The organism is Curtobacterium sp. YR515 (assembly GCF_900113095.1).
Classification (GTDB): Bacteria; Actinomycetota; Actinomycetes; order Actinomycetales; family Microbacteriaceae; genus Curtobacterium.
The window spans coordinates 1-113,688 of the sequence record NZ_FOOD01000006.1 but is presented as its reverse complement, the minus strand read 5'-3'; the positions used below and the strand labels follow the sequence as shown (position 1 = coordinate 113,688).

The following is a 113,688-nucleotide window of genomic DNA, read 5'->3' as shown; positions in this document are numbered from 1 at the left end:
GACGAACGTCAGCGCGGAGGCACCGGCGACGGCCACCCACGGGGCGATCGCACTCGCCAGGATCCCGACGAGGAACGGGCCGATGATGAACACGGTCTCGTCGGCCGCGGACTCGTACGCCATCGTGCCGCTGAGGACCTTGCCGCGACGTGCCGGGGCCATCCGCTGCCCGATGATCGCGACGAGTCGGGTCCGGGACATCGGGGCGACCTGGGGCGCCGAGGCCCCGATGCAGAACGCGAGTGCGAGCACGGCGACGTCCGGCGCGGTGCCGTCCACCACGAACGGGAACACCCCGAGCAGCACGGCGTTCACCAGGCCGACGGGGACGAGCACGTTCCGCTGGCCGAAGCGGTCGGCGGCGGCACCGACCAGCGGGCCGAAGACCGCGGCGCCGATGCCGACCGACGCGGAGTTGACGCCGCCGAGCGCCACGGAGTCGCGCGCGGAGACGACGAGCGTCAGCACGCCGACGACCATCATCGCGAAGGGGAGCCGGGCGACGAACGCGACGGGGAAGTACCAGCGTCCGGCGTGGGCGACGAGCGAGCGGTCGTCGGTGGTCGCGGGCGCGGGCGCGGTGGAACTGGTGTGGAGCATGGAGGTGTGCCTTCTCGGCCCGGCCGGGGATCTCCTGGGGCGGACCCATCGGGTGCCGCCGTTGTCCGTCGGGGTGCCGACGGCCGGTAGATACACACTGCGTGTTGGTGGAGCGGCCCCAGGGTACCAGCGGTAACGGTTCGTCACCCAGGGCCCGGTGCAACGGGCGTCCTCCTATCGTGGCCGCCATGGAACAGCGACGCATGGGGCGGACGGGGGCTCCCGTCAGCGCGCTGACCCTGGGGAGCCGTGCCGTGTCGACGGTCGCCGAGCGGGACGTGGACGACGCCGTCCGACTCGTCCACGAGGCGCTCGGGCGCGGGGTCACCGCGGTGGACGTGTCCGACGCCGAGGGGGCGGGCCTCGCCGAGACCGTCCTCGGTGCCGCACTCGGCGACCGCCGCGACGACGTGTTCCTGGCGGTGCGGTTCGGGGACCCGGTCGACCGGGACCCGTCGCACCACGGCAACGGACGGCGGTGGATGTTCCGCGCGGTCGAACGGAGTCTCGAACGGCTCGGTACCGACGTCATCGACCTCTACCAGCCGGCGCACCCGGACCCGGCGACCTCGCTCGACGAGACCCTCGACGCGCTCGCCGACCTCGTCACGCAAGGCAAGATCCGCGCCTTCGGGATCCCGGGCTTCCCGGCCGAGGAGCTCGTCGAGGCGCAGTGGCTCCGGTCGGGCGGGAAGAGCGCCAGCGCGACGCACGCCCCGTACTCGATCCTCACCCGGACGGCGGAGCGGACGACCTTCCCGGTCGCCCGACGGTTCGGGCTCGGTGTGCTCGCGGCGGCGCCCCTCGCGGGTGGCTGGCTCGCGGGCGCGTACCGGAACGGCACCGTACAGCCCCGGTCGCCGCGGGTGGTCGAGCAGCCGCACGCGTACGACATCGGCGCCCCGGCGAACCGACGGAAGCTCGACGTCGCCGACCGCCTGGGGCACCTCGCGGACGAGTCCGGGCTCACCCTGCTCGAGCTCGCGGTGGGGTTCGCGTTGACCCACCCCGACGTGTCGAGCGTGGTGATCGGTCCGCGGACGCTCTCGCACGTGGACGCGTACGCGCAGGCGGCCGAGGTGGTGCTCGACGACGAGGTGCTCGACGCGATCGACCGGGTCGTGCCGCCGGGGACGCACGTGCTGGAACGCGACACGGGGGTGGAGCTGCCGGGGCTCAGCCGGGAGCGGCTCCGCGGGCGCGTCCTCGCCCACTGACGCGAGGACCCCGTCAGCGGGAGGCGATCAGCGGTACGCGACCGTGCTGACCGCGGCGTGCGCGACCATGACCGGCAGCGCCAGTGCGTGCGGGAGCCGGGCGGCCGCGCGCTCGAGCCGGCCGAGCACGCCGTCGAGGGCGAGCGGGTGGCGGGTGAGACCGGTGACCCCGGTCGCGTCGGCGGTGCCGGCGGCTCGTGCGGGAGCGACCGGACGGGCGGTCGTGGTGCGGGCGGTGCGGGGCTGCAGGATCGTGGTCATGGTCGGACCTCCGGGTCGGGAGCCGCCCCTCGCGGCTCGTGGTACACAACATATTGGACATCAGTTTGCATGTCAACTGTTATGTCACGCGACCTCGACGAGCCCCGCGTCGTAGGATCTCGACCATGGTGGAGATCCCGCGTCCGAGCCCGACCGACCTCCTCACGATCGGCGAGGTCGTCGCCCGGACCGGGGTCGCGGCGTCGGCCCTGCACTTCTACGAGCGCAAGGGCCTCATCCACCCCGAGCGCACCGCCGGCGGCACCCGCCTCTACCCACGACACGTCGAGCGGCGCATCGCGATCATCCAGGTCGCCAAGCGGCTCGGGATCCCGCTCAGCGAGGTCGCGGAGCAGTTCGAGACACTGCCGTCCGACCGCATGCCCTCACTGCGGGACTGGAACCGCCTGAACGAACGGTGGCGGGCACGACTCCGCGCCCGGCAGCTCGAACTGGAGCGCCTGCAGGAGGAGATGACGCAGTGCATCGGCTGCGGCTGCGTGTCGCTGAACGCCTGCCTCGTGATGAACCCGGGCGACGAGCTCGGTGCCGAGGGGCACGGAGCCCGGCGGTTGCTGCCGATCGCGGACGAGGTGCCGGACCGGACCGTCTGACGGCGAGGAGGGACGGTGCGGGCCCGACCCGCGCCTCCAGGCCGTCGACCGGTCGCGTCGCGGTCAGCGCGTCGCGTCGCGCAGGTGGTCGTCGATGCGCGTGAGCGTGGCGAACGTCGCCGCCACACCCTCGTCGTCGCCCCCGAGCGCCTGCCGGAGCATGCCGGCCCAGTGCGCGTGCAGCCGTTCGATGCTGCCCGCGGCGAGCTCGGTCGAGTACAGCTGCACGGTCCGGGCGTCGTCCGGGTCGGGCCGACGCTCGACCATCCCCTTCGCCACGAGCGACCCGACCGCGACGCTGAGGTTGCTGCGCTTGAGGGCCGTCGCCTCGGCCACCGTGCTCGGCGTCGACCCGGGATTGCGGTCGACCCAGCGCATCACGAGGGCCTCGGTGCCGGTGAGCGGCACGATGTCGAGCGACCTCGCACCGTGCGGGTCGATCTCGCGCGAGATCCGGAGCACGACGTCGGCGAGCTCGGCGAGGAGGTCGTCGGACGGCGCGGATCCCATGCCGTCACCCTACCGACGTCGCGCATCAGTTATGCTTTCATAATCATGACCACGGACACCGGCTCCATCCGCGCGCACGCCGCGACACCCACGACCCGACAGCAGGGCATCACCACCGGCCTGCTGCTCGTGCTCGGCCTGTTGAGCGCCGTCGCGCCCTTCGCGACCGACCTCTACCTGCCGGCCTTCCCGCAGATGACCACCGAACTGCAGGCTTCGGCGACGACCGTGCAGCTCACACTCACCGCGTTCCTCGTCGGCGTGACCGCGGGACAGCTCGTCTTCGGACCGCTGTCCGACCGGTTCGGCCGGGTGCCGCCGCTCCTCGCCGGCGCCGCACTGTGCGTGCTCGCGAGCGCCGCGGCCGTGCTCGCGCCGAACGTCGGTGTGCTCGTCGTCGCCCGGCTGCTGCAGGGCCTCGGCGGCGCGGCCGGCATGGTGATCGGTCGCGCGGTGATCTCCGACCTCGCGACGGGCAAGCCGGCGGCGCGGGCGTTCTCGCTCATGATGATCGTCGGCGGGGTCGCCCCGGTGGTCGCGCCGCTGCTCGGAGGGCTCCTGACGGGGCCGATCGGCTGGCGCGGGCTCCTCACCATCGTGCTCGGCCTGTCGGTCCTCATGCTCGTGGCGGTGCTCGCCGTGGTCCGCGAGACGCACCTGCGTTCGCGCCGCGATGCCCTGCGTGCCGAGCGACGGGCGTCCGGCGCGACGGGCTCGCCGCTGCGGGCACTCCGCTCCCGGACGTTCGTCGGGTACACCGCGGTGTTCGGCTTCGCGTTCGCCGTGATGATGGCGTACATCTCGGCGTCGCCGTTCCTGTACCAGGACATGCTCGGGCTCGGCACGGTGGGCTACGGTCTCGCGTTCGGCTGCAACGCCCTCGCACTGATGGGCGTGAGCATCCTCTCGGCGAAGCTCACGGCGACGCGCTCGGTCACCGGGGTGCTCGCGCTCGGCATCGTCCTCGTGCTGGCCTCGACCGTCGCGTTCGCGCTGCTCGTCGTCACGTCGGCACCGGTGTTCTGGCTCGCCGTCCCGCTGTTCACCGCCGTGGGGTCGCTCGGCCTCGTGCTCGGCAACGCGACCGCGCTCGCGCTCGGGGCGGTGCCGCAGGCTGCCGGGAGCGCCTCGGCGGTGCTGGGTGCCCTGCAGTTCGGGCTCGCGGCGCTCGTGTCGCCGCTCGTGAGCATCGGCGGCGAGGGCACGGCGGCGCCGCTCGCGGTCGTGATGCTCGCGGCCGCGGTGGTCGCCGTGGTGGCGCTCCTGGCCGCGCGCGGTCGGCGCGGCGTCAGCGCGTGACCTCGCGCTGCGCCGCAGGACCCCGGGGCCGCAGGAACGGGATCTTCGGCATGAGCCAGTCGACCCACACCACCCGCACGCCCGGCGCGACGGCGAGCGCCCACAGGATCGACGCGGCGGCGTCCGTCGGGTAGTGCACGGCGTCGATCGACACCGCGAAGAACACGACGACGATCGCCACGACCCCGAGCCCCAGCGCGAGGCGGTGCCACCGGGTGTCGCGGAGCAGCCAGATGAGCGCGATGACGAACGCGGTGATGTAGACCGTGTGCCCGCTCGGGTAGCCGGGGTCCGGCTGTACCGGGAACGGGTGCGGCAGCACGGCGACGTCCGGACGGGCCCGGTGCACGATCTCCTTGACGACGGCGGACGGCACCCACGTGATCGCGATCGTGCCCCCGAACGCCAGCGCCGGGCGGAGGTCGCGGGTCCGCCACCAGATCACCGCGACGACCACGACCGTGATCCCGATCGCCGGGGCGGGACTGATGACGTGGTAGACCGCCGTCGTGAACGCCCCGAGGGCGCCGGTGTGCAGCCCGTTGAGCGCCTTCGAGAGCCCGAGGTCGACCGTGCCGAGGGTGAACCCGACGATCGTGATGAGGACGACGGCGACGACGGCGATCGCCACCGACGCGAGCGGGTAGCGGCTCCGGTCGAGGATCCCGTACTCGTCGGACGCTCGTCGGCGGGGGCGGAGATCGTGGTCGGACATCCGCCCATCGTCGCAGGTGCGGCGTCCGGGCGGCCCCGAGTTCGGTGTCGGACGATCAGAGGTCGCTCAGTGAACGGCGGGGATCAGCCGCCAGGACTAGACACGAAGGCATGACAACCGTTGCCGAGAACATCGTCGCCACCCTCCGTCAGAACGACGTCGAACGGGTCTACGGTCTCCCCGGGGACTCCCTCAACGGCTTCACCGACGCGCTGCGCAAGGACGGCACGATCCGGTGGGAGCACGTCCGCCACGAGGAGGCGGCCGCGTTCGCCGCCTCCGCCGAGGCCGAGCTGACCGGGAACCTCGCCGTGTGTGCGGGCAGCTGCGGTCCCGGCAACCTGCACCTCATCAACGGCCTGTACGACGCGAACCGCTCCCGCGTGCCGGTCCTCGCGATCGCGGCGCACATCCCGACGGCGGAGATCGGTTCCGGCTACTTCCAGGAGACCCACCCGCAGGAGCTCTTCCGCGAGTGCTCGGTCTACGTCGAGTACGTCGCCGACCCGTCCCAGATGCCGCGCCTGCTCGAGATCGCGATGCGCGCCGCGGTCGAGAAGCGCGGTGTCGCCGTGCTCGTCATCCCGGGCGACGTGCTCCTCGCCGAGGCCGTCGCGCCCCGCGTCACGACCATCGAGCGCGCCGAGCCGCGGATCATCCCCGCACAGGCCGAGCTGGAGCGCACCGCGCAGCTGCTCAACGGCGCCGACAAGGTCACCATCCTCGCCGGCGCCGGCGTCGCGGGCGCCCACGACGAGGTCATCGCCCTCGCCGAACGCCTGCAGGCCCCGATCGTGCACGCCCTGCGCGGCAAGGAGCACATCGAGTGGGACAACCCGTACGACGTCGGCATGACCGGGCTCCTCGGCTTCGCCTCCGGGTACCGCGCGATGGAGGACGCCGACGTGGTGCTCATGCTCGGCACCGACTTCCCCTACCAGCAGTTCTTCCCCGCGAAGGCGAAGCACGTGCAGGTCGACATCCGCGGCGAACAGCTCGGCAAGCGGCACCCGGTCGACATCGGCCTGGTCGGCACCGTCAAGGACACGGCGCTCGCCCTCATCCCGCTGCTCACCGGGTCGCACCCCACGAAGCACCTCGAGGACGCGCGCAAGCACTACGCGAAGACCCGCGCGAAGCTCGACGACCTGGCCGTGCCGGCCGGCAAGCACAAGCCGCTGCACCCGCAGTACGTCGCACGTGCGCTCGACCGGCTCGCCGACCAGGACGCCGTGTTCATCCCCGACGTCGGCTCCCCCGTCGTGTGGGCGTCGCGGTACCTCACCATGAACGGCGACCGGCGGCTGATCGGGTCGTTCGTGCACGGCACGATGGCGAACGCGGTGCCGCAGGCGATCGGTGCGCAGGCGGCGTTCCCCGACCGGCAGGTCATCGCCATGGCCGGTGACGGCGGCCTCGCGATGCTGCTCGGCGAGCTCATCACGATCGTGCAGAACAAGCTGCCCGTGAAGATCGTCGTGTTCGACAACTCGTCCCTGAACTTCGTCGAGCTCGAGATGAAGGCGGCCGGGTTCGTCACCTACGGCACCGAGCTGCAGAACCCCGACTTCGCGAAGGTCGCCGAGGCGATCGGCATCGCGGGCTTCCGCGTCGACGAGTCCGACCAGCTCGAGGACGCGCTCGCCGCTGCCCTCGCACACGAGGGCCCCGCGCTCGTGTCGGTCAAGGCCGACCGTCAGGAGCTCTCGATGCCGCCGGCGGTGACCCTCGAGCAGGCGAAGGGCTTCACGCTCTACGCGATCCGCACCGTGCTGTCCGGCCGCGGCGACGAACTGCTCGACCTCGCGTCGACGAACTTCCGCCAGTTCATCTGACCGACGACGAGGGCGGCGCGGGTCAGGACTCCGCGCCGCCCTCGGCGACGATGTCCGGCGCCGGGTCGAGCGAGGCGCGGACCACGGCGTCGAGCGCGGTGACGATCCGGTCGAGGTCGAGCGAGGGTCCGTCCGCGGCGATGTCCGGGGTGGCCGGGACGTGCACGAAGCCGGCGCGGAAGCCCTCGCGATCGGCGAACGACATGAGCTCGTAGAACACCTGGTTGCAGGTGAACGTCCCCGCCGTGTTGGACACCGCAGCGGGGACCCCGGCCGCCCGGACGTCCCGGACGATCCGCTTGATCGGCAGTCCGCTGAACGCTGCCGGGGCACCGAACGGGTCGATCGGCTCGTCCACCGGCTGCGCGCCCGCGTTGTCCGGGATCCGGGCGTCCATGACGTTGATCGCGACGCGCTCCGGTGTCACCGCGGCCCGTCCGGCAGCGAGCCCGGTCGCGATGACGACGGCGGGACGGTGCTTCGCGATCGCCGCCGCGAGCCGCGACCGTTCCTCGGCGAAGACCACCGGCAGCTGCTCGACGACGAGCGTCGCCGGGCCGTCCCACGTGGCTGCGAGCCGCTGTGCGGCTTCCCACGAGGGGTTCACGGCGTCGCCGCCGAACGGTTCGAAGGCGGTCAGCAGGACGGTCGGTTCGGTCGCGTCAGCCACGTCCTCATCGTAGGGACCTGCGGGCCGGGAGGCGCGGTGCGGGCCCGCCCTGCGCCTCCCGTTCGTCGGATGGTCACCATCCGAGCGGCGCACCGTCCTCCAGGAAGACACCCGTCGGACCGTCGGGGCCCGCGGCGGCCGCCGCGGCGACCGTCGCCGCACTGACCTCGACCGGACGGCCGTGCGGGTTCGGAACACCCCCGAACTCGGTCGCGGTGTACCCGGGCTCGACCGCGACGAAGTGGACCTCCGGCACGGCACGGGCGTACTGCACGGTGAGCATCGACACCGCCGCCTTGCTCGCGCCGTAGACGATCGCCTGGTACTGCGACGCCGGCTTCTCCGGGTCGTGGTTGGCCGCGAACGAACCGAGCGCGCTCGAGATGTTCACGACGATCGGGGCTGCGGAGGACCGCAGCAGCGGCAGCGCGGCCTCGGTCGTGCGGACGACGCTCACGGCGTTCGTGTCGAACACCTCGAGTGCCTCCGGTCCGTCCAGCCCGAGCTTGCCGATGCCGGCGTTGTTCACCAGCACGTCGAGCCCGCCGGCAGCGCCGATGGTCGCGAACGCCGCGGCGACCGAGGCGTCGTCCGTGACGTCGAGCTGCACGGCACGGACCGCGTTCGGTCCCGTGCTGATCTCGTGGGCCACCGCGTGGCCGGTGTCGAGGTCGCGGGCGCCGATCCACACGGTGTGGCCGGCCGCGGCGAGCTGGCGGGCGGTCTCCTTGCCGAGGCCGCGTGTGGCCCCGGTGACGAATGTCGTTGTCATGGCCCCAGCGTCGCTCCGGCGAGCGCCCTCGGGGAGCCGTCCCGCTGTCGGAGGACTGCTGGACCCAGGACAGCGGGCGCGACGGGTCGCAGACTGGAGCCGTGGAACACACCGAGTTCGGCCGCACCCTCCGTCGGCTGCGCGACCACGTCGCGCCGGACACCGTCGGCGTCGTCGCGGGGAGCCGTCGGCGCGCGGCCGGCCTCCGTCGCGAGGAGCTCGCCGCCCTCGCCGGGATCTCGGCCGACTACCTCACCCGGCTCGAGCAGGGGCGGGCGACCTCGCCGTCCGCCCAGGTGGTCGAGGCGCTGGCCCGCTCGCTCCGGGTCGCGGACGCGGAGCGCGAGCTGCTGTTCCGGCTCGCTGGGCACGCCGCCCCGGGCGCCGACGTCGTGCCCTCGCGCATCCCGCCGAGCGTGCAGCGGCTGCTCGACCGACTGTCGGACACCCCGGTCGCGGTGCTCGACGCCGCCGGCACCATCCTCACCGCGAACGGGCCGTACGACGCGCTGATGGGCCCGGTCGGTGCGCTCCGTGGGCACGAGCGGAACACCGCGTGGCGCCACCTCGTCGGTCCGGGCAGCCGGGCGGTGCACTCGGATGCCGAGCAGCGGGCGTTCGAGGCCTCGGTCGTCGCCGAGCTCCGGCTCGCGGTCGCCCGGTACCCGCTCGACCGCGGGCTGCGGCAGCTCGTGCGGGACCTCCGTGCCGCGAGCGAGCGGTTCGTCGAGCTGTGGGAGACCGGCGACACCGCACCGCCGCGGAGCTCCGGCCGACGGAAGGTCGTGGAGCACCCGGCGGTGGGCCGGATCGCCCTCGACTGCGACACCCTGCGGATCGCGACCGATGACCTGACGGTGCTCGCGTACACCGCGGAGCCGGGGAGCGCCGATGCCGAGCGGCTGGCGCTGGCGGTCGTGCTCGGGACACAGTGGCTCGTCGGGTGACCGATCCGTCCGGGAGTCCCGGCGATCGGTAGGGTGGCGCCATGAAGACGACCGTCCTGGCTGCCGTCCGCCTCGCGCTCGCGGCCGCGTCCGTCGCCGGGGTCGTCACCCAGGTCGTGCTGAGCGTACGGGTGGACTTCAGCCTCGTGAGCGTCTTCAGCTACTTCACGATCCTCGGCAACCTCTACGCCAGCACCGTGTTCGTGATCGGCGCCGTCCGGCTCCTGCGGGGTGTCCCGTCGTCGCGCGGGTGGGAGGTCGCGCGCGGCGCCGCGGTCGTCTACCTGGCGTTCGTCGGCATCGTGTTCAACACGCTGCTGGCCGGTGCCGACCTCGGCGAGCTCCTGCCGTGGGTGAACGTCGTGCACCACATGATCATCCCGGCGGCCGTCGTGGTCGACTGGTTCGTGAACCGTCCCCGCCACCGTCAGCCGTTCACCATGGTCTGGGCGGCCGCGATCGTGCCCGCGGTCTACACCGCCTACACGCTGGTCCGCGGTGCGATCGTCGGGTTCTACCCCTACCCGTTCTTCAACCCGGCCCGCGTGGGCGGGTACGGCGGCGTCGCGCTGTACTGCGCGGCGCTGCTCGTCGGCTTCCTCGTGATCGCCGTGCTCGTGCGCGCATCGGGCAACGCCATGGCCCGGCGGACGGCGGTCGTCGGGTCGCGCTGATCGGCACGCCCGACGACCACCCCGACGTCAGTCCTCGACGTCGAAGACCACGACGCGTTCGCTCGCGCCCTGGATGTACGCGGCGACGGGCTGGTGCTCCTCGTGCGGCAGGTACCCGGCGAGCGCCGCGCGGTCCCGGAACCGGACGACGAGCATCCAGTCGAAACCGCCCTCCAGCCCCTCGGTGCTGATGCTCTCGCCGGACCGCACGGACTCGACGCCGTCGATCCGCGGCAGGTGCTCGCGCACGACGGCATCGGCCTGCGCCGACCGGTCGGCTGCGTCGCCGTCCCAGGCGACGAGGACCACGTGTGTCGTCCCGCTCATCGTGTCCTCCTAGAAGGCCGGGGTGCCGCCGGCGATGGTGATCGTCGACCCGGACTGGTAGCTGGACTCGGGGCTGACGAGGTGCACGTACGCGGCAGCGAGTTCGGCGGGCTGACCGGGGCGGCCGAACGGCGACTGCTCGCCGAAGTGCGCCACGGTCTCGGCGTCGTCGGACCCCGGCTGGAGGGGCGTCCACACCGGTCCCGGAGCGACCGAGTTCACGCGGATGCCCTTCGGTGCGAGCTGCTGGGCGACGGCCTCGGTGAAGAGCTTGATCGCGCCCTTGGACACCGCGTAGTCGATCTTGTCCGGCGACGGCGTGCTCGCCTGGATCGACCCGGTGGTGACGATCGTGGATCCCGGCTCGAGGTGCGGCACGGCGGCCTTGGTCAGCCAGAAGAGCGAGTAGATGTTCGTCTTGAAGGTCGAGTCGAAGTGCTCGGTCGTGAGCGTGAGGATGTCGTCGTTGCTGTCCATCCGCCCGGCGACCATGACGAGGGTGTCGAGGCCACCGAACTCGTCGACGGCCTTCTGGACGAGGTCGGTGCAGTACTGCTCGTCGGAGATGTCGCCGGGGAAGAGCACCGCACGACGCCCTTCGCCCTCGAGCAGGTCGCGCACCTGTTCGGCGTCCTCCTGCTCGTCGGGCAGGTACGAGAGGACGAGGTCGGCGCCCTCGCGGGAGAGTGCGATGGCGGCGGCGCGGCCGATGCCCGAGTCGGCGCCGGTGACGATGCCCCTGAAGCCCTTCAGGCGACCGAGCCCGACGTAGCTCTCCTCGCCGTGATCGGGCTTCGGGTCCATCTTCCACGCGGCCCCGGGGAGCGACTGCTCCTGCTCCGGGTACGGCGGGGCGGGGTAGAGGGTCTTCGGATCGCGCTTGTCGTACTGGCTCATGCGCTCCACGATGCCCGGCGTCCCCTCCGCGACGGCTCAGGCCCCAGGCACGGCCAGCGCGCGGATGTGTGGGTCGCGAAGTACCTGCAAACCGACCGGGCACATGCTCCGAATGCACTGTGGGCGTCATGAGCGCCCGGACCGGCGCACCGGCGTTCCGGCCCTCGTTGAGAGAGAGGTCGCATCATGACCAGCAACGCAGCAACGAACCGCACCGCCAACGGCTCCACCTGGACGCAGAAGGGCGCCCTGGTCTTCGGGATCGTCTTCCTCATCGTCGGCATCGCCGGGTTCATCCCCGGTCTCACGATGGACATGGGCACGATGTCGGTCGCCGGCCACGGCTCGATGGCGCTCCTGCTCGGCACGTTCCAGGTCTCCGTGCTCCACAACATCGTCCACCTGCTGTTCGGCGTCGTCGGGCTCCTCGCGGCCCGCAGCGCTCGCGGCGCCCGGCTCTACCTGCTCGTCGGCGGGATCGTCTACGCGGTCCTGTTCGTCTACGGCCTGTTCACCGCCGGTATGGCCGACCCGGCGAACTTCGTGCCGCTCAACAGCGCCGACAACGTGCTGCACCTGGTGCTCGCCGTCGCGATGATCGTGCTCGGCCTGCTGCTCCCCCGCGTCGGCGCACGCCGCGTCTGACGACGGCCCCGCGACGGGCCCACGGAACGTCGCACCGACCGGAGCCGGCCCGGACCACGTGATCAGGTGGTCCGGGCCGGCTCCTCGGCGTCGACGCGGTGCTGTGCGGTGCTGCGCGGCGTCTCCCTCAGCGCGCGGGCGCGCTCCCGAGCACCAGGTCCCGCACCTGCGCAGCGGCACCGAGCGCCACGGCATCGGACCCCAGCGACGACAGGGCCAGCCGGATCGGCGCCCCGCTCACCGGGGGCTCCAGGGCGATGGCAGCACTGATGGCCGGCTCGAGCAGGTCCCAGGACCGCGCGATCCCCCCGCCGATGACGATGGTCGTCACGTCGAGGATCCCCGCCGTCAGCAGGGCAGCACGCGCCAGCCCCCAGCCGGCGGTCTCGAAGACCGCGGCGGCGTCGGGGTCCCCGGCGCGTGCGGCGTCGGCGACCTCGCGGACGGTGACCCGGCGCCCGGTCCGTTCGGCGTAGCGGTCGGCGATGCCGCGTGCCCCGGCGATGGTCTCGAGGTGGCCGACCTGCCCGCAGGTGCACACCGCGTCGCCGAAGCCCGGGACGTGGCCGATCTCGCCCGCCGCACCTCGGGGCCCGGCGAACAGCGAGCCGCCGAGCACGAGCGCGCCGCCGACCCCCGTCCCGAGCGTCATGCCGAGCACGTCCGGCTCCCCCGCCACGGCACCGGCGGCGACCTCGCCGAGCAGGAAGGCGTTCACGTCGTTGTCGAGGGTCGCGGGGACGCCGAGGGCCGACGTGACCGCGTCCGTCACGCCGTAACCGGCCCAGCCGGTGAACGAGTTGCCCGTCACGAGCACCGTCCCCGTGCTCGCGTCGACGACGCCGGCAGCACCCACCCCGACGCCGGTCACGGAGGCGCGGTGCCGGTCGAGCAGGTCCGTCACGGCACCGAGGGCGGCCGTCACGATCGCGGCGCCACCCGCGTGGGCGGGCGTCGGCAGGTCGATGCGGTCGATCACCTCGAGCGCCGGGGTCGCGAGGACCACCTTGGTGTTCGTCCCGCCGACGTCGACGCCGGCGACGACCTCGCTCACGCGGTCACCGCCCCCAGGGTCGCGAGTCGCTCGACCCGGCGTTGCCGCTGCACCACCGGGTCGGGGACGGGCACGGCGGCGAGCAGCCGTCGGGTGTAGTCGGTGGTCGGGTGCATGAGGGTGGCACCGGTCGTGCCCTGCTCCTCGACGACACCCTGGCGCATCACGACGACCCGTTCGGCGAACTGCTGCACGACGGCGAGGTCGTGCGAGACGAACAGGCACGCGAACCCGAGGTCGTCCTGCAGCTCGCGGAGGACCTCGAGCACCGTCTCCTGCACGCTGACGTCGAGCGCACTGGTCGGTTCGTCGGCGACGAGCAACCGCGGCGAGAGCACGAGCGCCCGGGCGAGGGACACGCGCTGCCGCTGCCCGCCCGAGAGCTCCCGGGGTGCACGCGACGCCAGGGTCCGGGGCAGCCGGACGGCGTCGAGGACCTCGTCGATGCGCTTCCGACGGTCGGCGGAGGACATGCCGCGACGGTGCACGGCGAGCGGTTCGGCGATGCACTCGGCGACCGACATCCGGGCGTCGAGCGACGCCACCGGGTCCTGCAGCACGACGCCGATGCCCGACCGGAGCGCTCGGCGGTCGCGACCACGCGCCGTGCGCAGGTCGGAGCCGAACAGGTGCACGCTGCCGGACGTCGGCTTGACGAGGCCGAGCGCGACCCGGGCCGCGGTGGACTTGCCGGAACCGGACTCCCCGACCAGGCCGACGGTCTCGCCGGCGTGCACGGCGATGTCGATGCCCTGCAGCGCGTGGACGGCGCGCGCCCCGCGCCCGAACGTCACCGAGACGTCCCGCAGGTCGACCACCGGGGCCGCGCCGCGCCTCCCGTCCGAACCGTCCGCGACGGCCGCACCGGACGCGACGGCCGCCCCGGCCTCGGCCACGGCCAGCCGCGGCACCGCCGCGAGCAACCGCTTCGTGTACTCGTGCTCCGGCCGGAGCAGGACGTCCTCGACGGAGCCCGTCTCGACGATCGACCCCTGCAACATGACCGCGACCCGGTCCGCGAAGTCCGCGACGACGCCCATGTTGTGGGTGACGAGCAGGACTCCCGTGCCGGTGTCGGCCGCCAGGCGACGCAGCAGCTCGAGGATCTCCGCCTGCACGGTGACGTCGAGGGCCGTCGTCGGCTCGTCGGCGATGAGGAGCTTCGGTGAGTTCGCGATCGCCATCGCGATGACCACGCGTTGCCGCTGGCCGCCGGACAGCTGGAACGGGAACGCCCTGGCACGCTGCGCGGGCGAGGGGATGCCCACGCGGTCGAGCAGGTCGACGGCTCGTGCCGCGGCGTCCGCTGCCGAGACGTCGCCGTGGTTCCGGATGACCTCGGCGATCTGGGCCCCGACGCGGGTGAGGGGGTCGAGGGCGGTCGCGGGCTCCTGGAAGACCATCGAGACGGTGCTGCCGCGGAGCGAACGCAGGGCGGGCTCGGCGGCGCCGACGATCTCGTGGCCGTCGACGACCGCGCTGCCGGTGGCGGTGGCGTTGCCGGACAGCAGCCCCATCGCGGCGAGGGCGACGGTGGACTTGCCGGAACCGGACTCCCCGACGAGCGCGAGCGTCTCACCGGGTTCGACGTGCAGGGAGACCCCGCGGACGGCGTCGACCGTGCCGGACTCCGTGCTGAAGGAGACTCCGAGGTCGGTGGTGGTCAGGATGGACATCAACGGCCCCTCACGTCGAAGGCGTCCCGGAGCCCGTCGCCCACGGCGTTGAACGCGCAGACGACCAGGATCACGGCGAGACCCGGTGGCACGATGAGCCACCACCGCCCCGAGTAGGCGGCGGTGAGTCCTGCCGAGAGCATGCCACCCCAGTCCGTCGCGGGTGCCTGCACGCCCAGCCCGAGGTACGAGACGTAGGCGACGAGGAGGATCGCGTCGGCGACCTGGAACGTGGCGGCGACGACGATCGTGGACACCGAGTTCGGCAGCAGGTGGCGGCCGATCGCGCGGGCGTGCGACCCGCCGATCGCGCGGAGGGTCAGCACGTAGTCGCGGTTCTTCAGCGTCAGCGTCTCGGCGCGGATGAGCCGGGAGGGCACGAGCCACGACACGAAGCCGAGGATCACGATGAGTCCCCACACACCGGGCGTCGTGATCGCCGAGATGACGAGCAGGATGAACAGCGCCGGGATCGCGATGCCGGCGTCGACCACGCGCATCATCACCGCGTCGACCCAGCCGCCGACGTACCCGGCGATCGAGCCCCAGAGGGTGCCGACGACGGTGGCGAGGACGCCGGCGGCGATGCCCACCATGAGCGACACCTTGCCGCCGAACATCAGCCGGCCGAGCACGTCGTGCCCGACGGCGTCGGTGCCGAGCAGGTGCGCGGCGCCGGGGGCGAGGTTCGCCTGGGAGAGCTGGGTGTGCGTCTGGTCCGTCGGGTACAGGAACGGGCCGACGAAGCAGAACAGCACGATGACGACGATGACGACGAGGCCGATCACCGCGAGGGTGTTGTGGCGGAAGCGGCGGACGGCGAGGCGCCAGCCGGTGGCGGCGACGGGCTGCACGAGCGACGCCGCTCCGGGGGCTTCGGGTGCCAGCTGTGCGGTCATGCGCGGCCTGCCTTCACTCGGGGGTCGATCAAGGACTGCGCGACGTCGGCGAGCAGCGTGCCCACCACGGTCGCGATCGAGATGACGAGGACGCACCCGAGCAGCGTCGGGTAGTCCGAGGTCTGCGCGGCGTTCCAGAAGAGGAGCCCCATGCCGGGGTAGTTGAACAGCTGCTCCGTGACGAGCGCCCCGCCGAACAGCACCGGCAGGTAGTACCCGAGCATCGCCACCACCGGGGTGAGCGAGTTCCGGAACACGTGCCGGCGCAGGATCGCCGCGGTCGAGGCACCGCCGGCGCGGGCGGTGCGGACGTAGTCCTCCTGCAGGTTCTCGAGCGTCGAGGCCCGCATGTACCGGCTGAAGACGGCGATCATGGCGAGGGCACCGGTGACGACGGGGAGCACGAGCCCGGCCGGGTCCTGGAAGACCTCGGCGAGGGTGTTCCCGCTCGGTGCCTGGGACGGCAGCCAGGGCAGCTGCTGGCTGAAGACGATGATGAGGACGAGCCCGAGGAAGAACGCGGGCGTCGAGTAGAAGACGAACGCCAGCGCGGTGGCCGCGTAGTCGACCGCGCCGTTGCGCCGGACCGCTTGCCACATGCCGACCGGGATCGCGAGCACGATGCCGAGCACCGCGGACATCCCGGTGAGGACGAGGGTCTTCGGCAGCCGCTCCGTGATGAGCTGCGAGACCGGCTCGTTGAGCGTGTACGACGTGCCGAGGTCGCCGATGAGGAGGCGGCCGAGGAACCGGAGGTACTGCACGGGCAGCGGCTGGTCGAGCCCCTGCGCCGTGTTGAACGCGGCGATCTGCGCGGGCGTCGCGGAGACGCCGAGCACGCCGCGGGCGGGCCCGCCCGGCAGGGCGTGCAGCAGGCAGAACACGACGATCGTGACGATGAGGATCACCGCGAGCGCCTGCAGGACGCGCCTGGTGAGGTAGAGAGCTGTGGTCATGCGGCTTCCGTCGTCTGGGTTGGTGCGGTGGGCCCCGGGAGGCGCGGTGCGGGTCGGACCCGCGCCGCGCCTCCAGAGGGTGTCAGGTGGTTACTTCGACCACTTCCACTGGGCCGGGTGGAAGTTGGCGAGCGAGTCCTGGTCGAACCCGGTCAGCCCCTGCTTGACGACCGAGATCTGGTAGTCCGGGCTCGGCAGCCAGATCACCGGCAGGTCCTTCGCGACCGCGGCGCTGTAGTCCTGCACGGCGGTGGCGTCGGGCGACGTGGTCGTCGCGTCGATGAGCTTGTCCACGTCGGCGTTGGAGTACGAGCCGAAGTTCGCCGAACCGCCGGTCTGGAAGAGCGACTCACCGGTCGGGTAGGCCGGGAAGTACCAGCTGCCCGCGGTGCCGAAGAAGGAGAGGTCCCAGTCGCAGCTGGCCTCGTCGCTCGTGCAGGTCGGGGTCTGCGACAGGACGCTCGACACCGGCGCGGTCTTGATCGTGAAGCCGATGCCGGTCTTCGCGAGCGAGGACTGGATCGCGCTCATCATGTTGTCGGTGACGGTCGAGCCGGACTGCGAGAGCACGTTCATGGTGAACTTCGTGCCCTGCTTCACGCCCTCGCCGCACTGGCTGTCGGACGTGCCGGGGTCGGTGCAGACCATCGTGCCGCCCTGCTCCGCCCACCCGTGGGACTCGAGCAGCGCCTTGGCCTTCTTCGTGCTGAACGGGTACGGGTTGTCCTTCTGCGTGCTCGACACGTAGTCGGACTCCTGCGCCTGCGGGATCGGCCCGTAAGTCGAGGTGGCGGTGCCGTTGAAGACGACCTTGGACAGCGAGGTCTGGTCGATCGACATCTGCACGGCCTGGCGGGCGTAGAGCTGCTTGAAGACGGCGCCCATGTCCGGGTTGTTGAAGTTGTACGGCATGTACGTGATCGCCCAGCCGGTCCAGGGCTGCACGTCGTAGCCCTTCGACGTGAAGGACGACTTCTGGTCCATGTCGGTGGCGTTGATGTAGCCGTAGTCGACCTCGCCCGAGCGGACCGCGTTCACCTCGGCGTCCGTCGTGGTGAACGGCAGCAGGTTGACCGTCGTGATCGAGGGCTTCTCGCCGCCGTCGTACTTCGTGTTCGCCGTCAGGGTGACCTTGCCCGCCGTGGTGAACGTCTTCACGCCGTAGGGCCCGGAGATGGTCTTCCACAGGTCGTCGCTGGCGTAGTCGGAGATCTTGCCGGCGGCGGTGTTGAGGTACTTCCACACCTGCTTCGCACCGGACGCGGTCTCGTCGGCGTCGGAGACCTTCGCGCTCGCACTCGTCTTGTCCCAGGCGTGCTGCGGCAGCGGGATGATGTGGCTCAGCTGGTTGGCGAGCATCCAGTCCGGGTTGTACGCCTTGTCGAACGTGATCGTGAAGTGCGTGTCGTCGTCGGCCGTGAAGGAGGTCCAGTTGTCCGGCGCCTTGCCCTTCGAGTAGGAGCCCCACTCGTCCTTGTTCGCCTTGATCAGGTTGAACCAGAACTCGACGTCCCGGCTCGTGATCGGCTTGCCGTCGGACCAGTGCCGGTCGCCGAGGGTGACCGTGACGCTCTTCGAGTCGCTCGCGAACGTCGCGTCCGTCGCGACCGAACCGGCCTTGTTCCACGCGATCTTGCCGGTGGAACCGTCGTAGGCGACGAGCGGCTCGTACAGCGACTGCGCGATCGAGCCGTTGTTCGTGTTGAGGTGCGCGGCGGTGCCGATCGGGAGGATCCAGTTCGGCGTGAAGTTGGCCGGCAGTGCGTAGTCGATCGTGTCGGAGCTGCTGCCGGACGAGGCGTTGCCGCCCCCGGAGCAGCCGGCGAGCAGCGCGCTCACGGCGATCGCGGCTCCGGTGAGGAGCGCCCAGCGACGGGGCTTGGTCATGTGTGTCTCCTGGTGCGTGGGAGGTTCGGGGTGTGGAGCACGCGTGCCGAGCGGCACGGGGACAGTCAATGTCCAAAGCCGTTGGAAAAACAAACATCTCCGTGTAAATAGTTCGTTTCTGCCGTTCGGGCGAAAGGGTGGACCGGTCGATCTGCCGGTTAGGCTCGCGGCAGTCGGTGGTCACCTGCCGTGTTCCGCCCGGATTGGAGAAAGTCGTGCCGGACCTCAGCGCCCGCGTCCTGGAGCTCGTCGCGTCCGGGCAGGCCTCCAGTCGGACGGAGATCGCCGCGCTGCTCGGCGCCGCCCCCTCGACCGTGTCCCACGTGGTCGCGCAGCTCCTGTCGCACGGTCTGCTCGCCGAGGAGGGCACCGACGTCTCGACCGGCGGCCGCCCCCGCAAGGTGCTCCGCATCGGCGGCGTCGACGAGTACGCGGTCGCCGCGGACGTCGGCGGCGGGCACGCGCGCATCGGCATCGTCCTGCCAGGAGGCGCGCTCGAGTCCGTCGCGAACGTCCCGTTCGCGCTCTCCGACGGCCCGACCGCGGGACTCCAGCGGCTGGCGGCCCTGCTCGAGCGGCTCGCCGACGAACGCGGTCGCGACGGGCTGCGGGGCGTCGGCCTCAGCCTGCCGGGGCCGGTCGACGTCGAGGCCGGCGTGGTCGACCTGCCGAGCCGGATGCCGGGGTGGAACGGGTTCCCGGTGGCGTCGTGGCTGACCGAGCGGTTCGGGTTGCCGGCGGTCGTCGACAACGACGCGAACTGCATGGCGGCGGGCGAGCAGACCGTGCAGGACCCGGGCCGGCGGCAGACCATCACGATCAAGGCCGGCTCGGCGATCGGGGCCGGGATCGTCATCGACGGACGGCTGTACCGCGGGGCGACGGGCTCGGCCGGGGACATCACCCACGTCCGGATCGACGCCGCCGGGGACACCCCGTGCTCGTGCGGGAACACCGGGTGCCTCGAGACCGTCGCGTCCGGAGCCGCCCTGGTGCGGATCCTGTCGGACGCCGGGGTCGACGTCTCCTCGACCGCCGACGTGGTCCGCCTGGCCTCGGACGCCCACCCCGAGGCGACCCGGGCCGTGCGGCTCGCGGGCCGGTACCTCGGCGAGGTGCTCGCCGCGAACGTCAACTTCTTCAACCCGGACGCCGTGTACCTCGGCGGCATCCTCTCCACCCTCGACCCGTTCATCGCCGCCGTGCGGAGCCAGCTGTACGAGAGCTGCCACCCGCTCATGACGCAGCACCTCGTCATCGAGCCGGTCTCGCTCGGCGCGGACGCAGGGCTCGTCGGGGCGGGTCAGTTCGCCCTGCAGCGGGGCCTCGCCGCGTCGCTCGAGGAACTGTCCGCGCCCATCCCCCAGTCCACCACCAGGAACAGGAACGTCCGTGTCTGAGCCCGTGTCCACCGCACCCGCCACCCACCGCCCGGTCATCGCGATCGCCGGTCTCGCCATCGAGACCTCGACGTTCACGCCGACGCGCACCCACGCACCGGCGTTCCACCCGGACCGCGGGGACGAGGTCCTGGCCCGCTACGACTTCCTCGGGCCACTGTCGGCGCACGCCGACTTCCGCGGGGCGCTCATCGGGCACGCGCTGCCGGGCGGGATCGTGGACCGTGACTCGTACGAGTCGCTCGCGGCGGAGATCGTCTCGCGGCTGGAAGCGATCGTCGAGGCCGAGCACGTCGACGGGCTCTGGTACGACATCCACGGCGCGATGGTGGTCGAGGGCCTGGACGACGCCGAGGCCGACCTGCTCGGCCGCATCCGCGCGGTGATCGGTCCCGATGTCATCGTGTCGGCGTCGATGGACCTGCACGGCAACGTCACGGCGGAGCTCGCGCACCAGGTGGACCTCGTCACCTGCTACCGGATGGCCCCACACGAGGACGCCCTCGAGACGAAGGAGCGCGCCGTCCGGAACCTGGTCGACGTGCTCACCACCCGACCGGTCGGGCAGCAGCGCCCGGTGAAGGCCTGGGTGCCGATCCCCGTGCTCCTGCCCGGCGAGCAGACCTCGACGCGCCTCGAGCCCGCGGCGTCGCTGTACGCGCAGGTGCCGCTCGTCGAACAGACCGAGGGCGTGCTCGACGCGGCGATCTGGGTCGGTTACGCCTGGGCGGACCAGCCCCGCGACCGCGCGGTCACCGTGGTCACGGGCTGGGACGCCGACGCCGTCGCCGCGGGTGCCGAACGACTCGCTCGGGCCTTCTGGGACGTGCGTGAGGACTTCGTGTTCGTCGCACCGACCGGCACGTTCGACGAGTGTCTCGCCGCTGCGCTCGCACCAGGCGCCGCGAGGCCGTTCTTCGTGTCCGACTCCGGCGACAACCCGACCGCCGGCGGCTCGGGCGACATGACGTGGGGGCTCACGCAGGTGCTGGCGAACCCGGTCTTCGCGGAGCCCGACGGCCCGACGGTGATCTACGCGAGCGTTCCCGGCCCCGCGGCCGTCGCGGCGGCGGTGGAGGCCGGCGTCGGTGCGACGGTCACCGTGACGGCGGGGGCGTCGGTCGACGCCGTCCACGCCGGGCCGATCACGATGACCGGCCGCGTGCACGCGATCAAGCACGGCGACCGCGACGCCGAGACCGAGGTGGTGCTGCAGGTCGGCAGTGTGTTCGCGATCCTGACGACGCTCCGCAAGCCGTACCACCACGAGCACGACTTCACCGACCTCGACCTCGCCCCGCGGGACGCCGACGTGGTGATCGTGAAGATCGGGTACCTCGAGCCGGAGCTCTTCGACATGGCTGCCGACTGGATGCTCGCGCTGACGCCGGGCGGGGTCGACCAGGACCTCGAGCGGCTCGGACACCACAGGATCGTCCGGCCGATGTTCCCCTACGATCGAGTGTTCCCGTCGGCGCCGGACCTCGGCGCCCGGATCATCCCGCCGTCGAACGAACCGCTCGGAGCCATCGCGTGACCACCGCCGCCCCCGTCGCCCTCGAGATCGCCGTCACCTCACCCGCCGGTGCGATCGTCGCACGGGACGGCGGCGCCGACCGTGTCGAGCTCTGCGTCGGGCTCGAGCTCGGTGGTCTCACGCCGTCCCAGGCGCTCGTCGAGACGACCCACGAGACCGGCATCCCCGCGCACGCCCTCGTCCGCTGCCGTCCCGGCGGCTTCGTGCACACCCCCGACGAGGTCGAGCTCATGGTGCGCGAGGTCCGCACGGTCCTGCGCTCCGGGGCAGCGGGCGTCGTGGTCGGTGCCCTGCGTCCGGACGGCACGCTAGACGAGGACGCCCTCCGGCGCTTCGTCGACGCCGCACGCTCGGTCAGCGCGACCGCCGAGGTCACGCTGCACCGGGCGATCGACCACGCGGCCGACCCCGTCGCCGCCGCGGCCACCCTCGCCGACCTCGGGTTCACCCGGGTGCTGACCTCGGGTGCAGCGCCCACCGCGGTGGCCGGTGCGGCGACCATCACGCGCATGGTCGACGCCGCCGGGCCCGTGCAGGTCATGGCGGGCGCCGGTGTCACCCCGGCCGACGTCCCCGCCCTGGTCGCGACGGGGGCCGCCGCCGTGCACCTCTCGGCGAAGCGGCCCGCCGCCGACAGCGCCCACGCGGGCGTGCCGATGGGCGGCGCGGACGACGGTTCGGCGCACTTCGTCACCGACGCCGAGGTGGTCGCCGCCGCGCGCCGGGCCCTCGACGCCTGACCCGACCCGTCACGCGGGAATGGACCGCGCGGGCGCGTGCTTGACGCCCGCATGACCTCGTCAGCAACGCGCCGTGGGTGGCTCAGCGTCGCATCCGTCGCACTCGGATCGTTCGTCCTCGTCCTGTCCGAGTTCCTCCCGATCGGCCTGCTGCCGGCCATCGCCGCCGACCTCGACGTCGGTGTCGGCACCGCGGGGCTCATGGTCGTCGCGACCGGCCTCGTCGGAGCGGTCGCCGCGCCGGTCGTCACCGTGTGGACGTCCGCGCTCGACCGCCGGGTCGTCCTGGTCGGCCTGACGGTGCTGCTCGTCGTCGCGGACGCGCTCGCAGCGGTGGCGCCCTCGTTCTGGGTGCTGCTCGTGGCCCGGATGCTCCTCGGCGTCGGCATCGGCGGGTTCTGGGCGATCGGCGCCGGGATCGCCGGACGCCTCGTCCGCCCCGAGTCCGTGATCCGCGCCACGTCCCTCATCACCGCCGGCGTCTCGGTCGCGACCGTCGTCAGCCTGCCCCTCGGCGCACTCGTGTCCTCCCTCGCCACGTGGCGGCTGGCGTTCGTGATCGGCGGCGTGCTCGGGCTCGTCGCGCTCGGTCTGCAGCTCGCGATGCTCCCGCGGATCCCCGCCCAGCAGCGCGTCCGGTTCGGCACGCTCGGGTCGCTGCTCGGTGTGCGCAGGGCCCGGGTCGGCCTGATCGGTGCCGCGTTCCTCTTCACCGCGCAGTTCGCCGCCTACACCTACATCGCGCCGTACCTGCAGGACCTCGTCGGGGTCGGCGCGGACACCGTGACGATCGCACTGCTGGTCTTCGGCATCGCGGGCATCGTCGGGAACTTCGTCGCCGGGTTCACGCTCGGTCGGAGCGTCCTCGGCACGATCGGCTCCGCGAAGTTCGTCCTCGCCGGCGCGGTCGTCCTGCTCCCGCTGCTCGCACACTCGGTCGTCGGGGTGTTCGTCCTGCTGGTCGTGTGGGGCCTCGTGTGGGGAGCACTGCCGCTCGGCATGCAGACCTGGATGTCCACGTCGTCGCCCGCGGGGTCGGAGACCGGGCTCGCGTTGTTCGTGACGACGATCCAGCTGGCGATCGCGGCCGGGTCGGTGCTCGGCGGCGCCGCGGTGTCGTCCTTCGGGTTGGCCGTCGACTTCTGGCTCGCCGGTGGGGTCGCGGTCGTCGGGGCCATCGTGCTCGTGACGCTGGGTGCGCGCCGCTCGAGTGCCGCCCCGGCGCAGGTCACCGCTCACGCGGTCCCCGATCCGGCAGGTGCCGCCGCTCCGGCGGAGACGACCGCGACCGGTTCCGTCGCCGTCGCCTGCCCCTGACGGTCCTGACGGACGGCGTCGCCACGGTCAGCCGAGCCGGACGACCCGGTCCGCTCCGGCGATGACCGTCGGGTCGTGCGTGGCGTGCACGACCACGACCCCGGACGCTGCCTCGTCGGCGAGCGCGCGGACCACGAGCCGACCCGACTCGGCGTCCACCCCGGCCGTGGGCTCGTCGACGAGGAGCACCCCCGCCCGCTGCGCGAGTCCGAGCGCGACGAGGGTCCGCTGACGCTGCCCACCGGACAGCTCGTCGAGCGGCCGGTCCGACAGGGACGCGATCCCCATCCGGTCGAGCTGCTCGTCGACCACGTCGCGGTCGGCACGCACGAGCGGTCGCCACCACGGACGGCCGGACCACCGGCCCATGCGGACCGTGGCACGGACGGTGAGCGGGAGCGCGCTCGGCGGGACCGACTGGGTCACGTAGGCGACGCCGACGGAGGTGCGGCGCGTCACCGCCCCGGCATCCGGCGTCACGACCCCGGCGAGCGCGTCGAGCAGCGTCGACTTGCCGGAGCCGTTCGGCCCCGTCAGCGCGGTGACCGCACCGGCGGGGAAGGTCGCATCGACCCCGTCGAGGACGGTCCGGTCGCCGCGTCGGACGACGAGTCCGGCGACGTCGAGGGTGGCAGCGTCGGTCGTCGTGGGCACCTGAGGACACTATCAGTATCGATAGTCATTTTCATGTAGCGTCTCCGACCGTGACCTGGCTGACCGATCCCCTCTCCGTCGACTTCATGGTCCGTGCCCTCGTGGGCGGCGGACTGGCGGCGGTGCTCTGCGCGGTCGTCGGCACGTGGGTGCTCGTCCGCGGCATGGCCTTCCTCGGCGAAGCGCTGTCGCACGGCATGCTCCCCGGCGTCGCGATCGCCTCGCTGACCGGGTTCCCCGTCGCGCTGGGCGCCGCCGCCAGCGCCGCGGTGATGATGCTCGGGGTCGGCGCACTCCGCCGTCGGGCCCGGCTCTCGTACGACACGTCGATCGGGCTCCTGTTCGTCGGCATGCTCGCTCTCGGGGTGATCATCGTCTCCTCCTCGAGGTCCTTCGCGACCGACGTCACCGCGATCCTGTTCGGTGACGTCCTCGCCGTCACCCGTGCGGACCTCACCGGCCTGACGATCGCCGTCGCGGTGGCGCTCGGGACCGCGGTGTTCTTCCACCGTCCGTTCACGGCAGCGGCGTTCGACGTCCGGAAGGCCGCGACCCTCGGCCTCCGCCCACGGACCGCCGAGATCGTGCTGGTCGGGCTCGTCACGCTCGCGGTCGTCGCCTCGTACCGGGCGGTGGGCACGCTGCTCGTCGTCGGACTGCTCCTCGCCCCGGCAGCCGCCGCCCGTGCGTGGACCCGGCACGTCGGCTCGACCATGGTGCTCGCCGCCGGGATCGGCATCGCGGCCGTCCTCGTCGGGCTGCTCGTCTCGTGGCACCTCGGCACCGCCGCGGGAGCGAGCATCGCCGCCGTCGCCGTCGCCGGGGTCGGCCTCTCGCGCACGGCCGCGTCGCTCAACACCCGGGTCCGCGACCGGACCCCCGGGACAGAACCACCGACAGCAGTACCAGCACCTCGAGAGGCAGCATGACCCACTCCACCCGGCGCGCTCCCACGCGCACCCTGCTCACCACGAGCCTCGTCGTCGGACTCACCGTCGCGACGGCGGGCTGCTCGTCGGGGACGGCCCCCGGCGACGCCGGCGCGACCGCCCGGCCACACGGCTTCGTCGAGGGGGCGAGCGAATCCCGGGAACCGCAGCTGCGCCTCCTGGCCGTCTCCGGGACGGGCGAGACCGCGCTGCACGACCTGCTCAGCAGCGAGACGACCGCGCTCGACGACGTCGACGTGCCCACGCACTCCGCCACCGACGGCCGGTTCCTCGTGACGAGCTCCGACAGCCGCACCACGATCGTGGACGGCGGCGCCTGGACGGTCGACCACGGCGACCACACCCACTACTACGCGGCGGAGCCGCGGGTCGTCGGCACGATGGCGGGGGGCGGTCCGGTCGAGGTGCACTCCTCCGAGACGACCACGACGATCACCTGGCCGGAGCGGGACGAGGCGGTCGTGCTCGACCGGGCCGCGCTCGGCCAGGGGACCGTCGAGGAACGGACCCGGATCGACGCACGGGTCCTGCTCCCCGACGGAGACCGCCTCGTCGCCGCGACCGACGACGTCGTCCGGGTGCTCGACGCCGACGGCTCGCCGACCGGAACCGAGGCGGCGTGCACCGACCCGGCCGGAGGCATCGTCACCCGGGCCGGCTCGGTCGTCGGCTGTTCCGACGGTGCGGTGGTGGTGGACGACGACGGCGCGACGGCGGTGCCGTTGCCCGACGGCGCCGAACGGCCGACCTCGTTCGCCGCCCGCGCCGGACGACCGACGGTCGCGGGCCTGGCCGGCGACGCCGGCTTCTGGCTGCTCGACAGCCGCGAACACTCGTGGCGCCTGGTGCCGACCGAGCGCCCGCTCCGCGCCGTCGCCGCGGTCGACGACGCCGACGAGCACGTGGTCGGCGTCGACGACACCGGGCGGGTGGTGGTGCACACGCTCGCCACCGGAGCGATCGTCGCGACCGACCCGCTCGTCGCCGACGACGCCCCGCCCCTGCTGCAGCTCGACGCGAACCGCGCCTACCTGGCCGACCGCGGGACGGGGACCGTGCACGAGATCGACTTCGCCGACGGCGCGCGGGTCGCCCGGACCATCGACCTCGGCGTGGCCCCGGCCGCGTTCGCGGAGGTCGGACTGTGACGCGGGCACGCACACGGGCCGTCGTCGTCACGGTCCTCGCCGTCGTGGGTGTCGCGTTCGGCGCGAGCGGGTGCACCGCTGCTCCCGGGCAGGACCGGCCACTCGTCGCCGTCACCACGAACATCCTCGGCGACGTCGTCTCGGAGGTCGTCGGCGACGCGGCCGAGGTGATGGTGCTCATGCCCGCCGGAGCGGACCCGCACTCGTTCGAGGTCTCCGCGCAGGAGGCCGCGCGACTCCGCACCGCCGACCTCGTGGTGGAGAACGGGCTGGGCCTCGAGGAGGGCGTGTCCCGGCACGTCCGGGCCGCGGCCGACGACGGCGTCCCGGTCTTCACCGCCGGCGACGCGGTCGACGCCCTGGAGTGGACGACCGAGGACGACAGCGGCCCGGACCCGCACATCTGGACCGACCCCGCACGGATGGTCGACGTCGTCGAGGCGCTCGACGACGACCTCCGCGACGTGGGCGTCCGGGCGACGGGCACCGCGGACTACCTCGACGCCGTGCACGCGCTCGACGGGGAGATGGAGCAGGCCTTCGGCGCGCTCAGCCCCGGGCAGCGGGCCCTCGTGACGAACCACCACGTCTTCGGGTACCTCGCCGACCGGTACGACTTCCGGGTGGTGGGAGCCGTCATCCCGAGCGGGACGACGCTCGCCTCGCCCAGCGCGGCTGACCTGCGGGACCTTGCCGACGCGATCGCGGACGCCGGCGTGCCGACCGTCTTCGCGGATGCCTCGCAGCCGGCCCGGTTGGCCCAGGTCCTCGCGGACGAGGTCGACGTGCACGTCGAGATCCGCCCGCTGGCCACCGAGTCACTCACGGCCGACGGACCCGCGTCCACCTACCTCGGGATGATGCGGTCGAACACCGAGGCGATCGTCGACGGACTGTCGGTTCGTAATTGAGAATGAGAATCAGTACAGTGTTCTGCATGACGACGACCAAGTCCCTGCGCACCGCGGCCCTGCCGGCCGCCCTGCTCAGCGCGGCCGCCCTTGCCCTCACCGGCTGCGCCGCCGACCCCTCCCCCTCCGAGCCGACGAGCACCGCGACCGAGCGCGCCGACGGCAACCGGATCACGCTCACGTACGACGGCGGCCTCCTCGTGCTCGACGACGACCTGCGCGTCCTGACCGACGACGCCGTCGACGGGTTCACCCGCGTCAACCCGGCAGGTGACGGACGGCACGTGCTCGTCACGGTGCCGAGCGGCTTCCGGGTGCTCGACACCGCGGCTGATCCGGCCCTCACCGACGCGGTCTTCCCCGCCGACACCGGTGGCCACGCGGTCGTCCACGGCGACCGGACGGCGCTCTTCGCCGACGGCACCGGCCAGGTGACGACGTTCGACAACACCGAACTCGACGGCGCCGAACTGCCCGACACCGAGACGACCGAGTCCGAGGCCGCGCACCACGGCGTCGCGATCGTGCTGGAGGACGGCACGCTGCTCACCACCATCGGCGACGAGGAGTCCCGCAGCGGGGTCCGTGCGCTGGACGCGGACGGGAAGGAGACCACCCGCTCCGAGGAGTGCCCGAACGTGCACGGCGAGGGCGCGGTCCAGGGCGACGTCGCGGTCTTCGGGTGCACCGACGGGGCACTCGTGTACGACGACGGCGCGTTCACGAAGCTCGACGCCCCCACCAAGTACGGCCGGACCGGCAACCTGTTCACGACCGACACGTCCTCGATCGCGCTCGGCGACTACAACGACGACCCGGACAGCGAGGGGTACCTCCTCCACCAGATCGCCCTGATCGACGCGGCATCCGGTTCCTACCGGGTCGCCGACGTGCCGGACGGCGTCGGCTACACGTTCCGGGACCTCGCCCGTGGTCCCGAGGACGAGGCCGTCGTGCTCGGGGACGACGGCGCGCTGCACACCTTCGACACGACGTCCGGCGAGCTGCTCGACTCCTTCCCGGTGATCGACCCGTGGGAGGGACCGGCCGAGTGGCAGGACGCCCACCCGGCACTGAAGGTCGCCGGCGACGTCGCCTACGTCACCGACCCTGCCGAGCGGCGGGTCCACGCGGTCGACCTCACGACCGGCGAGACCATCGCCTCGAGCGACGTGCTGCCCGGCGTGCCCAACGAGATGGCGATCGCGTAACGACGCGGACCCGACGAACGGACAGGCGGACGGGAGGGACGGTGCCGGCTGGCACCGTGCCTCCCGTCCGTCGTCGTCTCAGCGACCGGCCGCCGCGTGGTTCGCGACCTGGGTCGCCGACAGGACGGAGCCGTAGACCGCCGCGTACCGCATCGACCCCGTGAAGGCGAAGTTCGACGGCTGCCCGGGCCACCCGGACACGGTGTCGTACCCGACCCGGAAGTAGCCGGTGTAGTTCTCGGGCACGGTGAACGCGGTGTTCGACGCGACGAGGGCGCCGTCCGCGTAGAGGCGCATCCCGGTGCTCGCGGACATCGTCGCCACCACGTGGTGCCACGCGCCGTCCGTGTACGCCTTCGGTGACGTCACCACCTGGGTCGTCCCGTTGTAGGTACCGAAGACGAGCTGCCCGGCGGTGTTGAGGTAGACCTGGCGGTCGTGCTGCCCGGAGGCGGCGACCTGGTTGCTGCCGAACCCGACGAGCATGCCGCCGGCGACCGTCGTGCGGAACCAGACCTCCTCGCTGAAGGTGGTCGGGTTGGCGTACGACCGGGGCGTCGAGACGAAGCTCGTCGAGCCGTTCAGCGCGTACGAGCTCCCGGCGTCGCGCGGGCAGGCGTTCGGGCTCGGCGTGGTCGCCGTCATCGAGCCCTGGTAGGTGCCGTTCAGGCCCTTGCCGGACCAGTCCGTGGCGGTCGTCGAACCGGAGGCCTCGCCGAGGCGGTAGGCGAAGAGGGCGGTCGAGGTGTCCGCGCCGACCGCTGCGGCGCAGGTGAAGTAGGGCGCGGTCGCGGCGCTGTTGCCGGTGTTCGCGACCACGGCGCTGAAGGCGGACCGCGTCGGTGCGAACGCGTTGGCGAGGCCGACGACGGCGACGGCGAGGACCAGGACGAGGGCGACGACCCGACCGTCACGGAGGCGGCGGAGTCTCACGAGGGACGCACCGCCTCGACCCGACCGACGGCCAGGCAGAGCAGGAGCGGGACGAGGCAGGCGACGACGAGGAGCCCCCACCCGACCGGCCCGAGGTCGATGTTCGAGGTGAGCTGGTAGTGCCCGTTCCTCGTGAGCTCGCGGATGACCATGTGCCCGACCTGCCCGTCGACGAGGTGGACGCTCTCGGCACCACGGGCCTCGACCCGGACCGGGAACATGCCGGAGGACACGATGGTGGCCTCGACGCCGCGGGGGGTGGCCGAGTTCGTGATGGTCGTGACGTTGACGAACGGCTTCAGGATGAAGGCCGCGTACGACAGCGTGAGTGCACCGCCGGCGATGCGGAGGCAGGTGCGGGTGACCCGGTCGGTGAACACGCTCGTGAGCGTCCAGATCACCAGCGTGCCGATGAGCAGGAGCGGCGCCGCCCGGAACAGCCACCCGAGGTTCGGGACGAGGAGCACCGGGGAACCGATGACGTTCTCCTGTGTGAGCGTCCACGGGTCGGTCGCGCCGTTGATGTCACCGCGGGTGTGCAGTCCGGCGGCGTCGACGTCGATGATGCGGTGGGTGTAGACGATGCCGGGGTTCGCCGCGGTCTCGAAGGAGACGACGTCGCCGACGCGCAGGGTGGCGACGTCCACGGGCAGGTCGAGGACGAGCGTGCCGACCGGCGCGGCCTCGCCCATCGACGGCGTCTCGACGACGAACCACCGCCCGCCGGCGGACAGGAACAGCACGGCGGCGGTGAGGAGGACGGCGGCGACCGCGGCGACCGTCCAGGCGAGGACCGTCTCGAAGCGGGTGGCGGTGTGGCCGCCGAGGAGCGGACGGTCGAGCGTGCCGCTGAGCGGGATGGCGGCGGTCTGGCTCATCTGCTGCTCCGGTCGTGTGCGGCTGGGCGGTGGGGGGGGGACGGGGTGGGGTGATGGGTGGCGACGCTCGACCGGAGGGGGGGGGTCGGTCGAGCGTCGCCGGTCGGGGTGGCTAGGCCGTGAAGGTCCAGGTCATCGGCACGGAGGCGGCGAGGCCCTGGTAGGTGTTGCCGGCCGAGGAGTCGAGCGTGACGGCGAACGTGAACGGCACGGAGGCGCCGGCGGCGGGTGCGGCGGGCATCGTGAACGCCGAGGCGGCCGCGCCCTTGAAGCTGGCGAGCGTGCCGCTGAACACCGTCGTCGAGCCGGAGGAGATGACGAGGTTCATCTTCGCGCAGAGGTCGGTCGCGGTGCCGTTCACCGAACCGTTCGCCGACTGGGTGCACGTGGCGCCCGGGGTCAGGGTGAACGTCGAGGCGTTCGCGGTGCCGGTGTTCTTGATCGAGATCGCGGTCGTGACGGTGTTGCCGGGCGTCATCGTGGTGCTGCCGCCGAACTTGTTGATCGTCGAGCACGTGGCGGAGTTCGTCGAGACCGAGCCGCCGTCGGTGCTCGTGCAGGTGACGGTGCCGCCGGCGTTCTGCTCCTGCATCGTGAGCGTGCCGCTGGCTGCGGTGTTGCTGCTGTTGGTGATGCTCGCGGCGAACCCGGAGAGGGTGCCGGTGAGCGAGAGGGAGAGCAGCACGGCGGCGAAGATGCCCGCGAGGAGTGCGACGGGGGCGAATCGGATCCGCTTCAGGGCGGAGGTGCGGAGCTTGTCGGACACGGGAACCTCTTCGGTCGGGCGTTCAGGGAAGTGGAGGAGCAATCGGCTCGGGCTCGTTTGCTTCGATCATCAAGATAGTCAGTCATTCATCAAATTGACCACTCGTATACTGACCCCAGTGCGAGGGACGCCACCGCACCCGACCCGAAGCGAGGAACCCGTGACCCCTGCGCCGCCGACCGACCCGACCGACGCGGCCGACCTCATCGCGGCGTTCGACGCGGTCGTGCGCGCGAACGCGAGCCTCGTCGGACAGCTCAGCGCGCGGGCCGGCGTGCACGAGAACGCCCTGCGCGCCCTGGTGCTCGTGAGCGACACCGGCTACTCGACCCCCACCGAGGTGGCCGGGTACCTCGGGCTGACCTCGGGCGCCGTGACGAACATGATCGACCGCATGACGGCCGCCGACCTGCTCGAGCGCGCGCCGAACCCGAACGACCGCCGCGGTTCGCTGCTGCGGCTCCTGCCCGAGGGCGAGCGGGTCGTCCGCGAGCACCGGGAGCGGTACGCGCAGGTGCTCGCCGAGGTCGACCGGACGCACGCGGGCGGCCTGCTCGCGGTGCTCACCGACCTCGCGACGGGCCTGTACGGGTCGGCCGGCGACGCGATGCGCTGACCCCACCCATCACACGACGGGAGGCACGGTGCCAGCTGGCACCGTGCCTCCCGTCCGTCGTGGGCGCGCGTCAGGACCCGCGCGTCATCCCTTCACCGGGATCGACTGCGCCTTCAGCGCCGCCACGGTCTTCGACTGCCCCGACTCGAGCGCGTCGAGGAGCGTGCCCTGCCCGGACGCCGCCTGCCCGAAGCCGTCCGACACGTCGGAGTAGGTCTGCGTCATCGTCGGACCCCAGGTGAAGGGCTGGATGTCCTTCGCCGCGGTCGCGAACTCCTCGTAGATCTTCTGGTTCCCGTAGAACGGCAGCCCCTCGGTCAGCGCCGGCAGCTCGGCGCCGGTCGACGAGGCGGGGTAGAGGTTGGCCTCCTTGTTCAGCGCCGCGAGCGCCTCCTTCGAGGTGTTCAGCCAGACCAGGAACTCGGACGCCTCGGCCGGGTGCTTGCTCCCCGCGAAGACGACGTTCGACGAACCGCCCCAGGCAGCGGACTTCGACTCACCCGCGGTCCACTGCGGCATCGGCGCGACGGCCCACTTGCCGGAGGTCGAGGGCGCACCGCTCGAGATGGTGTTCGCACCCCAGACGGCCGAGACCCAGGTCCAGTCCTGCCCCTTGTCGTAGGCGCTGTTCCACTGGTCGGTGAAGCTCGGCAGGGTGTTCACGAGCTTCTTGTCGATGAGGTCCTGCCAGTAGTCGGCGACCTTCTTCGACGCGCTGTCGGTCAGGTCCACCGTCCAGTCCGAACCGGAGTTCGAGAACCACTGGCCACCGGCCTGCGAGACGAGCCCGGCGAACTGGTTGACGTCGCCCTTGGCGAAGTTGGTGATGTTGCCGCCGAGCGCCTTGATCTTCACGGCGTCCTGGGCGTACTCCTCCCAGGTCTTCGGGACGTCGAGGCCGGCCTTCTCGAAGAGGTCCTTGCGGTAGTACAGGGCCATCGGACCGGAGTCCTGCGGCACGGCGTAGACCGACTTCGTCTCACCGAACGTGACCTGGTTCCAGAGGCCGTCGGAGAAGTCCTTCTTCGCAGCGCTGATGCCGGAGCACGCGCCGATGTCCTCGAGGCCGCCCTGCACGCGGAAGGCCGGCAGGGTGTCGTACTCGACCTGACCGATGTCCGGCGCCTGCTTCGCCTTGAGCTGGTTGAAGAAGTTCTGGTACGTGCCGCTGTTGCCGTTCGCGACGATGGAGACCTTGACCTGGATGTCCGGGTGCTCCTCGTTCCAGATGTCCACGACCTTGTCCATGTTGGGCACCCAGGTCGTGAAGTCGAGGGTGACCTTGCCGCTGGACGGCTTGCAGCTCGCGGCGGCCGTGTCGGATCCGGAGCCTGCGCCGGTGCCGCCGGTGCTGCAGCCGGCGAGGGCGACGGTCGCGGCGACCGCGACGGCGGCGACGCTGAGGAACTTCGTTGTCTTCATGCTGTTTCCGTTCGGGATGTGAGTGGGGTCGGTGGTGCTGGTCAGGCGCTACTTCAGGCCGCCGGCGCCGAGGCCGGACCGCCAGAAGCGCTGCAGGGAGAGGAAGGCGACGAGGAGCGGGATGATCGAGACGAACGACCCGATGAGCACGAGGGTGCGGAGGTCCGGGTACTGGTTCACGCTCGAGTTCCACGTGTAGAGGCCGAGGGTGACGGGGAACAGCGACGAGTCGCGGAGCATCACGAGCGGCAGGAAGAAGTTGTTCCAGATGGCGACGAACTGGAACAAGAAGATCGTCACGAGCGCCGGCGACATGAGCCGGACGGCCACGGTGAAGAACGTGCGGACCTCGCCGGAACCGTCGATGCGGGCGGCCTCGATGATCTCGTCCGGCACGCTCGACGCCGCGAACAGCCGCGACAGGTACACGCCGAACGGGCTGACGATGCTCGGGAGGAAGACCGACCAGAACGTGTCCGTCAGGTCGACCTGGCTGAAGATGAGGAACAGCGGCAGGGCCAGCGCGGTCGCCGGCACGAGGACGCCGCCGAGGAACACGTTGAAGAGGGCCTCGCGTCCGCGGAACCGGTACTTCGCCAGCGCGTAGCCGCACATCGCCGACAGGACGGTGCCGATGAGCCCGGCGACACCGGCGTAGGCGATGCTGTTGAGCATCCAGCGCACGTACACGCCGTCCTGCCGGGTGAACAGCTCGCCCAGGTTCGCGACGAAGTCCTGCACCGACGAGGCGCTGAACCACAGCGAGAACGTCGTGTTGAAGTTCGCGGTCGTCTTGGTCGACGAGACGAACAGCCAGAAGATCGGCAGCAGGAAGTAGATCGTGAAGACGCCCATCACGAGCATCGCGGCGCTGCGCGAGATGACGCTCTCGCGCGGTCCGCGCGCTCCGTGCTGCAGGGGCCTGGAGGCGCGGTTCGGCTCGAGCGGTCGGCCGGCGGTCCGCACGGCGTCGCGTCGGCTCGGTGCGTTGACGGTCACTGGTCAGCCTTCCGCTGGGTCAGTCGGAGGAACCCGATCGACAGGACGAAGGTCGCGACCGCGAGGACGACGGAGAACGCGGCGGCGAGGTTGAAGTTGGGCACCGACGACGTCGAGTAGACGAGCATGTTCGGCGTGAAGGTCGACGAGATCGTCGAGGTGAACTGGCGGAACACGGTCGGTTCGGTGAGCAGCTGCAGGGTGCCGATGACGGAGAAGACCGCGGTGAGCACGATCGCCGGCACCACCATCGGGATCTTGATCGACCAGGCGATCCGGAACTGCGACGCCCCGTCGAGCTTCGCCGCCTCGTAGATCTCGGTCGGGATCGCCAGGAGCGACGAGTAGATGATGAGCATGTTGTAGCCGACGTAGACCCAGGTCACGACGTTCGCGACGGCCCAGAGGACGGTGCCGGAGCCGAGCAGGTCGACCTTCGAGGTGACGGCGGAGAACGGCGAGAGGTTCGGCGCGTAGAGGTAGCCCCACATGATCGCGGCGATGACGCCGGGCACCGCGTACGGCGCGAAGAACGCCAGGCGGAAGAACCGCTTGCCGCGCAGCAGGGGCGAGTCGAGCAGGAGCGCGAACACCAGTGCGAGGGCGAGCATCACCGGTACCTGCACGACACCGAAGAGCAGCACGCGGAGGATCGAGCCCCAGAACTCGCTGTTCTGGAACACGAGCACGTACTGGCTCAGTCCGCCGAACACCTGCGTCGGCGCACCGAAGGTCCCCTGCCGCTCGATCTTCTGCAGCGACTGCCACACGGCGTAGAGGATCGGGACGAGGTAGAACGCGGTGAAGAGCACGGCGAACGGCGTGACGAAGACGGCGATCGCGCGGCGGTACCGGAAGCCCCCGCCGCGTCGACGTCGGGCGACCCGGGGTCGCTGGGCTGTGGTGGTCATGGGCGCTTCCTGTCCGTGCGGATGATCTGGGTGCCACCGGGGGCGATGGTCGTGGTGCCGGACCGGTGTCGGTCGGCGACGAGGTCGTGGCCCGTCACGTGGTGCTCGACGGGCTGGTCGGTGTGGTTGAGCAGGAACACCCACTCGTGGGTGTCGTCGCGGCGTCGGACGGCCTCGAGGCCGGGCTGCGCGGCGGGGTCCGGTGCGACGCCGGCCTCGGTGAGGACGTCACCGAGCAGGCCGCGGAGCGTGTCGGCGCCGAGGACGGTGGAGACGTACCAGGCGGCTCCGGCACCGTGCGCGTTGCGGGTGACCGCGGGCGAGCCGGCGAGCTGGCCGGCGGCGTAGTCGAGCACGCTCGTCGCGCCGCGGAGCTCGACGGGTTCGCTCCAGACGGTGCCGGTGGAGCCGTCGGACAGGGCGATGTGCGCGTCGGCGGCGAGCGGCAGGAACTCGTCGACCCGCACACCGAGCAGGTCACGGAAGGCACCGGGGTACCCGCCGGTCCGGACGCGGTCACGCTCGTCGACGATGCCGCTGAAGAACGTGACGACCGCCCGGCCCCCGGCGGCGACGTGGTCGGCGACGACCGCGGCGTGCTCGTCGCGCACCAGGTAGAGCTCCGGGACCAGCACGACGGCGTAGCCGTCGAGCGCCGCACCCGGCGCCACGACGTCCACCGTCACGCCGAGGTCCCACAGTGCGCCGTGGAACGCGTGGACCTGTTCCAGGTAGCGGAGCGCGGTGGTGGGGTGCGCCTCCAGGTCGGCCGCCCACTGGTTCTCCCAGCTGAAGACGAGCGCGACGTCCGCGACGACGCGGGAACCGCGCAGTTCGCCGAGCCGCTCGACGAGGTCGCCGAGCTCGACGACGTCACGCCAGCCGCGGGAGTCGGTCCCGGCGTGCGGGAGCAGCGCGGAGTGGAACTTCTCGCTGCCCTGGACGGACGCGCGCCACTGGAAGAAGCAGACCCCGTCGGCACCGCGGGCGATGTGCGCCACGGTGTTCCGGAGCATCTCCCCCGGTGCCTTGGCGACGTTGTGCGGCTGCCAGTTCACCGCTCCCGTCGAGTGCTCCATGAGCAGCCAGGGCGCTCCCCCGGCGAGCCCGCGCGTGGTGTCGGCGGCGAAGGCGAGCTCGACGTGCGGTCGGGGCAGACGGTGGTCGAGGTAGTGGTCGTTCGCGATGACGTCCATGTCGGCCGTCCACGACCAGTAGTCGAGCGCGGTGATGTGCGCCGCGACCATGAAGTTCGTCGTCACCGGCTTGTCGCTCAGACTGCGGAGCACCTCGGCCTCGGCGCGGTGGTGCGCGAGCAGCTCGTCGGACGAGAACCGGTCGAAGTCGAGCGTCTGGCCGGGGTTCGTGAAGGACAGGGTCGCCCGGGGTGGCAGGACCTGTTCCCACGCGGAGTAGCGCTGGCTCCAGAACGCGGTGCCCCACGCGGCGTTGAGCTCGTCGACCGTGCCGTACCGGGCGCGGAGCCACGTGCGGAACGCCTCGGCCGAGACGTCGCAGTAGCAGTGCGCGTTGTGGCAGCCGAGCTCGTTCGAGACGTGCCAGAGCTTGACCGCGGGGTGGTCGCCGTAGCGCTCGGCGGTGGCGCGGACCAGGGCGAGGGCGTGCTCGCGGTACACCGGCGAGCTCGGGCAGAACGCCTGGCGTCCACCGGGCCAGCGGGTGGTGCCGTCGGCGACGACCGGCAGGACCTCGGGGTGGGCGGTGGTGAGCCACGGCGGGGTGGAGGCCGTCCCGGTGCCGAGGTCGACCCCGATGCCGGCGCCGTGCAGGAGCTCGATGACCCGGTCGAGCGCGGCGAAGTCGTACTCGCCCCGGCGCGGCTCGACGTGCGACCAGCCGAAGACGTTGATCGCGACGAGGTTCACGCCGGCCTCGCGCATGAGCCGGACGTCCTCGACCCAGACCTCGGGGTCCCACTGCTCGGGGTTGTAGTCGCACCCGAACGCCAGGCCGGTCGAGCCGAGCCCGAGCGCGCCGGTGGCGGCCGTCGGCAGGGTGGTGGTGGTCACGTCGGGTCCTCGCTGATCGGGGCGGCGCTGCACCGTCCGGTCGCGAACGACCCCTTCGACGGCGAAGGTCACCCAAGTTCTGGGAGCGCTCCCAGTCCGCACCGATCGAACGGGGTCGGAGGGTTCTGGGAGCGCTCCCAGAGTAAACGACACAATTCCTGCCGTGTCAACACGACCGTGCCGAACCAGGTATCCGACGTCGAACCAGCACCGACGCCCGGTTCGACGTCGCGATCGTGGTTCGACGCCGTCCGACCGCCGATCCGCGGGTGTCCAGCCGCTATCGTTGCCGCATGTCCGCCCGTTCCCGCGCCACGATCCAGGACGTCGCCGACGAGGCCGGACTCTCCCGCGGGACCGTCTCCCGCGTGCTCAACGACGAACCGTACGTGTCGCCCAGGGCCCGCGAAGCCGTGCAGGACGCCGTCCGCCGCGTCGGCTACGTGCGGAGCGCCGCCGCACGCAGTCTCGTCACCCGGCGGTCCGGCGCCGTGGCGCTCATCGTGCACGAGCCGAGCGTCCAGGTGCTCGACGACCCGAACATCGGCAACATCCTCATCGGCACGAACGCCGTCCTGTCCGAGGCGGACCAGCAGCTCGTCACGATCATGGTCGACTCCGCCCGCGACAACGAGCGCGTCGTGGAGTACCTGCGCGGCGGCTTCGTCGACGGCGCGATCGTGCTCTCCGCCCGCGACGGCGATCCCGTCACCCGGGCGATCGAGCAGATCGGGCTGCCGGCGTGCTTCGTCGGCCACCCGTCCGACGCGCCGAACACGTCGTGGATCGGCATCGACAACCGCGCCGCGGCCGAGCAGATCACCCGCCGACTCGTGGACACCGGCCGCCGACGCATCGGCATGCTCGCGTCCGGCCTCGACCGCGACTCCGGCAAGGACCGTCTGGCGGGGTTCACCGCGGCGCTCGGCGACCGCTTCGACCCCGGGCTCGTCGCGCGGAACCCGCTCTTCAGCTACACCGCCGGGGTCGAGGGCATGCGCGAGCTGCTCGACCGGGCACCGGACGTCGACGGGGTCTTCGCGGCGTCGGACGCCGTGGCCGCCGGCGCGATGGACGTCCTGCAGCGTGTCGGTCGGTCGGTCCCGGGGGACGTCGGCGTGGTGGGCTTCGACGACAGCGCGTGGGCACTCCGGTGCGACCCGCCGCTCTCGACCGTCCGGCAGCCCGCCCGGACCCTTGGCGAGCACGCGGCACGGCAGGTGCTCGAGCAGATCGCGGGGACGGACGACACCCCGCGCGGGTTCGTCCTGCCCACCGAGGTGGTCTGGCGCGGCAGCGCCTGACACGCCCGCGCGGATCGCGGAGCGCCGGTCAGCGCCACGTCCGCGCGACGACCCACCCGGTGCCGTCCGGCGCGACATCGACGACCACCACGTCGTCCTCACCGTCGTCCGCACTCACCTGGAACCGCCAGCCCACCGTGTGCTCCGGCGCGTGCGTCACCGCCGACGGCAGGTACTCCGCCGTCGCCGTCAGCCGCGTCGGGGTGTCGGAGACCCGCCACCGCCGTTCGCGCCAGACCATCCGGACCGGCACACCGCGGTCCCACCACAGCGTGGCGACCTCCTGCGTGAGCATCATCTCGCCCTCCTCGTTCGAACGTGTGTTCGAATCGTAGACGACCCGACCGACGTCCGCGCGGCGTACTGTCCGGTGCATGCCCGCTCTCATCGACACGTTCACCATGTCCAACGGCCTGCACATCGCGAAGATCGGGTTCGGCACCTGGCAGATCCCGTCCGGCGCCGACGCCTACGACGCCACCAAGGCCGCGCTCGACGCCGGCTACCGCCACATCGACACCGCACTGGCGTACGGCAACGAGGCCAGCGTCGGCGAGGCGGTCCGCGACAGCGGCATCCCGCGCGACGAGCTCTTCATCACCACGAAGCTCCCGGCAGAGGTCAAGACCGCGTCCGGCGCGCGCGAGGCCTTCGACGAGTCCAGCCGCAACCTCGACCTCGGACACGTCGACCTGTACCTCGTGCACGCGCCGTGGCCCTGGAGCGACATGGGGTCGGACCACCTGGACGGCAACGTCGAGGTGTGGAAGGTCCTCGAGGAGGTCTACGACGCCGGCCGGACGAAGAGCATCGGTGTCTCGAACTTCGCCGTCGCCGACCTCGAGGACCTGCTCGGCCGCACCGACGTCGTCCCGCACGCCAACCAGATCCGCTGGTTCATCGGCAACACGCAGGACGAGACGACGGCCTTCGACCGCGAGCACGACATCCTCACCGAGGGGTACTCCCCGCTCGCCACCGGTGGGCTCCTCGACAACGAGCAGATCGCCGAGATCGCAGCGAAGTACGACAAGAGCGTCGCCCAGGTCGCGATCCGCTACCTGCTCGAGAAGGACCTCCTGCCGCTGCCGAAGTCGACCACGCCGTCCCGCATCGCCGCGAACGCCGACGTGGACTTCGTGCTGTCGGCCGAGGACGTCGCGACGCTCGACGCGCTCGAGGACACCACCGCCTGACGCATCAGCGGGCCCAGGGCCCCCACCCCGGGTCGTGACCTGGCCAGACCTCGACGCCGGGCAGCCCGGTGAGGTCGGCCAGCCGATCGACGGACCGCTGGGCGTCGGGTTCGTCACCGGCCACACCGACCCACCCGCACGGCGTCCGCTCGGTCAGGTTCCGCTCGAGGTCGGCCGCGTCGCACGCGAGCACCACCGAGCGGTCCGGCAGGTCGATCCGGACCGACTGGTGGCCCGGGGTGTGCCCGCGGGTGTCGAGCACGGTGAGCCCCGGGGCCAGGTCGGCATCCCCGTCGACCAGCAGCACGGCGACGTCGGCGGCGAGCACGTCGTCGACCACGACGGTCTCCCGCCGCCCGATCCCACTCCCCAGCCAGTCCCATTCGCGGCGCTGCAGCACGACGGGTGTCCCCGGTGCGACGAGCCGAAGACCGCCGGTGTGGTCGAGGTGCACGTGCGAGATGACGCACGCCGCCAGCGTCTCCCACGCGAGCCCGGCGACGGCGACGCCCTCGGCCAGTGCGTCACCCGGTGGCACGACGGCGGTGTAGCTCTCGTGGTCGTAGTGGGCGGCGCGCTGCTCGGGATCCCGGACACGGCCGAGGTCGAAGCCGCCGTCGACGAGCACCCAGCCCTCGTCGAACACCACCGCGACGGCCGTCACCGGCTCAAGGAGGAACCTGGCCGGGTCGCCCCCGCGCAACGAGATCGACTCGGGGATGGGCTCCCACCCGAGCACGAGGGGGACGAGCCGACGCGGACGCCCCGAGAGCGCGAGTGCGTCCGGCTCCAGGTCGCGGACCGATCGGACCATGCTTGCTCCTCGCCTCGCATTGGATACAATTCAGTAGAAACCGAATCCATTGTGCCGTAGTTCCGGGAGGAACCCATGACCGACGCGATCGACATCAACATCCCGATCCACACCGAGATGCTGCACTGGGGGCGTCGGCCGACCTTCGAGATGGTCGAGGAGATCGCGGACGGGTACCCCTCGGACGTCTCCCGGTGGCTGATCGGCGCCCACACCGGCACGCACGTCGATGCCCCGTCCCACTTCGTCCCGGGGGCGACCACGGTCGACGAGATCGCGATGGACAGTGTGGTCGGGCCGGTCCGCGTCCTCGATCTGCGCCACGTCGCCGAGGAGATCACGGCCGAGGACCTGGCCGCCGCCGGAGCCACCGGAGCCGAACGCGTGCTCTTCCGCACACGGAACTCCACCGACGCGCTGACACGGAACGTGCGCTCCGAGACGTGGGTCGGGCTCGGACCCACCGGAGCCGCGTGGCTCGTCGAGCACGGGGTGCGGTTCGCGGGCATCGACTACATGACGATGGAGGCACCGGCCCACACGGAGGCGTGGCCGACGCACGTCGCGCTGTGCGGGGCGGGCGTCGTGATCCTCGAGAACGCCGACCTGTCCGCCGTCGAGCCGGGCGACTACCTCATGGTCTGCCAGCCGGTGCCGTTCGCCGGACGCGAGGCCGCGCCGGCCCCGACCGTCCTGCTCCCCCTCGTCGCGGCGGTCGGCTCGTGAGTGCCCCGGGGGTGCACGTCGTCCTGGTCCACGGTGCCGGCGGGTCGCCGTCGGCGTGGTCCTCCGTCGCACCGCTCCTGCGCGCCCGCGGGATCGCGTACACACTCGCCGACAACGCCATGACGTCGCTCCGGGACGACGCGGCATCGGTGCGTGCACTGGTCGACGCGGTGGACGGTCCGGTGCTGCTCGTCGGGCACTCGTACGGCGGCGCGGTCATCACGAACGCCGGCACGCACGAGCGGGTCGTCGGTCTCGTCTACGTCGCGGCGTTCGCCCCCGACACCGGTGAGTCCGTCTCCGCGATCGTCGAACGGTACGAGCCCGCACTCGTGTCGCGCTACACGCACCGGGGCCCGGACGGCGAGTGGATCACCCGGGACGACGAGGAGTCTCGCGCGGCGCTCGCCTGGGACGTGCCCGACGACGTCCTGCGCGCCGCGCGGTACGAGCGCCGCGTGACCGCGGACGCCGCGTTCCAGCAGCCGACCGGCGCGCCCGCGTGGGCGACCCGGCCGAGCTGGTACCTGGTGGCGACGAGCGACCGGCACCTGCTGCCGGAGATCCAGCGCGACTTCGTCACGCGCATGTGCGCCGACGCCGACGAGGTCGACACCAGCCACGCCGTGGCCCACGCGGCTCCGGAGCGGGTCGTCGCGGTCATCGAGCGCGCCGTCGCCGCGGTCGCCTGAACGACGGGTGGTGACCACGGTCAGGAGGCCGTGGTCACCAGGCCGTCGAGGTCCTTCACCACGCGTCCGGACTGCAGGACCGCGCGCACGCTGGCAGCGTCGGCGAGCGCACCGACGTCGGTCAGCGGGTCGACGCGCGTGATGACCAGATCGCCCTCCTTGCCGGGCTCGACGGAGCCGAGCCGCGCCTCCAGTCCGAGGAGGCGCGCCCCCTGGAGTGTGCCGGCCGTGACGGCGGCGAGCGGGGACAGCCCGACCTGGACGAGCCGAGCGAGCTCCGCGAGGTTCCGGCCGTGCGGGTGGACACCGGCGTCGGTACCGAGCGCGACGGGGACCCCGGCCGCGACGGCGCGGCGGACACTGTCGAGCCCGCGCTCGTGGAGCGCGGCGCGGTGGCGGAGGCGCTCCTCGGAGGCGGTGGCCGGGTCGAGTTCTCGGAGCAGCGTGCTGAGGGTGGGCACCAGGACGGTCCCCCGCTCGACCATGAGGGCGATGGTCTCGTCGCTGAGGGCGTACCCGTGCTCGATGCTCGACGCCCCACCGAGCACGGCCGCGCGGGCCGCGGCATCGGTCAGGGCGTGCGCCGTGACCGGGCGTCCGCCGCGTTCGCGGACGAGCCGGACGACCAGACGGACCTGCTCCTCGGTGATGCCGACGTCGTCGGGGTCGTCGGTGGGTGACCCGACCCCGCCGGAGGTGGAGACCTTGATCGCGTCGGCACCGGTGCGGAGCAGCGCGCGGACGGTGCGGACGATGTCGTCGTCGGTATCGACCACCCCGGGCTCGGGCATCCCCGACCGGACCGCCCACGCCGGGAGCGAGCCGTTCGGTCGGACGGGGTCGGCATGCCCGCCGGTGGGCGAGAGCATCGCGATCGCGAGGTGCAGCCGCGGACCGGTCACGGTGCCGCGCGCGACGGCGTTCCGGTAGCCGGGGGTGAGGCCGTCGAGGTCACGCGCCGTGGTGACGCCCGCGTGCAGCGTGGAGCGGAGCACCTCGGCGACCTCGAGCACGTCCTCCTCGGGGAACCGGCCCCGCTGTTCCTCCGGGGCGGTCGGCACCATGCTGAGGTGCACGTGCGTGTCGACGAAACCGGGCAGCAGCCAGGTGCCGGTGAGGTCGGCGACGGGGATCCCGGCTGCCGGGGGACGTCGTGGGCCGGCGTACGTGACGACGCCGTCGCGCAGCTCGACCTCGGAGTCGGCGCGCGGCGGTGCGCCGGTGCCGTCGACGAGGGTCGCTCCGACCAGTCGGAGCGCACCGGGGGCGTGCGGGGTCGTCGGGAGTCGTGCCGCCACTGACGGGACCTTCCGTGTCGGTCAGCCGGTCAGGCTGAAGCGGGCGGAGCCGGGGTCCGCGTCGAGCAGCCGGCGCGTGTACCAGTGCTGCGGGTCGGCGTAGATCTGCTCCACGGGGCCGGACTCGACCACCTCGCCCTGGTAGAGGACCACGACCTCGTCGCTGACGCGCTGCACGACGGCGAGGTTGTGCGAGATGAACACCATCGTCAGGCCCAGGGACTCCTTGATGCCGGCGAGCAGTTCGAGGATCTGGGCCTGCACCGACACGTCGAGCGCCGAGGTGATCTCGTCGGCGATGACGAGGTGCGGGTCGATGACGAGCCCACGGGCGATCGCGATCCGCTGCCGCTGCCCACCGGAGAACTCGTGCGGGTACCGGTGCATCATGTCCGGTGAGAGGCCGACGCGCTCGAGCCAGCCGCCGATGCGCTCCTCGTGGGTCGCCACGCGCGGGCGGATCGGGTCGATCGCTTCGGCGAGTGTCTGCGCCACGGTGCGTCGCGGGGACAGCGACGAGTACGGGTCCTGCGGGATCATCTGGATGCGGCGCCGGGCGGCGTGCAGGGCGGACCGGTGTGCCGAGCCGAGGTCGACGCCGTCGACCGTCACGCTCCCGGCCGCCGGCTTCACCGTGCCGACGAGCACCTTGGCGAGCGTGGACTTGCCGGAGCCGGACTCGCCGACGATGCCCACGGTGCGGCCGCGCTCCAGACGGAGGTCGACCCCGTGCAGGACGGTCGTCGAACCGAACGCCACGTCGAGCGCGCGGACGTCGATCATCGGGTCGGTGTCGGTCACGCGTGCGCCTCCGTCTGCTCCGAGGGGACCGTCACGACCGGCGTGGCCGCGAGCAGCTGCTTCGTGTAGGGGTGCTCGACCGTGTCCGGGGACAGGCCGGCCACGTCGTCGATGCGTTCGACGATCGTGCCGTTCCGCATCACGAGCACGCGGTCGCACAGCGCGCGGACGACGCCGAGGTCGTGCGAGATGAAGAGCACGGCGGTGCCGGACTCCTCGTTCATGCGCTTCAGCACGGTGAGCACCTCGCGCTGCACGGTCACGTCGAGTGCCGTGGTCGGCTCGTCGGCGATGAGCAGGTCCGGCTTCGTGCTCATCGCGGACGCGATCATCGCGCGCTGCTTCATCCCGCCGGACAGCTGGTGCGGGTACTGCCGCAGGCGCCCTTCGGGGTCGGTCAGCTTGACGGCCCGGAACCCCTGGGTGAGCAGGCGCATCGCGTCGCGGCGGCTGTGGCGCAGGCGCATCCGGAGCACGTCGGAGAGCTGGATGCCGAGGACCATCGCCGGGTTCAGGGCGGTTCCGGGGTCCTGGTAGACCAGGCCGATCCGCGACGCGAGTTCGCGGTCCGGCACGCGGCCGAGCAGGTCGGTCCCGCCGAGCTCGAGCCGGCGGGCGGATGCCTCGAGCCCCTCGCCGAGGAGCTTGGCGACGACGGAGGCGGTGAGGGACTTGCCCGAACCGGACTCGCCGACGATCCCGAGCACCTCGCCGCGACGGATCGTGAACGAGACGTCGTCCACGAGGGGGCGTCCGCTCGCGCCGTGCAGCACGGTGATGCCGTCGGCGACCAGGACCGCGTCCTCCTCGACGGCGAGCGTCGGGGCCCCTGACGCACGGGTCGTCCGGGCGCGGGTCGTGTTCGAGCGGGGGTTCGCGGCCGCGGCGAGACCGTCGCCGACGAGCAGCGCTGCGAGCGACGCGAAGGTCAGGGCGACCGCGGGGCCGACGATGACGACGGGGTTCACCACGATGCGGTCGAGGCCGTCGTTGAGCAGGGTGCCCCAGTCGAACGCGGGGGTCTGCGCGCCGAGGCCGATGAAGGACAGGCCGGAGATCTCGACGAGTGCACCGGAGAACGCGCCGGCGATGAGGATGAGCGTCGGTTCGGCCATGTTCGGCAGCACGTGCCGGACGGCGACCCGGTACGCGGGGACGCCCATCAGCCGGGCCGTCGTGACGTACTCGCTCGTGGATATCTTCGCGGCGAGGTTCGCGGTCAGTCGGGCGAACCCGGCGATGTTCGCGACGGCGATGGCGACCACCACCTGGACCATGCCCTGCCCGAGGATCGCGGCCACGATGATCGCGACGAGCATCGTCGGGTAGCTGACGGCGAACTCGATGGCACGGAGGCCGAACTCACGGAGCCGACGCGGCGCGAGCCACACGCCGATGCCGAGCGCGATGCCGACGACAGCGGACAGCGCGGTGGCCGCGAGCGCCATGAGCACGGTCGCACGGGTGGCGACGAGCGTGCGGGCGAGCATGTCACGGCCGAGGGTGTCGGTGCCGAGCGGGTGCGCGGCGGTCGACCCGAGTCCGGCGGTGCCGCCGATCCCCCTCGCCTGGGCACCGAGCACGAACGGAGCGACGACGGCGACGACGAGGATCAGGGCGAACATCGCGAGTCCGACGACGAGGCCCGCGTTCCAGGCGAAGGCACGGGGTCGCGCAGGCCGGTCGACGGTGGCGGCTCGGACTGCGGTGATGGTGTCAGCCACGCTTCTCTCCGAGGGTGCGCGGGTCGATGAGACCCAGGATGATGTCGATGACGAGGGTGATCACGAGGGAGATCAGGCCGATCACGAAGACCGCGGCGCGGATCACCGGGTAGTCCTTGTCGACCGCGATCGCCTGGACGATCACGCCGCCGAGCCCGGGCCAGGCGAACACCGCCTCGGTGATGAGCGCGGAGCCGAGCAGGGCGGTCAGGATGATGCCGGAGAGCGTCAGAGCCGTGGTGAGCAGGTTCGGCAGCATGTGCTTCGCGTAGATCGACAGCGCCGGGAGCCGCCAGCCGCGCGCGGTGCGCATGTAGTCCTGTTCGAGGATGACCGCGGTCTCCCGACGGACGATGCGGGCGACGGAGCAGGTGCCGCCGACGGTGAGCGAGGCGATGGGCAGCACGGCGGCGGCCCCGAAGTCGTACGCCGGCGAGTACGCCGGCGGGAGCACGTGCAGCAGGACCGCGAAGACGACGACGAAGCCGGTGGCGAGCACGTAGGTCGGGATCGAGGAGACGAGGCCGGTGACCGCGGTGAACGTCACGTCGAGCCAGCGGTGGCGGTCGCCGCGGGTCAGCACGCCGACGGTCATCCCGAGCGCGAGCCCGAGGACGAGCAGGAGCAGGACGGCCACGATCGTGATGGTGAGCGTGTACGGCACCGCGGTCATGACGATGTCCATGGCGGGTGCGCGGTACTTGTACGAGTCCCCGAAGTCGCCCTGTACGACCCCGGCGACGTAGTGCCAGAGCTGGACCGGGAGCGGCTGGTCGAGGCCGAGCTGGTGCCGGACGAGCTCGACCTGCGCGAGCGACGCCGTGGGGCCGGCGATGGCCGTGGCCGGGTCGCCGGGGATGAGCTGCACGATGAGGAACGTCACGAGGACGAGCAGCGCGAGGTTGACGACGAGGCCGACCGCGCGGCGGAGCAGGAACCGGCGCCAGGCGCTCCCGAGGCCGGCGGCTCGGGGAGCCGTGGCGGCGGGGGCGCCCTGCGCGTCCGGGGTGCCCGGACCGGGCACGGGGGGATGGTCGACGGTGGTGGTGCTCATCGCGGGTCCTCCAGGTGCTCCGGTCCGGGCGGTGGTGGGGTGGTGCTGGGTGGTGTCGCGTCAGTCGGTCACGAGACGATCCGCATGGCGGACGGGTCCCAGTAGCCCGAGAAGACGTGCGTCTCGAAGCCCTTGCGGGCGACGTAGCGGTGCGTGTCGGTGATGAGCGGGGTCATGTCGACCCGCTCGAGGATCGACTTCTGCGCCGTGGCGAAGTCCGCGCACTGCTGGTCCTCGTCGGTCGTCGCCATCGCGGCCTCGTAGGCCTTGAGCCCCTCGGGGTTGTCGCTCGAGGAAACGTTGGTGCCGCCCTCGGGGTAGGTCGGGCCGAGGTACCGGGCGATGGAGAGGTTGATCAGGCCGACCTGGGCGTCCTCGGCCGCGACCGCGACGTCCCAGGTGTCCGGCTTCGTGCGCATCTGCGTCGTCCAGTCGGCGGGGTCCGGCGCGGAGACCTTCACGGTCGCCCCGGCGTTCCGCAGCGACTCCGCGAGGAAGTCCGCCGCGGGGTCCCAGTTCGACATGATGAGCAGGCGGATGGTCTTGCCCTTGAGCTCCTTCGTCGCGGCCTTCGTGTCGTACGACTGCACCATGGAGGAGCCGTCGACGGTGCACCGGTAGCTCGCGGCGTTGACGGTGGTCTGGGCGACCCCGAGCCCGTCGAGACCGGCGTTGTTGAAGCCCTTGGTGTCGATCGCCTGGGCGACCGCCGCACGCAGTGCCTGGTCGCCGGCGAACACCGAGCCGGAGCCCTCGGCCTCGTTGAAGACGAGGTTGTACGCCGAGCTGGCGAACTTCACGGTCGAGTAGTCGCCGCCGGTGAAGCGCTCGGCGTTCGAGTCGTAGAAGCGCGCGACGTCGACGCCACCGGACTGCAGCAGGTTCGCGCTCGTGTTCGAGTCGCCCTGCACGGTCATGTTGATCGTCTTGGCGGGCTTGCCGGTGACGGTCTTCCAGTCCGGCCAGGCGTCGTAGTCCGAACGGAGGGAGTACTGCACGCTCTTGCCCGCGGAGGACTTGGTCAGGGTGTACGGCCCCGACCACGCGCCCTTCACGGTTCCGGCGGCGAGTCCCTTCGGGTCGGCGATGCCGGCCGGGCAGATGACGCCGGTCCCCGGACGGGTGAGCCCGCCGAGCAACTGCGAGTACGGCGAACTGAGCGAGATCGTGAGCGTGCCGGCGGAGTCGTCGGGCGTGAAGGCCGGTTCACCCGAGCCGAAGGCCTGGTTCTTCCACGTCTGCGCACCGGAGTCGTCGAGGCCCACGAGGTACTCGAAGGACTTCGCGACGACGCTCGGTGTGATCTCGGTGCCGTCGGAGCACGTCGCCCCGTCCCGGATGGTGAACTCGTACTTCGAGGCCGACTCGGCGTCCCACTTGGTCGCGAGGCCACCGATGTACCCGCCGTCGTCGCCCTCGCCCTGTCGGAGCAGGGTGTCGAAGCCGAGCCGGGCGACCTCGACGTCCGAACTGGCCGAGGCCTTCGCCGGGTCGAACGTCGCCGGGGCGTACCAGAGCTCCGCGTTGATCGTGCTGGTCGTCGAGCCGCTGCTGCCGCCGTCGGCGGAGCCGGACGTGCTGCACGCGCTCAGGGAGAGGCCGACGGCGGTCGCCACCGCGACGCCGACGAGGATGCGCTTCCTCACCATGGTGCTGTCCTCCAATGGGATTCGGGGTGATGCCAGGGAGTCAGTCCCAGGGTCGGGTCCAACTTGGATCCAATCTAGGACAATCCGCATCCAACTATGTTTCGTGTGGATTACATCTGATCCGCGCTGAAGACGGTCCGCCCTCCCACGACCGTCCGTTGCACGCGTGCTCGGGCGAACTCGTCGGCGGTGCAGTCGCCCGGGTCGACGTCGAGGAGCACCCAGTCGGCCAGGGCTCCGGCGCGCAGGACACCGCGCCGGCCGTCGGCGAAGGCGGCGTGCGCCGCACCTCGGGTGTAGGCCGCGACGGCTTCGAGCACCGAGGTGGCCTGGTGCGGGCCGAGGGGCTCGTCGATCCCGCGCATCCGACGGGCAGCGGCCACCGGGACGACCTCGCGCGGGTCGAACGGGAAGTACGGTGCGTCCGAGCCCATCGCGACGACCGCCCCGGCGTCGAGCCACGTGCGCATCGGGTTCACCTCGTCCACCCGGTCACCGAGCCGTCGGCGGAGGCCGGCCGCGTTCTTCCAGGCGATCGAGGGCTGCAGCGACGCGACCACGCCCAGGCGAGCTGCCCGTGCCGCGCTCGCCGGGCTCGGTTCGAGGTAGGCGTGGATGAGCTGGCACCGCAGGGGTGCGACGGGCCGGCCGGTGCGCCCCTCGGCCGTCTCGAGGCCGTCGAGGACCTCGGCGACCGCTCGACTGCCGACCGCGTGGACGCCGAGCCCCCACCCCGCTCCGACGCACCAGGTGGCGAGCCGGGCGAAGTCCTCGGCCGAGATGCGCTGCACGCCGTGGTCGCCACCCGCCCACGGACGCTCGAGCAGGGCCTGACCCTTCATGCCCTCGCCGTCGTAGTAGACCTTGATCGGGCCGAGCCGCAGCATGTCGTCGCCGTCCCCGGTGACGCCGTCGATCGAGCCGAGGACGGCGAGCGCCGCGTCGACGTCGGGAACGGCGGGAGTTCCGAGTTCCGGGTACGGCATCGCGACGACGCGCATGGTGAGCAGCCCACGACGGTGCGCCTCGCGGTACCCGGCGAGCTCGGGGAGCGTGACCGCGGGGTCGACGACACCGGTGAACCCCATGGCGTGGAGGAGCGGTTGGACCCGACGGATCGCGGCGAGCCGGTCCTGGATCGTGGGTGGAGCGTCACCGAGCCAGTCCGGGGCGTCCGGGTCCGCATCGCCGTCGGCGAGCATCACGGCCGAGAACGCCTCGGCGTCCGCCTCGTCGCCGAGCAGTTGCAGCGCCTTGAGACCGGCCCGTTGCGCGTGGGCGTGCGCGTCGGTGAACCCCGGCAGCACCGTGCCCTCGACGTGGTCCTCCGCGACGGCGCCGACCGCCGCCGCGGCAGCCGTTCGCACCTCGGCCAGGGTCCCGACCGCACGGATCCGCTCGCCGTCGACGAGCATCGCCTCGGCCGTCGGCACGGCGGGGTCCATGGTCCGGATGTGCCCGACGACGACCCGGGCAGTGCCGGACGGTGTGCCGTGCCGATCAGGCACGCGCCGGCTCCCGCTCGTCGAGCCACGACCGCACGTCGTCCGCGGTCACGAGCGCGTCACGTTGCAGGTACGCGATCGCCTCGAGCGCCGCGTCGTGCGCACGCTCGCTCGACCCGGCGACGCAGTCGGTGAGCACCCGCACCGCGTAGTCGTGCTGGTGGGCGTCGGCCGCGGTGTAGTGGATGCACACGTCGGTGAGACCACCGACGAGCAGCACGGTGCCGGCGCGGTAGGCCTTGAGCACGATCTCGAGCTCCGTCCCGAAGAACGCCGAGTACCGACGCTTGCGGATGACGAACTCCTCCGGTCGAGGGTCGATCCACGAGGCGAGCTCGGTCTGCTCGTCACCCTCGATGCAGTGCGGGCCCTCGGCGCCGTCGAGTTCGCGGCCGATGTCGACGAGGTCCGGCTTGTGGACCTCCTGGATGAAGACGACCGGCACCCCGGCGGACCGGCAGTGCTCGATGAGGTCGCGGACGCGGGGCGCGCGTTCCGCGCGACCGCTCATGACGGGGATGCCCGGTGTGGGCATCGTCGAAGCGGCGCCGCCCTGGATGTCGACGACGATCAGGACGGGGTTGCCGGAGACGGCGAGCATGCGGTGGTTCCTTCCACGACGGATCGTGCACTCGGGTGGGGACCGGTGCGCGCCGTCGCCGCCAGTCTCCGACGGCTTCCGACACCGCATGGGTCGTGGGTGTTACAGCGGCGTTAAACCTCAGGTGTCGCGGAGTTCGACGTCGCTCGCGGAGTCCGACACGCTCCGCGCCGCTCGGCGCCGTCGGAACGGCAGCAGTTCCGTCACGCCGACCGGGCCGAACCCGTCGCCGACCGCGACCCACACCCTCGCGTCCGGGGCGTGGTCGCCGAGGAGCTCGGCGCAGACCCCGCACGGCTCGATGAGGTGCAGCGTCCCGCTCGGTCGACGCAGGACGCCGACGACGGACTCGACCGCGGCGCCGGCGACGACCGCTGCGCTCAGGGCCGCGGACTCCGCGCACACCGAGGCCCGGCCCGCCGACGCCTCGACGTGCAGACCCGTGACGACGGTGCCGTCCACCAGGCGGAGTGCCGCGGCGACCTCGTGGACGCCGGCGCGGTACCGGCGCTCGAGCACGTCGGTCGCGACGGCGAGCAGCGCACGGTCGGCCGCGTCCATGCCGGGAGGCGGCCCGTGCAGGACCGGACGGTCCGACGACGCCGGTGCGCGCCCGTCGCCCACGTCGCTCACGTCGCTCACGACCAGCCCAGGATCCGCGCCATGTTGCCGCCCTCGACGAGCGCCCGGTCGGCCTCGTCCGGGATCGCCTTCGCGATCTTCATGCGTTCGAGGTCGAAGTCGCTGCCCGGCCACTCGGACCCGAGCAGGATCTTCTCCGCGCCCAGCCGGGCGTAGGCGCGCTTGACGTCGGACATCAGCGTCGCCGAGGTCTCGAGGTAGACGTGCGGGTTCCGCTCGGCGACGATGATCGCCTCGGGCACGTTCCACACCGCGCCCATGTGGGCGATGATCGTCGGCACCGTCGGGAAGCCCTTGGCGATCTCCTCGATCGCGAACGGCGCACAGAACGCGTCGTCGAGGGCGTTGATGAGCACGGGCAGTCCCAGCTCGGCGCACACCTCGAACAGCGGGTCGAGCAGGCCGTGGTCCGCCACGTGGTACCCGTGCAGACTCGGGTGCAGCTTCAGGCCGACCAGTCCGCCGTCGGCGAAGCGACGGATCTCGTCGGTCGCGTTCTCCCACTGCGGCATCACCTGCCCGAAGCCGAACAGCCGGTCCGGGTGCGCGGCGACGAGGTCCATCAGAAAGTCGTTCTCGATCCCCTGGGCGAGCGAGCACACCATCGCGCGGTCGACACCGGCTGCGTCCATGTGGTCGAGGATCCGGTTCGCGTCGAACGGCGTGTACGCGGGCGGCTCCTCGCCCGGTCGGACGCCACTGAGGTAGTCGCTGCGGCCACGGCGGTCCTGCGTGGTGTTGTAGGCGTCGATGATCATCGTGGGCGTCTCCTCGTCGGCTGCTCGCGGGGACGATCCGCCCCACATGTCATCCGATACTGCCAGAATTGGATCCAATTTGGTAGCGCCTGGTCGGCCCAGGAGGCGCGGCCCGCCTCATCCGCGTCCATCACGGCACCGGGTGGCTCAGTGGACGGCGACCATCGCCCCCATCGCGAGCACCCCGACGAGCGACGCGATCCGGCGCACCGACTCCACACGAGCCGCGCGGCGCCGCCCGACGCCCCACACGACGGCGCCGACGTGTACCGCGACCGCGACGGCGATCGGCAGCAGCAGTGCCCCACCGTGGTGGTGGCCGGCAGCATCGGCGTGCACGGTGCCCAGGAGCACGAACACCGCGCCGAGCAGCATGCCGAGCGCGTGCAGGTGGTCCCCCTGCGGGCGGCTCGGGCGGCGGACGCGGTCGACCAGCGCGGTCACCATCGCGCAGCCGCCGAGCAGGACCGCCCAGAACGGCGCCGGCACGAGGCCCAGGGCCGGCAGGTGGACGTCCGCCATCGCGGCGAGCATCACGACCTCGCCGACGAGCGCCGACCACCCCACGCGCCGGTGCCCGGCGGCGCCCAGCACGAGGGCGACGAGCGACCCACCGAGGGTTACGGCGATCAGCACGGTCATGATTGGATCCAATCATGGGTGAGTCGGATCCGGCAACGGGATCCAACACCTGGCAGGATTGGATCCGCAGCGGGGGCTCGCTGCGATGACGCACCGAGGAGACCACTTCCGTGACCACCACCGACGGCAACGCACTCGTCGACGACCTCGCCGCCCGGATCCGCGCGAAGATCATGTCCGGCGAGATCCCGATCGGCGCTCCGCTGCGCCAGGCCGACCTCGCGGCGCAGTTCGGGATCAGCCGCACCCCGGTTCGCGAAGCCCTGCGGCAGCTGCAGACCGGCGGGCTCATCGAGGTCGTGCCGAACCGCGGCGCCGTCGTGCGCGTGCCCGTGCCGTGGGAGGTCCGCGAGGCCTACGAGGTCCGCGCCGAGCTCGAGTCCCTCGCCGCCCGTCGCGCCGTCGACCGCCTCGACGACGCCACCATCACGCAGCTGCGGTCGGTGAACCAGGCGATGTACGAGCGCTCGCTCGCCGCGGCCGAGGGGGAGCAGCCGAAGCAGCGCGAGGGCGTCGACAACGACCAGTTCCACGGGCTCATCTACCAGGCATCCGGCAACACCCGACTGACCCGCATGCTCGTCGAGATCAACGACGCGTTCCCGCGCAACGTCTCGGCACTCGTGCTGCGCGAGAACTCCCGGCACCGCGAGGAGAACTTCCGCGAGCACGAGGAGCTCATCGAGGCCTTCGTCGCCGGTGACCACGAGCGTGCGGCCGGGCTCATGCGCGACCACGTGCTCCGGGCCGGCGAGCACCTCGCGCACTGGTACGAGCGCCGCTCGTCCACCGTCTTCACCGGCTGAGTCGAGCACCCGGCCGAGCCCGAGAGGCGGGGTCGCCCCGCGCCTCCCGGCCTCTCCGCCTCGTCTACCGGGTCGGAGCCCGCCGGATCCAGCCGGTGGCCTCCTCGATCGCGCGCGTCACCGCGAGCAGCTGCGCCTCGCGGCCGTACCGCCCGACGACCTGCACGCCCACCGGCAGCCCCTCCGGCGTGAACCCGGCGGAGGTCACCACGACGGGGTGCGCGGTCAGCGTGAGCCGGTTCGCGAGCATCTGCCACGTGAAGTAGCGCTCGAAGCGGTGCCCGTCGACCTCGTCGACCCACTCGACGTCGGCGGGCGGCGCGACGACCGGTGTCGCCGGCAGGACCAGCACGTCGTACCGGTCGAGGACCGCGGCCGTGTCCCGGTACAGGCGCGTCCGCCGCTCGTACGCGTCGGCCAGCTGCGTCGCGGTCGTGGCGCGCCCCTGTTCGACGTTGCGGACGTAGTCCGGTCGGAACCCCGTCGCTCCGGCGTCGACGGCGTGCCGACCACCGAGGAAGAACTCGAACGTCTCGATGGTCTCCCAGGCCTCGTCCGCGCCGGCGAAGTCGGGCTCGGACGCCTCGACCACCGCGCCGAGGCCCGTGAGCTGCTCGGCGAACGCACGGTGCACGGCTCGGACCGACGGGTCGATCGGCAGGCCGCCGGCGTCGTCGCTCCACGCGACCCGGAGTCCGTCGACCTCGACCGGACGCACCGGGTGCCGGGTCATCGCGGACATCGGCCAGACCGACTGCTCGACCGCCAGGGCGTCCATGAAGCGCGCTGCGTCCGCCGAGTCGCGCGCCATCGGCCCGGTGACCCCGTGCGGCGTCCAGGCGTTGCCGGTCCGGCCGCTCGGCACACGACCGGGGCTCGGCCGGACGCCGACGACGTTGCAGAACGCGGCCGGGTAGCGCAGGCTCCCGCCGCTGTCGGAGCCGTCGGCGATCGGCAGCATCCGTCCGGCCAGGGCCGCCGCGGCGCCACCGCTCGATCCACCGGCGTGCCGCGAGGTGTCCCAGGGGTTCACGGTCGTGCCGAACACCGGGTTGAAGGTGAGGACGCCCTGCCCCATCTCCGGCGTGTTCGTCTTCCCGATGATGATCGCGCCGGCATCGCGCAGGAGCGTCGCGAGGACGCTGTCGTGCTCGGCCGGACGCGCGTCGGCGAAGGCCGCCGAACCGTTCGTGGTCGGCAGACCGGCGACGTCCATCAGGTCCTTCACCGCGGTCGGCAGGCCGTGCAGGAGCGGGAGGGGTTCGCCGGCGGCGCGGGCCTCGGCGGTGCGGCGGTCGGCGGCCTCCGCGGCGGCGAGCGAGACCGAGTCGGGTTGCTGGGAGACGACTGCCCGGAGGCGCGGGTTGCGTTCCTCGATCCGGTCCAGGTGGGCGCGCATCACCTCCACCGCCGACACCTCGCGGGTCGCGACGGCGTCGGCCAGGCGGACGGCGGACCAGTCGGCGAGGTGCTCCGGGGTGTGCTCGGGCCCGGGCATCAGCGGCCGCCCTCGTGGTCGTGCTGCTGCTCGGCGTGGACGTGCCCGCCGTGTGCCGAGTGCACGTCGTGGTCGTGCCCGGCGTGGTCGTGGCCGGCCCCTGGCGCGCAGTGGTCGGTCGCCGACGGCGGGACGTCGAGCGAGGGGTTCCGGTCGAAGAAGCCGTCCGGTTCGAGCCGGAAGCCGATCCGGTCGACGGGCATGATCGGCCACTGCTCGGGCCGCGGGAAGTGGTGCACGCCGAGGACGGGCCACAGCACGAGCCGCTCGTTCTCGAGCGACCGGTCCGCCTGCTGCCAGACGTGCACCCCGTCGTCACCGAGCTCGCCCTGGTTCGGGTACTCGCCGGCGATGAAGCGCTCCTCGGGGTCGAACGCGCTCGCCCACAGGTGCTTCGCGACGAACGGCGCCTTGCGCTCCACGATGCTGCCGGGCCGGACGTGCAGCTGCGCCGTGTTCTGGACGGCCAGTCGGTAGGCCGTGCTCTCGCCGTACCGGTTCTGCGCCGACTCGCTCTCGATGCGCCAGTGCAGCGCGCGCGCCGGGTCGGTCATCCGGGCGCCGTCGGCCTCGGAGGCGATCGGCGTCTCGACCGCGATGCAGGCGTTGCCGTAGGGGTTCAGGGCCTCGTCGGGCTCGGGCTCGGCGTGCACTTCGACCAACCGGTTCAACGGCCCGTCGACGGCGGTGTCGAGGCGGACGGCGAAGTAGTGCTGGTGGGTCGGTGCCTGGACGTTCGGCGCCACCATCCGGCCGTACCGCGGCGTCTCCCCGTCGGCGATGCCGGACACCGACATGATCCCGGTGAGCTTCACCTCGAGCTCGATCGAGCCGTCCTGGTAGAGCGACCAGTAGAAGCCGTAGTCGTAGTTCGCCACGGTTGCGAAGCTCGAGATCACGAGTCGACGGCTGCGCCGGACCTCGGCACTGCCGGTGCGGGTGTTGACGTGCTTCCAGAGGATCGAGTCGTCCTCCTCGTGCAGGCAGATGCCGTTGACGATGGTCTGCGGCTCGCCGTGGCCGTCCAGGAAGTCGACGTCGAAGTACCGGATCTCCCCCAGGCAGTCGCAGCCGAGCTCGAGGCTCGCCGTGAGCGGGCCGGCGCCGTACTCGCCCCAGTCGAAGAAGTTCTTCCGGTACGCGGTCGGGTCGCTGTCCAGGTACGGCACGTACATCTCGTTGACGGCCGCGCGGTGCAGCACCGGTCGCTCGACGTCACCGTCGCGGTAGGACAGGTCGTGCAGCACGAGCCCCTCGCGGTGCGAGAAGCCGACACGGAACGTCCAGTTCTGCCAGCGGACCTCGTGTCCGTCGATCGTGAAGCCGGGACCGTCCGGCTGGACGATGTCGAGCGCCGACACCTCGCGGTCCGGCCCCCAGGTGCCGGAGGCGTAGACGCCGGTCTCGCTCGCCATCGGGACGACGCCGTGGTCCTCGATGCGGATGACCTCGAGCGTGTCCAGGTCGAGGATCGGGACGAGCCCCGCGACCGGCCGGGCGTAGCCGTTGTCCTCGGGGAACTCGCGGTACCAGACGGTGCCCCAACTGAGACGGCGGTCGGCGAGGTCCTCCGGGACGAAGCCGGTGATCGACTCCGGGTCGACCCAGACGAGCGAGGTGTCGGTGATGCCGCGCTTGGCCAGCGCCTCGATGATGAGCGGCGACTTCCGAGCGGCCTGCGCGATGAGCCGGGCCTCGTCGCTCGAGACACCCGGTCGGCGGTGGTCGACGTCGGTCCACAGCTCGACGATCGCCGGCGAGTCCGGGCCCGCGGTCCAGCCGCGCACCTCCCAGGCGGCGTGGGCGTCCGGGTCCATCACCACCATGCGGACCGGGCGGGCACCGCCGGCCACGGTCCCCCGGGCCTTCTCCTCGTCGAGGGCGATCCCCCAGAAGCGCGGTCGTGCACCGATCCGACCGGAACCGCGGACCGCGGCGACGAAGGAGGCGATCTCGGCGGAGGTGAGCGGATCGAGGACGTGGGAGGTGCTGCTCATGGGCTTCCTTCTCGGGTGGATCGGGGATCAGTTGGCGTGCAGGACGACGGCGCGACCGTCCGCGCGGGGATCGCTCGCGGCGTCGAGGTGGCCGTCGGCGTGCAGTCGGACGGTCTGCACGTGCCCGGCCTCGTCGACCGGGCCGGCGGTCCGTGCGACGGGCAGGCCGAGCACTCCCGCGGCGGCGATCGCGTCGTCGGTCCCCGGTTCGGCGACGAGCGTCATCTCCTCGTGGCCGAGATCGCGCGCACCGACCACGAAGCGCGGGCGGCCGAGCACGGCCACGGGGTCGCTGTCGGCGTCGACGAGGTCGCTGGCGACCTGGGCGAGGATCCACGGCTGGGCGCTGCCGCCCTGGCAGCCGAGGGCGACGACGAGACCGTCGGTCTCGGCGATGACCGGAAGCAGTGTGTGCGGCGGGCGAAGACCGGGACCGACGTGGCCCGGGTGCGCGGGGTCCGTGCTGAAGGCGGAGCCGCGGTTGTGCAGGACGACCCCGGTACCGGGGTCGAGGATGCCCGACCCGAACAGCTGGTAGACGCTCTGGATGAGGGTGACCACGGTGCCGTCGGTGTCCGCCGCGGTCACCGCGACCGTGTCGCCGAGTGCACGTCCGGCCCGGGGCAGGGCGCCCGCGCGGCCGGTGTCGCGCGGATCCGTCATCGCGGCGACGTCGATCGGACCGCCACGGGGGTCGCCCAGCTCGGCCTGCCGGACGAGGGCGGCGCGGTGCACGGCGTCGACGAACTCGGCCGTGCGGTCAGCGGCTCCTGCCCCGTCGGCGAGCGCCTCCGGCAGGATGCCGAGGAGCACGACGCCCTGCGTGGGCGGCGGCGCCACCCACCATCGGACGCCGGCGACGGCGGCCTGCTCCGGCTCGGCGAGCTCGGCCTCGTGCGCGGCGAAGTCTGCCTCGGTGTGCGCGCCGCCCAGTTCCCGGAGCCGTGCCGTGATCGACGCCGCGATCCGACCGCGGTACATCGCCCCGGGGTCCGCAGCCAGTTCGGTGAGCGTCGCGGCGAGCGCGGGCTGCACGAGCCGGTCGCCCGTTCCGAGCAACCCGCCGACGCCGTCGCCGAAGACGTCGGTCATGCCGGCGTCGGCGCGGATCTCGTGCTCGCGGAGCGCGACCGCACGGGCGAGGCCGGCGGAGACCGGTGCCCCCTCGGCCGCGAGTCCGGCGGCTCGGAGCAGCGCCGGACGGAGGCCCAGCCGGCCGCCGAGCGCGTCGATCGCCTGCCAGCCGGCGACGACACCGGGCACCGTGACGGTCTGCGCGCCCTGCCGCGGCATCCGCTCCTGCTGCGCGAGCGCGGCGACGTCGATCCCGCTCGGAGCGGCGCCGGCGGAGACCACGGCGGTCACGCCGTGTCCGGGCCGACGGACGAGGGCCACGAGGTCACCGCCGATGCTGCACTGGTGCGGGTACACGACGGTCAGCGCTGCGGCGGCTGCGAGCGCGGCGTCGATCGCGTCGCCGCCCGCCGCGACCGCTTCGGCCGCGGCGTCGAGCGCGGCGGGGTGCGGTGCGGCGACGGCGACCCGGCGGGACCCGGGTGCGGTGGGCTCGGTCATGCGGTGGTCACCATCCGTGCGGGGCTGAGGAAGTCGAGATCAGGACGGTCGACGCCTTGGACCAGGTCCGCGACGGCCTCGCCGATCGCCGGCCCGAACTTGAACCCGTGACCGGAGCAGGCGGCGGCCACGAGGACCTCGGGCTCGTCCGGCAGCGCCCCGACGACGAAGCGCTTGTCCGGCGTCATCGTGTACAGGCAGGCGACCGCCTCGCCGCCCGCGGTGTCGATCCCGGGGACGAACTGCTCGAACAGTCCGGCCAGGTGGGCGCGCTCGGCCTCGGTCGGCGGTGCGACGGGCACGTCGGGGTCCCAGACCGGGCCGGCGTCGATCCCGATCTTGGCGCCCGACCCGGCGGCCTCGGGCAGGCCGAAGACGAGTCCCTCCGGCAGGTCGACGGAGAAGCACCCGAGTGCGGGCGGCTGCGCGACCGCCTGACCGGTCGGGACGGTGAGGGTGACGATGCGCCAGACCTCGAAGAACGCGGCCGCCTCCGGCACGAGCTGTGCCGCCCAGGCGCCGCCGGCCAGGACGAGGCGGCGGGCGCGGATGCTGCCCCGGTCGGTGCGGACCGTGACGACGCCGTCGTCGACCCGCCGGTCGAGCACGGTCTCGCCGAAGCGCAGGTCGGCTCCGGCCGCAGCGGCAGCCGACTGCGCGAAGGCGAGCGCACGTGCGGCCTCGAGGACGCCGGCGTCGGGGTCGTGGACCGCCCCGTACGTCTCGGGGGGACGCAGCGAGGGCGCGAGCGTCCGCCACGCCTCGCGATCGACCGGGAGGCTCGCCCCGCCCTGCATCGTCGGCTCGCCCCGGTGGGCGTACAGTCCGCCGGTCGGGTGCAGGAAGGGGGCACCGGCTGCGGTCCCCCACCGTTCCCACCCGCGGTACGCACGGTCGACCAGGTCGTTCCAGACCGGGCTCGGGTAGGCGCGGCGGATCATCCGCGTCGCGCCGTGGGACGAGCCCCTGGTGTGCCCCGGGGCGTACCGCTCGACCGCGACGACGTCGAGACCACGGCGGGCGAGTTCGTAGGTCGTCGCCGAGCCGTGGACCCCGAGACCGAGGACGACGACGTCGTGCACCGCGGTCATGCGCGGGCCTCGGCCGCGACGTCGGCGATGCCGTCGAGCAGGACCCGGACGTCCTCGTCGTCGTTGTACACGTGCGGCGACACCCGGACGACACTGGGCAGTCCGCGGGCTCCGAGGTCCCACTGCGCGTGGCTGGCCGGAACCGAGATCGAGTCGATGCGGCGGTGGCGCAGTCGCGCGGAGACCTCCTTCGAGGCGACCCCGTCGACCGTGAAGGTGACGATCGCGGAGGGCGACGCGAGCGGATCGGCGACGCGCACGCCGTCGAGGCCGTCGAGGGCGTCCCGGATGCGCGAGCCGAGGCCGACGAGGTGTGCCTCGGTCGCCGCCGGCCCGCGGTCGAGCGCCTCGCGCAGCGCCACCCCGAGGCCGAGTCGCGCGGCGACGGAGCACTCCCACGTCTCGAGCTGCCTGGCGGTCCCGTCCATCGTCCACTCATCTTCGCCCGTCCAGACCGCACCGCGGACATCCGGCGCCCACGCACCGACGCCCTCGAGCGTGCCGCGACGCAGGTACGCCATGCCCGTCCCGCGCGGACCACGGAGGAACTTCCGGCCGGTCGTGACGAGTGCGTCGCAGTCGACGGCACGGACGTCGATGTCGATCTGGCCCACGGACTGCGTGGCGTCGACGACCGTGAGGGCCCCGTGCCGACGGGCGACGGCCGCGATCTCGGCGACCGGTTCGACGAGCCCGGACGACGTCGGGACGTGCACGGCGCTCACCACGACCCGACCGGTGGCCCCAGCGACGGCGCCCTCGAGCGCCTCGAGGTCCATCGCACCGCTCCCGTCGCTCGGCACGACCACCAGCCGGACGTCGTCGTGCCGCTGCATGGCGAGCAGCCGGAGCGCTTGGCTCACGTAGCTCGACCGTGGCGCGACGACGGTGTCGCCGGCACCGAGCCGGAGCGCGTCGAAGACGCCGCGGAGGCCGCTCGTCGCGCTGTCGAACAGGGCGATCTCGTCCGCCTCGGCACCGAGCAGCGCGGCGGCCGACGTGTACACCGCCGCGACGTCGTCGGCGACCTCGTTGGCCGCTTCGTACCCACCGACCCGCTGTTCTCGACGCAGGTGGGCGACCACGGCCTCCAGGACACCGTCGCTGACCAGGCCGGCGCCGGCCGCGTTGAAGTAGTGGCGCCCCGCGGTGCCGGCCGTGCGTGACCGCTCGGCGGCCACGTCGATCACCGCCGTTGCCGGGTCGGCGCGTGTGCCGTCCTCCAGACCGATCGTCATGTGGCGGGTCCTCCCTCGTGCGCGTCACCCCCGGACGCTGAATGGATCCCATCATAAACAGGTTGTATCCATTCGCGCCACCGCCGGATACTGTTGCCGCATGGAGCACTCCGCTGAAGCCCGCGCCCAGGAACTCGGACTCGTCATCCCGGACTACGCGAACCCGCCCTACGGTGGCCGCTACGGCAGTTCGCTCCGCGCGTTCCACCGCACCGGTGACCTGCTGGAACTGAGCGGCATGACGCCGGAGTCGCGGGACGGCGCGATGCTGCACCCGGGCGCCGTGAGCGTCGACATCACGCTCGAGCAGGCGCAGGAGGCCGCCCGGTACACGGCGGTGAACGCCCTCGGCATGATCCGGTACGCACTCGGTTCGTTGGACGAGGTCGCCGCACTCTCCCGAGGGCTGTGCTTCGTCCTCTGCCCGCCCGGCTTCGAACAGCTGAACCAGGTGTCGAACGCGGCGAGCGACCTGCTCTTCGACGTGTTCGGGCCGGTCGTCGGTCGGATGGGCCGGGCGTCCATCGGCGCGACAGCCTTGTCGCGGAGCGCCTGCTTCGAGCTCTGGCTCAGCCTGGAGTGCCGCCCGCGCCGAGCCGGGGCGTGAGACCACTCGCCGAGACCGGCGTCCGGGGAACGGCCTTCTGGCTCCTCGTCCTGGCCTCGACCGCCGGGTACGTCGTGAACGGCGCGAGCACCCCGGTCGTCCCCCGCCTGGCGACGGACCAGCTCGGCGCCGACCCGGCACTCGGCGGACTCCTCGTCTCGCTCGCGGGCTTCGTCGCGATCGGGGCCATGCCCGTGGCCGGCGTCCTGAGCGACCGGCTCGGAGCACGTCGTGTGCTGCTCGTCGCCGGGCTGCTGGCGGCGGTCGGACTCGGGGTCGTGCTCGTCGCACTGAGCCTCCCGGCGCTCGCGGTCAGTCGCGTCGTGTTCGGTGCGGGCAACGCCGCGACCGCCACGGCCCTGACCGCATGGGTCGTCGCCGAGATCCCCGTGACGCAGCGGAGCCGCGCACTCGGCCTGTTCGGGCTCGCGGTCTGGATCGGCCTCGCGCTGGGGCCGGTCATCGGCGAGAACCTGTACCAGTCCGCAGGGCACCGCACCGTGTGGATCGTCGCGATCGGCGCACAGCTCGGCGGGCTCGCCGTGGCGCTGCTCGCCCGCGGCGGGTCGGCGCCGGTCCCCGCGCTGGCGCACCGCAGCTCGACCCGGCCGACGGGGACCGGCCTCGCACCGGTGCTGCGCGCGGTGGTGCGCCCCGGCGCTGCCGGACTCGTCGCGTGGGCCGCCGAGGGCTTCATGATCGCGTTCCTCATCCAGCACCTCGTTGGACAGGGCGTCGGCGCGCAGGGGCTGACCGGCGCCGCGAACGTCTTCACCGTCTTCGCGGCGAGCGTCGTCGGCGTGCGACTGCTCCTCGGTGGCCTGCCGGACCGGATCGGACCCGTCCGCACGGCGAGGGGCGCCCTGGTCGTCCTCGCCGCCGGACTCGTCGTCCTCGCCCTCGCGCGCGACTTCCCGACGGCCACCGCCGGGGCCGTGCTGGTCGGCGCCGGCTACTCACCGTTGTTCCCGACGCTCACGATCCTGGCCACCCGCGCACTCGACGACCGGAGCCGTGCGACCGGCGTGGGCGTGTTCTCGGCCGTCACGAGCGCCGGCTACGCCCTGGGGTCGCTCGCGGGCGGGGTCCTGGTGTCCGCCGTGGGTTCCGGCTGGGCCCTGGTGGTGCTCGCCCTGTTGCAGCTCACCGCCGTGCCCGCGCTCGGCCGGCACGACGGTGGCCGCGGCCCGGGTCGCGACCCCGGGCGTGGGCTCAGAGCGCGATGACGACGCTCTTCGACTCGCAGAACGCCCGCAGCGCCTCCTCGCCGAGGTCCCGGCCGAGACCCGACTCCCCGACGCCGCCGAAGGACAGCGCCGGGTCGAACAGGTTGTAGGTGTTCACCCACACGGTCCCGGCGTGCAGGCGCTGGCCCATCCGGTGTGCCCGGGCGAGGTCGCGGGTCCAGACGCCGGCCGCGAGTCCGTACGTCTGGTCGTTCGCGATGGCGATCGCCTCGTCCTCCTCGTCGAACGGGATGACCCCGACGACGGGCCCGAAGATCTCCTCGCGCGCGATGGTCATCGTGTTCGAGACACCGGTGAAGAGCGTCGGTTCGACGTAGTACCCGGGGCGCTCGGGGACGCCGCCGCCGACCGCGACCGTCGCGCCCTCGGCCTTGCCCTGCTCGATGTACCCGAGGACCTGCTGCCGCTGTTCCTCGGACACGAGCGGTCCGACGGTGATCCCGCCGTCGAGGCCGTCGCCGACCGGGACCTTCCGGACGGCGGCGACGAGACGCTCGGTGACCGCGTCGAGCACCGATCGCTGGACGAGCAGCCGGCTGCCGGCGGTGCACATCTGGCCGGAGTGACCGAACGACGCACGCATCGCGGTGACGACGACCGCGTCGAGGTCGGCGTCCTCGAAGACGATGTTCGGGCTCTTGCCGCCGAGCTCGAGCGTCAGCCGCTTGAAGTCCGCGCTCGCCGCGGTCATCACCTTGCGACCGACCTCGGTGCTGCCGGTGAACGAGACCTTGTCGACGCCCGGGTGCGCGGTGAGCGCCGCGCCGACGCGGCCGTCACCGGTCAGGACGTTGACGACACCGGATGGGACACCGGCTTCCTCGCAGATCGCCGCGACGCGGAGCATGGTGAGCGGCGTCTGCTCGGCGGGCTTCACGACGACCGTGCACCCGGCGGCGAGCGCGGGTGCGAGCTTGAACGCCCCGGTCATGATCGGGAAGTTCCAGGGCAGGATGAGCGCCGCGACGCCGACGGGCTCGAGGGTCGTGTAGACGTGGTGCTGCCCGCCGTCGACCGGGACGACGGTGCCGGTCAGGCGCGACGGCGCACCCGCGTAGTAGCGGAAGACCCGGGCCGAGGTCGCGGTGTCCGCACGGGACCGCTCGATCGGCTTGCCGTTGTCGCGGGTCTCGAGCACGGCGAGCTCCTCGAGCCGCTCCTCGATGAGGTCCGCGACGCGACCCAGGATCCGGCTGCGGTCGTGCGGGCTCATGCCGCTCCACCGACGGTCCTCGTGCGCACGGCGGGCGGCGGCGACGGCGGCGTCGATCTCGACGGGGCCGGCCTGCGGCACCCGGGTGAGCAGGGCCTCCGTCGCCGGGTCGAGGACGTCGAGCAGCTCGGCGCCGTCCGGTGTGGTCCAGGTCCCGTCGACGAGGAACGGCTCGAGCGGGGCCAGGGGAGCGAGCGTGTCTCGCATGGTGGGTCCTAACGGTGGTGGGTTCAGGGGCAGTCGAGCAACCGGGCTGGCTCGTCCACCGTGATGCGGGTGAGGACGTCGTCCGGCACCCCGAGCGCGCGGAGCCCCGGGACGACGCGGGCGGTGAGGTGGTCGAGGCCGTGTCCTCCGTGACGGCGGAGCTGCCCCTTGGTCCAGGTCGCGTGCCCGAACACCCACCGGGTCTCCGGCGCCGATCCGCGCAGGGCCAGGAAGGCGTCCAGGCGCTGGGGGTCGCTGGCGTTCCGGATCCGGCCGACGTGCGATCCCTCGTTGCCGAAGCAGAGCTCGAGGACGGCGCCGGCCTGCCCGAGGTCCCGCAGGTACGGCAGGTCGAGGAACTCGTCGACCGTCGAGAAGACGACGCGGCTCGGGTCGACACCCTCGGCGACCACGTGCGCGAGCACCTCGAGCCCGTTCCGGGCGTCGGCCGCCAGCCGGACGACGACGGCTGCGCCGGTGGTCACGGCGGCCCGGGCCGCTGCCGTCAGGCTCCGGCGTTCCTCGGTGCCCTCGGCGGTGGCGAACGCCGACGTGGTACCCATCAGTCCGAGGATGCCGGCGCGGTAGTGGGTTCCCGGGACGGCGTCGGTGAGCGCGCGCTCGAACAGCCCCTGTCGCCCGTCGGTGTCGAGTTCGGTGAACCAGTCAGGCACCAGGCGCGGCAGGTAGGCGCCGTAGCCCGCGACGACGTCGACGCCGCTCGCCAGCGCGAGTTCGGGTAGCCGGGCATGGTCCGGCCCGAAGCCGAGCGAGCTGAGGTCGACCGCGAGCCCCAGCCCGCCGGCACCCGCGATCCGCAGTTCGTCGGCGAGCAGGTCGATGTCGTCGAGGCGCAGGTTGTCGGCCAGCGCCAGCTGACTCCACCGCAGGGCCGCGGCGAGGTCCGCCGTGACGGCGAGGCTCGGTTCGAGCTGCTCGACGCCCGGCCGCTGCAGCGCGCTCGCGTCGGTGAGCAGGTGCTCGTGCATCGACACCGGGCCCGTCCCGGACGACTCGACGGGACCGAGGACGGTCTGGATCACGACGTGCCTTTCACCGTGGCGGACTTGACGGATCCAATCTACATCGGTTTGGATCCCTCTTGTCCATGGGTGCCGCCGATCGCACCCGACGACCCCGAACGTTTACACGCGGGCGACTTCCGACACGTGCCCGAAACAGCCGGGCAACGGCGACGACACAGCCCGGCACGACACTGGTCGCACTACCTGTCACCCGACAGGTACTCCGCGAAAGGCCTGCAGCCATGCGCTCTCCCGAAGCACCGCTCCACACGCCCCGCGCCACGTCCAGTGCCGACGCCCAGGGCCTCGCCCGGCTCGGCTACGAGCAGGAGCTCCACCGCGGAGTCGGCTCGTTCTCCTCCTTCGCCGCCGGCTTCTCGTTCGTCTCCATCCTCACCACGGTCTTCCAGCTCTTCGGGCTCGGGTTCGGTCTCGGCGGCGCCGCCTTCTTCTGGGCCTGGCCGCTGGTGTTCGGTGGCCAGCTGCTCGTCGCGCTGAACTTCGCCCAGCTCGCCGCCCGCTGGCCGATCTCCGGCGCGATCTTCCAGTGGTCGAGCCGGCTCGCCGGTCCCCGGTTCGGCTGGTTCACCGGCTGGACGATGATCATCGGCCAGGTCCTCACCGTCGCCGTCGCGGCGATCGCCGTCCAGGCGGTCCTGCCGGCGATCTGGGACGGCTTCCAGGTCGTCGGCGGTCCCGGCGCCGATCCGTCCGTCGCCTCGGCGACCGGTGCGGCCAACGCGGTGGTCCTCGGGCTCGTGATGCTCACCGTGACCACGGTCGTCAACATCGTGAGCGTCCGGTTCATGGCCCGCGTGACGAGCTTCGGCGTGCTCGTGGAGATCGTCGGCGTCGTCGTCCTGATCGCGGCCCTGTTCCTCCTGCCGCACCGGAGCCCCGCGGTGGTGTTCTCGACCGAGGGGTCGACGAGTACCGAGCCGTACGTGTGGGCGTTCCTCGCCTCGTCGCTCATGGCCGCCTACGTGATGGTCGGCTTCGACTCGGCGGGCGAGCTCGCCGAGGAGACGCACAACCCGCGGCGGACGACACCGAAGACGATCGTCCGCGCGCTCACCGTGTCCGGACTCGGCGGTGGGCTGCTCATCATCGGCGCGCTCATCGCCGCACCGAGCCTGACCGACGGCAAGCTGGCGACGCAGGGGCTCGCCTGGGTGATCACGTCCACCCTCGGCGACGTCTTCGGCCGGCTCCTCCTCTGCACGGTCGCGGTCGCGGTGTTCGCCTGCACGCTCGCGGTGCAGACGGCCGGTGCCCGCATGGTCTACTCGATGGCCCGCGAGAAGGCGCTGCCCTTCCACCGCACGCTCGCCCGCGTCTCGCCCCGCACGGGCACCCCGATCGCGGCCTCGGTCGTCGTCGGCGTCGGCGCAGGACTCGCCCTCGCCGTCAACATCGGCCAGTCCGCGATCTTCACCGCCCTCTCGAGCCTCTGCATCGCGATGCTCTACCTGGCGTACCTCGGGGTCACGGGCCCGCTGCTCGTCCAGCGCATCCGGCTCCGGCGCACCGGGCTGCCCGGCGGCGTCGACGAGGCCGGGGCGCCGCTCTTCACGCTCGGTCGGTGGGGGATCCCGCTGAACGCCCTCGCCGTCGCGTTCCAGATCGGCATGGCGGTCAACCTGATCTGGCCCCGCTCGGAGATCTACGACCTCACCGGCGACTCGTGGTGGCTGCAGTACAGCGCGCTGCTGTTCATCGGCGCCGTGCTGCTCGTCGGCTGGGCGTGGTCGTCGTGGCGACACAGCGCGCACGGGCCGATCACGTTGGCCGAGGTGCCGCACACCGCCCCCACCCCCGTCGACGCCTGAGCGAGGGGCGGGCCGGCCAGGACCGGCCCGCTCCCGCACACCAGCACCCGCACCGCCCGCACCACCGGAAGGAACCACCGTGCGTGACCTGCACCAGACCGACAGCGTGACCGCCTCACGCTCGGACGCCCGCGCCCAGGGCGGCACGACGTCCGACTGGATGCCGTACCTCCCCGCCTCGTCGTCCCCGTTCGCACCAGAGGACGTGGACCCGGCCGACCTCGTCTGGGCCGAGACGGTCGCCCCGGGCGGGTACACCCACAAGGTGCTCGCCCGCGGGTCCCGTCTCCGGTTCGACGACCCGACCGGCGACGCGTGCGCGAACCTGCTGGTGTTCAACGCCCTGGAGCCGTGGGAGCGCCTGAACGTGGCCGACACCCAGAAGATCCCGTGGCAGGCGTACCTCGGCCAGGGCGCGCCCCTGCTCAGCGGCGACGGCCGGGCACTGGCGACCGTGGTCGAGGACACCTCCGGCCACCACGACGCCTTCTGCGGCACCTCCACCGACGCGTGGAACGAGCGCAAGTACGGCGGAGCGGCACCCGAGGGACCGACGCCGAGTGGGCGGTCGCTCCTCGCGAAGGCCGCGGCGAAGCACGGCCTGTCGAAGCGGGACCTGCCCCCGAGCATCTCGTTCTTCCAGGGCGTCCACGTCGAGGCCGACGGCTCGCTGACGCCGACGGGCAGTGCCGGGCCCGGGCACCACGTCACGCTGGTCGCCGAGCTGCCCCTCCTCGTCCTCGTGGCGAACGTCGCCCACCCGGTCGACCCCCGCCCCGAGTACACGGTCGGCCCCCTGCGCGTGCACGCCTGGCGCGGCACGCCGACCACCCACACCGACCCGCGGGCGACCGCGACCCCGGAGCTGTACCGGGCGCACCTGAACTCGATCGACTACGCGGAAGCGCGAGGCCTGTGATGACCGGAACCCTGACCACGACCGTGCCGGTGGGCGCCGTCCACGACCCCGACGTCCCGCTCGACTGGAGCGAGTCCCTCGTCCCCGGGACCGTCGTCCGCGACGACCGTGTCGCGCCGCTCGCGCCGTGGTCCGCCGTCGTCCGCGCCGGCGAGGTGCTCACGATCGTCGACGTCGGCGGCAACCAGAGCGCCGACTGCCTGGTGTACGACGCGCACGACCCCGACGAGCGCTACAGCGTGCCGGACACCCTGGCGGCACAGGGCAACGCGTACGTCCGCACCGGCACCGTCCTCATGTCGAACGAGGGCCGTCCCCTGATGACGGTCGTCGCGAACGAGATCGACCGGCAGGACACCATCGGCGGTGCGTGCTCGAAGGAGTCGAACACCCTCCGCTACGGCCACCACACGCAGTACCAGCACGGCTGCCGCGAGAACTTCCTCGCCGAGGCCGGCCGACACGGACTGGGGGCTCGGGACATCGTGTCGAACCTCAACTGGTTCATGAACGTCCCCGTCGAGGAGGACGGCGCGCTCGGCATCGTCGACGGCATGAGCGCCCCCGGCAAGCGCGTCGCGATCCGGGCCGAGCGGGACGTCCTCGTGATCGTCTCCAACTGCCCGCAGATGAACAACCCCTGCAACGACTTCTCCTGCACGCCCCTCCGGATGATCGTGGTCCAGCCGTGAACGCCGCGCTCTCCACCGACACCGTCCTCGTCGCCAACCGCGGTGAGATCGCCCGCCGCGTGATCCGCTCCGCGAAGGCGCTCGGGATGCGCACCGTCGCCGTGTACTCGGACGCCGACCGCGCCGCCCCGCACGTCCGCGAGGCCGACGTCGCCGTCCGGCTCGGCCCGGCACCGGCCCGCGAGTCCTACCTCGACATCGACGCCGTGGTGCGCGCGGCGATCGACTCCGGCGCCGGCCTCGTGCACCCCGGGTACGGGTTCCTGTCCGAGAACACCGCGTTCGCCGCGGCGTGCGAGGCCGCCGGGATCCGATTCGTCGGCCCGACGGCCGAGCAGATCGTGCAGTTCGGCGCGAAGCACACCGCGCGCGAGCTCGCCGCGGCCGCCGGCGTGCCGATGCTCGCGGGCACCGGTCTCCTCGCGGACGTCGACGAGGCCGTCGCCGAGGCGGATCGCATCGGCCTGCCGGTCATGCTCAAGGCCACCGGCGGTGGCGGCGGGATCGGCATGCAGGCGTGCGCGACCCTCGACGAGGTCCGACAGGCGTACGCGAGCGTCGAGCGCACCGCTTCCGCCGCGTTCGGGTCCGCCGGCATCTTCCTCGAACGGTTGGTCCGGCCGGCGCGGCACGTCGAGGTCCAGCTCTTCGGCGACGGCGAGGGCCGCGTCGCCGTGATCGGCGACCGCGACTGCTCACTCCAGCGCCGCAACCAGAAGGTCATCGAGGAGGCTCCGGCCCCGGCGCTCCCCCGGCAGGTCCGGGAGGCGCTGCACGCGTCCGCCCGTCGGCTCGCCGAGAGCGTCGGGTACCGCAGCGCCGGCACGGTCGAGTTCGTCTACGACCCGGTCCGCGAGGAAGCGTCGTTCCTCGAGGTGAACACCCGGCTCCAGGTGGAGCACCCGGTGACCGAGGAGGTCTTCGGCGTCGACCTCGTCGAGCTCATGCTCCGCCTGGCCCGCGACGGCGCGGCCGGCATCGACCCTGAGGTGTTCACCCGCGCCTGGACCCCGAACGGCCACGCCGTCGAGGCCCGCGTCTACGCCGAGGACCCGGCCAAGGGATCGCTCCCGTCGAGCGGCCTCGTCACCCAGGCGGTGTTCCCCGAGCGCGACGGCGTCCGCGTCGACGGCTGGGTCGAGACCGGCTCCGAGGTCTCCGCGTTCTACGACCCGATGCTCGCGAAGGTCATCGCCACCGGGGAGACCCGTGACGACGCCCTCGACCTGCTCCGGGACGCCCTCGCCGACACCCGTGTCGACGGCATCGTCACGAACGCCGGGCTGCTCCGTTCCCTGACCGACGACCTCGAGCTCCGCACCGCCACGCACTCCACGTCGACGCTCGACGAGACCGACGACCCGGACCCCCGGATCGACGTCGTCGTGCCCGGCACGATGACGATGATCCAGGACCTGCCCGGTCGGGTCGGGTACTGGCAGGTGGGTGTGCCGCCGAGCGGTCCGTTCGACGGCGCCTCCTTCGCCGAGGCCAACCGTGCGGTGGGCAACCCGGACGGCGCCCCCGCCCTGGAGATCACCGCGACCGGTCCGATGCTGCGGTTCTCCACCCCGGCCGTCGTGGCCCTCACGGGCGCCCCGGTGCCGGTGACCCTGGACGGGGAGACGGTGCCGCTCTGGGAACCGGTCGAGGTCGGTGCCGGACAGACGCTCGCGATCGGGGCCGCTCCCGGCCCAGGACTCCGCAGCTACCTGGCCGTCCGCGGCGGCTTCGACGTCCCGACCTACCTCGGTTCCGCTGCGACGTTCACGCTCGGCGGGTTCGGCGGCCACGCCGGCCGGGCCTTGCTCGCCGGCGACGTGCTCCGTCCCGGGTCCCCGGACTCGGACGCCCCGCACCCGGCCTTCCCGGTCGGCACCCGGCTCGGCCTGGTCGGCGGCCCGACCCCGGCCGAGCGACGCACCGCGCTCACCGACGCGTGGGAGATCGCCGTCACCGAGGGACCGCACGCGGCGCCGGACTTCTTCACGCGCGCCGACCTCGACGTCTTCTACGCCACCGACTACGCCGTGCACCACAACTCCGCACGCACCGGCGTCCGGCTCATCGGCCCCCGACCGGGCTGGGCACGGACCGACGGCGGCGAGGCGGGCCTGCACCCGTCGAACATCCACGACACCCCGTACGCGGTCGGGGCGATCGACTTCACCGGCGACACCCCGATCATCCTCGGACCGGACGGCCCCTCCCTCGGCGGCTTCGTCTGCCCCGCGGTGGTCGCCAGCGGCGACCTGTGGAAGCTGGGCCAGCTCCGACCGGGCGACACGGTCCGGTTCGTGCCCGTCCGCGAAGCCGACGCCGCAGCGCTCGAGGCGAACCGCGCCTCCCGGACCGTCCCCCGCACCGGCGGCGACGGCGACGACGGGGTGATCGCGCGCCTGGACGCGACCGACGCCCGACCGGGTGTCGCGTACCGACGCGACGGCGACGACAACGTCCTCGTCGAGTACGGCGACATGACCCTCGACATCGCGCTGCGGATGCGCGTGCACGCCCTCATGACGAAGCTGCAGGAGGAGGCGCCACGGGGCATCCTCGACATCACGCCCGGCATCCGCTCACTGCAGGTGCACACCGACGCGAGCGTGCTGAAGGCGAGCACGATGGCGGGCCTCCTGCGCGAGCTCGAGGACGAGATCCCGCCGACGGACCAGCTCGTCGTGCCGTCGCGCACCGTCAAGCTGCCGCTGTCGTGGGACGACCCGGCCACCCGGCTCGCGATCGAGCGGTACATGGCCGGCGTGCGGAACGACGCCCCGTGGACGCCGTGGAACATCGAGTTCATCCGTCGGATCAACGGGCTCGACAGCGTGGACGACGTGTTCCGCACGGTCTTCGACGCGAGCTACCTCGTGCTCGGTCTGGGCGACGTGTACCTCGGTGCGCCGGTCGCCACGCCGCTCGACCCCCGGCACCGGCTCGTCACGACGAAGTACAACCCCGCCCGCACCTGGACGGCGGAGAACTCCGTCGGCATCGGCGGCGCCTACCTCTGCATCTACGGCATGGAGGGGCCCGGCGGCTACCAGTTCGTCGGCCGCACCGTGCAGATCTGGAACCGGTTCCGCCGCGGCGGCCTGTTCCAGGAGGACCCGTGGGCACTGCGCTTCTTCGACCGCATCGAGTGGTACCCGGTCGGGGCGGAGGAGCTGCTCGAGCTGCGCGCCGAGACCGACGCCGGCCGCGGGGACTTCGAGACCGTGGACGGCGAGTTCTCGATCGCGTCCTACAAGCGGTTCCTCGGCGAGAACGCCACCTCGATCGCGGACTTCCGCGCCCAGCAGGCCCGGGCCTTCGACGAGGAGAAGGAACGGTGGCGGGCCTCGGGTGAGTTCGACGTCCGCGACGAACCCGCCGTGGTGCTGCCGGACGAGGTGGTCCTGCCCGCCGGTGCCACGGCGGTGACCGCACCGTTCACCTCGACCGTGTGGCAGGTGGACGTCCGACCGGGCGACCGTGTGGACGAGGGCCAGCGGCTGCTGGCCGTGGAGGCGATGAAGATGGAGTCGATGGTGCACGCACCCGTGGAAGGACACGTGTTGGAGGTCTACATCAAGCCGGGCGACCAGGTCGCCCCGGGGCAGGTCCTGGCAGCGATCGGAGCACCGGCGTGAGCGGGGGCAGCACCGCGGCGGACCGCGTGCACGCAGCCTTCGACCGGATCGACGCCGTCGACCGTCCCGAGGTCTGGATCACCCTGCGCGACCGCGCCGCCGTCGTGGCCGAGGCGTCGGCCGTGGACCCGGCCCTGCCGCTCGCCGGGATGCTCGTCGCGGTCAAGGACAACATCGACGTCGCCGGACTCCCGACCACGGCCGCGTCCCGCTCCTACGCGTACACGCCGACGGCCGACGCCACCGCGGTCGCTCGTCTCCGGGCCGCGGGCGCGGTCGTCGTCGGCAAGACGAACCTCGACCAGTTCGCCACCGGGCTGGTCGGCACCCGCTCACCCTTCGGTGCCGTCCGGAACGCCTGGGACCCCACCCGGATCTCCGGAGGCTCCTCGAGCGGCAGCGCGACCGCCGTCGCCCTCGGCATCGTCGACTTCGCGCTCGGTACCGACACCGCGGGCTCCGGCCGGGTGCCGGCTGCCCTGAACCACCTCGTCGGCGTGAAGCCCACGAAGGGTCTCGTCCCGAACACCGGCGTCGTCCCGGCCTGCCGGTCGCAGGACTGCGTCACCGTCTTCGCCCGGTCGCTCGACCTCGCCCGGACCGCCACCGAGCTGATGGCCGGCCCGGACGGCATCGACCCGCTCGCCCGACCGGACGCAGCGCTCGTGAACGGCTCGCTCGTCGTCCTCCCCGCCGTGCCGCGGATCGCCGTCCCGCTGCCGTCGCAGCTCGAGGGGCTCGCACCCGGCTGGGCGGACGCGTTCGGCCGGGCGGTCGACCGGTTCCGTGCCCTCGGGCACGAGGTCGTCGAGGTCGACATCGCACCGCTGCTCGACGCCGCTGCGCTGCTCTACGAGGGCGCGTTCGTGGCCGAGCGGTACGCCGCGGTCGGCGCCCACATCGAGGCGAACCGCGACCGGATCGGCGACGACCTCGACCCGACGGTCGCCAGGATCGTGCTCGGCGGCGCGACCCCCACCGCCGCAGAACTCTTCGCCGACCAGGAGCGACTCGACGCGTTCGGTGCCGCCGGTCGAGCCGCCCTCGACGGCACCACCGCGCTGCTCACCCCCACCACGACCTGGCACCCGACCCTCGCCGAGGTCGCCGCGGACCCGGTCGGCGCGAACAGCCGGATGGGGAGGTACACGAACTTCGCGAACCTGCTCGACATGGCGTCGCTCGCGGTCCCGGCCGGCTTCGTGGACGGGCTGCCGTTCGGCGTCATGCTGACCGGCCCCGCGTTCAGCGACCGCCGCCTCGCGGCACTCGGTGCGGCCTTCGCCGCACCGACGGTCGACGTCATCGTCGTCGGCGCGCACCTGCGGGACCAGCCGCTGAACGGGCAGCTCGTCGCCGCGGGCGGGACGTTCGTCCGGGAGGCGCGCACCGCCTCCGACTACCGGCTGTACGCCCTCGACACGGTGCCGCCCAAGCCCGGACTGGTCCGGACGCGCTCGGTCGCCCCCTCCTCCGGAGCGGCGGCGCCGGACGGCGCCGGTATCGTCGGCGAGGTCTGGCGGCTCCCCGCGGCGGGCTTCGGGACCTTCGTCGCCGCGCTGCCCGCACCGATGGCGATCGGCACCGTGACGCTCGACGACGGCACGGAGGTCACCGGGTTCACGGTCGAGGCCGTCGCCGTCGAGGGCGCGGAGGACATCACGCACCACGGCGGCTGGCGGACGTACCGGGAGCACACGGCCCGGGAGCACGTGTGACGGCCGGCTGCGAGGATGGGGCCATGCCCTCCGACGACCGGCCCGCCCGACTCGGCAGACCGCGGGCCGTCCCGGACACCGCGTCCGCGCTGAGCCCCCGCGACCAGATCCTCGACGCCGCGGCGGCCCTGTTCGTCGAGAACGGCTTCAGCGCCACCTCGACCCGGGCGATCGCCGAACGGGTCGGCATCCGGCAGGCCTCGCTGTACTACCACTTCGCCGGCAAGGACGAGGTGCTGGTCGAGCTGCTCACGACCTCGGTCCGCCCGAGCCTCGACGTGGTGCGCGGCCTCGAGGAACGCGTCCCCGGATCCGTCTCCGCCGCGGGCGCACTCGCGGCCCTGGTCCTCATCGACATCGACACGCTCGCGCGGACGCCGCACAACATCGGCACGCTCTACCTCCTGCCGGAGGTGCAGGGCGAGCGGTACGAGGGCTTCCGGACCGACCGGCAGGAGTTGCAGGACACCTACGGCCGACTCGGTGCCCTGGCCGCGACGGAGGACGTCCGGGGCACGGTCGCGCCCGCGCTGCTGGGCGGCATCCTCATCCAGCTCGCCGAGACCGTCATCCAGCTGCGCCGCACCGGCGAGGTGGACGACCACGACCGCGAGGCGTTCACCGGCACCTGCCTCCGCGCGTGCGGGCTCGACAGCGACGCCGTCGCCGCCGCCCGGCGCGAAGCCGACGCACTGCTCGCCGCAGCGGCCGTCTGACGCGACCCACACACGACCCGACAGGACACCCCATGACCGACCACGCCCTCGCGCCCGTCCGGACCACCGCCCGCCGACCGCTCGCCGACGTCGTGCTCCCCCGCACCGCCCTGGTCAGCACCGCCCTCGTCCTCGGCGGCGCGCTGCTGACCGCCGGCGCCGCCCAGGTGTCCGTCCCGCTCTGGCCGGTGCCGATCACGGGGCAGACGCTGGCCGTCCTGCTCGTCGGCAGCGCGCTCGGTGCTCGCCGCGGAGCCCTGTCGATGCTCGTCTACGCGCTGCTCGGCGTCGTCGGGCTTCCGGTCTTCGCCGACGGGACCGGCGGAGCCGGCGTCCTGGTCGGCCCGACGGGCGGCTACGTCGTCGGGTTCATCGCCGCCGCGGCGCTCGTCGGGTGGGTCGCGGAGCGGTTCGGTGACCGCCGGTTCACCGCGGCGCTGATCTCCTTCGTGCTCGGCACCGTCGTCACGTTCGCGGCCGGGATGGCCTGGCTCGCCGTGTCACTCGGGCTCGACCTTCAGCACACGCTCGAGTACGGGCTGTACCCCTTCGTCGTCGGCGGTCTCGCGAAGGCCCTGGTCGGAGCCGGGGTCACGTCCCTCGGCTGGACGGCCGCCCTCCGGCGTCGCGCGACCAGGGGCACGATGGACTGAGCGCGGGAACAGTCGGCGGGTCTTGTCGGTTGCACCGGGTGATGCCGCAGCCAGCGGCAACGACGACCTCAGGAGGCCACCATGACCACCACCGAAACCGCCATCCTCGCCGGCGGGTGTTTCTGGGGAGCGCAGCAGCTCCTCCGTCGCCGTCCCGGTGTGATCAGCACGCGCGTCGGGTACTCCGGCGGCGACACCCCGAACGCCACCTACCGGAACCACGGCGACCACGCCGAGTCGGTCGAGATCGTCTTCGACCCGTCGCAGATCTCCTACCGCGACCTGCTCGAGTTCTTCTTCCAGATCCACGACCCGTCGACGAAGGACCGCCAGGGCAACGACGTCGGCCGCAGCTACCGCTCCGCGGTGTTCTACACGAACGACGAGCAGCGCGAGGTCGCCCTCGACACGATCGCCGACGTCGACGCGTCCGGCATCTGGCCGGGCAAGGTCGTCACCGAGGTCGAGCCCGCTGGCGACTTCTGGGAGGCCGAGGAGGAGCACCAGGACTACCTCGAGAAGCACCCGCACGGTTACACGTGCCACTTCGTGCGCCCGGGCTGGACGCTCCCGCGCCGCGACGAGGCCGTCAGCGCGAGCTAGCGCGTCCTGATCGGCCCCGGCGGGTCAGCGCGACCCGCCGAGCAGTTCCAACCAGTCCCCGGGCAGGCGATCCGCCGGCCCGGGGACTGCTTGTTCCACGGGGTGACTCGTCGGCGCCGCGAGCTCCACGCCCTCGAACGTCGAGTGGTCGCGGTAGTCGTACGACCACGTCTCGCCGGGCTCGTAGCTCTGGATGACCGCGTGCCCGGTCTCCTCCCAGTGCCGGGTGGCGTGGGTGTCCAGCGAGTCGTCGCAGCAGCCGACGTGGCCGCACGCGGCGCACCGGCGCAGGTGCACCCACCAGGACCCGGTGGCGTCGCACTCGACGCACCCGGGTCCGCTCGGTGCGACGTCGGGGTGGATCATCTCGGCGTGGTCCGTCATGGGACCATCCTGGCCCGGACGCAGCCCCGCGGCCAGCGCGCCGCCCGGACCCAGCCCCGGCCAGCGCGCCGCCCGGACTCAGCCGCGCGGCACCAGCGCGTCGATGGCCGCGAGCTCCTCGCCGGTCAGCGGCGCACCCTCGAGCGCGTCGAGCGTCCCGTCGAGCTGCCGGACGCTCGACGCCCCGACGAGTGCGGACGTGACCGCCGGCTGCCGGAGCACCCACGTGATGGCGAGCTGCGCGAGCGTCTGCCCCCGGGACACGGCGATGTCGTTCAGGGCGCGCGCGGTCGTCAGGTACTCGTCGTCGATCCGGTCCGCGCCGAACCAGCGCCCCTCCGCCGCCCGCGACCCGACCGGCACCGAGCCGTCGAGGTAGCGGTCCGTCAGGAGCCCACCGGCCAGCGGGGAGAACACGATCGCGCCGGTCCCCAGACGGAGCAGCTCGTCGAAGAGCCCGTCCTCGGGGACCCGGTCGAACATGTTGTAGCGCGGCTGGTGGATGAGCAGGTGCATGTTCTCGGCGGCGAGCGCCTCTGCCGCGGCGGCCGTCTGCGCCGGGTCGTAGTTCGAGATGCCGGCGTAGAGCGCCTTGCCCGAGCGGACCGCGGTCACGAGGGCGCTGACGGTCTCCTCGATCGGGGTCTCGGGGTCCGGCCGGTGCGAGTAGAAGACGTCGACGTACTCGAGCCCGAGGCGTCCGAGCGACTGGTCGAGCGAGGCGAGCATGGACTTGCGCGAGCCCCAGTTGCCGTACGGACCGGGCCACATGTCGTAGCCGGCCTTCGTCGACACCACGATCTCGTCGCGGAAGGGTCGGAGGTCCGACTCGAGGACGCGACCGAACTGCTCCTCGGCGGCTCCGGGCGGCGGGCCGTAGTTGTTCGCGAGGTCGAAGTGGGTGATCCCGCGGTCGAACGCGTGCAGCACGATGTCGCGCTGCGTCGTGAGCGCTCGGTCGGCGCCGAAGTTGTTCCACAGCCCGAGGGAGATGCGGGGCAGGAGCAGGCCGCTCCTCCCGACGCGCTGGTACGGGAGTCGCTCGTAGCGGTCGTCGGCGGGGCGGTGGACGTCAGGCATCGTTGCTCGATCCGGTTCGTGAGGGGTGGCGGGGTCCGGTGTCGACGCTAGCGGACCGCACCAGCCGGTTCCGGCGCACCGCGCCAGCGGGGTGACGGCCGTGCCTGGAGGGACGGTGCGGGCCCGACCCGCGCCTCCAGTCCGTCTCGTGGTGCGTCCACCGCCGGACGCACGCGACGGGCGCGGTGCAGGACCGCTACGCCGTCCCGGCGTCGCGGGAGACCTCGTCGTGCGACTCGTCCTCGCGGCGCATCCGCAGCAGGCTCGCCCCGGTCGCCACACCCATCGCCACGACGATGACCAGCAACGACACCCCGGTGCCGATCTCCGGCGCCCACTCGACGTGCTCCCCACCGTTGATGAACGGCAGCTCGTTGCCGTGCAGTGCGTGCAGCACGAGCTTCACGCCGATGAACGCGAGGATCGCCGCGATCCCGTACTTGAGGTAGACCAACCGCTCGAGCAACCCGCCGAGCAGGAAGTACAGCTGCCGGAGGCCCATCAGGGCGAAGACGTTCGCGGTGAACACGATGAACGCGCTCTCGGTGATGCCGAAGATCGCCGGGATCGAGTCGAGCGCGAACAGCAGGTCGGTCGTCCCGATCGCGATGAGGACCACCAGCAGTGGCGTGAAGTGCCGTGCGCCGTCCTGCACGATGCGGAACTTCATGCCGTCGTAGGTGTCGGTGATGCGGATCCGACGCCGGAGCAGCCGCACGATGAGGCTGTCCTTGTCATCGTCGTCGTCCTCGCCACGGAGCTGCTGGATCGCCGTCCACACCAGCCACGCCCCGAAGAGGTAGAAGATCCACGAGAAGTCCTCGATCAGGCGGGCGCCGAGCAGGATGAACACGCCACGCAGGACCAGCGCGATGATGATGCCGAGCATGAGCACCTCTTGCTGGATCGCCTTCGGCACGGAGAACCGCGCCATGAGGATCACGAACACGAAGAGGTTGTCGATGCTCAGGCTGTACTCCGTCAGCCAGCCCGCGAGGAACTGCCCGGCCGGCTCCCCGCCGGCGAAGACGAACATCGCGACGGCGAACAGCAGCGCGAGGCCGACGTAGAGGCCCACCCACAGGCCGGACTCCTTGAGTGTCGGTACGTGCGGACGCCGCGCGACGACGAGGAGGTCGGCCAGCAGGATCGCGACGATGGCGATCAGGGAGCCGACTTCGAACACGGGCGGGAGCTCGAGCATCCGGGGCCTTCCTGGTTGGGGGCGTCGGGGACGTCCAAGCTTGCCACGCGCGAGGGCCGACCCCGGACTCGACGGCGCGGTTCGTGACCGCCTCGACCCGGCGGGGTCAGCCCACGGGGTCCGTCTGCACGACCGGCACCCCGTCGACGAACGTCAGTTCCGTCGCCGCGATGCACCACGTGTGTCCGTCGTCCGGGTTGCCCTGGAAGAACAGGTACTCGCGCCCGTCCTCGTCGCGGAAGAAGCCCGGGTGGCCGGACTCGGAGTGGTTCCACGCCCCCTCCGGCCCCGCCGGCACGAGCGGCTCGTCGGAGCCGCGCGTCCACGTCCGGCCGTCCGGGCTCGTCGCCCACCCGATCTGCTGCGGCTGGTTGTTGTACGCGCCCGCGTAGAACACCGTGAACGTCTCGCCGTCCCACCGCAGCGCCGGCGCCTCGATGCAGTCCTGCTCCCAGGGCAGCTCCGGGGCCAGCGCCGGCCCGTCGACGGACAGCTGCTCCCAGTCGTCGCGTCCGTACGCGCTCCCCAGCGGCGCTCGTGCCGTCCCGAGCAGCTGCGTCGTCATCGTCGGGTCACGCGTCACCCACCCGAGCAGCAGCCAGTCGCCCGCGACCACCAGGTCCGCGTCGATCGCTCGGCCGCAGGTCCACTCCCCCGTCGGGCGGAACACCGGGTTCTCCGGGTTCGGCGTGAAGGTCAGGCCGTCGTCGCTGACCGCGTGGCAGATCGAGTCCTCGCGGCCCCGGCCGTAGGTCTGGAAGAACAGGTGGACGCGTCCGTCGATCACCACGGCGCCGGGCGCTGCCGCACCGCTGCGGTCGTATTCCCCGAACGACGGCAGCACGGCCACGGTCCGCCACGTGACGAGGTCGTCGCTCTCGGCGATGCCGACCGACCAGCCCTCGGGCTCGTCGTCGCTCGCCGACGGGAGGGAGCAGTACAGCAGGTACCGGCCGCCGAACCGGATGACGGAGGGGTCCTTCGCGTAGGGGCGGCCGCGGCGGGACGCGTCGCCCCAGGGGGCGCCGAGGAGGCGCACGGCCTGCGATGCTGCGGAGGGGTCGGGTGCGGATGTCGGCATCGCTCCACTCTGCGCCGGTCCGGCGCGCGCGGACCAGCGTGACCGCTTGTCGGACTGGAGGCGCGGCTGGCGTCCGGTGTCGCGCCTCCCGTCCGGTGGTCCGACCGTCGCGTCTCGTCCTTCGCGCGCCTCGCACTGGGGCTCGCAGACGGGGCTCGTCGTCTGCCTGGATGGGTCCATGGGGACCGACCACACGACCGGCGCAGGCGCGTCCGCGCAGCGCGAGTACGACCGGCGCAGGGCGCGCGACGAAGCGACGATCCGCTCGACGTGGGGCGAGGGGCGGATCGGTACGATCGCCGTCGCGCTCTCGAACGAGCGGCAGAGCACCGCGGCGTGGAGGTCCGGCGCCGTCGGTGAGGCTGAGGTCGGACGGAGACTCGACGCCATCGCGTCCGATCAGGTCGTGGTGCTCCACGACCGGCGCATCCCCGGCTCCCGCGCGAACATCGACCACATCGTCATCACTCGGGCTGGCGTCTAGGTCGTCGACGCCAAGCACTACCGAGGCAAGCGGCCGCGGCTGGTCGTCGAGGGTGGACTGTTCCGTCCGCGCGTGGAGAAGCTCGTCGTCGGTGGCGACCGGACGAAGCTCGTGGACGGTGTCCTCCGCCAGGTGGCTCTCGTGCGGGAGCTCGTCGACCCGGTGCCCGTGCACGGCGCGCTCTGCTTCGTTGGAGCGGACTGGCCGCTCGTCGGTGGGTCGTTCACCGCGCGCGGTGTCGAGGTCTGCTGGCCGGGGAAGCTCGCGAAGCGGCTCGCTGCGCTCGAAGGATCGACCGACGTCACAGCGGTCGGACGCGATCGCCTCGCACTTCCCGCCCGCCTGAGTGACGATGCCCGTCCTGCCAATAGCCCGACAGACGAGCCCGATGCGTTCGTCTTGATGTACTCTCACCTCGAGCGGTCTGGTCCGCTCGTCTCCGTGCGAGAAGCCCCACGTGCTTCCTGCCTCGATGGACAACCGTGGTGACGGGTTCCAGAAGCAGTGCCGTTCTTGTTGAGATCTCTCTCCTGTGACGCCGGTTCTGCGAACGTGGGTCGCATCTCCTGGCGCAGAAGGCGATTGAGTTGTCCGACACGAACACCACCCCTGACCGTCCCCGCGAGATCGTGCGGGACGCCCGCGCGCTCCAGCGATTCTGCGGGATGAAGTACACAGAGGCCCTGCGGGCCGTTGAGCACCCGCTCGCGCAGGGCATCCTCGGCGAGCGGATCCGCGCCCGCACGATCATCCGGGTACTCACCGACCACCCCGATTTGTCGACGTCGGACCCCGACTCCGACAGCTTGATCACCCACCTCGGCCGAAACGGCCTGTGGGCGGACGAGCCGTTCCCAGCGGGGCTGACCACAGAAGACGACTACGTGAGCGTCGTCCTCGCCGCCGAGGTTCTCCGACTGTTCGACCACACCGAGACGGCTACCGGGGGCTCAGGCAGCTACGGGGTCAAGCACACGATGGAGCGCTTCTTCCAGGCGCACCTAGCCCAGTTCGGCTACGTCTCAAACGGCACCGCGATCCACGCAGCGGCTGCCTTGGGTATCCCCCTCGCGGCGAATCCTGCCGATCGACTGGATCCGAACGCCACGTTCGGATTGATGCCCGAGCAGATCGCGTACGTCGACCGTGTCCTCGAGGACCGTCGCACGAAGAGTAACACCGTCCGAGGCCACCACCACCGGCCCTCGGGCTTGGCCTTCCTCGAGCGTGCACTCGACGAGTATCACGCGACCGGGAAGCAGCCTGCACGTTGGAACGGTCTCGACGAGGATCCTGCTCCCCTGACGAGCCCATTCCACGAGTGGCTCATCGCGCAGGCCGGTCCCGGCGACTTCGGCTCCCGAGCGCTCCTCGCTGCCGACTACGCAGCTGGACTGCGTGACAGCGACCACGCGGTGGCACGGCAGCCGGAGGAGCTCATCAGCATCCTCCGGACCATCGGCGCGCACGAGACCGTCGTCGAAGCAGGCAAGGTCGCCATCATCGACTGGGCGCGCACGGCGCCGCAGTCGACCGGCATCCGGACCGAGCTGAGCGACAACAGCCGATGGGACCACGAGGGCTGGGGCGCTGGCTCTGGAGACACCGAACGCTGCAAGTTCGACTGCCCGTGCGGCCGCGGTTCGATTATCGAAGAGCACGACAACACCCCCGGGTTCCGAGAGCACGACCGCTGGATCGAGTGCGACATCTGCCGCGCGGAGTGGCAGTTCGTCGACGGGCTTCCGACCCGCGGTTGGCGGCTCGAACCGCTCCGCGCGGCGTAGCTTGCGGTGCTCGACGACGAGGGGCTTTCGCGAGCAGCGGGAGCCCCTCGTCGTCTGCCGTAGTGGCACCAACCGCGCCGCTGTTGTCACTTCTCGCCGCTACGTGTCATTAGCGAGGCGGATCAGCGTCGGCCGAGCACCCGCCCGAGCCAGGACCTCCTCGGCGCCTGCCGATCGATCTCGGTGCTCGCTTCTGGCACGGCTGACTCACGCGGCGCCGTCACCGGGAACCTGACCGCCACGGTCAGCGTGCGCTCCGCCGGGTCCGGCATCGGCGTCATCGGCCAGTCCGACGGCACGTAGTCGTCGGGCACGACGTACCCGCCGCAGTTCACGACCTCGCCGGCGGCGCTGATCGTGATGCTCTGCAGGTGGAGCGTCCCGCCGTTGAAGTCGAACGGGCTCCGGCCGTCAGGAACGTACGCGGTCTCCTCGCGGGGGTTCTTCGACCAGGTGAGCCCCCCCCCGTACCCAGGGCCGACGACGCCCACCAGTAAGCACCGTGCCATCGCACACGGAGCGCATCACCCACGCGCACCCCGCGCATGTGCTCGGTCACCGTCGAGTGGTAGAGGTTCGACGCCATCGCAGCGCGGCGAGGCCAAGAAGAACGACCCCGACGGTGACCAGCGTCCACACCGGTAAACGTCGGCCCAGCCAGTCGCGAGTCGTCATGATGCTGAAGCTACCCGTGGCACAACCCGACCGACGTCCCGATGAGCGATCGGCTTGCGGGACGCGATCACGACACAGAGCGCAGCGAGACGGACGACGCCGAGCGAAGCTGCTCACAGTTTTGGGGCAACGGGTTCTGGACGGGTCCGCCGTCGGCGTCTCGACGCTCGGGGCCCACTCGGTCAGAAACAGAAACGATTACTTGCAGCCGCCTCGGCCGCAGTGGATAGAGTCAGCGAATGCGAAACGCGGAACGCCCGTGATCCACTGGGGAGTCATTCTGACGGCAGCCGCCACCGAAGGCGGTGGCTTGGATGACTCATTCGGGGCTCCCCTCTGGGTAGTCAGCCTCGTAATCAGCGGGATCGTCGGTGCCGTAATCAGCATCGCCCTGCAACGCACTAGCGACAGATGGTGGCGGCCACTCGGGGACTACGAGCTCTGGATCGACTACACAGCCACTCCCTTGTTCATGGAGCATGCGACCGACGTCAGCTACGTCGTCGATGGCACTCCCGTCCAGCGGCCCTACCGAGTACGGCTCTGGGCGTGGCGTGCGGGCGCGAAGGACGTTCGAGCCGACTCGTTCTCGGGCGTTTTCGTGGCTCACCTCGGCGTGCCGGTGATCCCTTCCACCGTTCGCGCGGATGAGCACGCTAGTGGCGCGGATGTGCAGTTGACTGCTGGCGAGTCCGCCTCCTGGCGGGTCGAGCAAAGTATCGTTCGCTCGGATTTCGTCGTCCGATACGACTTCATCAGCGACGGCCTCCCGAACGTGCAAACGCGTAACCCGGTCGCTGACCTCCGAGTGAGCTCGTTCTACGACGAAACTGAGAACCAGAACCTTCGAAGTACAGTCCTCGCCTCGATCGGCGCTGTTCTGTTGGCGGGCGGTCTGCTCTGGATCATCATCGGCCTGATCTTGAGCCAGACGGTCGCTCCGGGCCTCGTCCCCTGGGTCTTCCTGACCATGCCGGCGCTGATCATCGGCATCCTGTTCTTGGCTTCGTCCAGTGATGCGATCCCTCGCCGAGCTCGACTGGCGCGCAAGCTGCTGCGCGCACGAGTTGGAGGGCATCCGCTACCTGCACGACGGATCGTGCTTCCAGACAACGTCTTCGTGCCTCGCGATTCGTCGTAAGAGTGTCCCGCCGGGGCACTTTCACGGTCGCGGCAATCATGGCTCCGGACGAGCTCGTCTTCGTGGGCCTGGTATCTGTTCGACGGGTTCCACAGATGAACGCCCACCGTGTCGGCGGGGGGAGCTGGCCGGATCCATCGAAGTGTGCGGCTGCACCGTCAACGCCGGCGTCCGCGCGGGCAGTGTCCACGATCATGGTCGGACGATCTCAGACGTCGACGGGGGCCGGGTGGAGCACCCTGATCGCGTCGAAGGCGGCGAGGAAATCTACAGATAGTGAGAGCCGTAGCCTCACGGCCCTGCACGGGTCAGGAATTGATGGCGGCTCGAAACGGCAAATCCGAGATAACTCGGCGCAGTCAAGTGAGGCCCAGCCGTCAAGCGTCCGGTGGTCGATCCTCCACCGATAGCCAGTGCACTATGGGGCGATGATGCGTAGGTACCGGCTCTGGATCGCTTGGATCATTGGCTCACTAACGGTGGCCCTGATCGTTCTGACAATCCTGGCGGCGTTCACGAACTTCACGCCTTGGCTGCCGCTGCTGGCTGCGACCCTCGTTGCCGCTGTTGCGGGAGCGATTCTGATCGCGCGGGGACCGCGAGTTGCTCGACAGCAGGAGCGCGAGCGTCGTGCGCATCAGAACCAGCGTGTCCGTTAGCCGATGGCCTACCGGACAACTGCGTTGTCGTCTGCCAGGTCAGCGCTTGTCCTGGTTACGGAGACTCCAGATGCCGAGGTACAGGGACCAAGGCATGAGAACGACCAGGGGCAGCCACGAACCGACCATCCTGGTGTTGAGGACCAGATTCAGAAGCCCTAACGCAAGCATCAGCGCAGCCGCGACTACGGCCAACCAGGCGAACGTGCGAGGCCAGGGCTTCATCGATCTCACGACGGGATCCTACCGGGGCGCCAATGCCCGGCAGCCGATCGGCCGGCGGGCACTTTCGTTAGGTTCGAAAGATGGGAGCGACCAGAGCTGAGCAGCGGCTGCGGAACTTCCAGACCCTACTTCTCCTCGGCGCGCTCCTGGCAGCGATCCTCGCGGCCGTGTTACTCGTGCTCGTAGGCGTCCCTCAACCGATCGCCGTCGCAGTCGGCCTCGTGGTGTACCTCGCCAGCTGGAGAGTGATTCTCCGAGCTGTCCGTCGGCGCCGAGAAACAAGAGAGGGCACCGGCACCCATTAGACGATCCTGTAGCGGTCTCGAGTGCAACCAGGGAGAACGACGCCGTTCCCGCGATCGATGTCGCGGCATCGCTGCCGATGTCGACCTCGTACTGGTTGCCCGCTGCGTCCGTCTCACATATGTGGTCCGCGACCGCTCGCAGTGAGGGTGCGTCATACGGGCGCCCTGCCGCGGACGAGACCACCGGCTGGCTAGGAGTGGATGCACACCGCTCGGCACTGCAAGACAGCCCGTCATCTCGGCATAGGTGGGCGCCTGCGCCCGCCCGCATGCTCAGCCCCGTGTCACTTCAAGGGGCACGATTCACGCCGGTGATGGTGCCCCTATCCGAAACTTCCGGAGAGCCCCCTCGGGTGCTCGAAGACCGCGAAATCCCTCCAGAACGCCAGGCCTCGCCGGCAAACTGGACACGTACGCAACGGAGCCCTCAGGCGCCACGTCACCCATCCGCAGTCCCTCACCGCCTCTGGCGCCCGGGAGCAGCGCGACCGCGCCGGCACGCACCGACGCCGAGATCCAGCGATCGATCGCCCGCGCTGACGCAGCCCTCGGTGCGGCCGGCCAGCAGGTCACCGACGAAGAGACCGGTGAACTCGGGCGCCAGGTCGCCGCCGGCACCGTCACCGACGACGAGGCAGCCGCTCGCATCATCGAGAAGCTAGGGCAATGAGTTCCATATGTCCCGACCGCAGCTTCGGACTTCTTTAAAGCACAGCCGACCCCCCCCCTAAAAAAATGCGCCTCTCCAGCGTGAGTCTCAGTCGATCTGGACGGGCCCGATTTGCTCCGAGCACACGGTCCCGCGCCGCCGCGCTCAATAAACACATGGGCGTGGAGCGTGCCCTTGGTCATCGCACGTTCCACCCCTCGCTTCGTCCTCCTAGACGGGGAAGCCACGGCTCTCAGCGAAAGACCGAAGTGTGGCCGAAAATTCCCGGGCTGGAGCGAATGCTTCACGGACATCTTCGGCAAAAAGCTTTTTGAACTCGGCCCTTGACTCACTGTTCCACACTCGAATTCGGCTTTCGAGTTCTTGAATGCGCTTCATCTTCGAGATGACAAGGTCTTCTCGGGTGTCAAGTTTGAGCTTCCGGATCGTGTTTACTCCCCGCGAACTCTCATTCGATGCCAGGACAAGGGGTCCAAGAAAGTCCAGGTGTGCAGGAACATCATCACGGTACGGATCAAGAATCTGAAGACTTCCGTCTTCAGTCCAGTAGTCCCTCTTGTTCGTGTTGCACTTCGGGCACACGAGTCCCAAATTCTCCCACACCAATACGAGCTCCGGGAACACCGACTTAGGCTTTATATGCTCAACGGCGGAGTACGCAGCGTCATCCGTTAGTACCTCGCAGTACATACATTTCCCATGCGACTCACCTAAGAGTGATCCAACAATCGCCGCAGCCCGCCATGGGGTGGGTTTACGTTCAGCTGGGGCCGCCAAGTAATTCGCAGTGGCAGTCGACTGATTCACCGCAAGCCACTCTGGCACTGGCCCTTTGATAAGCGCAATCATTGCTTGTCCGAGTCCCGCGTCGAATCCACCCGAAGGATGTCTAAAGCGGCGGAAAACTGCTCCTCCAACCCCGCTGCCACCAGTTTGTCTCGAAAGTCTCGAAGCTCATCTACGGATGGATCCGGTGGGAGTGCTTCCAAAGCGAGCTTCAAGCGACCCTCAGCCCAGATCGGCAAGGGCGTGTCCAACCCGAGAACCGACATCAAAGTATCGTCCGAGGTGCCCGACGAATTTAGGTCATGTACTCGTCTCGATGTAACAACCCCTGAGAAGTTTGACGAAAGTGCGTACACATACGCATCTGGGAATGCGGTCACCACAAACGGCGAGTGCGTAGCAATGATGAAAGATACGTGAGGGAAAGCATCGAGGAGCGCCGGCACAATCTGCCTCTGCAGCTCGGGATGCAGGTGATTCTCGGGCTCGTCGATGCAAACAGTGAAAGCCTCAGCATCACGGCTACGTAGGAAAACTTGCCAGGCGAGTTCCAGCATCGCACTGAGACCCCCCGAAACTGCTTCGAGAGGGAATTCCGCCGAGTGCGTCCGCACAATGACGTCTCCGTTCTTGACCGCCAGTTCCCGGAATCGCAAACTTTTGGGCAGGAAGTTGCGAAGAACATCTTGGAACCCTTCCCAGATTATCCGAGCTTCTTCAGTCGGGAGGACCGCTTGATTTCCATAACCGTGCATCGCGGCCGCGACGAGCGCTTCCTTCATCCTGAAGAGAGGTGGGTATTGACTCGACCCTCCGCTGTACCTTGTTTGCACCTCCCCGGCAAATTGATTGAGGAGAACGTTAGCGGCGGAGAATCTAGCGGGAAGGTTCTGCAATTGCTGATAGCTGCTGATCGAGCGATGAGAGGAGATGAATAGGCCGGGGACATGTTGTTGCGACGGCATTTGAAGCGCGCTGATGTGAACGCCCTCGGCGAGCGTTTCCACGATCGAGGTCCGCGCGCCGTTCGTGTAGAAAAGCCGACCGACCTCACTAGTGTGCCCGTTCAGATCGCCCCCGGCCTCCTGGCGCCCAGATGACACAAGTTGCGCACTCCAGCTAAGGTGTGGCGCAAGAATATTTAGTAACGTCGTCTTACCGGCCCCGTTTGCGCCCGTTATGATGGTAAGGCGGGGGTGGAACGAAATGTCGATGGCCTGGAATTGTCGCCACGAAGAAATCTCGAGGCGAGCAAACGTGTTCTCGGCGAGTGGACGTGCGTCCTGCGCAGCTTCGCGCAGCATCTCCATCTCCGACCAGACTTGGACACGATGATCGTCTCTGTCTATCCATCCATGAACCAGCGGTGTCGTCTGCAGGAGCTGCCGTCCGCTGTCGGAGATCTGGCGGTTGAGTCCATCGGGCTTATCAACGAGCTGAAGCAGATCCATCAGATCCAACGCTCGGTACTGATTGCGGAGCGCTTCAGGATCAGTACGCCAGCGGGTATCACCTTCATTGGCGAGAGCGAGGAGGCTTTCGGAATCTACCGGATAGCCAAACCGTTGAACGGTCCGCATCAAAGCGTCGACCGCCGTTTCAATACGATCCCAGTCCATGGACTGACTGTATCCGACGCTCCCGCCCCGTCGAGTACGCGTCTTGCGACTTCGATCTTTGGCTGCGGACTCGCCGTCGATGCACGACGTGAGGCGAGGCGCCGTTGGCAGCGGTGTTCGCAGTGCCGGATGACTGCCTTCAAGGTCATCGGACGCCAACATGACGGGTACTGATCAAGTGAGAATGGTGGAAACGGTCTCGTAGAGGGCTGCGTCGGTGACGTAGTCCCAAGCTCGGTGCGCGAGCTTCTGACGGGTGAGATCTATGCTTTCGCCTTCGCCGCTGCAGGGTGACGGTTCGCTCTTGGTGCTTCCTCGACGGCCAGGCGCGGCTCACCCTGGACCGTTACCCGCCTGGCGGAGTCACGGCCAGCAGCTCGAAGGCGTAAGCGCCGGCGCATAGCGGATCGGTTCTCGCGATTGGCGGAGCTCCGGAACAGCCCGGCGTCGAGGTTGCTCCCATCTGCTACGGAAAGGTCCGTTACTGCCTGGTTACCGGCACGATCGCTGGGGTCGAGCGAAAGAGCCCCAAATGCCCGTCATGACGGGGATCTGGGGCTCTTTGCGGTGGCGGTACCGGTGGGATTTGAACCCACGGTGGAGTTGCCCCCACACATGTTTTCGAGACATGATCCTTCGGCCGCTCGGACACGGTACCGGGAAAGAGTTTACACGATCCAGGAGGCGCGACGCACCACCGCGCGTCGGCTCCCCCTCCACAGGTGTCCGGTCCCGGACGCCCGTCCACGGCCCGGTCGGGACGGATCGCGTCCCGAAGAAGTCCGCGTAACGTCCACCGCATGAGATCTCGCACGCTCATCGCACTGCTGTCGTCGGTCGTCGGCGGCCTCACCGTCCTCGGGGGCGCTGCCTTCGGCGCCCGGGCAGGCGTCCGTGGCCAGCGCGCCGCCGCCCGTCGCGTCGGCGAACTGCTGCCCGTGCACGCCGACTGGTGGCGCGAGCGTTTGCAGCACGAAGGGCAGATCACGTACCTCGCGATCGGTGACTCGGCAGCGCAGGGCGTCGGTGCGAGCGAACCCCACCGCGGGTACGTAGGACTGCTCGCCCGCCGGATCCGGCACCGCTCCCGGTCGTCGGTCCGCGTCGTGAACCTCAGCGTGTCCGGCTCGACGACCTGGGGCGCACGGAAGGACCAACTGCCGAAGCTCCGCAACTACACACCCGACATCTGCACGGTGTCGATCGGCGCGAACGACATCGCCGACTTCCACCCCGACAAGTTCGAGCGAAACATCCGCGACATCTACGGCGCCGTGCCGTCGCACGCGATCGTCGCCGAGCTGCCGTGCATGTTCGTCCCGGACCGTGAGCGCAAGGTCGCCGTGGCGAACGAGATCGTGCACCGGGTGGCCGAGGAGTTCGGGCTCACGGTCGCACCGCTGCACACCATCACGAAGCGGGTCGGTCTGCGCCGGACGTTCTTCAACAGCTACGGCGACCTGTTCCACCCGAACGACCGTGGGTACGAGATCTGGGCGAGCGCGTTCGAACCCGCGGTCGATGCTCGGGTCGACGTCGTCGCCGCGATCCGGCACTACCTGTCCGCCCGTGAAGCCGAGGACCTCGGCGCCGGAGCCGGAGCGGTGGCGACCGCCCGGGCCGAGCAGGACACCGAGGGCGCCGAGGCTCTCGACCACGCCGAGCGCCCCGGCCGCATCGACCGCCTTCGGCAGCGCATGACCGGGTCGGTCACCTTGCCCGACGCCGGACCCGACACGCGCCCCGACGGTCCGGACGACCGCGCGGGTGATGTCGGCGGCACCGCCTAGCCTGGCGATCATGGCGCGCGCTCAGTCCCTCTACCGCTGCACCGAGTGCGGCTGGACCAGCATCAAGTGGGTCGGCCGCTGCGGTGAGTGCCAGTCCTGGGGCACGGTCGAGGACTCCACTGCGGCCACGGCCAGTACCCGGGGAACCGCCTCGGTCGCGGTCACCGGCAACCGCGTGGCACGGCCCATCACGGAATCCCGCGGAACGACGGTCCAGCGGTGGCAAACCGGCATCGGCGAGTTCGACCGCGTCCTCGGCGGCGGAGTGGTCCCGGGTGCGGCGGTCCTGCTGTCCGGCGAGCCCGGCGTCGGCAAATCCACGCTCCTGCTCGAGGTCGCTTCACGAGCGGCGGCGACCGGCAAGCGCGTGCTCTACGTCAGCGCCGAGGAATCCGTCGACCAGGTCCGGCTCCGCGCCGAACGCACCGGGGCGATGCACGACGACCTCTACCTGGCGAGCGAGGTCGACCTCGGCGTCATCCTCGGCCAGATCGACCAGGTCAAGCCGGACCTCCTCATCGCCGACTCGGTGCAGACCATCTCGTCGAGCTCGATCGACGGCATCGCCGGTGGTACGTCGCAGGTGCGCGAAGTCGCCTCCACGCTGATCCGCGTCGCGAAGGACCGCGCGCTCCCGGTCCTCATCGTCGGCCATGTGACGAAGGACGGCACGATCGCCGGACCCCGACTGCTCGAACACCTCGTCGACGTCGTCTGCCACTTCGAGGGCGACCGGCAGACCGCGCTCCGGTTCGTCCGCGCGCTCAAGAACCGCTTCGGCCCCACGGACGAGGTCGGCTGCTTCGACATGGCCGGTGACGGCATCCACGAGGTCCCCGACCCCAGCGGCCTGTTCATGTCGAAGAACGGCGCGCCGGTGTCCGGTACGTGCGTGACCGTCGCGCTCGAGGGACGCCGAGCACTCCCGGTCGAGGTGCAGGCGCTCGTCGTCCCGAGCTCGGCGCCGCAGCCGCGCCGGGTCGTGAACGGCGTCGACTCCTCCCGCGTGGCGATGCTGCTCGCGGTGCTCGAACGTCGCGCCGGCCTGAAGCTGTCGGATGCCGACGTCTACGTCTCCACGGTGGGCGGCATGAAGCTCACCGAGCCCGGCGCGGACCTCGCCATCGCACTGGCCCTGGCGAGTGCCGCCCGCGACCGCCCGTACCCGCACACGTTGGCGGCCGTCGGCGAGATCAGCCTCGCGGGCGAGATCCGCCCGACCACGGGCACGAAACAGCGCGCGAGCGAAGCCGCACGCCTCGGGTTCACGACCGTGCTCGGCGCGGACGCCCAGCACCTCCGCGAAGCACTGCGGGTCGCGTTCTCCCTGGCCGCGAACGAACGGGAGCGCGAACTCGATCGAGCGTTCTGACCGATCACGGCAACACCGATCACGGCAGAGCCGGCGGTGCGACACGCCGCCGAACGACGCTCACGCGAGCGCGAATCAGGCCCGGAGCGCCGCCAGCAGGTCCTCGGGCGTCGCCTGCATCGTGTGCGGGCCCGCGATGTCGAAGAAGACGCCCTCGAGCGAGTCCAGGTGCGCCGCGATGAACTCCTCGAGCCGCGGCCCGTCGTAGACCATCACCTGCCGGACCTGCTCGTCCGGCACCATCGCCGTGTACGCGTCTGCCGACGAGAACAGCAGCAGGATGCGCTTGTCCGAGCCCTCACGCCCGAACACCCGCACCTGCATGTCCTTCTTGCCGGTGACCAGCCGGGGGACGATCACGATGTCGTTGCGGAGCGCGAACGCCACCGCCGCGACGTCTTGCTTCTCGAGCGCCGCCTCGAGCTGTTCGCTCCGGAAACGCTGTTCCTTGTCTGCCATCGAGACCCAGTCCACCAGATTCATGGACGTTCGGCGACTTCGGCTCTTCCCTTGTGGCCACAAGACTGTAGATTGGTACCAACCGCTTCGGCGGGAGTCCATCGTTCTTCCGGTGCACAGCACCTCGAGCGCCATCGGTCACTGGCCTTCCCCGGCCGCCTGGCCCCGAACCCGTTCTACCGGCCCCATGCCCGCAGGACGCATCGATCTGACGACATCCGTCGGTGGATCGGCGGTAGCGAATACCGCATCGCAAGGCAGTCGACTGCAGATGTCGACTGGCAAGAAAGTAAGGAACGCCATCATGGCATCGACCGGCACCGTCAAGTGGTTCAACAACGAAAAGGGCTTCGGCTTCATCGCCCCGGACGACGGCTCCGCTGACGTCTTCGCTCACTTCTCCGCGATCGCTGGCAACGGCTACAAGTCGCTCGAGGAGAACCAGAAGGTGGAGTTCGACATCACCGAGGGTCGCAAGGGCCCGCAGGCGGAGAACATCTCCGTCATCGGCTGATCTCCTCCAGCCCGAACGGGCCCGTCGTCTTCGTGACGACGGGCCCGTTCCCGTTCCACGACATGGTTACAGCACCGAGGACCGTGGCCTCGAGGTCTCCCCCGGACAAGCGAAAACCCCCTGACAAGCGAAAACCCCCCTGACAAGCGAAAACCCCCGGAGATCCGGGGGTGTGACGCCGACCGGGCATTCCCAATCCACTTGCCTTCATCGTAGCCGGTGAGCACCACCGGACTACCCGAGGATGAACTGCACCGACGCCTTCGACTCGATGTTCCCCACCGCCACCTCCAGGTGGTAGCTCGCACCTCCACCGGTGACCGACGGCCGTGACGAGTCGCACGTCGAGGTCGACGACCGCGTCCGGTCCCAGGCGATCGCCGGCGTGGTCAGGGTCTGCCCGGCCTTGATCGTGACGTCCTGGTTGGTCCCGCCGGTCTGGCAGTCCTTCGACGACCAGTACTGCTCCTCGCCCGACGAGATCGTGAGGACCTGCTGGGACGACCCGAGGTCCATGTGGCACGAGTTCGACCCGGTGTTCTTGATCGACATCGCGATCTTCGGGTCCTCGGTGGGGCCGTACGAGGTCTTGTCGACGACGGGCGTGAGCTCGATCTGCTCCTTGGCACACGTCGACCCGTCCTTGGCCGACGCCGGAGCCGAAGCCGGCGCCGAAGACGAGGCCGAGGCCGAGGCCGACCCCGAGGGCGAAGCGGCTGCAGAGGGGGTGGCACGCGGCGACGACGACGGCCCGGCAGACGATGCGGAGGCGGAAGAGGGAGAAGAACCCGGGTCAGCAGACGCCCCACCCCGCCCGACCACGATCAGCACGACGACGACCACGATCAGCAGCAGCACCCCGATGACCATCGCACGACGGCGCCAGTAGACGCCCGGCTTCTCGGGCCCGACGGGGTGACGGAACGACGACATGCGCACAGGGTAGACAACGGCGCGAGCCCGACGAGGGAACCCCGCCGGAGGGCAGGCGAAAGCGTCAGAGGATCTTCAGCATGCGGGTGTTGCCGAGCGTGTTCGGCTTCACCCGTGCGAGGTCGAGGAACTCCGCGACCCCTTCGTCCGACGACCGGACGAGCTCGGCGTACACCTCGGGCGAGACGACGCTCTCGCCGATCTCGAGGTACCCGTGCTTCGTGAAGAAGTCGACCTCGAACGTGAGGCAGAAGATGCGGGCGACGCCGAGTTCGCGGGCGTCGTGCTCGAGTGCCTCGAGCATGCGGTGGCCGACGCGCTTGTGGATCCAGTCGGCGTCGAGGGCGAGCGTGCGCACCTCGGCGATGTCGTCCCAGAACACGGCGAGCGCGCCGCACCCGATCGGGACGCCGTCGGGGCCCTCGGCGATCCGGAACTGCTGGATCGAACCGTAGAGCGCGACGTTCTCCTTGCCGAGCAGGATCCGCCGGTCGACGTAGGGCGAGATGAGCCGCTGGATGTGCGGGACGTCCGACGCCAGGGCCGGGCGCACCAGGATGCCGTGCTCGTCCCGTTCGTGGAACGCGTGCTTCCCGTGCTCAGTCATCTCCCTCACACTAGTGCGCCCCGGGGGACACGCCCCTGTACGGCGCCCAGCCGCGGCCGCCTACCGTCCGGGTCATGCCTCAGATCATCGAAACCGTCGACGTGAACGTCCCCGTCGCAGCTGCGTACGGCCAGTGGACCCGCTTCGAGGAGTTCCCCGAGTTCCTCGACGAGGTCGAGAAGATCGTCCAGGTCGACGACAAGACCACCGACTGGACCGTGAAGGTCGCCGGCCAGGAGCGCGAGTTCCGCGCCCTCATCACCGAGCAGCACCCCGACGAGCGGGTCGCGTGGACGGTCAAGGACGGCGAGACCGACCACGCCGGCGTCGTCACCTTCCACAAGCTGTCCGACGACGAGACCCGTGTCACCGCGCAGATCGACTGGGAGCCCTCCGGCTTCCTCGAGACGCTCGGTGCAGCGGTCGGCGTCGGCGGTCACGCCATCAAGAAGGACCTGCAGAACTACAAGGAGCGCGTCGAGTCGGTGCCCACCGACACCGGGTGGCGGGGCGACGTGCAGGCCTGATCAGGCCGACGCACGAGATCGCGACCACGGTCGGGACGGGAGGCGCGGTGCCAGCTGGCACCGCGCCTCCCGTCCGTCGTCGGCTCGCGACCACCGCACGGCGCAACCCGCCTGTTCGGCATCCCCCCACGAAATGCCGACCTGACGAACGGGCACGCGCCTGGCAGAGTGGGTGTCGCTGGCCGACGCGCTGGTTCAGTTTTACCATGTCTGAGACAGATGTACAGGGCGGGGAGACATGATCGAGTACACCGACGACGACGCACACCGACGCGAGCTCTCACGCAAGCTGCAGCTCCTGATGGACGTCGTCGAGGCCAATTCCGGGCAGCGCCCCTCCTACAAGGAGATCGTCGCGGAGATCGAGGCGCAGGGTGCCTCGATGAGCCGACCGCGGTGGGGCTACATGCTCGGGGGCAACGGACCGGCCGTCCGTGACCAGCGTCTGCTCGTCGCGCTTGCCGGCTACTTCGGTGTGCCCTCCGAGTACCTCACCGACGCCGCGGGCAACACGGACGTCCCGGAGCGGGTGCAGGCGCAGCTCGAACTCGTCCTCGAACTCCGCAAGCGCGAGGTCGTGGCGTTCGCCACCCGGCGGCTCGGGGAGTTCGCCTCCGCGGCCGAGATCCGCGACTTCACCGAGCACGTCCGGCGGCTCGACGACTCCGGGTCGACGCCGTGAGCGCGTTCGCCGACCGGATCGGCGCCCGCCGCCAGCAGGCCGAGGCCCGGCGCAGCGTGCAGCGACTCGGACTCCCCCGGCGACTGACGCTGCCGGAGCTGCTCGTCCGGGCCGAGTCCGCCCTCGGCAAGCCGATCCGGCTCCGCACGACCGCACTGCCCGGTGACCTCTCCGCGCGGCTCATCCAGCGCGCCGACCACGCCCTGCTCGAGACGCGCCCCGACCTGTCCGAGCGCTCCCGGGTGGCCTGCGTGCTGCACGAGCTCGCGCACGTGTTCCTCGCCGACCCCGGCTGCGACCACGAGGCGTACACGGGGCTGCTCACCGGACGGACGGCGTTCACCCGGTCGCTCGACACCCCGCACGAGCAGGCGGTGGAGCTCGTCGCCGACCAGCTCGCCCTGCGGATCGGGCTGCTCGACCCCGACACCGCGCCGCGCGGGATCTTCCGGTGACGCTGCACGTCTGGGGATCGCTCCCGGTCTGGCTGATCCTGGCCGTCCTCGTCGTCCGGCTCTGGCTCGTCCGGACCCAGTCGGCGAGCGTCACCTGGCTCATGGTCTGCTGCGCGTTCGTCGCCGTCGGGCTGAGCATCAACCAGCCCGACGTCGTGACGTTCCTCGGCGGGCTGACCCGCACGCCGAACGTCGCCGACCTGCTCGGCCGCTGCCTGATGGTGTGCGGCCTGTTCGCCCTCGCGCAGTCGGTCGAGGCGGCCGCCCGGTCCGCGCGACTGCTGCGACCGAGTCGGCTCGTCGGCGTCGCACTGATCCTCGTCGCCCTCGTCGTGCTGTTCGTGCTGATCGACGCCCCCGAGCCCACCTCGCAGTTCATGGTCGAGTACGGTGACCAGCTGCCGACCGCGCTCTACTCCGCGGTGGAGATGACGTACATCGCCGTCGTGATCACCCGGTCCGCACTGGCGGTCCTCCGCGGCTTCCGCGAGGGCGACGGCCTCGGGCGCATGTACTGGCTGTTCGTCGTCGGTGCCGCGGCGATGGTCCTGCTCGCGGCCATCGCGGTCGCGCTCGACGCCGTGCACGTGCTCGGCCTGGACGCTGCGGTCCGGGTGCTCGGCACCGTCTACGCACCGGTCTTCCTCACCTCGATGGCCCTGCTCGCCGTGGGTGCCGCCGGCGGGGTGCTGCCCGACGCCGCCCGCGAGTTCCGCGACTGGCGGGCCGCCCGGGTCCGCTTCCGGACGCTGGAGCCCGAGCTGCGGCGACTCGAGGGCGCGTCCGGCAACCGGGGGCTGTACTTCACGATCGCCTGGCAGCGTCGCCAGTGGCGGAGCCGACTGCACCGGCTGTCCGTCGAGATCGAGGACCGCGCGCGTGAGGCCGGGCAGGACGTCCCGGCCGCCGCGACGCTCACCACCGCACGACTGGAGGAGACCACATGACCGGTGGACGCATCGCCGCACTCGGGACCGCAGCGGGTGCCGTCGGGACGCTCGGGCTGGGCGCGTTCGTCGCGCGTCGGCTGCTCTTCCCCACGCCGTACTCGGCGACCGCCACCGTGCGGGGCGCCACCCCGACCGAGGCCGAGTTCGTGGCCACCCGCGACACCCGTCTGCCCGGGACGTACCGGATCACCCACGACGGCCAGGACGTCCGCGTGCGGGACGTGCTCGACATCGACGGGGACACGGTCCGGCGGCGCACGGACGGCCCGGCAGCCGGCGGCGAGTGGGGCTGGGACGCGCTGCTGTACGACGACCTCGCGGACGTCCCCGGCGACGAACCGGCCGACGTCCCCGGCGACGGGCCCACGCACGTCGTCCACGTGCACGGGCAGTCGCTCGGGCCGCGGCAGGTCCTCCGGGGCATCCGGGTCTGGCGTGCCCTCGGCGCGACGTCCGAGGTCGTCGACACGACCGACCTCCCGCTCCGCTCGCTCGACCCCGGCGCGGTCGACCGCATCGTGACGGCGGTCCGGGCAGCCCGGGGCCGCGGGGCCACCCGGGTCGTGCTGCAGGGCTGGTCGGCGGGGGCGCTCGCGTGCTCTGTTGCCGCCTCCCGGGTCGAGGTCGACGGCCTGGTCGGTATCTCGCCGCTGCTCAGCGTGTCCTCGGCGCTCCGCGGTGCAGTGTCGGGCGCGCACCTCCCCGCGTTCGTCGGCACGGTCGCGGCACGGATCGCGACCACCGGCGTGCTGTCACGGCTGGCCGGCGCCGCTGCTCCCGTCCAGACGACCGCGTGGCAGGCGTCGGCGACCCCGACCCTGCTCGTGCACTCGGCGGCCGACGGCCTCGTCGCCGAGGCCGACGTCGCCGCGCAGACCGCGCGTCCGGGGACCCGGGCGGTCGCGTTCCGGACCGCGCCGCACACGCTCGAGTGGAACGAGGACCCGGAGCGCTGGGAGCGGGCCGTCCGGGACTTCGCGGCCACCCTCTGACGCGAGACGCAAGACGCTGGACGCAAGACGCTGGACGCGAGACGCGCGACGCGGGCCGAGCACCCCGGCGACGTGCAACGGCCCCGGTCTGCGAACAGACCGGGGCCGGCGCGTCTCGACCTGTTGGGGGGAACCGGTCGAGCGCTGCGTGCGAGGTGTTGGGGGGAACCCCTCGCGCGCAGTCACCACCGTACCCCCGGACGGGGGCCCGTGGTACCGCGACGCGCGAACCGTCCCGGGTCTGGGTCGGGCGACATCGCGCCGCGCGTAGCGTCCGGCGCATGGACGATCAACCCGAACCCGAAGCCCACGAGCGTCACCGCTCCGTGGCAGACCTCAACGACGAGTCACTCGGACGCCCCTTCGACCAGACCAACGGCCTGGCGGACGGACTGAGCGGCGACTCGGACGGCACGGCCGAGAGCGAGCAGCCCGGCGTACACAAGCGACACGAGAAGCGCGAGAAGCACCGCGGGCGCGACCACCAGGGGTGACCGCACCCACGACGTGACGGGAGGCGCGGTGCCAGCTGGCACCGCGCCTCCCGTCATGTCCGTGACCGGGCCCTAGGACTCGATCTCGCCCTGCGGCGTGTCCGTCGCCTCGACGGCGGCCGCGCCGGCGAGGACCTCTTCGCGACCCGGCTGACGCCCGGTCTCGAACTGGAACTCGCCACCGGTGAAGTCGACCTTCACGTGGTCGCCGGCCGTGAGCTCACCCTGCAGGATGTGCTCGGACAGCTGGTCCTCGACCTCGTGCTGCATCGCGCGGCGGAGCGGGCGGGCACCGAGTGCCGGGTCGAACCCGACCTTGATGAGCTGCTCCTTGGCGGCGAGCGTGAGCTCCACCGTCATGTCGCGGTCGAGCAGGCGGTCCGCCAGGCGCTTCACGAAGAGGTCCACGATCTGCAGCAGCTCGGGCTGCGAGAGCTGCGGGAACACGATCGTGTCGTCGACGCGGTTGAGGAACTCGGGCTTGAAGTGCTTCTTGAGCTCCTCGTTCACCTTCGAGCGCATGCGGTCGTAGCCGACACCGGAGTCACCCTCGACCTGGAAGCCCACCGGGCCACCGGCGATGCCCTGCGAACCGAGGTTCGTGGTCATGATGATGACGGTGTTCTTGAAGTCGACCACGCGGCCCTGACCATCGGTCAGACGACCCTCTTCGAGGACCTGCAGCAGCGAGTTGAAGATGTCCGGGTGGGCCTTCTCGATCTCGTCGAAGAGGACCACGGAGAACGGCTTGCGGCGCACCTTCTCGGTGAGCTGGCCGCCCTCCTCGAACCCGACGAACCCGGGAGGGGCACCGAAGAGTCGCGAGACGGTGTGCTTCTCGCCGAACTCCGACATGTCGAGGGAGATCAGCGCACCCTCGTCGTCGAAGAGGAACTCGGCGAGGGCCTTGGCGAGCTCGGTCTTCCCGACGCCCGTGGGGCCGGCGAAGATGAACGAGCCGGAGGGACGGTTCGGGTCCTTCAGGCCGGCGCGGGTGCGTCGGATGGTCTTGGAGAGGGCCGAGATGGCCTCTTCCTGACCGATGACGCGCTCGTGCAGTGCCTTCTCCATGAAGACGAGACGCGAGGTCTCTTCCTCGGTGAGCTTGAACACCGGGATGCCCGTGGCCTGCGCCAGGACCTCGGCGATGATGCCCTCGTCGACGGTGCCGGACGCGGCGACGTCGCCCGCACGCCACTGCTTCTCGAGGCGGAGACGCTCGCCGAGGAGCTTCTTCTCCTCGTCACGGAGCGAAGCGGCCTTCTCGAAGTCCTGCTCCTCGATCGCGGCTTCCTTCTGCCCGCGGACCGCCGAGATCTTCTCGTCGAACTCGCGGAGCTCCGGCGGCGCCGACAGGATCGACAGGCGGAGGCGTGCACCGGCCTCGTCGATCAGGTCGATCGCCTTGTCCGGCAGGAAGCGGTCCTGCACGTAGCGGTCCGCGAGGTTCGCCGCGGCGACGATCGCGCCGTCGGTGATGGACACCTTGTGGAACGCCTCGTACTTGTCGCGGAGGCCCTTGAGGATGTTGATCGCGTGGGGCAGCGACGGCTCGTTGACCTGCACCGGCTGGAAGCGACGCTCGAGTGCGGCGTCCTTCTCGAAGTGCTTGCGGTACTCGTCGAGCGTGGTGGCACCGATGGTCTGGAGCTCACCGCGTGCGAGCAGCGGCTTGAGGATGGAAGCGGCGTCGATCGCGCCCTCGGCAGCACCGGCACCCACGAGGGTGTGGATCTCGTCGATGAAGACGATGATGTCGCCGCGGGTGCGGATCTCCTTCGTGACCTTCTTGAGGCGCTCCTCGAAGTCACCGCGGTAGCGGGACCCGGCGATGAGCGACCCGAGGTCGAGCGAGTAGAGCTGCTTGTCCTTCAGCGTCTCGGGCACGTCGCCCTTGACGATCGCCTGGGCGAGGCCCTCGACGACGGCGGTCTTGCCGACGCCGGGCTCACCGATCAGGACGGGGTTGTTCTTGGAGCGGCGGGAGAGGATCTGCATGACCCGCTCCATCTCCTTCTCGCGGCCGATGACCGGGTCGAGCTTGCCGTCACGCGCCGCCTGGGTGAGGTTCCGACCGAACTGGTCGAGGACCTGCGAACCCTGCTGGGCGTTCTGCTGCTGCTCGCCGCCGACGGCGACCGCTTCCTTGCCCTGGTAGCCGGACAGGAGCTGGATGACCTGCTGACGGACGCGGTTGAGGTCCGCGCCGAGCTTGACGAGCACCTGGGCGGCGACGCCCTCGCCCTCGCGGATGAGGCCGAGGAGGATGTGCTCGGTGCCGATGTAGTTGTGGCCGAGCTGCAGCGCCTCGCGCAGGGACAGCTCGAGCACCTTCTTGGCGCGCGGCGTGAACGGGATGTGCCCGGTCGGCTGCTGCTGGCCCTGCCCGATGATGTCCTGGACCTGCTCGCGGACGGCATCGAGCGAGATGCCGAGCGACTCCAGCGCCTTGGCGGCGACGCCCTCGCCCTCGTGGATGAGGCCGAGGAGGATGTGCTCGGTGCCGATGTAGTTGTGGTTGAGCATCTTCGCTTCTTCTTGAGCGAGGACGACAACACGACGGGCTCGGTCGGTGAATCTCTCGAACATGTGCTCTCCCTTGCCGGGCTCGTGGAAGTCCGGTGACGTACATCGAGAGTAACCAGCGCACCCCGGGTGGTCTGCCCCTGTTCGCCGTGGGCGTGACCTCGTTGCGTCCGGTGAACAGGGGACGGTCGGGAGGCACGGTGCGGGTCCGCCCCGGAGCCCGCGCCCGGCGGTGCTCACGGGGGTCGCACGGCGGGTCGCGCCGGGTGTCGGGTCGGCGCGGGCCGGCGCGGGCCGCGGGTCGGCGCGGGCCGCGTGGCGCGGGGTGGCGCGGGGCGCGTCAGGCGCGTCGTGCGGCGCGACGCAGGGCGCGGCGGAAGCGGCGCGGGTCGACACCGAGACCGTCGAGGACGTCGTGCGCGGCCCCCGTGAACGGGTCGTCGATGCCGTCGAGCACCGCGAGCAGCACGTGGTGCGGTCGGACGCGTTCCGCCGGGCCGGCGAGCTGTGCGGCACGTGCCAGCACCCGCGCCGCGGCCGGCGTGCACGTGACCCGGTCGGGCGAGACCGGCCCGGGTGCCCCGGCGCCGACGAAGGCACTGCTGGCGGTGCGGACGCGGTCGGGCGTGACGCCGTGCGCGTCGAGGACGTCGAGGAAGCGGGGCATCCCGCTGCAGAGCGTGACCGCGGCGACGAGGAGGTGTTCGGCGTCGAGGAAGCCGAACCCGGTCTCCAGTGACTCCTGTTCCGCGAGGAGCACGATCTCGCGTCCGTGCCGGAGTGTGGGCAGGGCGACGGAGAGCGTGGCGATCTGCATACATGCAGAATATCTCATGTGTGAGCAGTCCACCAGAGGAGATCCCGGGCGCGATCGGTACGATCGCGACCATGGAGCAGCCCGTCGTCGGACTCGTCGTCCACCCGACCAAGAACGTGCAGGAGTCCGTCGCGACCCTGCAGCGCTGGAACGCCTCCGGCCGCGGACGCCTCGTCGCCCGCCGCGCCGACGTCCAGCGCATCGGCGGCGGGGTCGACGTGATCGGGGACGAGGACTTCACGGAGGAGGTCGACCTCGTCGTCGCACTCGGCGGGGACGGCACGATGCTCGGGGCCATGCGGCTCGTGGCGAAGCGTCCGGTGCCGGTGCTCGGGGTCAACTACGGCAACGTGGGCTTCCTCGTCGAGATCGAGCCGCCCGAGCTCGAGGTCGCGCTCGAGCGGCTGTCCGCCGGCGACTACCAGCTCGAACCGCACCACGCCCTCGAGGCCCGGCTGTTCTGGAGCGGTGCCCGCACCGACTACCTCGCGTTCAACGACCTCACGATCGTGCGACGCCCCGGCGCCGGGCAGGTGTCCGCTGACCTCAGCGTCGGCGGGCTCGGGTACGGCTACTACCGGGCGGACGCCATCGTCGCCGCGACTCCGGCCGGGTCCACCGCGTACAACTACGCCGCCGGTGGCCCCGTCCTCTCCCCCGCACTGTCCGGCTCCGTCGTGACCCCGGTCGCGCCGATGGCCGGGATCGACCGTGCCGTGGTCCTCGCCGCTCGCGAGCGCTACCGGTTCGACATCGCCGAGGGCACCCGCAGCGCAGCGCTCGAGGTCGACGGACTCGTCGTCGGCGAGGTCGCCACCGGTGCGCAGATCGACGTGCGGCTGCGGAAGGACGCCGGCAGCGTGGTCCGCCTCGACGCCGAGCGCCACGGGCGGACCGGACGCGTGAAGCTCAGCCTGCTCGACCTGCCCGTGCGACCGGACCAGCTCATCGAGCTCATCCCGCAGGACCTCCGCCAGAAGCTCGGGCGCGAGGTCGAGGAGTAGCGGACCGCGCCCTGCCCGACCCCGGGAACGTGAATGGCCCGCTCACGCCGAAGCGCGAGCGGGCCGTCCCATCACCCCACCGGATCGTCTTCCCACAGAACGACCCGGTTCCCCGTGCCGGCACTCACGCGCCGGCCGAAGTCCACTGACCTAGTCGGTCAGGTACAGCTGCATGTCCTGCGAGACCGCCTTGGCGAAGAGCCGCAGCTTGGCGCGGGACTCCACACGGCTGACCGCCTGGCGGGTCGTGTGGACGATCTTCGAGATCTCGTCGAGCGTCATCGGCTTGTCGTCGTCGAGGCCGTAGCGCATGCGGATCACGTTCGCCTCGTCGCTCGGCAGTTCGGCGACGATCGAGCGGATGTCGCGGTGGAGCAGCGTCGTCTCGGTCAGCTCGTTCGGGGACGCGGCGTCCTCGTCCTCGATGAAGTCGCCGAGCTCGCTGTCGTCCGAGTCGCCGACCACGGTGTGGATCGACACCGGTTCGTGCGAGCGCCCCTTGAGGTCGACGAGCTCGTCGACGCTCATGCTCAGCTCGGCCGCGACCTCGTCCGGCATCGGCGCGCGGCCGAGGTCGACGGTGAGGTCGCGCTCGGTGCGGGAGATCTTGTTGATCAGCTCCACCGTGTGGACCGGGATGCGGATCGTGCGGGCCTTGTCGGCGAGACCGCGGGAGATCGCCTGACGGATCCACCAGGTGGCGTACGTCGAGAACTTGTAGCCCTGCGTGAAGTCGAACTTCTCGACCGCGCGGACCAGGCCGAGGTTGCCTTCCTGGATGACGTCCATGAAGGGCAGGCCGCGCTGCGAGTAGCGCTTGGCGATGCTCACGACGAGGCGGAGGTTCGAGGTGATCATGCGCTCCTTGGCGCGCTCACCGTCACGGACGAGCCAGCGCAGTTCACGCTGCAGGGTCTTCGCGAGGCCCTTCTCGGTGGCGAGCTTCTCCCCGGCGAAGAGGCCGACCTCGATGCGGCGGGCGATCTCGGCTTCTTCCTCGGCGGTGAGGAGCGAGAGGCGGCCGATGTGGCGGAGGTAGTCACCGACCTGGTCGACCGAGGCGCCGCGGACACCCGCGAGCTGCTCGTCGGCCTCGACCTCGGTGTCGAGCGTGGTGGTCTCGACCGCGGTGACCGGAGCCTTCGCTGCGGTCGTCTTCTTGGTGCGACGTGCGGTCGTGCCGGTGGTCGTCGTCTTGGGTGCTGCGGTTGCGATCGTCATGATGACTCCCTGCGTTCGACGGGTGATGACCTCGTTGGGGGTGTCACGAGTAAAGCGTTCCGGAGGTGTACCCCACAAACCGATCGGATCGATTCTCAGGCTTCTCCGTGCTTCACCATGGATACCGTCCCCCGAGGGGTACAGCCTGTCGTCAGTCTGGTCCCCCGCATGGTCGAGAATCAAGGGGATGTCGCCGTGTTTCCGGCGTTGCATCGGTGTTTCTTGCTCGTTTCCGATCCTGTACCCCGGGCCGCCGCGTCCAGTGGACACGAAAAAGGGGTACGGCGGTCCGGATCGTGGCGATCCAGTCGTCGTACCCCGAAAACCGAACGGGCGGGGGTCACCAGGAGGGCTCGAGCCACCCCTCGCGACGCTTCGAGACCTCGAGGTCGGCGTCTCGGTCGAACTCGTCGTACTCGCTCTCGATGTCGCCGACGAGGCTGCGGCCGGTGAAGACGCCACCGCGGTTCGCGAGGACACCACCGGAGATGATCTGCGTGATGGACATGCGGACGATGCTCACCCCGGCAGACGACGTCGGGGTGAACGGCTGGTGACGGTGTCCGGACGCTCAGACGTCGATGTCGTCGTCGCCCTCACCGTCGGGCCACACGCTGTCGTCGCGAGCGGGATCCGCGACCGCCGGGTGCCCGAAGGCGTCATCGGGATCGAGGTCGGCGAGGTCGGGGTCGGGCTCGGGCTCCGTGCCGTCCGGGGTCGCGCGCATGCACGCCAGGGTCGCACCGCGCGGTGAACACCGGGTGACGTCGACCGCGGGCGGCCGCGGATCGGGAGTGGGCTACTCCGCGGAGGCAGGCGCCGGTGCCGGCACGCCGTGCTCCCGCTCGAAGCGGGCACGCTCCTCGGCCTCGACCTTGGCGTACGCGGCACGCTCGGTACGGTCGGCCCGCATGATGGCGCGCATCACGAACCAGAAGATGAGGCCGACCACGACGGTCGGCGTCAGGGCGAAGATGATCCCGGTCACGACTCCATGCGGCACCCGAGCATCCTAACCCCCGGAACGGAGCCGTCAGCTGGGTTCTACTTCACCAACGGGAACAGGATCGTCTCGCGGATGCCCAGGCCCGTGATGGCCATGAGGAGCCGGTCGATGCCCATGCCCATGCCCCCCGACGGCGGCATCGCGTGCTCGAGTGCCCGCAGGAACTCCTCGTCGACGCGCATGGCCTCGAGGTCGCCGCCCGCAGCGAGCTTCGCCTGCTCGACGAACCGCTCCCGCTGCACGACCGGGTCGACGAGCTCGGAGTACGCCGTCGCCAGCTCGAAGCCACGGACGTAGAGGTCCCACTTCTCGACGATGCCCGGACGGCTGCGGTGCTCGCGGGTCAGCGGCGAGGTGTCGACCGGGAAGTTCATCACGAACGTCGGGCGGTCGAGCGAGTCGATGACGAAGTGCTCCCAGAGCTCTTCGACGTACTTGCCGTGCGTGGCGTGCGCGACCTCGACCCCCTCGGCATCGGCGAGCGCCCGCAGCTCGGACAGCGGCGTCTCCGGGGTGATCTCGCGACCGGCCGCCTCGGACAGCGACCCGTACATGTCGATGCGCGGCCACTCGCCGCCGAGGTCGTACGTCGTGCCGTCCGCCCAGGTGACCTCGAGCGAGCCGCCGGTCACCGCACGCGCGGCGTTCTGCACGAGCTCCTGGGTCAGGTCGGCCATCTGCTCGTAGTCGCCGTACGCCTGGTAGGCCTCGAGCATCGCGAACTCGGGCGAGTGCGTCGAGTCGGCGCCCTCGTTGCGGAAGTTCCGGTTCACCTCGAACACCCGGTCGATGCCGCCGACGACGGCGCGCTTCAGGAAGAGCTCCGGCGCGATGCGGAGGTACAGCTCGGTGTCGAACGCGTTCGAGTGCGTGACGAAGGGCCGCGCCGAGGCACCGCCGTGCTGGGTCTGCAGCATCGGGGTCTCGACCTCGAGGTAGTCGTGACCGGCGAAGGTCTGCCGGAGCGACGACATCACGGCGGCACGCGCGCGGACGGTGGCCCGGGCCTCCTCGCGCACGATGAGGTCGAGGTAGCGCTGGCGGACCCGGGTCTCCTCGTTGAGTTCGTTGTGCAGGTTCGGCAGCGGCAGGATCGCCTTGGCCGCGATCTGCCAGTCGTCGACCATGATCGACAGCTCGCCCCGCCGCGAGGAGATCACCCGGCCGTGCACGAACACGTGGTCGCCGAGGTCGACGAACTCCTTCCAGCGCGCGAGCGATTCCTCGCCCACCTCGGCGAGGGACACCATCGCCTGGATGCGGGAGCCGTCGCCGGACTGCAGGGACGCGAAGCAGAGCTTGCCGGTGTTGCGCGAGAACACGATGCGGCCGGCGATCCCGACGACGTCCTGGGTCTCCTCGCCGGTGTCGAGGTGCGCGTACTGCGCACGGACCGCGGGGATGGTGGTGGTGACCGGCAGGCCGGCCGGGTACGCCTCGATCCCCGACTCGAGGAGCTTCGCCCGCTTGTCGAGCCGGACCTGTCGCTGCTCGCTGGTCTCCGCCGCGGCGATCTCGGCGGCGGAGGGCTCGGTGGCGGGTGCGGTCTCGTCGGTCATGCTGGTGCGGCTCCGATGGTCGTGGGGGTCCCGGAAATCGTACAGCGCGGCCGGACTAGAGCGTCGCCTGCCCGTCGGCCGCCGCGAGCGCGTTGTCGACGGCCGTGCGGACCAGCGCTCCGAGGACCCGGCCCGGGTACTCGACCCCGATGCCGGACAGCGTGCCGGCGGACTGGTCGACGATCGCGGTCGAGAAGCTCACCGCGGCGCGGACGGCGTCGGCGTAGGCGGGCCGGTCCTGCTCGGTGACGACGAACGGCTCCGCACCCATCTCGACGACGAGCGCCTGCGCGATGGGGAGCACGGGCGACGGTGCGGTCACGGCGCAGTACGCGTCGCGGAGCCGGACGAGGTCGACGCTGGTGCCGGTGAACGCCATCGCGGGGTGGATCGCGAGCGGGATCGCCCCCGCGGCCATCGCCGGTGCGAGGATGCCCACGCCGTGGTCCGGGCTGGTGTGCACGACGAGCTGCCCCGGCTGCCAGATCCCGGCGTCCGCGAGTCCCTGCACGAGGTCGGCCAGCTGGTCGTCCGGCACGGCGAGGAGCACGAGTTCGCTGCGCTCGACGAGGTCGGGGGTCTCGAGGACGGGTGCGCCGGGGAGCATCGCCTCGGCGCGGTCGCGTCCGGCCTCGGACACGGCCGTCACACCGACGACGGCGTGCTCGGCGTTCGCGAGCGCTGCTCCGAGGACCGGTCCGACCCGTCCGGCGCCGAGGACGCCGATTCCCAGCCGCCCCGCCCTCACCGCGCGGCTCCCGGCGGCGGGGTGTCGCCCCAGGGCGATCCAGGAGGCACGGTGCCGGTCGGCCGCACCGGCTCGGCGCCGCCGGGTGCGCGCTCTGGCGACGACTGCTCGCGGTCCACCGCGTCCACTCGTCGCTCTGGTGACCACTCCGGGGCCGCGGCCGGCGCGACGGGGGCGAGCCGCGCCTCCCGTTCGCGCCACCGGTGGGAGGTGTCGGCCGCAGCCGCCTCGACCGCGCGGGCCGAGGCGTCCGACCACAGCTGCTGCGCGTCCCGCGCGTCCAGCGCGCCGATGCTCGCGGAGACCGGCCCCTGCACGGTCTGCACGTGCACCGACGCGAGCCGCAGCGCACGCTCGAGCGGTCCCTGCGAGACCTTGACGCTCTGCACGCGCGGCAGCGGCACGATGACCAGCGAGCGCCAGACGGCACCGAGCCGGAGCAGGACGGCACCCGGGACGAAGCGGTAGCCGTTGCGGCGGAACGCGAACGGGCGGAGCCAGGCGCCCCGGCGCGGGGAGTGCACGAACCCGCCGCGGTCGCCCGTGGTGGTGAGGCTGTCGTCGACGACGTCCACTGCCTCGGCCGAGCCCTCGCGGAGCTGCTCCTGCGAGGCGGCAGGTCCGGCGACGGCGGTGCCGACGAGGCCGGGGAGGATGATGTCGAGGACCTCGCGGACGTCGCGCGCGGTGCCGACCGGCAGGACGATCGACGAGACCTGCTGGTTGTTCGAGGCCCCGTTGCCGGCGTTCGTCGCACGGTTGATCCGGACGTCCCACCAGCCGAACGGCCGCCAGAGCAGCGGCTGCGCCACGCTCACGGCGTGGATGCGGCCGGGCGGCAGGGTCTCGTTCGAAGTGGACACGAGCCCGAAGCCGATCCGGATGCCGTCGCGGGTCTCGGCGATCGTGTACTGCAGCGAGCGGGAGAACTTCCGGACGTAGTACCCGCCGGCGCCGATCACCGCGGGGAACAGGCCGAAGAGGATCCCGTACTCGCCGGTGAGCGCCACGCTGACGATCATCGCGGCGACCGCGGCGAGGATGAACACCGTCGTGCCGGAGAGCAGCATCGACGCGATGAGCCGGCCGGGGTGCACCTTCACGATGCGCGTCGCGCGGACCGCGGCGGGGTCGAGCTCCGGCGAGAAGATCTCGTCGACTCGGTCCTGCAGCACGCCGTTCGACGCCCGGGCCGGGTCGTGCTGCCGCTCGTCGTCCTTCGCCCCGGAGGCGAGCACGAGGATGCGCTGCCGCAGGTCGTCCGCAGCCTTGACCCCGAGGTAGGCGAGCTGCACGTTCGCGTCGTTACCGGCCTGGGCGATCTCGAGCTTGGCCGTGCCGAAGATCCGCGGGATGAGCGGCCGCGAGATGTTGATGCCCTGGATGCGGTCCAGCCGGGCCTTGCGGTTCGTCCGGAAGAGCACGCCCGAGCGGACCTCGACGATCTCGCCGGTCACCCGGAACTCGTGCATGCGCCAGGAGAGGGTGAACAACGCAAGGAGTACCAGCAACAGCACAGCCACGCCGAGCAGCACCCAGCCGACGACGCCGTGCTCGTAGACGTACCGCACGGGGTCGCCGTCGTCCTGCGGGCCACCGCCGGGGATGAAGAACTCGACGAGCTGGTCCCGCAGGCTGTTCAGCACGTAGCCGAGGATCACGATGAGGAAGATGCCGCCCTTGAGCAGCGGCGTCAGCGGGTGCATGCGGTGCCACTCGCCGTCGGTCAGCGGCGCGGCAGCGGCGGCGTTGCCCCGGTGCGGCGGAGCGGGCGGAGGCGGGCCGGGTCGGAAGCTCATGCGGCCCTCCTAGAGTCCGGCGCGGCGGGACTCGGCGAGCTCGACGAGTCGGTCGCGCAGCTCGTCGGCATCGGCGAAGGGGATGCCGGGGATCCGGACGTTGGTCGACGCGGCCGCCGTGACGAACTTCAGCTCGCTCATGCCGAGCACCCGGTCGAGCGGCCCCCGGTTGACGTCGACGAGCTGCATGCGGCCGTACGGGACGGCGGTGAACCGCTGCCACATCAGGCCGCGCCGGAGGACGAGGTCGTCGTCACGGAGGGCGTACCCGATCGCCCGCACGCGTCGCGGCGTCAGGATCGCCGTCACGAGGGTGACGATCGCGACCGCGATGCCGATCAGCGTCCAGACGGTGCCGGCCGTGCCGGAGAACCCGCCGCTGATGACGCCGATGATGACGCAGCCGGCCGTCACCACGAGCCCGATCACGATCGTCGTGACGAGCTCGGTCCAGACGAGCTTGGGCGACACCCGGGTCCAGCTGGTGCCGGTCAGTCCCAGACCGGGCTCGTCGAGTCGTTCACGCGGCATCGCGGGCCTCCTGCGGTCGGGTCGTGCTGGGCGGTGCGCCGGGTCGTGCCGCCCGGTGTCAGTGCGCCTGCGTCGTGCCGCCCCGGGGGAGGTCGTCGTCGTCATCGTCCCCAGGAGGAGCGATGCACATGCGTTCGGCGACGAGTGCGCACACCGTCAACACGAGTCCACCCCCGACCGCCACGGCGTTCGGCAGGACCGAGCCTAGCGAAGGGAACGCCGAGCGGGTCAGGAGGTACACGAGCAGGCCCGCGCCGAACCCGCCGAACAGCGAGCCCGCGATGCTCGACGCCTTCGCGAGCACCACGACGCGGATCGCGTAGAGCGGGTCGACGGGGTGCGACCGGGACGCGCCGTCGCGAGCGTGCCGACGGACCGGCCGGGCCATCAGGACCACGGCGATGCCGATGAACGCGAGGGTGACGCCGAGGGGTGTCGCGAGGAACAGCGTCGGCGCCTGCCGCGACGCCAGGACGGCGTCGAGGGCGAAGCCGGCGACCGCCGCGACGACGGCGACGCTGAGCAGGGTGGAGGCGCGGGTGGGCTTCACGAATCGCTCGTCTCTGGCCTGGAGGCGCGGGTCGGCTCGTCGAAGAGGCGCGGCTCGTCGACGCGCTCCGTGTCGTCCCCCACCCGCTCGAGCAGGTCGGCGACGGGCCCGACACCCGGCAGGACGGCGTCCGGGTCGGCGTCGTGCCACGGCGCGAGCACGAACGCCCGCTCGCCGGCGCGCGGGTGCGGCACGGTCAGTGTCACGGTGTCGAGGGACAGGTCGTCGTACGCCACGAGGTCGAGGTCGAGCGTCCGGTCGCCCCAGCGGACCTCGCGCGTGCGGCCGTGGGTGTCCTCGATGCCGTGCAGGGCGTCGAGGAGTTCCTGCGGCTCGAGGTCGGTGTCGACGACCACGACGGCGTTCCGGTACCGGGGCTTCGTCGTGTCCGGGCCGTCGAGCGTGACGGCGACCGACTCGACCTCGCGGCTGGAGGCCACCGGACGCACCCCGGGGAGGGCGACGATCGCGGCGGCGGCGGCGCGCAGGTTGCTCCCCCGGTCGCCGAGGTTGGCGCCGAGGGCGACGACCGCCCGGCTCACTCTTCTTCCTCGACGTCGGACCCGGCGGCACGGACGCCGCCACGGGTCCGGCGGATCGTGATCGACACGTCGGTGAACGGCACCGTGATGGGCGCCTGCGGCTTGTGCACCGTGACCTCGGTCGCCAGGGCCGCACGGTGCGTCAGCACGGCGGCGGCGATGCGCTCGGCGAGGGTCTCGATGAGGTCGACCGGGTCGCGCTCGATCTCGGCGACGACCTGCTCAGCGAGCACGCCGTAGTGCACGGTCTCGTCGAGGTCGTCGGAGCCGGACGCGGCGCGGGCGTCGACCTCGACGGCGACGTCGACCACGAAGTCCTGGCCGTCGGTGCGCTCGTGGTCGAAGACCCCGTGGTGCCCGCGCGCGCGGACCCCGGTCAGTCGGATGGTGTCCCTCACGATCGAGCTGCCCTCCAGGCGTCCCAGACGTCGAGCACGGCACGGGTCGGTGCCGGGTCGTGCACGCGCACACCCCACGCCCCGCGTTCGGCGGAGAGCAGGCTGATGGCGGCGGTGGCGAGGTCGCGCTCCTTCGGGGCGGCACCGGCAGCGCTGCCGACCCCGTCGAGGAAGCGCTTGCGTGAGGCGGCGACGAGCACCGGCAGGCCGATCGATGCGAACCGCTCGTAGCCCGCCAGGATCTCCCAGTTCTGCACGCCCTGCTTGGCGAAGCCGAGGCCCGGGTCGATGACGACCTGTTCCTGGCGCACCCCGAGGACGATGAGCTCGGCGACGCGGAGTTCGACCTCGCGCCGGACCTCGTCGACGGCGTGCACGTACTCGGCGTTGCGGTACATCCGGTCGCTGTGCCCGCGCCAGTGCATGACGACGAACCCGGCACCCGTGTCACGGACGACTCGCGCCATGTCGTCGTCGGCCAGCCCACCGGAGACGTCGTTCACGATGGCGGCGCCGAGGTCCACCGAACGCTCGGCGGTCGAGGCGTTCATCGTGTCGACGCTCACCGTGATCCCCTCGGCCACGAGCTGCTGCACGACCGGGAGCACCCGCTGCTGCTCGACCTCGACGGGGACGCGCTCCGACCCCGGCCGGGTCGACTCCCCGCCGACGTCGACGATGTCGGCCCCGGCGGCGACGAGTTCCCGGGCGTGCTGCACCGCGGCGTCGTACGCCTGGTGCAGCCCGCCGTCGCTGAAGGAGTCCGGCGTGACGTTGAGGATCCCCATCACCCGGGTCCGGTCGTCGGCCGGCGCACCGCGGTCACGGTCGCGCCGCCGACCGGTCACGATCTCCGGCACCGGTGCTGGTGCCCGGAGGTCGATCGCGACCGTCGGCGGCTCGGCTGCTGCGGCCCGCGCCTGGCTCACCTCGGCGAGCCGACGCGAGCGCCTCGTCGGCAGGTCCGTCATGCCGGCCTACGCGGGGGCGATACCCGGGTTGCCGAAGGGACGGCGACGGGGCTTCGACGACTCGTGGTCGGACTGCTCGGACGCGGTCGAGGCGGCCTTGCCCGGCACCTCGATGGCGGGCAGGTTGCTCACCGGACGCTTGTCGCTGGACAGCCACTGCGGCCGCTCCGGCAGCTTGCGGACGTCCTTGAAGATCTCGACAAGCTCCGGGGCGTCGAGCGTCTCCTTCTCGAGGAGCTCGCCGGCCAGACGGTCGAGGATGTCGCGGTTGTCGTTGAGCACCTGGTAGGCCTCGTCGTGCGCGGCCTCGAGCAGGGCACGGGTCTCGGCGTCGACCGTCTCGGCGATGTTCTCCGAGTAGTCGCGGCTGGTCCCGCCGCTCATGTCGCGGCCGACGAACGGCTCGCTCGACCCGGAGCCGAGCTTGACGGACCCGACGGCACGGCTCATGCCGTACTCGGTGACCATCTTGCGCGCGGTGCCGGTGGCCTTCTCGATGTCGTTCGACGCACCCGTGGTCGGGTCGTGGAAGACGATCTCCTCGGCGACGCGGCCGCCCATGGCGTAGGTGAGCTGGTCGAGCAGTTCGTTACGGGTGACGGAGTACTTGTCCTCGAGCGGGAGCACCATCGTGTAGCCGAGGGCACGGCCGCGCGGGAGGATCGTGATCTTCGTCACCGGGTCGGTGTGGCGCATGGCAGCGGCCGCGAGGGCGTGACCACCCTCGTGGTAGGCCGTGATGAGGCGTTCCTGGTCGGACATGATGCGCGTGCGGCGCTGCGGTCCGGCCATGACGCGGTCGACGGCTTCGTCGAGGGCGCGGTTGTCGATGAGCTGTGCGTTCGAGCGGGCCGTCAGGAGCGCGGCCTCGTTGAGGACGTTCGCCAGGTCGGCGCCGGTGAAGCCCGGCGTCTTGCGGGCGAGGAGCTCGAGGTCGACGCTCGCAGCGAGCGGCTTGCCCTTCGCGTGCACCTCGAGGATCTGCTGTCGGCCGGCGAGACCAGGGGCGTCGACGCCGATCTGGCGGTCGAAGCGACCGGGGCGGAGGAGCGCCGGGTCGAGGACGTCGGGACGGTTCGTCGCCGCGATGAGGATCACGTTGGTCTTGCCGTCGAAGCCGTCCATCTCGACCAGCAGCTGGTTCAGCGTCTGCTCACGCTCGTCGTTGCCGCCGCCGATGCCGGCGCCACGGTGACGACCCACGGCGTCGATCTCGTCGATGAAGACGATGGCGGGCGAGTTCTGCTTCGCCTGCTCGAAGAGGTCGCGGACACGGCTCGCACCGACACCGACGAACATCTCGACGAAGTCCGAACCGGAGATCGAGTAGAACGGGACGCCCGCCTCACCGGCGACGGCTCGGGCGAGCAGCGTCTTGCCGGTTCCGGGAGGGCCGTACAGCAGCACGCCCTTCGGGATCTTGGCGCCGACGGCCTGGAACTTCGCCGGCTCCTTGAGGAACTCCTTGATCTCCTGGAGCTCCTCGATCGCCTCGTCGGCGCCCGCGACGTCGGCGAAGCTGACCTGCGGGTTCTCCTTGTTGTTCATCTTCGCCCGGGACTTGCCGAACTGCATGACCTTCGAGCCGCCGCCCTGGGCGTTGGCGAGGAGGAACCAGAACAGGGCGCCGATGATGAGGAACGGCAGGAGGATGCCGAGCAGCGAGAGGAACCAGTTCGACTGCTGGACGGTGTCGTTGTAGCCCTTCGGCAGGTTCGCCTCGTTGACGGCCTGGATGACCTCTTCACCGCGCGGCGTCGAGTAGTAGAACTGCTCGTGCGCGTTGCCGTCCTTGAGGGTGAGGTCGACGCGCTGCTCGGTGGAGTTCACCACCACGGAGGAGACCTTGCCGTCGGAGAGCTGCTGGAGGCCCTTCTGCGTGTCGATCTGCTGCGTGCCGGACTGGCTGATGACAGCCCATCCGATCCAGATCCCCACGATCGCGATCAGCACGTAGATGTACGGCCCGCGAAGGATGCGCTTGAAGTCCATGTGATCCGGGCAGAGCGCCCGACACCTTTCTCTGCCGAAGTTGCGTGCTGATCAGCATACGGCTGCGATTCTGTGGCGAGAATGGGTGTCCTCTGCGGGCGAACTCCACCATTCCCCAGACCGAGCCGGGAGATACACCACGGTGGGCGCCCCTCCCGGCTCGAGTCCGTCAGCTCACCGGGTCAACGGGTGAAGTCGAACGAGACCGTCCCGTTTCCGAGCTCGCCGTACTGCTGCACCTTGGCGCTGATGAGCCGGTGGTTCGGGATCTCGACGCTCCAGGCGCCGTCAGCGCTGGCCATCACCGTGTGGGTCCACACGTTCGCACCCGGGACCGGCTTGCCACCGGGGTTCGAGAGCGCCACCCGCACCTGCGACCACGACGTGGCCGTGCCGGTGAGGCGCGTCGTGCCACCCGGCACGTACGACGTGTCGGAGGTCACCGCGAGCGGGCGGAAGACCGGCTTCTCGCCGTTCTCGTCGGACGCCTGGAGCGCCACGAGGATCCCGGCGTCGTTCGCCGCGGTCTGGCGCACCCGCACCTGGTGCTGGAGCCCCGCCACCGCGTACCGCGACTCGAACGACCACTTCCCGTC

Annotated in this window: 111 protein-coding genes and 1 tRNA gene (1 of these 112 only partly in view); 45 read left to right on the top strand and 67 right to left on the bottom strand. The window is 71.3% G+C overall.

The features are described from left to right. On the bottom strand, positions 1-600 hold the 5' portion of the coding sequence (locus BM028_RS16810; RefSeq protein ID WP_092388078.1) for an MFS transporter. The gene continues 645 nt to the left of window position 1, outside the view; only the first 600 of its 1,245 coding nucleotides appear in the window; the start codon lies at positions 598-600; the stop codon falls past the left edge of the window. 188 nt (positions 601-788) lie between these two features. On the opposite strand from BM028_RS16810, the gene BM028_RS16805 reads away from it, so the two are divergent. Next, a complete protein-coding gene (locus BM028_RS16805; RefSeq protein ID WP_092388075.1) occupies positions 789-1,817 on the top strand; it encodes an aldo/keto reductase in 1,029 nt (342 codons plus the stop codon). A gap of 27 nt (positions 1,818-1,844) precedes the next feature. On the opposite strand, the gene BM028_RS16800 is transcribed toward BM028_RS16805, so the two are convergent. Then, positions 1,845-2,078 (bottom strand): hypothetical protein, encoded by a 234-nt coding sequence (locus BM028_RS16800; protein WP_092388072.1) that lies wholly within the window; start codon positions 2,076-2,078, stop codon positions 1,845-1,847. A 125-nt stretch (positions 2,079-2,203) separates the two neighbouring features. Between BM028_RS16800 and soxR the strand changes: the two genes are divergently transcribed. Then, positions 2,204-2,692: a redox-sensitive transcriptional activator SoxR gene (gene soxR, locus BM028_RS16795; protein ID WP_070417265.1), complete on the top strand. Its 489-nt coding sequence runs from the start codon at positions 2,204-2,206 to the stop codon at positions 2,690-2,692. A 63-nt stretch (positions 2,693-2,755) separates the two neighbouring features. On the opposite strand, the gene BM028_RS16790 is transcribed toward soxR, so the two are convergent. Next, positions 2,756-3,202, bottom strand: coding sequence for a MarR family winged helix-turn-helix transcriptional regulator (locus tag BM028_RS16790; protein ID WP_092388069.1), 447 nt, complete (start codon positions 3,200-3,202; stop codon positions 2,756-2,758). Positions 3,203-3,247: 45 nt separating this feature from the next. On the opposite strand from BM028_RS16790, the gene BM028_RS16785 reads away from it, so the two are divergent. Beyond that, positions 3,248-4,501: a multidrug effflux MFS transporter gene (locus BM028_RS16785; protein ID WP_070417267.1), complete on the top strand. Its 1,254-nt coding sequence runs from the start codon at positions 3,248-3,250 to the stop codon at positions 4,499-4,501. Here the strand turns inward: BM028_RS16785 and BM028_RS16780 are convergent. Next, a complete protein-coding gene (locus tag BM028_RS16780; RefSeq protein ID WP_071296441.1) occupies positions 4,491-5,216 on the bottom strand; it encodes a phosphatase PAP2 family protein in 726 nt (241 codons plus the stop codon). The genes BM028_RS16785 and BM028_RS16780 overlap by 11 nt on opposite strands. Before the next feature lie 110 nt (positions 5,217-5,326). On the opposite strand from BM028_RS16780, the gene poxB reads away from it, so the two are divergent. Then, positions 5,327-7,051 (top strand): ubiquinone-dependent pyruvate dehydrogenase, encoded by a 1,725-nt coding sequence (poxB, locus tag BM028_RS16775; protein ID WP_092388066.1) that lies wholly within the window; start codon positions 5,327-5,329, stop codon positions 7,049-7,051. A gap of 22 nt (positions 7,052-7,073) precedes the next feature. Here poxB and pcp read toward each other — a convergent pair whose 3' ends face one another. Continuing rightward, positions 7,074-7,721, bottom strand: a complete 648-nt coding sequence (gene pcp, locus BM028_RS16770; protein WP_092388063.1) for a pyroglutamyl-peptidase I — start codon at positions 7,719-7,721, stop codon at positions 7,074-7,076. Between the two features lie 73 nt (positions 7,722-7,794). Further along, the gene (locus BM028_RS16765; protein WP_071303293.1) at positions 7,795-8,493 is read right to left on the bottom strand and encodes an SDR family NAD(P)-dependent oxidoreductase; all 699 of its coding nucleotides are present in this window, start codon (positions 8,491-8,493) and stop codon (positions 7,795-7,797) included. Positions 8,494-8,594: 101 nt separating this feature from the next. Between BM028_RS16765 and BM028_RS16760 the strand changes: the two genes are divergently transcribed. Together BM028_RS16760 and BM028_RS16755 are read left to right on the top strand one after the other, a co-directional pair. After that, the gene (locus BM028_RS16760) at positions 8,595-9,440 is read left to right on the top strand and encodes a helix-turn-helix transcriptional regulator (RefSeq protein WP_092388060.1); all 846 of its coding nucleotides are present in this window, start codon (positions 8,595-8,597) and stop codon (positions 9,438-9,440) included. Between the two features lie 41 nt (positions 9,441-9,481). After that, entirely contained in the window at positions 9,482-10,114 is a 633-nt protein-coding gene (locus BM028_RS16755; RefSeq protein ID WP_092388058.1) for a Pr6Pr family membrane protein, read from the top strand. Positions 10,115-10,141: 27 nt separating this feature from the next. Here BM028_RS16755 and BM028_RS16750 read toward each other — a convergent pair whose 3' ends face one another. Next, positions 10,142-10,441, bottom strand: a complete 300-nt coding sequence (locus BM028_RS16750; RefSeq protein WP_092388055.1) for a Dabb family protein — start codon at positions 10,439-10,441, stop codon at positions 10,142-10,144. Positions 10,442-10,450: 9 nt separating this feature from the next. Continuing rightward, positions 10,451-11,338, bottom strand: a complete 888-nt coding sequence (locus BM028_RS16745) for an SDR family oxidoreductase (protein WP_071296448.1) — start codon at positions 11,336-11,338, stop codon at positions 10,451-10,453. 186 nt (positions 11,339-11,524) lie between these two features. Here BM028_RS16745 and BM028_RS16740 point away from each other — a divergent pair, with 186 nt between their 5' ends. Beyond that, entirely contained in the window at positions 11,525-11,983 is a 459-nt protein-coding gene (locus tag BM028_RS16740) for a DUF4383 domain-containing protein (protein WP_071296449.1), read from the top strand. Positions 11,984-12,110: 127 nt separating this feature from the next. Here the strand turns inward: BM028_RS16740 and BM028_RS16735 are convergent, their stop codons facing one another. The 5 genes from BM028_RS16735 to BM028_RS16715 form a co-directional block, all read right to left on the bottom strand. Beyond that, positions 12,111-13,037, bottom strand: a complete 927-nt coding sequence (locus BM028_RS16735; RefSeq protein WP_070417277.1) for an ROK family protein — start codon at positions 13,035-13,037, stop codon at positions 12,111-12,113. Then, the gene (locus BM028_RS16730; protein WP_092388052.1) at positions 13,034-14,713 is read right to left on the bottom strand and encodes a dipeptide ABC transporter ATP-binding protein; all 1,680 of its coding nucleotides are present in this window, start codon (positions 14,711-14,713) and stop codon (positions 13,034-13,036) included. Before BM028_RS16730 ends, BM028_RS16735 begins: the two co-directional genes overlap by 4 nt. Beyond that, positions 14,713-15,612: an ABC transporter permease gene (locus BM028_RS16725; RefSeq protein ID WP_071296452.1), complete on the bottom strand. Its 900-nt coding sequence runs from the start codon at positions 15,610-15,612 to the stop codon at positions 14,713-14,715. Before BM028_RS16725 ends, BM028_RS16730 begins: the two co-directional genes overlap by 1 nt. Then, positions 15,609-16,568 carry an ABC transporter permease gene (locus tag BM028_RS16720; protein ID WP_092388049.1) on the bottom strand — a complete coding sequence of 320 codons (960 nt, stop codon included), beginning with the start codon at positions 16,566-16,568 and terminating at the stop codon, positions 15,609-15,611. The genes BM028_RS16725 and BM028_RS16720 overlap by 4 nt, the downstream gene beginning before the upstream one ends. Before the next feature lie 90 nt (positions 16,569-16,658). Next, the gene (locus BM028_RS16715) at positions 16,659-18,455 is read right to left on the bottom strand and encodes a peptide ABC transporter substrate-binding protein (RefSeq protein WP_071296454.1); all 1,797 of its coding nucleotides are present in this window, start codon (positions 18,453-18,455) and stop codon (positions 16,659-16,661) included. A gap of 215 nt (positions 18,456-18,670) precedes the next feature. Between BM028_RS16715 and BM028_RS16710 the strand changes: the two genes are divergently transcribed. From BM028_RS16710 to BM028_RS16695, 4 genes are read left to right on the top strand one after another with little or no spacing between them, the layout of a single operon-like run. Beyond that, entirely contained in the window at positions 18,671-19,855 is a 1,185-nt protein-coding gene (locus tag BM028_RS16710) for an ROK family protein (protein WP_083295119.1), read from the top strand. After that, positions 19,848-21,392 carry a M81 family metallopeptidase gene (locus BM028_RS16705; protein WP_217647269.1) on the top strand — a complete coding sequence of 515 codons (1,545 nt, stop codon included), beginning with the start codon at positions 19,848-19,850 and terminating at the stop codon, positions 21,390-21,392. The genes BM028_RS16710 and BM028_RS16705 overlap by 8 nt, the downstream gene beginning before the upstream one ends. Further along, positions 21,389-22,132: a copper homeostasis protein CutC gene (locus BM028_RS16700; RefSeq protein WP_070417284.1), complete on the top strand. Its 744-nt coding sequence runs from the start codon at positions 21,389-21,391 to the stop codon at positions 22,130-22,132. Before BM028_RS16705 ends, BM028_RS16700 begins: the two co-directional genes overlap by 4 nt. A gap of 51 nt (positions 22,133-22,183) precedes the next feature. After that, positions 22,184-23,449, top strand: a complete 1,266-nt coding sequence (locus BM028_RS16695) for an MFS transporter (RefSeq protein WP_092388043.1) — start codon at positions 22,184-22,186, stop codon at positions 23,447-23,449. Between the two features lie 27 nt (positions 23,450-23,476). On the opposite strand, the gene aztA is transcribed toward BM028_RS16695, so the two are convergent. Next, positions 23,477-24,103: a zinc ABC transporter ATP-binding protein AztA gene (gene aztA, locus BM028_RS16690; RefSeq protein ID WP_092388040.1), complete on the bottom strand. Its 627-nt coding sequence runs from the start codon at positions 24,101-24,103 to the stop codon at positions 23,477-23,479. 50 nt (positions 24,104-24,153) lie between these two features. Here aztA and aztB point away from each other — a divergent pair, with 50 nt between their 5' ends. Genes aztB through BM028_RS16670 form a run of 4 tightly spaced genes read left to right on the top strand, consistent with a single transcriptional unit; the run spans position 24,154 to position 28,323 of the window. Then, positions 24,154-25,032: a zinc ABC transporter permease AztB gene (aztB, locus tag BM028_RS16685; protein ID WP_092388037.1), complete on the top strand. Its 879-nt coding sequence runs from the start codon at positions 24,154-24,156 to the stop codon at positions 25,030-25,032. After that, the gene (locus BM028_RS16680; protein WP_092388034.1) at positions 25,029-26,201 is read left to right on the top strand and encodes a YncE family protein; all 1,173 of its coding nucleotides are present in this window, start codon (positions 25,029-25,031) and stop codon (positions 26,199-26,201) included. The genes aztB and BM028_RS16680 overlap by 4 nt, the downstream gene beginning before the upstream one ends. Beyond that, positions 26,198-27,112, top strand: coding sequence for a metal ABC transporter substrate-binding protein (locus tag BM028_RS16675; RefSeq protein ID WP_175496113.1), 915 nt, complete (start codon positions 26,198-26,200; stop codon positions 27,110-27,112). The genes BM028_RS16680 and BM028_RS16675 overlap by 4 nt, the downstream gene beginning before the upstream one ends. A 26-nt stretch (positions 27,113-27,138) precedes the next feature. Continuing rightward, positions 27,139-28,323 (top strand): hypothetical protein, encoded by a 1,185-nt coding sequence (locus BM028_RS16670; protein WP_092388293.1) that lies wholly within the window; start codon positions 27,139-27,141, stop codon positions 28,321-28,323. Between the two features lie 78 nt (positions 28,324-28,401). On the opposite strand, the gene BM028_RS16665 is transcribed toward BM028_RS16670, so the two are convergent. The 3 genes from BM028_RS16665 to BM028_RS16655 form a co-directional block, all read right to left on the bottom strand. Next, entirely contained in the window at positions 28,402-29,256 is an 855-nt protein-coding gene (locus tag BM028_RS16665) for a LamG domain-containing protein (protein ID WP_092388031.1), read from the bottom strand. Then, positions 29,253-30,134, bottom strand: coding sequence for a S26 family signal peptidase (locus tag BM028_RS16660; RefSeq protein ID WP_092388028.1), 882 nt, complete (start codon positions 30,132-30,134; stop codon positions 29,253-29,255). Before BM028_RS16660 ends, BM028_RS16665 begins: the two co-directional genes overlap by 4 nt. A gap of 112 nt (positions 30,135-30,246) precedes the next feature. Continuing rightward, a complete protein-coding gene (locus BM028_RS16655) occupies positions 30,247-30,900 on the bottom strand; it encodes a COG1361 family protein (protein WP_071296464.1) in 654 nt (217 codons plus the stop codon). Between the two features lie 160 nt (positions 30,901-31,060). On the opposite strand from BM028_RS16655, the gene BM028_RS16650 reads away from it, so the two are divergent. Beyond that, positions 31,061-31,516 (top strand): MarR family winged helix-turn-helix transcriptional regulator, encoded by a 456-nt coding sequence (locus BM028_RS16650; RefSeq protein ID WP_175496112.1) that lies wholly within the window; start codon positions 31,061-31,063, stop codon positions 31,514-31,516. 84 nt (positions 31,517-31,600) lie between these two features. Here the strand turns inward: BM028_RS16650 and BM028_RS16645 are convergent, their stop codons facing one another. The 4 genes from BM028_RS16645 to BM028_RS16630 are packed head-to-tail and all read right to left on the bottom strand — an operon-like array spanning position 31,601 to position 36,878. Then, a complete protein-coding gene (locus BM028_RS16645) occupies positions 31,601-32,938 on the bottom strand; it encodes an ABC transporter substrate-binding protein (protein WP_092388025.1) in 1,338 nt (445 codons plus the stop codon). A gap of 48 nt (positions 32,939-32,986) precedes the next feature. After that, positions 32,987-33,937 (bottom strand): carbohydrate ABC transporter permease, encoded by a 951-nt coding sequence (locus BM028_RS16640; protein ID WP_229085845.1) that lies wholly within the window; start codon positions 33,935-33,937, stop codon positions 32,987-32,989. Continuing rightward, entirely contained in the window at positions 33,934-34,848 is a 915-nt protein-coding gene (locus tag BM028_RS16635; protein WP_070417295.1) for a carbohydrate ABC transporter permease, read from the bottom strand. The genes BM028_RS16640 and BM028_RS16635 overlap by 4 nt, the downstream gene beginning before the upstream one ends. Then, positions 34,845-36,878, bottom strand: a complete 2,034-nt coding sequence (locus tag BM028_RS16630; protein WP_092388022.1) for a beta-galactosidase — start codon at positions 36,876-36,878, stop codon at positions 34,845-34,847. The genes BM028_RS16635 and BM028_RS16630 overlap by 4 nt, the downstream gene beginning before the upstream one ends. Before the next feature lie 293 nt (positions 36,879-37,171). Here BM028_RS16630 and BM028_RS16625 point away from each other — a divergent pair, with 293 nt between their 5' ends. Further along, positions 37,172-38,182 carry a LacI family DNA-binding transcriptional regulator gene (locus tag BM028_RS16625; RefSeq protein WP_092388019.1) on the top strand — a complete coding sequence of 337 codons (1,011 nt, stop codon included), beginning with the start codon at positions 37,172-37,174 and terminating at the stop codon, positions 38,180-38,182. 28 nt (positions 38,183-38,210) lie between these two features. On the opposite strand, the gene BM028_RS16620 is transcribed toward BM028_RS16625, so the two are convergent. Next, on the bottom strand, positions 38,211-38,480 hold the full coding sequence (locus BM028_RS16620; RefSeq protein ID WP_139199413.1) for a hypothetical protein: 270 nt from the start codon (positions 38,478-38,480) through the stop codon (positions 38,211-38,213). Positions 38,481-38,556: 76 nt separating this feature from the next. On the opposite strand from BM028_RS16620, the gene BM028_RS16615 reads away from it, so the two are divergent. Then, complete coding sequence (locus BM028_RS16615) at positions 38,557-39,378, top strand: aldo/keto reductase (RefSeq protein ID WP_092388013.1); 822 nt, start codon at positions 38,557-38,559, stop codon at positions 39,376-39,378. Between the two features lie 4 nt (positions 39,379-39,382). Here BM028_RS16615 and BM028_RS16610 read toward each other — a convergent pair whose 3' ends face one another. Next, positions 39,383-40,192: an N-acyl homoserine lactonase family protein gene (locus tag BM028_RS16610; RefSeq protein ID WP_092388010.1), complete on the bottom strand. Its 810-nt coding sequence runs from the start codon at positions 40,190-40,192 to the stop codon at positions 39,383-39,385. A 75-nt stretch (positions 40,193-40,267) separates the two neighbouring features. Between BM028_RS16610 and BM028_RS16605 the strand changes: the two genes are divergently transcribed. Together BM028_RS16605 and BM028_RS16600 are read left to right on the top strand one after the other, a co-directional pair. Continuing rightward, positions 40,268-40,918 carry a cyclase family protein gene (locus BM028_RS16605; protein ID WP_092388007.1) on the top strand — a complete coding sequence of 217 codons (651 nt, stop codon included), beginning with the start codon at positions 40,268-40,270 and terminating at the stop codon, positions 40,916-40,918. Then, positions 40,915-41,610, top strand: coding sequence for an alpha/beta fold hydrolase (locus BM028_RS16600; protein ID WP_175496111.1), 696 nt, complete (start codon positions 40,915-40,917; stop codon positions 41,608-41,610). The genes BM028_RS16605 and BM028_RS16600 overlap by 4 nt, the downstream gene beginning before the upstream one ends. 20 nt (positions 41,611-41,630) lie before the next feature. On the opposite strand, the gene BM028_RS16595 is transcribed toward BM028_RS16600, so the two are convergent. The 10 genes from BM028_RS16595 to BM028_RS16550 form a co-directional block, all read right to left on the bottom strand. After that, entirely contained in the window at positions 41,631-42,908 is a 1,278-nt protein-coding gene (locus BM028_RS16595; protein WP_092388002.1) for a metal-dependent hydrolase family protein, read from the bottom strand. Between the two features lie 21 nt (positions 42,909-42,929). Then, complete coding sequence (locus BM028_RS16590; RefSeq protein WP_092387999.1) at positions 42,930-43,709, bottom strand: ABC transporter ATP-binding protein; 780 nt, start codon at positions 43,707-43,709, stop codon at positions 42,930-42,932. Next, on the bottom strand, positions 43,706-45,433 hold the full coding sequence (locus BM028_RS16585; protein WP_254803979.1) for a dipeptide/oligopeptide/nickel ABC transporter permease/ATP-binding protein: 1,728 nt from the start codon (positions 45,431-45,433) through the stop codon (positions 43,706-43,708). The genes BM028_RS16590 and BM028_RS16585 overlap by 4 nt, the downstream gene beginning before the upstream one ends. Then, positions 45,426-46,487 (bottom strand): ABC transporter permease, encoded by a 1,062-nt coding sequence (locus tag BM028_RS16580; RefSeq protein WP_092387996.1) that lies wholly within the window; start codon positions 46,485-46,487, stop codon positions 45,426-45,428. The genes BM028_RS16585 and BM028_RS16580 overlap by 8 nt, the downstream gene beginning before the upstream one ends. A gap of 68 nt (positions 46,488-46,555) precedes the next feature. After that, positions 46,556-48,136, bottom strand: a complete 1,581-nt coding sequence (locus BM028_RS16575) for an ABC transporter substrate-binding protein (protein WP_175496110.1) — start codon at positions 48,134-48,136, stop codon at positions 46,556-46,558. A gap of 110 nt (positions 48,137-48,246) precedes the next feature. Next, positions 48,247-49,644 carry an amidohydrolase gene (locus tag BM028_RS16570; RefSeq protein WP_092387990.1) on the bottom strand — a complete coding sequence of 466 codons (1,398 nt, stop codon included), beginning with the start codon at positions 49,642-49,644 and terminating at the stop codon, positions 48,247-48,249. Then, positions 49,637-50,242, bottom strand: coding sequence for a cysteine hydrolase family protein (locus BM028_RS16565; protein ID WP_092387987.1), 606 nt, complete (start codon positions 50,240-50,242; stop codon positions 49,637-49,639). Before BM028_RS16565 ends, BM028_RS16570 begins: the two co-directional genes overlap by 8 nt. A 120-nt stretch (positions 50,243-50,362) precedes the next feature. Beyond that, the gene (locus BM028_RS16560) at positions 50,363-50,884 is read right to left on the bottom strand and encodes a cytidine/deoxycytidylate deaminase family protein (protein ID WP_217647267.1); all 522 of its coding nucleotides are present in this window, start codon (positions 50,882-50,884) and stop codon (positions 50,363-50,365) included. Continuing rightward, positions 50,881-51,642 carry an amidohydrolase family protein gene (locus BM028_RS16555; RefSeq protein WP_092388281.1) on the bottom strand — a complete coding sequence of 254 codons (762 nt, stop codon included), beginning with the start codon at positions 51,640-51,642 and terminating at the stop codon, positions 50,881-50,883. The genes BM028_RS16560 and BM028_RS16555 overlap by 4 nt, the downstream gene beginning before the upstream one ends. A gap of 147 nt (positions 51,643-51,789) precedes the next feature. After that, positions 51,790-52,284, bottom strand: a complete 495-nt coding sequence (locus tag BM028_RS16550) for a hypothetical protein (protein ID WP_092387984.1) — start codon at positions 52,282-52,284, stop codon at positions 51,790-51,792. A gap of 110 nt (positions 52,285-52,394) precedes the next feature. Here BM028_RS16550 and BM028_RS16545 point away from each other — a divergent pair, with 110 nt between their 5' ends. Then, positions 52,395-53,090, top strand: coding sequence for a GntR family transcriptional regulator (locus tag BM028_RS16545; protein ID WP_217647266.1), 696 nt, complete (start codon positions 52,395-52,397; stop codon positions 53,088-53,090). A 64-nt stretch (positions 53,091-53,154) separates the two neighbouring features. Here BM028_RS16545 and BM028_RS16540 read toward each other — a convergent pair whose 3' ends face one another. Genes BM028_RS16540 through BM028_RS16520 form a run of 5 tightly spaced genes read right to left on the bottom strand, consistent with a single transcriptional unit; the run spans position 53,155 to position 60,489 of the window. Further along, a complete protein-coding gene (locus BM028_RS16540) occupies positions 53,155-54,588 on the bottom strand; it encodes an amidase (RefSeq protein ID WP_092387981.1) in 1,434 nt (477 codons plus the stop codon). Beyond that, a complete protein-coding gene (locus tag BM028_RS16535) occupies positions 54,588-56,585 on the bottom strand; it encodes a primary-amine oxidase (RefSeq protein ID WP_092387978.1) in 1,998 nt (665 codons plus the stop codon). The genes BM028_RS16540 and BM028_RS16535 overlap by 1 nt, the downstream gene beginning before the upstream one ends. Positions 56,586-56,612: 27 nt before the next feature. After that, positions 56,613-58,160: a gamma-glutamyltransferase gene (locus tag BM028_RS16530; RefSeq protein WP_092387975.1), complete on the bottom strand. Its 1,548-nt coding sequence runs from the start codon at positions 58,158-58,160 to the stop codon at positions 56,613-56,615. Further along, positions 58,157-59,251 carry an FAD-dependent oxidoreductase gene (locus BM028_RS16525; RefSeq protein ID WP_092387972.1) on the bottom strand — a complete coding sequence of 365 codons (1,095 nt, stop codon included), beginning with the start codon at positions 59,249-59,251 and terminating at the stop codon, positions 58,157-58,159. Before BM028_RS16525 ends, BM028_RS16530 begins: the two co-directional genes overlap by 4 nt. Further along, positions 59,248-60,489, bottom strand: a complete 1,242-nt coding sequence (locus BM028_RS16520) for an aminotransferase class V-fold PLP-dependent enzyme (protein ID WP_092387969.1) — start codon at positions 60,487-60,489, stop codon at positions 59,248-59,250. The genes BM028_RS16525 and BM028_RS16520 overlap by 4 nt, the downstream gene beginning before the upstream one ends. Positions 60,490-60,589: 100 nt before the next feature. On the opposite strand from BM028_RS16520, the gene BM028_RS16515 reads away from it, so the two are divergent. Next, positions 60,590-61,096: a RidA family protein gene (locus BM028_RS16515; RefSeq protein WP_175496109.1), complete on the top strand. Its 507-nt coding sequence runs from the start codon at positions 60,590-60,592 to the stop codon at positions 61,094-61,096. Beyond that, complete coding sequence (locus BM028_RS16510) at positions 61,093-62,322, top strand: MFS transporter (protein ID WP_175496108.1); 1,230 nt, start codon at positions 61,093-61,095, stop codon at positions 62,320-62,322. The genes BM028_RS16515 and BM028_RS16510 overlap by 4 nt, the downstream gene beginning before the upstream one ends. On the opposite strand, the gene BM028_RS16505 is transcribed toward BM028_RS16510, so the two are convergent. Continuing rightward, entirely contained in the window at positions 62,309-63,763 is a 1,455-nt protein-coding gene (locus BM028_RS16505; RefSeq protein ID WP_092387961.1) for an aldehyde dehydrogenase family protein, read from the bottom strand. The genes BM028_RS16510 and BM028_RS16505 overlap by 14 nt on opposite strands. Positions 63,764-63,786: 23 nt before the next feature. Continuing rightward, the gene (locus BM028_RS16500) at positions 63,787-64,806 is read right to left on the bottom strand and encodes a phosphotriesterase family protein (protein ID WP_092387958.1); all 1,020 of its coding nucleotides are present in this window, start codon (positions 64,804-64,806) and stop codon (positions 63,787-63,789) included. Between the two features lie 224 nt (positions 64,807-65,030). On the opposite strand from BM028_RS16500, the gene BM028_RS16495 reads away from it, so the two are divergent. The 8 genes from BM028_RS16495 (at position 65,031) to msrA (ending at position 75,553) form a co-directional block, all read left to right on the top strand. Then, positions 65,031-66,617 carry an APC family permease gene (locus tag BM028_RS16495; RefSeq protein ID WP_217647265.1) on the top strand — a complete coding sequence of 529 codons (1,587 nt, stop codon included), beginning with the start codon at positions 65,031-65,033 and terminating at the stop codon, positions 66,615-66,617. A gap of 79 nt (positions 66,618-66,696) precedes the next feature. Beyond that, on the top strand, positions 66,697-67,536 hold the full coding sequence (locus BM028_RS16490; protein ID WP_092387955.1) for an urea amidolyase associated protein UAAP1: 840 nt from the start codon (positions 66,697-66,699) through the stop codon (positions 67,534-67,536). Then, complete coding sequence (locus BM028_RS16485; RefSeq protein WP_092387951.1) at positions 67,536-68,228, top strand: urea amidolyase associated protein UAAP2; 693 nt, start codon at positions 67,536-67,538, stop codon at positions 68,226-68,228. The genes BM028_RS16490 and BM028_RS16485 overlap by 1 nt, the downstream gene beginning before the upstream one ends. After that, positions 68,225-71,863, top strand: coding sequence for an urea carboxylase (gene uca / locus BM028_RS16480; protein WP_092387948.1), 3,639 nt, complete (start codon positions 68,225-68,227; stop codon positions 71,861-71,863). Before BM028_RS16485 ends, uca begins: the two co-directional genes overlap by 4 nt. Next, positions 71,860-73,581: an allophanate hydrolase gene (gene atzF, locus BM028_RS16475; protein WP_092387945.1), complete on the top strand. Its 1,722-nt coding sequence runs from the start codon at positions 71,860-71,862 to the stop codon at positions 73,579-73,581. The genes uca and atzF overlap by 4 nt, the downstream gene beginning before the upstream one ends. A gap of 23 nt (positions 73,582-73,604) precedes the next feature. Continuing rightward, positions 73,605-74,297, top strand: coding sequence for a TetR/AcrR family transcriptional regulator (locus tag BM028_RS16470; protein WP_092387942.1), 693 nt, complete (start codon positions 73,605-73,607; stop codon positions 74,295-74,297). Positions 74,298-74,329: 32 nt separating this feature from the next. Next, positions 74,330-74,950 (top strand): biotin transporter BioY, encoded by a 621-nt coding sequence (locus BM028_RS16465; protein WP_092387939.1) that lies wholly within the window; start codon positions 74,330-74,332, stop codon positions 74,948-74,950. An 81-nt stretch (positions 74,951-75,031) separates the two neighbouring features. Then, entirely contained in the window at positions 75,032-75,553 is a 522-nt protein-coding gene (gene msrA / locus BM028_RS16460; protein ID WP_092387936.1) for a peptide-methionine (S)-S-oxide reductase MsrA, read from the top strand. Positions 75,554-75,577: 24 nt separating this feature from the next. Here the strand turns inward: msrA and BM028_RS16455 are convergent, their stop codons facing one another. The 4 genes from BM028_RS16455 to BM028_RS16440 all read right to left on the bottom strand — a co-directional run bounded on the left by BM028_RS16455 (position 75,578) and on the right by BM028_RS16440 (position 79,302). Beyond that, a complete protein-coding gene (locus BM028_RS16455) occupies positions 75,578-75,937 on the bottom strand; it encodes a UBP-type zinc finger domain-containing protein (RefSeq protein ID WP_071303276.1) in 360 nt (119 codons plus the stop codon). A 78-nt stretch (positions 75,938-76,015) separates the two neighbouring features. Beyond that, on the bottom strand, positions 76,016-77,017 hold the full coding sequence (locus BM028_RS16450; RefSeq protein ID WP_092387934.1) for an aldo/keto reductase: 1,002 nt from the start codon (positions 77,015-77,017) through the stop codon (positions 76,016-76,018). 196 nt (positions 77,018-77,213) lie between these two features. Continuing rightward, positions 77,214-78,221: a TerC/Alx family metal homeostasis membrane protein gene (locus BM028_RS16445; protein ID WP_092387931.1), complete on the bottom strand. Its 1,008-nt coding sequence runs from the start codon at positions 78,219-78,221 to the stop codon at positions 77,214-77,216. Between the two features lie 106 nt (positions 78,222-78,327). Next, positions 78,328-79,302, bottom strand: a complete 975-nt coding sequence (locus BM028_RS16440; protein WP_092387928.1) for a family 43 glycosylhydrolase — start codon at positions 79,300-79,302, stop codon at positions 78,328-78,330. 178 nt (positions 79,303-79,480) lie between these two features. Here BM028_RS16440 and BM028_RS18800 point away from each other — a divergent pair, with 178 nt between their 5' ends. From BM028_RS18800 to BM028_RS18700, 3 genes are all read left to right on the top strand, one after another. Continuing rightward, positions 79,481-79,786: a nuclease-related domain-containing protein gene (locus BM028_RS18800; RefSeq protein WP_254803978.1), complete on the top strand. Its 306-nt coding sequence runs from the start codon at positions 79,481-79,483 to the stop codon at positions 79,784-79,786. Between the two features lie 72 nt (positions 79,787-79,858). Then, the gene (locus tag BM028_RS18795; protein ID WP_254803977.1) at positions 79,859-80,275 is read left to right on the top strand and encodes a hypothetical protein; all 417 of its coding nucleotides are present in this window, start codon (positions 79,859-79,861) and stop codon (positions 80,273-80,275) included. A gap of 98 nt (positions 80,276-80,373) precedes the next feature. Beyond that, a complete protein-coding gene (locus tag BM028_RS18700; protein WP_217647264.1) occupies positions 80,374-81,573 on the top strand; it encodes a hypothetical protein in 1,200 nt (399 codons plus the stop codon). Positions 81,574-81,695: 122 nt separating this feature from the next. Here BM028_RS18700 and BM028_RS16425 read toward each other — a convergent pair whose 3' ends face one another. After that, positions 81,696-82,064 carry a hypothetical protein gene (locus BM028_RS16425; protein ID WP_092387925.1) on the bottom strand — a complete coding sequence of 123 codons (369 nt, stop codon included), beginning with the start codon at positions 82,062-82,064 and terminating at the stop codon, positions 81,696-81,698. A 494-nt stretch (positions 82,065-82,558) separates the two neighbouring features. Between BM028_RS16425 and BM028_RS16420 the strand changes: the two genes are divergently transcribed. Continuing rightward, complete coding sequence (locus BM028_RS16420; protein WP_175496107.1) at positions 82,559-83,389, top strand: hypothetical protein; 831 nt, start codon at positions 82,559-82,561, stop codon at positions 83,387-83,389. A gap of 2,069 nt (positions 83,390-85,458) precedes the next feature. On the opposite strand, the gene BM028_RS16410 is transcribed toward BM028_RS16420, so the two are convergent. The 3 genes from BM028_RS16410 to BM028_RS16400 all read right to left on the bottom strand — a co-directional run bounded on the left by BM028_RS16410 (position 85,459) and on the right by BM028_RS16400 (position 88,311). Continuing rightward, positions 85,459-85,938 (bottom strand): HNH endonuclease, encoded by a 480-nt coding sequence (locus tag BM028_RS16410; RefSeq protein ID WP_175496106.1) that lies wholly within the window; start codon positions 85,936-85,938, stop codon positions 85,459-85,461. Between the two features lie 155 nt (positions 85,939-86,093). Next, the gene (locus BM028_RS16405) at positions 86,094-87,653 is read right to left on the bottom strand and encodes an AAA family ATPase (protein WP_175496105.1); all 1,560 of its coding nucleotides are present in this window, start codon (positions 87,651-87,653) and stop codon (positions 86,094-86,096) included. 568 nt (positions 87,654-88,221) lie between these two features. Then, positions 88,222-88,311 (bottom strand) — tRNA-Ser (locus BM028_RS16400). A gap of 142 nt (positions 88,312-88,453) precedes the next feature. Between BM028_RS16400 and BM028_RS16395 the strand changes: the two genes are divergently transcribed. Continuing rightward, positions 88,454-89,443 (top strand): SGNH/GDSL hydrolase family protein, encoded by a 990-nt coding sequence (locus BM028_RS16395; RefSeq protein ID WP_092387910.1) that lies wholly within the window; start codon positions 88,454-88,456, stop codon positions 89,441-89,443. A gap of 10 nt (positions 89,444-89,453) precedes the next feature. Next, positions 89,454-90,815 carry a DNA repair protein RadA gene (gene radA / locus BM028_RS16390; RefSeq protein ID WP_071302988.1) on the top strand — a complete coding sequence of 454 codons (1,362 nt, stop codon included), beginning with the start codon at positions 89,454-89,456 and terminating at the stop codon, positions 90,813-90,815. Positions 90,816-90,890: 75 nt separating this feature from the next. Here the strand turns inward: radA and BM028_RS16385 are convergent, their stop codons facing one another. After that, entirely contained in the window at positions 90,891-91,274 is a 384-nt protein-coding gene (locus BM028_RS16385; protein WP_092388269.1) for an SseB family protein, read from the bottom strand. A 304-nt stretch (positions 91,275-91,578) separates the two neighbouring features. On the opposite strand from BM028_RS16385, the gene cspE reads away from it, so the two are divergent. After that, on the top strand, positions 91,579-91,788 hold the full coding sequence (gene cspE / locus BM028_RS16380; RefSeq protein WP_022907629.1) for a transcription antiterminator/RNA stability regulator CspE: 210 nt from the start codon (positions 91,579-91,581) through the stop codon (positions 91,786-91,788). Between the two features lie 234 nt (positions 91,789-92,022). Here the strand turns inward: cspE and BM028_RS18325 are convergent, their stop codons facing one another. Next, the gene (locus tag BM028_RS18325; RefSeq protein WP_139219853.1) at positions 92,023-92,721 is read right to left on the bottom strand and encodes a hypothetical protein; all 699 of its coding nucleotides are present in this window, start codon (positions 92,719-92,721) and stop codon (positions 92,023-92,025) included. Between the two features lie 64 nt (positions 92,722-92,785). Next, entirely contained in the window at positions 92,786-93,328 is a 543-nt protein-coding gene (locus tag BM028_RS16365) for an amino-acid N-acetyltransferase (RefSeq protein ID WP_070417309.1), read from the bottom strand. A gap of 74 nt (positions 93,329-93,402) precedes the next feature. On the opposite strand from BM028_RS16365, the gene BM028_RS16360 reads away from it, so the two are divergent. From BM028_RS16360 to BM028_RS18320, 6 genes are all read left to right on the top strand, one after another. After that, positions 93,403-93,855, top strand: coding sequence for an SRPBCC family protein (locus BM028_RS16360; RefSeq protein WP_092387904.1), 453 nt, complete (start codon positions 93,403-93,405; stop codon positions 93,853-93,855). A 238-nt stretch (positions 93,856-94,093) separates the two neighbouring features. Further along, the gene (locus BM028_RS16355) at positions 94,094-94,537 is read left to right on the top strand and encodes a hypothetical protein (protein ID WP_070417311.1); all 444 of its coding nucleotides are present in this window, start codon (positions 94,094-94,096) and stop codon (positions 94,535-94,537) included. Further along, the gene (locus BM028_RS16350) at positions 94,534-94,992 is read left to right on the top strand and encodes a hypothetical protein (protein ID WP_070417312.1); all 459 of its coding nucleotides are present in this window, start codon (positions 94,534-94,536) and stop codon (positions 94,990-94,992) included. The genes BM028_RS16355 and BM028_RS16350 overlap by 4 nt, the downstream gene beginning before the upstream one ends. Further along, positions 94,989-95,939 carry a hypothetical protein gene (locus BM028_RS16345; RefSeq protein WP_092387901.1) on the top strand — a complete coding sequence of 317 codons (951 nt, stop codon included), beginning with the start codon at positions 94,989-94,991 and terminating at the stop codon, positions 95,937-95,939. The genes BM028_RS16350 and BM028_RS16345 overlap by 4 nt, the downstream gene beginning before the upstream one ends. Next, positions 95,936-96,934 carry an alpha/beta hydrolase family protein gene (locus BM028_RS16340; RefSeq protein WP_092387898.1) on the top strand — a complete coding sequence of 333 codons (999 nt, stop codon included), beginning with the start codon at positions 95,936-95,938 and terminating at the stop codon, positions 96,932-96,934. Before BM028_RS16345 ends, BM028_RS16340 begins: the two co-directional genes overlap by 4 nt. A gap of 281 nt (positions 96,935-97,215) precedes the next feature. Continuing rightward, entirely contained in the window at positions 97,216-97,428 is a 213-nt protein-coding gene (locus BM028_RS18320; protein WP_139199319.1) for a hypothetical protein, read from the top strand. Between the two features lie 72 nt (positions 97,429-97,500). On the opposite strand, the gene BM028_RS16335 is transcribed toward BM028_RS18320, so the two are convergent. Then, positions 97,501-100,017 (bottom strand): ATP-dependent Clp protease ATP-binding subunit, encoded by a 2,517-nt coding sequence (locus tag BM028_RS16335; RefSeq protein WP_070417315.1) that lies wholly within the window; start codon positions 100,015-100,017, stop codon positions 97,501-97,503. Positions 100,018-100,294: 277 nt separating this feature from the next. Further along, positions 100,295-100,771, bottom strand: a complete 477-nt coding sequence (locus BM028_RS16330) for a Clp protease N-terminal domain-containing protein (protein WP_070417316.1) — start codon at positions 100,769-100,771, stop codon at positions 100,295-100,297. A gap of 20 nt (positions 100,772-100,791) precedes the next feature. On the opposite strand from BM028_RS16330, the gene BM028_RS16325 reads away from it, so the two are divergent. Beyond that, positions 100,792-101,775: an NAD(+)/NADH kinase gene (locus BM028_RS16325; RefSeq protein WP_254803976.1), complete on the top strand. Its 984-nt coding sequence runs from the start codon at positions 100,792-100,794 to the stop codon at positions 101,773-101,775. A 150-nt stretch (positions 101,776-101,925) separates the two neighbouring features. Here BM028_RS16325 and BM028_RS16320 read toward each other — a convergent pair whose 3' ends face one another. The 14 genes from BM028_RS16320 to BM028_RS18620 all read right to left on the bottom strand — a co-directional run. Next, the gene (locus BM028_RS16320; protein WP_070417318.1) at positions 101,926-102,996 is read right to left on the bottom strand and encodes a sigma-70 family RNA polymerase sigma factor; all 1,071 of its coding nucleotides are present in this window, start codon (positions 102,994-102,996) and stop codon (positions 101,926-101,928) included. Between the two features lie 340 nt (positions 102,997-103,336). Then, positions 103,337-103,504, bottom strand: a complete 168-nt coding sequence (locus tag BM028_RS18630) for a hypothetical protein (RefSeq protein WP_156794796.1) — start codon at positions 103,502-103,504, stop codon at positions 103,337-103,339. A 63-nt stretch (positions 103,505-103,567) separates the two neighbouring features. Beyond that, the gene (locus BM028_RS18625; RefSeq protein ID WP_175496104.1) at positions 103,568-103,723 is read right to left on the bottom strand and encodes a hypothetical protein; all 156 of its coding nucleotides are present in this window, start codon (positions 103,721-103,723) and stop codon (positions 103,568-103,570) included. 72 nt (positions 103,724-103,795) lie between these two features. Next, positions 103,796-103,999 carry a hypothetical protein gene (locus BM028_RS16310; protein WP_031262806.1) on the bottom strand — a complete coding sequence of 68 codons (204 nt, stop codon included), beginning with the start codon at positions 103,997-103,999 and terminating at the stop codon, positions 103,796-103,798. 41 nt (positions 104,000-104,040) lie between these two features. After that, positions 104,041-105,561, bottom strand: coding sequence for a lysine--tRNA ligase (lysS, locus tag BM028_RS16305; RefSeq protein ID WP_092387895.1), 1,521 nt, complete (start codon positions 105,559-105,561; stop codon positions 104,041-104,043). Between the two features lie 55 nt (positions 105,562-105,616). Then, the gene (locus BM028_RS16300) at positions 105,617-106,309 is read right to left on the bottom strand and encodes a Rossmann-like and DUF2520 domain-containing protein (protein WP_254803975.1); all 693 of its coding nucleotides are present in this window, start codon (positions 106,307-106,309) and stop codon (positions 105,617-105,619) included. After that, positions 106,306-108,108 carry a PH domain-containing protein gene (locus BM028_RS16295; protein ID WP_092387892.1) on the bottom strand — a complete coding sequence of 601 codons (1,803 nt, stop codon included), beginning with the start codon at positions 108,106-108,108 and terminating at the stop codon, positions 106,306-106,308. Before BM028_RS16295 ends, BM028_RS16300 begins: the two co-directional genes overlap by 4 nt. Before the next feature lie 9 nt (positions 108,109-108,117). Continuing rightward, on the bottom strand, positions 108,118-108,639 hold the full coding sequence (locus BM028_RS16290) for a PH domain-containing protein (protein WP_092387889.1): 522 nt from the start codon (positions 108,637-108,639) through the stop codon (positions 108,118-108,120). A 58-nt stretch (positions 108,640-108,697) separates the two neighbouring features. Further along, positions 108,698-109,189 (bottom strand): DUF3180 domain-containing protein, encoded by a 492-nt coding sequence (locus BM028_RS16285; RefSeq protein WP_070417323.1) that lies wholly within the window; start codon positions 109,187-109,189, stop codon positions 108,698-108,700. Further along, positions 109,186-109,731, bottom strand: a complete 546-nt coding sequence (gene folK, locus BM028_RS16280; RefSeq protein ID WP_092387886.1) for a 2-amino-4-hydroxy-6-hydroxymethyldihydropteridine diphosphokinase — start codon at positions 109,729-109,731, stop codon at positions 109,186-109,188. Before folK ends, BM028_RS16285 begins: the two co-directional genes overlap by 4 nt. Further along, complete coding sequence (gene folB, locus BM028_RS16275; protein WP_071296491.1) at positions 109,728-110,129, bottom strand: dihydroneopterin aldolase; 402 nt, start codon at positions 110,127-110,129, stop codon at positions 109,728-109,730. Before folB ends, folK begins: the two co-directional genes overlap by 4 nt. Next, a complete protein-coding gene (folP, locus tag BM028_RS16270) occupies positions 110,126-111,100 on the bottom strand; it encodes a dihydropteroate synthase (RefSeq protein WP_175475922.1) in 975 nt (324 codons plus the stop codon). Before folP ends, folB begins: the two co-directional genes overlap by 4 nt. 6 nt (positions 111,101-111,106) lie before the next feature. Further along, positions 111,107-113,092 carry an ATP-dependent zinc metalloprotease FtsH gene (ftsH, locus tag BM028_RS16265; protein WP_071296492.1) on the bottom strand — a complete coding sequence of 662 codons (1,986 nt, stop codon included), beginning with the start codon at positions 113,090-113,092 and terminating at the stop codon, positions 111,107-111,109. A gap of 182 nt (positions 113,093-113,274) precedes the next feature. After that, a partial coding sequence (locus BM028_RS18620; RefSeq protein WP_175496103.1) for a hypothetical protein occupies positions 113,275-113,688 on the bottom strand: 414 nt, incomplete at its 5' end.

Coding starts and splice junctions, on each gene's coding strand:
- BM028_RS16805 (WP_092388075.1), top strand. CDS start 789: ATGGAACAGCGACGCATGGGGCGGACGGGGGCTCCCGTCAGCGCGCTG.
- BM028_RS16800 (WP_092388072.1), bottom strand. CDS start 2,078: ATGACCACGATCCTGCAGCCCCGCACCGCCCGCACCACGACCGCCCGT.
- soxR (WP_070417265.1), top strand. CDS start 2,204: ATGGTGGAGATCCCGCGTCCGAGCCCGACCGACCTCCTCACGATCGGC.
- BM028_RS16790 (WP_092388069.1), bottom strand. CDS start 3,202: ATGGGATCCGCGCCGTCCGACGACCTCCTCGCCGAGCTCGCCGACGTC.
- BM028_RS16785 (WP_070417267.1), top strand. CDS start 3,248: ATGACCACGGACACCGGCTCCATCCGCGCGCACGCCGCGACACCCACG.
- BM028_RS16780 (WP_071296441.1), bottom strand. CDS start 5,216: ATGTCCGACCACGATCTCCGCCCCCGCCGACGAGCGTCCGACGAGTAC.
- poxB (WP_092388066.1), top strand. CDS start 5,327: ATGACAACCGTTGCCGAGAACATCGTCGCCACCCTCCGTCAGAACGAC.
- BM028_RS16765 (WP_071303293.1), bottom strand. CDS start 8,493: ATGACAACGACATTCGTCACCGGGGCCACACGCGGCCTCGGCAAGGAG.
- BM028_RS16755 (WP_092388058.1), top strand. CDS start 9,482: ATGAAGACGACCGTCCTGGCTGCCGTCCGCCTCGCGCTCGCGGCCGCG.
- BM028_RS16750 (WP_092388055.1), bottom strand. CDS start 10,441: ATGAGCGGGACGACACACGTGGTCCTCGTCGCCTGGGACGGCGACGCA.
- BM028_RS16745 (WP_071296448.1), bottom strand. CDS start 11,338: ATGAGCCAGTACGACAAGCGCGATCCGAAGACCCTCTACCCCGCCCCG.
- BM028_RS16740 (WP_071296449.1), top strand. CDS start 11,525: ATGACCAGCAACGCAGCAACGAACCGCACCGCCAACGGCTCCACCTGG.
- BM028_RS16730 (WP_092388052.1), bottom strand. CDS start 14,713: ATGTCCATCCTGACCACCACCGACCTCGGAGTCTCCTTCAGCACGGAG.
- BM028_RS16725 (WP_071296452.1), bottom strand. CDS start 15,612: ATGACCGCACAGCTGGCACCCGAAGCCCCCGGAGCGGCGTCGCTCGTG.
- BM028_RS16720 (WP_092388049.1), bottom strand. CDS start 16,568: ATGACCACAGCTCTCTACCTCACCAGGCGCGTCCTGCAGGCGCTCGCG.
- BM028_RS16715 (WP_071296454.1), bottom strand. CDS start 18,455: ATGACCAAGCCCCGTCGCTGGGCGCTCCTCACCGGAGCCGCGATCGCC.
- BM028_RS16695 (WP_092388043.1), top strand. CDS start 22,184: ATGACCTCGTCAGCAACGCGCCGTGGGTGGCTCAGCGTCGCATCCGTC.
- BM028_RS16680 (WP_092388034.1), top strand. CDS start 25,029: ATGACCCACTCCACCCGGCGCGCTCCCACGCGCACCCTGCTCACCACG.
- BM028_RS16670 (WP_092388293.1), top strand. CDS start 27,139: ATGACGACGACCAAGTCCCTGCGCACCGCGGCCCTGCCGGCCGCCCTG.
- BM028_RS16660 (WP_092388028.1), bottom strand. CDS start 30,134: ATGAGCCAGACCGCCGCCATCCCGCTCAGCGGCACGCTCGACCGTCCG.
- BM028_RS16645 (WP_092388025.1), bottom strand. CDS start 32,938: ATGAAGACAACGAAGTTCCTCAGCGTCGCCGCCGTCGCGGTCGCCGCG.
- BM028_RS16635 (WP_070417295.1), bottom strand. CDS start 34,848: ATGACCACCACAGCCCAGCGACCCCGGGTCGCCCGACGTCGACGCGGC.
- BM028_RS16625 (WP_092388019.1), top strand. CDS start 37,172: ATGTCCGCCCGTTCCCGCGCCACGATCCAGGACGTCGCCGACGAGGCC.
- BM028_RS16620 (WP_139199413.1), bottom strand. CDS start 38,480: ATGATGCTCACGCAGGAGGTCGCCACGCTGTGGTGGGACCGCGGTGTG.
- BM028_RS16615 (WP_092388013.1), top strand. CDS start 38,557: ATGCCCGCTCTCATCGACACGTTCACCATGTCCAACGGCCTGCACATC.
- BM028_RS16610 (WP_092388010.1), bottom strand. CDS start 40,192: ATGGTCCGATCGGTCCGCGACCTGGAGCCGGACGCACTCGCGCTCTCG.
- BM028_RS16605 (WP_092388007.1), top strand. CDS start 40,268: ATGACCGACGCGATCGACATCAACATCCCGATCCACACCGAGATGCTG.
- BM028_RS16580 (WP_092387996.1), bottom strand. CDS start 46,487: ATGAGCACCACCACCGTCGACCATCCCCCCGTGCCCGGTCCGGGCACC.
- BM028_RS16575 (WP_175496110.1), bottom strand. CDS start 48,136: ATGGTGAGGAAGCGCATCCTCGTCGGCGTCGCGGTGGCGACCGCCGTC.
- BM028_RS16565 (WP_092387987.1), bottom strand. CDS start 50,242: ATGCTCGCCGTCTCCGGCAACCCCGTCCTGATCGTCGTCGACATCCAG.
- BM028_RS16555 (WP_092388281.1), bottom strand. CDS start 51,642: ATGATCATCGACGCCTACAACACCACGCAGGACCGCCGTGGCCGCAGC.
- BM028_RS16550 (WP_092387984.1), bottom strand. CDS start 52,284: ATGACCGTGCTGATCGCCGTAACCCTCGGTGGGTCGCTCGTCGCCCTC.
- BM028_RS16540 (WP_092387981.1), bottom strand. CDS start 54,588: ATGCCCGGGCCCGAGCACACCCCGGAGCACCTCGCCGACTGGTCCGCC.
- BM028_RS16535 (WP_092387978.1), bottom strand. CDS start 56,585: ATGAGCAGCACCTCCCACGTCCTCGATCCGCTCACCTCCGCCGAGATC.
- BM028_RS16530 (WP_092387975.1), bottom strand. CDS start 58,160: ATGACCGAGCCCACCGCACCCGGGTCCCGCCGGGTCGCCGTCGCCGCA.
- BM028_RS16525 (WP_092387972.1), bottom strand. CDS start 59,251: ATGACCGCGGTGCACGACGTCGTCGTCCTCGGTCTCGGGGTCCACGGC.
- BM028_RS16520 (WP_092387969.1), bottom strand. CDS start 60,489: ATGACGATCGGTCTGGAGGACGGCACACGCGCCGACCCGGCAACGGCG.
- BM028_RS16515 (WP_175496109.1), top strand. CDS start 60,590: ATGGAGCACTCCGCTGAAGCCCGCGCCCAGGAACTCGGACTCGTCATC.
- BM028_RS16505 (WP_092387961.1), bottom strand. CDS start 63,763: ATGCGAGACACGCTCGCTCCCCTGGCCCCGCTCGAGCCGTTCCTCGTC.
- BM028_RS16495 (WP_217647265.1), top strand. CDS start 65,031: ATGCGCTCTCCCGAAGCACCGCTCCACACGCCCCGCGCCACGTCCAGT.
- BM028_RS16485 (WP_092387951.1), top strand. CDS start 67,536: ATGACCGGAACCCTGACCACGACCGTGCCGGTGGGCGCCGTCCACGAC.
- BM028_RS16470 (WP_092387942.1), top strand. CDS start 73,605: ATGCCCTCCGACGACCGGCCCGCCCGACTCGGCAGACCGCGGGCCGTC.
- BM028_RS16465 (WP_092387939.1), top strand. CDS start 74,330: ATGACCGACCACGCCCTCGCGCCCGTCCGGACCACCGCCCGCCGACCG.
- msrA (WP_092387936.1), top strand. CDS start 75,032: ATGACCACCACCGAAACCGCCATCCTCGCCGGCGGGTGTTTCTGGGGA.
- BM028_RS16455 (WP_071303276.1), bottom strand. CDS start 75,937: ATGACGGACCACGCCGAGATGATCCACCCCGACGTCGCACCGAGCGGA.
- BM028_RS16450 (WP_092387934.1), bottom strand. CDS start 77,017: ATGCCTGACGTCCACCGCCCCGCCGACGACCGCTACGAGCGACTCCCG.
- BM028_RS16445 (WP_092387931.1), bottom strand. CDS start 78,221: ATGCTCGAGCTCCCGCCCGTGTTCGAAGTCGGCTCCCTGATCGCCATC.
- BM028_RS16440 (WP_092387928.1), bottom strand. CDS start 79,302: ATGCCGACATCCGCACCCGACCCCTCCGCAGCATCGCAGGCCGTGCGC.
- BM028_RS18800 (WP_254803978.1), top strand. CDS start 79,481: ATGGGGACCGACCACACGACCGGCGCAGGCGCGTCCGCGCAGCGCGAG.
- BM028_RS16410 (WP_175496106.1), bottom strand. CDS start 85,938: ATGTACTGCGAGGTACTAACGGATGACGCTGCGTACTCCGCCGTTGAG.
- BM028_RS16405 (WP_175496105.1), bottom strand. CDS start 87,653: ATGGACTGGGATCGTATTGAAACGGCGGTCGACGCTTTGATGCGGACC.
- BM028_RS16395 (WP_092387910.1), top strand. CDS start 88,454: ATGAGATCTCGCACGCTCATCGCACTGCTGTCGTCGGTCGTCGGCGGC.
- radA (WP_071302988.1), top strand. CDS start 89,454: ATGGCGCGCGCTCAGTCCCTCTACCGCTGCACCGAGTGCGGCTGGACC.
- BM028_RS16385 (WP_092388269.1), bottom strand. CDS start 91,274: ATGGCAGACAAGGAACAGCGTTTCCGGAGCGAACAGCTCGAGGCGGCG.
- cspE (WP_022907629.1), top strand. CDS start 91,579: ATGGCATCGACCGGCACCGTCAAGTGGTTCAACAACGAAAAGGGCTTC.
- BM028_RS18325 (WP_139219853.1), bottom strand. CDS start 92,721: ATGTCGTCGTTCCGTCACCCCGTCGGGCCCGAGAAGCCGGGCGTCTAC.
- BM028_RS16365 (WP_070417309.1), bottom strand. CDS start 93,328: ATGACTGAGCACGGGAAGCACGCGTTCCACGAACGGGACGAGCACGGC.
- BM028_RS16360 (WP_092387904.1), top strand. CDS start 93,403: ATGCCTCAGATCATCGAAACCGTCGACGTGAACGTCCCCGTCGCAGCT.
- BM028_RS16355 (WP_070417311.1), top strand. CDS start 94,094: ATGATCGAGTACACCGACGACGACGCACACCGACGCGAGCTCTCACGC.
- BM028_RS16340 (WP_092387898.1), top strand. CDS start 95,936: ATGACCGGTGGACGCATCGCCGCACTCGGGACCGCAGCGGGTGCCGTC.
- BM028_RS18320 (WP_139199319.1), top strand. CDS start 97,216: ATGGACGATCAACCCGAACCCGAAGCCCACGAGCGTCACCGCTCCGTG.
- BM028_RS16335 (WP_070417315.1), bottom strand. CDS start 100,017: ATGTTCGAGAGATTCACCGACCGAGCCCGTCGTGTTGTCGTCCTCGCT.
- BM028_RS16330 (WP_070417316.1), bottom strand. CDS start 100,771: ATGCAGATCGCCACGCTCTCCGTCGCCCTGCCCACACTCCGGCACGGA.
- BM028_RS16320 (WP_070417318.1), bottom strand. CDS start 102,996: ATGACGATCGCAACCGCAGCACCCAAGACGACGACCACCGGCACGACC.
- BM028_RS18630 (WP_156794796.1), bottom strand. CDS start 103,504: ATGTCCATCACGCAGATCATCTCCGGTGGTGTCCTCGCGAACCGCGGT.
- BM028_RS18625 (WP_175496104.1), bottom strand. CDS start 103,723: ATGCGCGCGACCCCGGACGGCACGGAGCCCGAGCCCGACCCCGACCTC.
- lysS (WP_092387895.1), bottom strand. CDS start 105,561: ATGACCGACGAGACCGCACCCGCCACCGAGCCCTCCGCCGCCGAGATC.
- BM028_RS16295 (WP_092387892.1), bottom strand. CDS start 108,108: ATGAGCTTCCGACCCGGCCCGCCTCCGCCCGCTCCGCCGCACCGGGGC.
- BM028_RS16290 (WP_092387889.1), bottom strand. CDS start 108,639: ATGCCGCGTGAACGACTCGACGAGCCCGGTCTGGGACTGACCGGCACC.
- folP (WP_175475922.1), bottom strand. CDS start 111,100: ATGACGGACCTGCCGACGAGGCGCTCGCGTCGGCTCGCCGAGGTGAGC.
- ftsH (WP_071296492.1), bottom strand. CDS start 113,092: ATGGACTTCAAGCGCATCCTTCGCGGGCCGTACATCTACGTGCTGATC.